The following is a 115343-nucleotide window of genomic DNA, read 5'->3' as shown; positions in this document are numbered from 1 at the left end:
AAAGAAATCCGGGCACTCCCACATGAAGCCCATATTCTTGTCTCCTTGCAGAAGCACACCGTGATAGGTCCACTTTCTAAGATCAGGAGAAGTATACAAAATAACACGCGGCTCTTCATCTTTTGTGCTATTCCCTAAGATCATGTACCATGTATTCTCATGCTTCCAAACCTTTGGATCACGGAAATGTTGAGAACTGTCTGCCGGAGGCTCAGCGATTACAGGATTCTGTTCTATTTTTGTAAAATGAATACCATCCGTGCTTACGGCCACATTTTGATTCTGGAAAAAGATATTATTTGGTTCATCAATATAGTGATGTCCGGTGTAGATGAGTGTCAGTTCGCCGTTATTATCTACAGCGCTTCCAGAGAAGCAGCCATCAAGATCACATGTATCTCCAGGCGCTAATGCAATCGGACAATGCTCCCAATGTACAAGGTCTTTACTCTTAACGTGGCCCCAGTGCATGGGTCCCCAGTTCTCATCATACGGATGGTGCTGATAAAAGGCGTGATATTCACCTTTATATTGAACCAATCCATTCGGATCGTTAATCCAGTTTGCTGGCGCCATAATATGATACCCTAAACGGTAACGCTTGTTCATTTTCGCTTCTGCCTCTTTCAAGGCGTTCTCCGCTTGCTTCGTATTGTTGTGATATGTGTTCATTTGTTTTCCTCCTATGCTATTTCCATATTCGAACCAGTTTGAGTTTGAGGTTCCAGATGATTAGGCTTTTTTGGATCTCTCTTTAAGGTGAAGATTGAGATTGTTGTAAAGGCAAGTACGATTATACCCATAAACAAGTATGTGTTCGCAAACCCTCTGATGTCATAAAGCACACCGGCAATTGGTGAGAGAATCGAAGCTCCTACCTGACTCGTAAACTGATATCCTACCAGATACAAGATCGATGACAAACGCGTGTCAAAATTAGCAGCCAAATACTTGAATACAGAGATCAGCATGATTGGCAGTTCCAATGCGTGAATCAATTTCATAGCTGAAATACCGTAAGGTCCAATAACTAATCCGGAGCCCATGATACGGAATGACATTAAAAACCCTGCCAATATTAGGCCTCTTTTAGCGCCAATTTTATTAACAACAAACGGAGCTAAGAACATCATTCCTGCTTCCAAGAACACTTGGAAGGAATTTAAGTACCCATACACCTGATTGCCTAATGCAATGCTAGCGAATGCCGATGAAAAGAAAATCGGAAACTGCTGATCATAGACATTGTAGATACACGTAACACCAAGGACATATACAATAAAGAACCAAAAATGCTTATCTGTAAACAAATTCCCGACTTGCCTAAAGTTTATAGACTCAGCCTGTTCCATCTCGGATTCTGTTATCTCAACTTTAATTGACATCATGATGAAGAATAGAATGACAGCAGATACCGATGCAATCCAGAAGTTAATGTTTGGGTTGATATTAAAGAACTGTCCAGCAAAGAAGGTTGCTGCTGCCCAACCTAGCGAGCCCCACATACGAGATTTGCCATATTCAAAGTCATATTTGCGACTGACTTTCTCAACATAAGATTCGATAGCCCCGATTCCTGCCAAGAAAGCAACACCTAAGTATAATCCGCCTACAATGGCGCCAAGAAATACATTGTACTGTAGTAATGGCCCATAAACAAAGATATAGAATGGACCAACGATTAAGAGCAAACCGCTAATTAAAAATAGAATATGTTTCTTAAGTCCAATTTTATCGGAGATAAAGCCATAAAGCGGTTGCATACATAATGCAAAGATAGCGTTTACAGTAAAGATAATACCTGTTTCAGCACCATTCAGATTGATTTCTTGCCCGAGCCAAATCGAAAACAATGAATAACTGGCTGACCATGTAAAGAAGAAAAAGAAGAAATAGGCGCTTAGTTTCCAGTACATGCTCTTTGAATGTCTCATATCGTACGCTCCTCTAAGTTGAACATTTAATGTGATGTAAACACGTTAACGCTTACAAAACGATTATATGTCAACCGCTTTCATATGTCAACCGATTGAGATACTGTTTAAAAAGAAAAAGGAGTACTCTCCTTTTATCTCAATTTCACTGATGACATGTCCTTCTTGTAACAGCCTGCTTACTGCTAGGTCTCAACTTCGTTCTATACTGTACTAGCTTCAATAAGTTTCACAGGTAGATAAGTTTCTCGTGGGACGTCATTGAATTGTCCTTCAATTTCTTTGATAAGCAGCTCGACTGCAGCTCTTCCAATCTCCTGAATAGGCTGCTGAATCGTTGTTAGTTCTGGGAGTAAGTTACGTGTCGTTTCTGTACCGTCATAACCAATTACCCGAATGTCTTCAGGGACGCGTTTGCCACGCTTCCTTGCTTGAGCAATAAATGATGCTGCCACCAAATCATTACTCGCAAACAGCCCATCTACTTCAGGGTGCTCACTCAGCAAGCGCTCAATGGGTTCATAATGGTTTTGTTGATTGAAAGGATCATGAACTTCATAGGTAATTGCCTCCCGGCCATGCTGCGCCATCACATCTTCATAAGCTTTTCTTCTTAAGCTTGCCGGCGTTTCCAATTCTACAGGTCCATTAATGTGCAAGATATGTTGGCATCCCTTATCAATTAGCAGCTCTGAAGCCATTTTCCCGCCCATGTAATTATCTGATCCAACAACAGGAATCGTATCCGATAAGAAGCGATCAATCGCAACAACCGCTATATTTTTCTGATCATAATTTACAATACCTCGGTTATGTGTTCCTACGATAATACCGTCAACTTGATTGCGCATTAGCATATCTACATAAGCTTCTTCTTTATCCAGCTGATTTAAGCTGTTACAAATCAGCAGTTTATAGCCGAGTGACGCACAGATATTCTCAATATGAAAAGTTAACTCTCCAAAGAAAGGATTGCTTGTTGTCGGTATGATTAAACCAATCAAATTCGTTCGTTTACTAAATAGTGACCTGGCAACGTCATTAGGAAAATAATTCAGTTGCTGCATCGCTTCCTGAACTCGGTCCTTCGTCTCCTGACTAATATAGCCCCGATTATTAAGCACCCGAGAAACCGTCGTCGGTGAAACTCCAGCTAATTTTGCAACATCATTAAGTTTAGGTTTCATAGATTGCTCCCTGCCTTTTCTCCATGCCTTATGTACCATTATCCTTCCTATTTTAACATGCTTAAACATGAAAGGACATTCATGCTCTGCGTGTGACTCCTACTAAACCAGATAAAGATAGCGTATGGATACCCATGTAACTTGGTTTTGATGAGTGTAAAACGAGTAGATGATGATCACGATTTAATTAGAATATATTCCTCAGAAGTGTTGGAATCCATGGCGAACAACTGTGTCTATTTTTGTTCTTCTAATATGGTTTGTATTAATTTCTCTACGGTGCCGTTGCACTTTCTAACTCCGTCTACATGATAAAAAGTACTCGTCGTTTCCAAGTCGTTAATTTCATCATTCTGTGAGTATAGATAGGCTTTAATCCCATTTCCAATTGCAATGCCGAGTTCGACGTGACTTCCTTTACCTGCGGGAAATAAAACTACAATAAAATCAGAACACATGACTGCGTCTATTTCCTTCTTCCCTATGTCTTTTAGTTCATCAATTGAAGTAATATTGCTATTAGTAGTCCAGTCGTATGTATGAGTAAAACCCTCATGTCTTAATTGTTCGCTTACCTTGCGTACGGTTTCTATATTTTTGAAGCTTGATGCAATATAAAAACTTTTCATCTTCACTCCCCCATTTCTAATAACTGAATGAAATGACCTATCTATCATATTTCTTTATCAGATTTTCTACCCGTATTATTGTACCTTCGTCTCCGATATCAACCTTATATTCATGAATCATTTTCACCAAAAAATCTCTAAGTGAGCTTGCTAACGAAATCATAAATTCTTGTGTTGGTAGCATCACGTCTATATACTTCTTTGAACGATCCATTTCATAATAAATAGAAAAATTCAATTCTTCCTTTCCTACAGACCTAATTTCCATAATCAATGGATCAACCCCATAGGAACGTTTTGACCTTCCGTAATTAGCAAAGTCTTCAGCTGCATTAAGAAAATCAGACCATAAATTATACCCACTTGGAACGTTATAACCTAAAATGTACTCTTGATTGTGTTTAATCAGAAAAAGCAATTGTAGATGCTTTCCAGAGAAATCATTATTGTTTATCAATTCAGACATATCCAAACGATCATCTATGTTAACATATCTACTTTCTGGTTCTGAATTTATATGCATTAACCAGTCGCTAACGCAAAATTTCTTCTCGATTTGTCTTCCTGTTCTTTCAATTAATGCTTGTATTTCTATCATCTTAATATCTCCCTAATGAAGGCTCCAACTCAAAATTAGCGACCTTTGTCATGCCATAATACTTGTACTTTATTGTTACGTTTTGAATTGTTTTATTATTTATGATCCGTATACCATAATGGATGGGAATTTGATTTTCGTCATCCTGTATTAAAGCTAGTGTTTGGTCTCTCAATAACTCTGGGTGAATAAGCTCTTCGTTAATCCCCACCAACTTTGTTCTTTTTTCATTCTCAAATCCTGCAGTTACCAATCGTCCGTTATAACTAATTCCCAATTCAACATGAGAAGGTTCTAGGTTGTCATTCACTTTAACTTCCATGAGTTTCAGGGCGGAACGGCCTTCATTTGTTATTTCAAAATATATGGTTGTATGTTCATCGTTATTTGACATACCATATGATTTTAAGGGAGTGCTATAACTAATCAAAAAGCAGCCCATTATAAAGAGAATTAATAAGAAGGATAAGAATCCAAGCGACAACAAAGTGAATTTTCTACTCAATGACATACCTCCACTAATCTGCAGTTCTATTCTTGCTTATCATTTGTATCACATTTGGCAATTCTAATTTCATTTTTTAATTCGCACTTATTTTATTTTGTAATATATTTAGCAATGTTGTCCAAGACGTTCATGTATCAAGTTACTGTTGAAAAGGTTTGGATCGGACCTTCCCAATCAACTTCTCTAATTTCTTGATAATTATCATTTGTATACCTTTCAATTGTCTTTCTCCAGAATATTTGAGCGGGTATGTTTGATTCAATCTGAGCTACCTTCCAAAACCCTCTGTATTTATTGAATAATTCAACTGCTGCATATTGCCCAACTCCTTGTTCTCTATATTTCTTCATTACAAAGAATTCAGCAACTGAATAAATTATCGTCCTGTCAATCTGCCCTACTTCTCTAATCAGAACAAATCCAGCAAGCAGTCCTTCAACCCGAATAAAATAAGGGTGTCTATCTTCTTCTGTCCAGTAGTGATCTAAATACATATAATCATAAAGCCCATTCTCATTGACATCATCAGGATCAAATTCACTAAAATCATATTTATATAATTCAATAAGGTTTCGTAACGTTGCTTTTTGATGATATTCAGCTCTATGTATTGATATCATATTGTTCCTTCTTTCGCATTTAGTTAAATTCAATAGAGAGATAAGACGGTAATAGTTCGTTGTTTATATAACTACGAATAGCGCCACCAAAAATGATGGTGCCATTGCTTTCCTCGTATTTTCAGAATATTCAAATACCAAGTGAACCCCTATGTTCTTAAATATCATATCGGTACTGTATAAGTTGTTCGTTCTTACCCAAATATTCTTCTAAACCAATTCTGCTTATTTCCTTAAAACCTAACTTTCCCAGCATTTTTTTGCTTCGTATATTTGTCTCGTGTGTTTCTGCGTAAAAACTTGTGACTCCTAATTCCTTTGTTCCATATCCCATCATACTTAGTGCAGCATTGAACCCTATTCCTTTTCCCCACAGTCTACTATCACCAATGGCTATACCTAATTCGGCAGTATTATCCTTAATATAAGCTAAGTCTACATAACCTAATAATTGCTTATTCATTTCTATTCCCATTCTTATAAAATCATCTGTCACTACATCTATACAATTGTTCCACCATCTAAATAGCTCTTCAGGATCTCTATTCTTTTCCCAGCCATTTGATGAACAAAATGCATCATCCTTACTCCAATTTAAAACAATATTATAATCATCTATAGTTAAGGGTCTTAGATTTATTGAAGTGGTTGGCATAATCCATCCTCCTTTTCACTTGAATCACTTACATATCTGACCGGCCAGGTTTCCAGCCTACATCCATTGACCATGCATGTGCTTTTTGCATTATCTCCCATACAATAGGTCCTTTACCTTCTACATACTTACTACGTTCTTTACTATGTAACTTCATTAAGCGATGTTTTTCTTCAGCATATTTCATGCAATCAAAAGGATGAGTACGCAAATAGTCTCTAAACATTAACGTCATTTGTTCAGAAACACTACCTGTTCGTCTAACATGAATATGAGTTCTTCTTCTACCAGGAATTTCACGGAAGTATTTCTTCGTCTTGTCTGGATTCTCTCTTCTCATTTTAAACCCTAAACTTTCAATCTGCTCACGGTATAATAACTCATTATCAAAATCCGTGACTGAGATCTGAATATCGACTATCGGTTTTGCATCCATTCCTTCAATCGAAGTTGAACCAACATGGTCAATACGATCAGCCGCTTTGCCAAGTACATTTCTTAATTTAGTTCCAAGCGTTAGGAACGATGATTTCCATTCCGAATCATATTCCGCAATTCTCCATTGATCTTCCATAATTACTTTCCTCCTTCAGAATTAGCTTTTCGAAATAACTCTGCAAGCCAAGTTTTCGTAAGGTTTCACAATATGAATATGTTTACAGAGAAGAAGACAGTAATCAGATTGCAATATCATTGCTGAAACACTATGAGAAGTAAGCTGCAATAATACTATTCACCTGACGCCGTTATTAGCGGTTAATCGAAACGAGCGATTTACAATATCAACGAATAAGTAAATACTATTGATTTTCCAAGTTTGCGTTGATTTCCGATAACGTTTCTGTATCTAGGATCTCTTAAGGCTTATGGAGAAACGGGACAGGTCTAGTCAAATCAAAAAAACGGTCTTTAAGGACCGTCTATTTCTTTTTTTACACATCATTTATTCATTCCATGATCGAAGACTCCCCCAGGCTTGAGGTCAAATGACTCAAAGTGCGAATATAAGCTCTTAGTAGGAGTTGCTTACATTAAGAGATAATTCAAACTATCTTTTTTGCGATTATGTGTGTAAATATGGCAATATCTCTATACGGTCCGTGGCACCCAAGTTCAAATTCCAGTGTTATCATTTTGTTATGCCATTCTTCACTTTGTTTTATATTATTATCTGTGATATATCCATAGAGGTTATGTATTCCAAAATGACCTACAATTTCATATCCTGATTCGGATAACCACGATGAAAGCTGATCAAAAGTATATATCGTTATATCCGTCTGTATAACATTACTGTAATCCTTTTCATTCCCAATAGTAGCTAATGCACTCTCAGGATCTTTATTGATAATTGCTTTTTTCATTACTTTAGCTGTTGGATTATGAGCTATTAATGATAACAATCCATTTTTATTCTGACAATTACTTATAAGGTAAAAAAAATGACTCGGCTGTTCAACGTACTCTAGTACATTGTGACAAAAGATCCAGTTGTATTTTCCGATTTTACCAACCATATTTTCGTATGAATTACATATATAATTGACTGACTGTGAGTTTTGCTTTGCGATTTCAATCATATGCATGGTAGGTTCAATTCCAGTTACATTATTGCCTCTAAGGGCATATTCATTAGAAGATATCCCAAAACCACAACCTACATCTAAAATGCTTTGTGGTTGTTCAATAAAGAATTTATCTATCTGGTGCCACGCTGTTTGATAAAATAGTCGTCCCCATGGCATCTTAGTATAGTTCATATATTGATTTACTGATTTCGAAAATGCATCTGTGGTTTTCATAAAGTTCTTTCCCTTTCTATTAATTTGAAATGTTTGCGAAGATATCTTTTAATTCTAACAAGTTCTTTATTGATCTATATTCACTTGATGGTCTTTCGTAAAAGTCATCTTCTTTCCATATACCTAACATACCAGCGTTAATACTCGCTTCTACATCGTTAATTGGATGATCTCCTAAAAATATTGAGTCTTTAGGTTCTAAACCTAAGCGGTCTAATGCTGTCTTGAAAATCTTAATATCCGGTTTTCTTAGTCCTTCCGTCTCTGAAATTAATATCTCATCAAAATAATGATCAATCTTAAGCCCTGTAATATTATTCATCTGGAAACGACCAAATCCATTTGAAATAATACCTAGCTTAAGGTTCTTTTCTTTTAAGTGATCGAGCATTTCAAATAGCCCTGAAAAACCAATGCAATGATCTTGAAATGATTCTACGTAATCCTCTAATAATTCTTGCCAGCTTAAATCTATTCCTATCTCTTCTATGAGCTGTTGATAAACTTTATCTTTCCAAACATATCCTTTTTGATCCAATTGAACAAATCTATCTATAAAAACGTGTTTCTCAACTTTATGAAAAGCATGAATACGATCGTACTGGTTTTCAAGAAAACTAACTAAAGACGTAGCGCGATCTAGCAGTGTTCCATCTAAATCAAATAAGATTCCTTTAATCATTTATTCCATCCTTTGGTGTATGTCGTAATATATCATTCATTACCCTCGTAACAAATTCTGTCTTTCCTTCAGTATAAGCTTTGCGATTAAGAGTAAAGTTATTGGAGAGTTCGATCTTTAAATTTGCATACTCAGATGCTAGTAGAGGATTATTTTTTAATATATCTCGAAACATTATATGCCTATTTAGTTCTACACTTTCTTCATCGCATACATATAAATGATGTTCATACTGTACATTACCTTCACTACTGTAGGGTACATAAATGTCTCTTCTTGCAAATGCTTCTCTATTCTTAATGCCTAGATCACCTTCATGTAGATATCCTAGTAGATCTAGCTTTTTGATCACTTTTGCCAAGTAATCCATAGATTCAATTACTACGTCAATATCAATAATTGGCTTGGCTGCAAGACCCGGTACTGAAGTGCTTCCAACATGTTCAATTCGTATTACTAGACCATCAAGCTCGTCAGATAAAGCTGATTCTATTAGTTTGAATGCTTTTGGCCATTCTTCATTGTATTCTTCAATAATTACTGGTTTTGGATTCAGCATCAAAATTCTCCTTTACATAATTCCTTACGAAGATTTCCTATTGCATTTCCGTATTCTCGGCGTCTCAATTGTTTAGGAATTCATTTACTCACCTGTTGGGGATCAAGGGCGAATTCTCGAAGTAGAAATGCTGTGTTATCTGATGCCAGTGATATTTACATCAATCTATAGATTTTCCCACTAGTTACTTTTATCTGGTTCATATTGGCCCACTGTTTTAATTCTTCTATGCTAACTTCTTCATTATCCTTGAATCTAAAATGTAAATTCATTGAAACAAATTTTCTGCCATACAACTTAATACCGACACTCTGTACAAAATAGCCTTGGATAATAATCTTTTCGATTTTCTGTTTTGGTACTTCAATATGATTGATCTGAATTCCATTTTCTTGTATTTGCAGCTCATTATTTTTTCTTGAAATCTTCATTAACAGCATTACTATATTTAATAAGGTATATAAAGGTACGAAAATAACAAAAAAGGCATTTAATAAACTATCTATTCCAAAAGTGAACACGACCATAATAGTTAAATAAATACAATAGGTCACTTGTATATACTCCGCTTTAAGTATTTTGATTTCATATTTTTTATTTATGTTCTGGTTTAATTCTTCAGTCATTTATCTATGTCTCCCGTCTAGATTTTCAATTTATATTGATCCCTTGAATTTCACCCTATCTTTCTGTATTTCAAATACTTTGGATGCTTAAGGAAAAGTTTTCGTTCTTATTAGGATTAACGGTTGGTTTTTCGATTTAGTTTGATTTTATTCATCCGGTAATGAGACCGACATGAACGCCAAACTTCGGCTTTCTGCTTATAATTGTAAATCGGGGAGGATTGCTAAGTGGAGCCGTTGAATACTCTTCATTGCCGGGGTTATAGTTATTGAGGGGGTTATAGAAATGTACGGAGTAGTTGCACATTTTGACCAGGATACAGAGCTCTATATAAACTAAGTTTGGAAAGAGTTGAGTGATCATGCCGTTTCCAAATATGCAGAAGAAGTACAAGATAGACGACCTCATATTACGATAGCAGGTTATGACTCAAACGTAGATATCGATCAATTCATAAGCGATTTTGACTTCTTTTATGAATCTAAAAAACAACTTTCAATTACTATGAACTCAATAGGGACCTTTTTGAATACAGGGATTTTATTCCTTCCCCCTGTTCCTTCCAAAGAATTTTAACGTTCCATGCTAATCATCACAGTTTCTTTGAAAAATATCGAATGAATGCTGAGTCTCCATATCTTCCTAATAACTGGGTACCTCACTGTACAATAGCAAACAGATTAAACGATGAGAAATTAAAAGAAGCGATGTCTTACTGCACTAAAAGAATCGAAAGCATAAGTGCTACGACCGGGCGAAAAACTAATTCGCAACAATTTATGCCCAAAATAGTTTATTTAACTAATTCAATTTTCTTAGCAGATGCTTTCGCAGGAAACGATGTATTTACTCCCCCATCTACTGTGATCTTAACTTGTTCACCGACGTTAAAATCATTGTATTTAATATCTCCGATAGAAACCCAAGTTGCATTTGGATTAGCAATTTTTAATATTTCATCAACTGTCTGCTGAGTGATATTAAATTCTGATTCATCTAATCCTTCAACAACAAGTAGCCGCTCTTTTTCCTTATCAATAATATATCCTGTTATAATGGTATCATTTGTAGGATTAGTACCCTCCTCATTGGTTGAGTCTGGCCTGCCTTCATTGTTGAATTCTTCATTTAATGAACATCCACTTAATATTAGTGGTACTAATAAAGAAGTAACAACTACTTTCTTCATACGTAAAATCACCACCTTATCTTCCTAACTTATCTTACACCTTAGTATGTAAACGTCTTCGTTCTGTTCAATTGTTTTCTCCATATCTTCGTGTGAGCCAAACGAATTTTTATCTTTATTTCTGATCATCATTCCTAAGTCAATAACTTGATTTAAATCCGCTGAAGTATTCTGGGTTATTGGTTCCGTTATCGTGCTACCAAAATCCATATTGGTATTCATTTGTTTTCCGCTACTGATGTTTCCATTTTGTCTTAATGCCATGGTCCATAATTCTTGTTTTGTATCCATGTTTATAGTTGAAAAATACAGCTTACTTTTCGTATCAGTCGTTATTTGAGAACCCATATCTAACATTGTTCCGGAAAACTCTCCATCTTTATAATGATCAATCCAATAATTGATATTCTCTACATTTACATTTCCATAATCTATTGAAAATATCATTACATGATCTGTACCTGCTGCTTTCATAATAGAGTACTCTTCACTGTCAAAATTAATATATGCGATCGATATTTTCTCTGATATTTGCTCCACTTTTTTTTCGGTAATTTTATCAGATTCTATGGTAGAAGACTCACATCCCATCAACATACACAATGATACAAATAATATAAATGTAGCCCATCTTTTCATTTATCTCACCTCACTAGTGGTTTCTCCTATGTCTGTCGCGGAAATAGGGGCATTAGACTGAATTCTGAATTCTGTCATTTCCAACTTTCTGCGTAATACGGACTGTAGGTCTGAATTGTTATACTTTGCTGATTGAATGGATCGCGTGAATAGATTTCTAGCAAATCCTTTTTAGGGCTCAAGAGTGAATTCGTAAATCTGTAGTGCCTTGTTATGAGAAGTTTAGACTTGTGCCACTTATACTAAAGCTTTCCTGGCTTCATATGTTATCATCTGTCCATCAATTGAAGGTGTATTCATAAACTTATAATTAGCTGACTTTATGATTTCTTCATAACCTAATCTATCAAGTAAACAGTCGAATTCATAGTTTCCGTACCAACTTAAAGGTAAGCGTTATAATTCTGTCTGAATTAGATTCCCTTCTTTCCATTTCTCGTATTTCAATAACGACACTATTCTCTGTTCCAGTATATTCACTTCGGTCCTTCTCTCTTCCAAAATAATTACTTCATGGTTAGCAGTATTCCACGTCCTAGTAGAGGTGAAATGTACATTTAAATCAGTGGGGATAAACAAATCCATTATCAACCTGCCCCCAGGCGTTAAATAGGAATGTAAATGTTTTAAAGTAGTAATCGCTTGTTCCCGGCCTTCTATTAATTGAAACGAACCCCCAGGAATGATAATAGCATCATATTTCTTCGTTAAAGAAAAATTTTGCATTTCATTGTTATACAGTGTAGCAGCCAGGTTTAATTCGTCACATCTTCTTCTACAGGAGTCCATCATCGCAGCGGAATTATCTAACCCCTCTATGTCAATTCCTGCCCGGAGTAGTGGGATTAAAACTCTGCCGGATCCGCAACCAACTTCAAGGACTTTTCCTTTAATGTTAGATAAGCGTTCTAAATAAAACTCTACATCTCCAACAGAGTAACCCAATGGTTTACTAAGATCATAAACTTCAGTACAAAGTTCTCCGTACGAACTATACATATTTTTAACCCCTCCTTATGTGAAAAGCAATGTTATAGGATATCAGTAACTATTTTCATATATTTATATGACTAATGAAATCTCCCGCGAGCTCTAACTGTTGAGTAGCAAATTCCAAATCACCATAACCTTCAAAAGCGTAATCTAAATTACCAATTGTAGACATCAATATGCGGGCGGTCAGGGCAAAAGTAAATGCTTTTGGATCCAAGATGACCTCTTTATTACTCAACATGTAACTTAAAGTTGGATCTTTAAATCCATTAAACAAGGCGAGATTACCAACAAATGATGCTAGATCCCAGTAAGCGGGCATCAATGATACATCCTCAAAGTCCGTCCAGATCCAACCTTCCGTACTTGGAACTAAATTTCCAGCGTGGGCATCTCCATGGGATGGTATGAAAACACTTGTTTCTAATCGCATCTTTTTATCTACTTCATGAAACATTTCAAGTAAGGCTTGTATACGTGGGTCCGAGTTCTTCATCAATCTTGCAGCCGATCGACAAGTCCGTTCCCAAACACCAAGTACGGGAAGTTCTTCAGAAAAGTCCTTCATTGCTATGGAAAGTTTACTTACGAGTTCAACGCTTTCACTCGGTGATGGACGTTGTAACTCTATAGGAGGTACATAGTTCCAAAGCGTCATCCATGTGTCATCAACATTGTGGGGTCCTGCATCAACAAGATCAGTAGGTAGTAACACGGGAACGTTCCTGATTTGAAGGTGTCGTGCTATTTGTAATTCCCTATTGAGTCTCTTATATGCGATATTTGCTTCTTCCTGTGTAATAACATTGGCTAATCGGGCAACAATGGGATAGGGAGCCAAATGAATAATCAGATTGCCTCCATTACTCAGAATAACAGGTATAATTTCATCTAATCCAAAAGTTTTAACAACCAATAATACTTGAGAAACTAGTTTATCTATATATGACAATACAACAACTCCTTAATTAAAAAAGTTATAAACTAAAACTATCCTTTCTAGAGTTATATAATGGGCATGCCTTCTTTGACTTACTTATCAATCTCTTATTTACTCAAAATATAATTTCCAAAATATTGTAATGGGCTTGAGGTATGATCAGATAAGTTACTTGTAAATATGGTAACTAATCGTTTTTTTTGATTAACAAATATATATTGCCCTCCCATACCCATAGCATAGAATGTTTTGTCTTCTTCACAATCTACATTCTTACTGTTCATTATCCACCAATGATATCCGTACAATGATTCTGCAATAGAATTATGCGTTGTTGATTTTTCTATCCATTCAGCAGGGATCAGTTGTTCCGAATTCCATTTTCCATTTTGCATATACAAGATCCCAAATTTCAACATATCTTCGATCTTCATCGTCAAACCAAATCCGCCTTTTGCAATCCCATGAGCATCTTCATACCAATTAAATTCGTGAATATCTAAAGGTAAAAACAAGTTTCTTTTTGCAAAATCTACAGTGCTCATTTGGGTTACCTTCTGTAATATAGCGCTAAGTAGATGAGAATTACCGCAGCTATATTTCATTTGCGTTCCAAGCTCTAATTTAACAGGTTGTTCAAGAATGAACTTCACCCAATTCTTTGTTGGAATCATAGCTTCATTTCCAGGCCACCTGAGCCCCGAGGACATCGTTAACAGATGTTTAATTGTAATTCTTTTTTTTGTATCATCAATGTTTGGGAAGTAATTCGATATTGGGACGTTTTCATTTTTGATATAACCCTGTTGAATTGCAATTCCAAACAAAGCAGACATAACACTCTTTGTAATTGAATTTACTTTGTGTTGTTTATCTTTCATTTTTCGATTTCTATAATATTCAAATAATATGGAGTTATCTTTGTAGACAATACAACTTTCAATTTTATTTTTCTTTATCGCTTTTTCAAATTCACCTAAGTTAATAATGATGATACCTTCCTTCTGTCTACTTTCCTATGCTTCTATATTGATTGTCTTTTAAAAGAATAGGAGTTTTCATCCTTCCTCACTTAATGTCTTCAGTATCTTTTCTTTGGTTAAGCTTAATCGTGTTTCAGCTCCATGCGGGTGTAATGGTTCGCCCCAGGTAAATCCATCGCCTTCATATCTTGGAATGAGATGCATATGGTAATGGGTAAGATCGTTAAATTCCCCTCCATCTTGAGAGATTCTTATACCGTCTGGTTTAAACAAGCTTTTCAACACAATTGAAAGTTTTTTCGAAGCATCCATGATAGCATAAGCTGTCTCTAGCTCCATATCTTCGATATCCAAGCAATGCTTTTTAGGGAGAATTAAAGTATGTCCTTCATTAAAGGGAGCAATATCAAGCACACAAGTAATAAGTTGGTTTTCATAAACAATATTCAAATTAGGTTCAATGTTATTAGCGATCCTACATCCCAAACATTCCATATACAGTATCACTCCCTCTTTCTCCAATGATATTTATGATTTCGTTATATGTATTCTCTTACTAGACTTACTTTCTTAACAGGATTCCCTTTATCTATTTGCATTTGCTTAAGAAATTCTATACTAATTTCAACACAATTCTTAAACTCTTTGGAATCATAAGTTCTGTAGAATGGATTCATAAAACCATGCTCAGCTTCAATAATCTTTATCAGCGTATTCTTCTTTTTCTTCAGATCCATTTCTAAATCCATTACATTAAATGACCTTTCTCTGTTGGCAAAGAACAATAAGGTAGGACATCTAGGCTCTATCTCTTTACGATTTCTAATTCTCGATCCGTAATATCCGATGACTCCGTTAATATCATATTCACTACACATCCAAGCGATTGTTGCACCAATACTAAATCCAATGATAAATATCTGATCATACTCCGCTTTATTTGTCTTTATTATTTCCTCTACTTCTCTTAATGATTTCTCGAATCCAATCTCGTTCATAAAATATTGATAAGCAATATCCTCATGATCATAAGAAAATGAATCCCTATGAATTAGGTTTGGAATGTGTACATCAAAACCTCCATTTATTAATATCTCACTAAAAAAATTGATATGATCGTTAACTCCATAAATCTCATGAAGCACAATGACTAAAGCTCTGCTTGACGAGGTTTCTTTGCTCATTGTTTTTTCACATCTTTCTCAAGGTTTTGAAAAGGGTTTCAATAAAGTATAGTTAAAACTGTTTATTCATTGTTATATGAATCAGTAAACATATGTTACTATGACAAAGATTCTATGAAAAGGTAATATATAAATATATTAGACTTTTATTTATCGTCCGCACAAAATTTCATATATTCTCCTTCCTAGATTGACTCAGATTGTTTCTAAATAATCTAGTTTATGCTTTGAAGGCAATTATAAAAGATTTCATTAAACGAATTCTGATCTTGAGTGTAGTTTTCTGTATATTTATTTAACATCCGAACTGCTACCGCATTAAACTCTGGCACAATTACACAGTGGCAACCTGCTGCACCTGATGCATAATAGCACTGATCTTGATAGTACCATCCAAAAATCCGGTTCTTGTCTCCAGTATCCATTCGCATCTGTTCAATGAGTGTAAATACGGTGGCAGGTACTAATTGACTGGAATTTATAAAGCCTTTATTAAGGTGCAAATTCCCCCAATGTGCCAGGTCTCTCGCACTAGAATACAGATTTCTTTCATGACCTTCATTTGACTCAATTCTAACGGATGCATAGCCATCTACAGCTTGAAAATCACAAACTAATTTTTCTTTAGGAATCGAAACCCATTCCGTATTAGTTAACTCGGCTGGTCTACATATTCGTTCTGTAATTAGTTCTGCAATATTAGATCCTGTTAGTTCTTTTATTAAGTCACACGCTACTTTCTCTCGTTCAATGCGATGCGATCCAAAATATTTGGCACCTGATTTTGTTGCTAAATCTCTTATTGTGATGTTCCCCAACTCGTATTCAGTCATGTTTATAAGAACGTCAGAAACTTTGCTGTCTATAGACAATTCACTTTCTACAACAGCTATTGCTGTAGCAAGTCCGACGTACGTCTTCCTTAGGGAATACAAGTTAAACATAGAATCCGTTGTTACCACGAGAGCTCCATTTTTAAAATGATGTTTTCCGGTATACCACTCAGTTATAATTTTGTTGTCCTGGATAATCACAACAGATGCTGCTGAAGACCCAAACCTTGCTTTTGCTTCTTCTGTATAAGAAATTAAAGGTGAAAACTTGTTATCCATTAGTGCTGCGATGGTATTCGACCTCCAATTATTGTTTTATTTCTATATGGGACAATCCAGGTGCATAACTCCGAATCGTGAAGATCAAGTTAGACGATGTCATACTCATATACTTTTCTAAATCAAAAACTCCGTCCTGAATTAGGTTTTGTCTTCTGCTCTAATCAATCATTCTCCAGCGTGTCCTCTTTCTAATGAGATCGAATAAGATAAGGACTCGAGTATCGTAAACTGGCACATCATGTCTCTAGGCACTTATAAATATTTTACTACAGTTTGACATTTTAACAATATTTGGTTTTACTCAAATCTTATTTTAAAACATAATTTCTTTACAGATAACATTGAAAACAAATAACCCGACTTCTAAATGAAATCGGGTTAGTATTTCTAATTATAAATATTTGTTTAATCTTCCCAAACATCGTCCATAAGCATCTTTATTTGCTTCTCTCGTTGCTTTGTTTCAGTAGGGTTAGGTTTCCATACTCCTTCTACCAAAGTAACTACATCCCCCACTTTTACAAAAGCATCAACAATTGACATAGAAACATCATGTGTCTGTCCATCTATCTCAATTACCGCGTAATCACCTTCAAACCGATCAACGATACCTTTCATGTAAAGACCTCCTATCTATCTCTCACAAGCTATACCATCTTTATCTCTATCAAGCTTTGTACTATATCCTGGGTCACCTTTGTATAACGGATCTTTACCAGCCGCTCTTACTGCGTCACAATTTTTATAGTAAACACTTGTATTCGATTCTGTTTTTGTTTCAGTCTTCGTGTCTGATGATGCTGCAGGTTCCTTTTTAGTTACTGTAGTACTTGTACTTTCACTAGAGGTTTCTTCTTTATTAGTTGTTGCTGTATATTTCCATGCACTTACTGATGGTTTAATGTTCGTCCCATCAGACGTAAAAATAATGGTTCCTTGCAGATCATTACGATATATTTTTATATTTTCACTATTAAGTCTCTTTAAGATATTATCTGTAGGATGACCATAACTATTATTACCCACTTGAATGACAGCATACGTAGGATTAACAGCGTTTAGGAACGTTTGACTAGTCGATGAGTTTGAACCGTGATGACCAACAAGCAAGACATCTGATTTTAGGTTTGCACCGCTATTTATCATATCGCTTTCGCTGCCTGACTCAGCATCTCCTGTGAATAAAAAGGAGTTATTTCTATAGGTAAGTTTAACAACTGCGCTCATTTCATTTTTATCATCATAAGTTTTAACAGGAGCAATCATTTTGATATCAAGCTGATTATCCAAATCAATGTTTATTCCTGCTTTAGCCGTTGTAACTTTTAGGTTCTTATTTTTGATCGAAGTCAGTAAAGATTCATATGTTTTCGTGTTAGAAGATACCCTTGGCATATAAATTTTTCCAATATCAAAGGAATCTACTACTGCATCTAATCCCCCAATATGATCGGCATCTGGATGTGTTCCTATAAGAACATCTACTTTTTTTACTCCCTGTTTATTTAAGTAGCTAACCATACGCTGTTCATCATCGTTATTGCCTCCATCGATAAGCATTGTTTTGCCGCTAGGTGTTTGAATAAGTTGTGATGCTCCTTGTCCAACATCTATATAGTGAACCGTTAGCTTACCATTAGGAGTGGTTGAAGTAGGTTTAACGGCTTGTGTAGGCGTAGTTGTCTCCGTTTTTGTTGTTTCCTTCTTCGCTGTAGTATCTTTCTCTGTTAATGTTGTTAAAGAAGAACTCTGTTCCTTATCGTTGACTGTCTCTTCTTTTTTCTTATCATCATCTTTAACTTGCTCACTATTCTCGTCAATGCTTGTTGGTGTATCAGTTGTCTGTGAAATAGATTCGCTATTATCTACTGGTGGTGTTGTTGATCCACAACCGCTGATAATAAATAGAAAGACAGCACACACAATTAACACATAAAAATTACTCTTCCTAAAAATTGATACAATGTTCCTCATAAAAATCCCCCATACTCTATTGACTTGTTACATTCTGATTATTATATATTTAATTAAAAAAAGTAAGTTAAATATTGACATACCTGTTTGTAATAAGTAGTTATTTTAAAACTTTACATCAAAGAGATATCGATAAATAAAATAGACCCTTCAAAATTTGAAGAGTCTTTTACTAAAGCTTATTATTTACAAGATATAAAATGTATGTATCTTCCACTTTTTTATTGGCTCTCCCAGACAGGCACAGCAGGAGTTGCATATTCATTTACAAAAACACTTTCAGTAATAGCGGTGTTAGTTTGTGTTATAAAAGTGACATTGCATAAAGAAAAAGTGCCTATATCTCGGGGAAAGAGACATAAGCACTAAGTCTGATATTTCATAAATATATGAGTTGTAAATAGTAGACGATCCACTAATAACGATAAAAACAAGAATCATTAATTGTGTATTTTTTTCCATGAACTGCTTGATTGTTCACTATATCAGGAAAATAGTGCTCCATCGTCATTGAAATGAAGGTATAATCCTTCTTTTATCGCAATTCCTAATATGGTGTCAGTCCATGCCGTTTTGAACTACTAGCACTCTATTAAATAGAGATCTCCAATTCATATTTGGTTTGTATTTTACTGTTTCCATCTATTGTTTCCGCCATTTCTTCGACTTCTTTAAATCCTCTTTTCTCATAAAATGCTCTTCCTATATGATTGTCTTTCGCTACCCAAGCAAACAGTTTTTTTATCGGCTTTAAAACCTGAACAAACTCTTGAATGAATCCATTTCCTATTCCTTGTTTATGATATACAGGCCGTACATAGATTCTTAGTAGTTCATATTCTTCTTCATTCACTTGTCTTGTTTGAGCATACCCAACGACTTCATTATTAAATTCAGCTATTAAAAAATTCCGTTTCGCACTTTGAAGATCTCTCTCTACCGATCGACTTAAATTCTCATAAGAATAAGCTTTACTTAGAAAATTATGAATGTAATCTATTGGGTAAATGTCTTGATAAGTAAAAATCCATGTTTCATGAGCAATTGATTGAATATGTGGAATATCGTCATTTGAGACAAATCTAATTGTAAGCATACAGTTATCCTTCTTTCGTTTTATAGTATTTGCACTGCAGCTTCTAGATGATGATCATCGAAGTAAATAGTTGTGTTAGAAACGCTCGTATCTCGGGGGCTGAAACGTTTGTGTCTCTTGGTACTGATAAGTATTTTACTACACTTTAGTCTTTTTACAATATTTGGTTTTTCTGAAATCGCATTTGATACATGTCAAGATATCGATAAATTTTGAATATGTGGAAAGTTACTAGGTATCGATAAATCTATTTTGAATTTTTCATATGTTGAATAAAAGTAAATAGTGTCGTCGTGGGTATTTCACTGTTAAAATTTTGTGCGCGCTAAAAGAAATTCAAACAAAAAGGTCGAATTCCTTAAGAGCTAAGGTATCCGACCTATTTGTTTGGCGATGGTTAATTCAGTGCCTTTTCTTTAAGACTTTGTAATCCCTTCCTTATCATTAATCTGCAGACCAACGATACTTAAGACTACTTTTCCTTTAGATTTTCCAGTTTCCACATAATTCATTGCTTTTGTTGCTTCTTCAAACGCAAATATCTTATCGATCGTTGGTTTAATCTTCCTTGATTCCAAGAGTTCCGTTAATACTTGTAACTGTTGACCGCTATGCTTCATGAATAGAAAAGTGTATTCCACATCGTGCTTTTTTTCTAGACTAGTTAACTTAGCACTAGCTAGTGAGAGTAACATTCTTTTAAACAGTCCCAGTCCCATTTCCTTTGCAAAACGGCTGTTTGGGATACCAGAGATAGAAACAATCTTACCGCCTTTTTTTACAGTTAAAAATGACTTCTCTAATGTTGCTCCCCCAATACTATCAATCACTGCATCATAATTCTTTATAATGTCTTCAAAGTTTTCTGTTTTATAATTAATGACTTCATCTGCACCAAGCGATTTTGCTAAATCGCTCCCCTCACTAGCTGTAGTTGCAACATAGGCCCCCATTGCTTTCGCAAGTTGTATAGTAAATGTCCCTACACCACCAGAGCCCGCATGAATTAAGATCTTTTGGCCGTTTTTAACCTTCAAGATGTCGTGAAGTGCCTGGTAAGAAGTTAAACCAACCAAAGGGATCGACGCAGCTTCTTCAAAGCTAAGATTTTTAGGTTTTAACGCAATGTCTTCTTCGTGAACTGATAGATACTCTGCAAATGTACCGATTTTGTTAGAGCGTGGACGACCATAAACTTCATCGCCTACACTGAATTTTGTTACATCTTTTCCCACTTCCATAATCGTTCCTGCAAAATCGTTTCCTAATGTCAATGGCATATCGTATTGCAGTAGTAACTTCAAATCGCCCTTACGTATTTTTGTATCCAGTGGGTTTACACTCGCTGCATGTATTTTGACTAAAACTTCATTATTTTCTACTTTGGGTACGGGACGATCAATAAAAGTAGGTTCTTTCTTGTATGCTTCTATTACAAATGCTTTCATCACAAAACTCCCTATGATCAAATAGTAGTTCCAGAATTAAATTAAAGTCAAAGATTACTACAGCATAAATTGTAGCCTCTTTAACGATTTTCAAAATTCGGACCCCCTTTTCCAGCGATCTTTTACACTAGTTAAGAATCTCATTTACTGACTGGAACAAGAAAATATTCTATTGGGTAGAATGAGTTTATCTCGATTCTTAATCTAATCCTACAACAGAATTAAAATATTATGAATCATATTCAGTCTCTACAATGCTATCTAAACGAAGGGAAATTACTAATGATATGTATATCTATGATTCCGTTACTAAATCCTCTATTTTTGATGCAAAATTGTTCCAGTTTCTATCATAACCTACATTATACATCCACCCACTAGAGCGTAGCCTCTCGCCTAAATAGATGTAATCTGCACGCTGATTATCGTTCAGGCTAACACCTGATATTTCATCACCATACTTAAACTCATTCAAGTATTCGTACAAACTCCAAAGGAGATCTTCCTTATTATCATCTCCTTCCATTGCATGATTTAAAATAACTGAATCAATGGCATCATCTAATTTCTGTGTAACAAGAGCTTCATTTTCCCAATTATTATCTACCTGGTACTGTATAGTTGTTTCAAGTTGTCCTAAATCTCGGTATATGGCTGAATTTAATAACTCATACTTCAATTCTTGTCTTCTGTTGTCACGCTCTTGATTCTTAAACAAGGCAACATTCCCGAGTAGCGATACGACTAAAATGATTTTGATCCAGTCTGTTTTCTTCATACTTCCTCCATTCTGTAATTCATTGCTCATTTTTCATTAGAATCTATTTCACTTCTCATTTTTTCGATTTCATTACTATCCAGGACTGGCGGCTCCTTTTCACTTTGTTTTATCTTCCTACTGATGATTCCGGTAATTAATGAAAATATAATAGCTCCTTGCCATGTTATCGTTATATCGCTGATTAAGGCATCAAGTAATAGAATTAAAATAAAAGGCAACCCTGTATCCAAAATTAGGGGTAACCATCCTTTGCTTGATTTAATAATACCCACAGATTTTAATGCTTTAGGCAGTGCATCTGTAATCAATGTGAGAGGTATTTCAAGCAGTAGATACAGAATAAAGAATAACACTAAAGCACTAACTGATTTGTACTGCAAACCTAGCAAATGCAACACTAAAAATTCTAATAGGGTTAATCCTACTAAGATAATCAGAACAATAACTAAAGGAATAATTATTCTTTTCATCTTGTTCATTTTTCCCACGTCCTTACCTATCCTTACTTATCCATTAAAATCCCAATGATCATTCCATAGCCGGAAAAAGACTACATATAATATATCAAGCATTGATACAAATGGGAAAAATCAAACAAAAAAGCCGCCTATTGACGACTTTCCACGCCTTATATAACAAGAACTTTATTAATGTAAAGTTTAACCTCCAGATATAAATTGATATGAGCCTACTACAATTAAAAACAGCACGAAAATAATAATACCAATTAGTCCAATTTTAAAAAATCCAGAAAATTTTGATTTATGTTTGAGTTGACTCTCAACATTTTTTAATCGCTCTTTAATCTCTTGAATTTCTTTTTCGTGTTCCATTAATTCATCTCCTTTCGTTCAGAAACATTACCATTTACATCATTTGGGATATTATAACATAATTCATATTAGCTTACTTTTCAATACTCTAAACTACCTATTGGATAAAAAGAAAAAGCAGCCGATCATATTGATCGGTTGCCTTCTTATTGACTTCAGTTAGGTTTTCGTGTCAGTATATCAAGCTTGTTTAAAGCTACCTCTTATTCACCTTTTGTGCCTTTACTGAAAACATCCCACATCTGAGCTATACCCAATTTCAGGATCGGCTTTCTTTATACATTTCACATTACTAAGGTCATGATTTCTTTTATGTATAGTTGGGTTATACTTTCAATTTTTCTAATTCTACGGTTACTTTTTCAATCAACTTTACGTAGGTTGCTAACTCTTGCGAACTTGCCACCTGATTTCTGGAGTACATTGAGTTATGTTCTGAGTCATTTCTTACCTTTGTGAGCGTGGAGTGAATATTGTTCAACCTCTGATCAATAGTTCCTAATGATTCTTTTGAACGGTGAGCTAACTTTCGGACTTCTTTCGCGACAACTTCAAAACCTCGCCCGTGCTCACCTGCTCTTGCCGCTTCAATTGCAGCATTTAATCCTAAGAGATTCGTCTGATCTGCTACTTCCCTCATCATCGTACCCACTTGATGAATGGATTCGACCTCACTGTTCAAAGAAAGTATATTCTGGTGCGTGTTCTCTTGATAATCCACATTCTTATTTGCTGAATTCTCTACCGATTCACTGCTATCTTTTAGTTGTACCATTAAAGAAACCAATTCTTGAACTGCTGAACTCACTCCGGTAAGCAAATGATTCTGCTTCTCCAACAAGATTTCTATTTTAGCTTTTTCATCTGTTTCGTATGCTTCTAGGACTAATTGTGAATCTAGATTAAACATCTTGGTTAGTGAATGAATGACACTTCTCCACTCAACCGGTAAAACTCGTTCAAAATGAGCTGTCGCGAGATCAAGATATAAAATGTAAGTTCCCAAATACCAATTCGTTGTTAAACCGATACGTGAATGAACCTTTCCAATAAACAAACGTTTCTCGATAAACTCCTCATCAATTACGCCGGATGTCATAGAAAGAAAATACCATCTTTGTGTTTCTTTTAAGCGTTCCAATGTACTGTTTTTCTCGATAATAGCGAGAAGCTCTGGCTCAGATGTCACTTGTTCATATACTTCATCAACAAGTGTATTGACGATCTGTTTAAACTCTTTTTCCTTGCTTTTTAATAAATTCAAATCAGCATCGGTAATACCGATATAACTGATTTGTTTTTCTCGCTCTGATCCAAGGCTAATCATAATTTAGTTAAATATCCTCTCATTGTTTAATAGTTTTTCGAGCAGATATCATTTTATAAAAAATTCCAGCAAAAAGATAGATCTAGTTTGAAAAATCACGAAACATAATTGTTATCAGCATGCTTTAACTTCAAATCGCAAAATCATATATACCAGCCCGGTTTAAACCTACAAACCGCAAGTGAAATAGATTATTTTTTCATGAATATCTTCGTGGTTACCTTACATACAAAATCAATCCTATGTTATCCGTTGGAGCCCCTTTCTCAAATTATCTAAGGAGATATTTATCATCCTGCAAAATCCCTTCTATAATTTCAGATAATTTCTCTATTTTACATTCGTGTGTATAGAGTTTATTAGTATCCAATAATTCAGAATCATTCTCAAACTCATCTAAAAGAATCAAACTACGCTCTCCCATTCGCTCTTCTTCAGGTCTTAACTGATCCCTAAGAATTATTGTTTCTTTATCTACTAAAAGTACAACATAAACAATTTTGACATCTCTATTATTCAATTCTTCTGCAAGCCATTTTACTTCTTTAGGAAATGATACGTAATCAATCACAACATCGTATTCATAATCTAATAAATTCATAGTTATGTTTAATATATTCTTCCATGTTAAATCTAGAGTTCTTTTGTCAAGCCATGGTTTCCCACGTCCATTAACTGGAAGATGACTTATAACATCTCCAGATATATATGAACTTCTAGCCAACGTTTCCACAAGTCTTCGAGATGTTGTAGATTTACCAACCCCGGCCGGTCCAGAGATTATATACACTGTATTTTTCATTATTTTCCCTCTTTATTATATTTTTGAGTTCTGTTGTATCATGTTTTGGTATATTCTCATTCGAAATTGTCCCTATCAGACTGAAAAGTGAATGAGCAGCCAATCGTCATTTGATCCGATTCAAAGTAGAACATTAATTCATTATCAATTGCTGGGTATTCTTTATATGTACCTTCAATTACCACTCTTCCTCTACTCTCTATTGTAATACTCATTTCAAAATCAACTTCACTACTAGCTAGTTTTGCTACTCCACAACAATTGTCATAGATTTCTTCGAGTTGATTCCTAAACATTAATATTTCTCCCGTGGAAATCCATAAGGAACCGGAGGCAGAGTAACTTCCGCTCTTTATTATTATTGAACCTTCTGCATTATAGCCACCTGAATAACAGATGCTATCCGGAAATTCATGCATTTTATTTAATTGTATACTCAGGTGCTGGTTATTCTCACCATAAATTCTGAATCCGTTCATTCAATGCTTCCTTTCACTTGAAGTAAAGTTTTAACTCGGTTTAATTATAACGTTCTTGAATCTTTGAACGCCCCACCTTAGATAACTCTTATCTAGAGTAGGGGCGTTTATTATTGTGTGGGATGCTTTCATTATTATAGTTCTAACAACCATAGGGCATAGACCTGCTGCATTAATACATTGTTATGAGATGTTATTATCCGCTTGTATATAAATCATAATTTCTTCGGCCTTGATAATTACTTGATCTCCGACAGTTGCCTCTCCTCTACCCAAAACAAACCCTTTTCTACTCTTTACAACTTCATAATACAATTCAATTCTATCCCCTGGATAAGCATCACCTAAGAACTCTATACCGTTCAAAGATGAAAGAAAGCCCAAATTTTTCTCTCTACTTGTTAAGGCAAATGCTCCTAATTGCGCTAATGCCTCCACAATCATCATGCTTGGCATACGATTACTTGGTTCAGTAATAAACCATTCGTTCCCAGTCACATTCTTATATCCTTTAACCCATTTTTTCTGCTCTATCTCTAAAATTCGATCTATCATTAAAAATGGATATCGATGTGGAATTACGCTTTGAATATCGATCATCTGTATGCTCCTTTACATGTTATTTGCTTCGTTCTTTGTACTATAGCTCTAAAACCATAGTAATTGATGTATCCACCATTCCAACTTCTTTAAACCCGAATCGTTGATATAACTTCATTGCTGCCATATTATCTGGGGCTACACTTAATGATACTTTCTTTATTCCCTTCTCCTTTAGCACGTCAATCAACATTTGTAACAGCGCTCTTCCAATTCCTATTCCTCTATATTCCTCTTTCAAAGCTATACCTAGCTCTGGTACATCATTACCTACAAATCCAAACCCTTTATTATCTTCGTTAAAAAATCGAGCAGTGATCGATCCTAAAGACAATCCTTCGTCATTTACTGCAATGTATCCTAGATCTCCTTCTCTACCCCAATCTTCCACATACTTAGATAGGAAAGGTTCCTTAATCACATTTCTACTAAAAGGTTCTTTTCCTTTCGGAACATATAAAGATTCATACAACATATCCCATAAAAAAGGAACATCTTGCTCAGTTATAGGTCTGATTGAATATCTCATTTATTTCTCCTTTGAATTGTATTCTTTATTGAATCCGTTTTCAAAATGCTATCTATCTACTTCTCCTTCTATGGCATTCTGTTATCTGATGTTGACGTCCTCTCGAATTACCTCTTAAATAACTTGTCCATTACTATCTATTTCATCAATTCCATCTCTAAGCTTATTTTTCATCAATTCATTGAATCTATATTCTTTATTCATTAAATACTCCTCAAAAAAAGCAGAAATATAGTCATTAACAATAGAATGCTTTAGCTTTATCCCATCTTCCTTATAATGTATCGGGACATCGCTAAATGTCATATGATGAGCACCGTGTAGCTTAATATATGAACTATTTGTATAACTAGAATTATATAAAGCGTTATACCCATTCAATAACATAAGTAATAGCTCTTGAGAAATTTCATTTTTCAATTCTTCAATCGAGCATTTCTCTTGTCGAACTACCAATAATGAAACTGGCGCTGTTTCATCTTTATTTTCAGTTATTAAATGGAAACTCGGATCTAATAGAACACCAGCTTTCACTTTTCTTTCACTTTTCAGTATGTCATAAGCAGCAGCCCCACCTAATGAATGACCGATGATGCCCATTTCATCCACATCAACTATGGCCATAAGGTCTTTAACAGAACTCAGGGCTTCTTCTACATTATTCAAAACATATTTAAGATCTTCAAATCTAAGTTTCAATAATTGTTTCCATAAATTTATATCTAAATCGTCAATATCGGATATTTCTTTTGATTGCTGAATAAAGCGACCTTCAGGAAAAATTGAAAATATAGATTCATGAGTGGCACCTACCGTAATAACAACAAAGCCGCACCTCACTAAATGTTCCACGCAAAATGAGTACATATCTCTAACTACACCGAAAGCAGGGGCAATAAAAATAATAGGACAATTCCTAACCGTTGTATTAATACTTGCATTATTATATATTCCTGTATTGAGATTATTAATATGTTCCTTATTAACTCCCATACTACAGAGCATGTCAGCGGCTAAAGGAATACAAGGTTCAAAAAGTGTAGTGTACGTCGGTCTATTTCCAAATGCTTCTGAAGGATAATATATACTAATGATGACCTCTCTAGTTTGTTTACTTATTGAGTCGATCCGTGATATATCATTAAAAACAAAGACCTTTCTTCCAACTGTCATCCCTTTCACCCTTATTACATATTTTCGTCACTTTCGGATAACGTTCTTATATCCACGATCCTAGTGGTTTATAAAGCGGAAAGATTTTATCTAGAGACATGCAGCACGGTATACACTACTCCATTTAAATCGGCAAATTTATCAACGTCTTCATTAAAATAAAACACACTATATTCCCATTTATCTGGGTTATATATTATTGTATACTCTGTTTGATCTAACATAGGAATCTCATTTAGAATTTTATCTGTTAAGTTATTCAAACTTTCTTGTGGCTGTATTGTTCTCGAAATTTCAAATACGTATTTACTCTCTTTAATTTTATCAGTAGTATTGTCGATCAAAGGGATTCCTACATTGACATGTTGCCATCCAAACGATTTTAGTATGTTGTCATAATAACCGTTAAACAGGAATTTATTTAATCCGCTGCTATTCTTCCAAAGATAGAGTGGGCAATAACTATTTTGTAAACATTTGTTGTTTCCTATTTCTGTTATAAGATATAGTTTTGACTTTAAATCCTCAAAACCATCTGTCTTATAACCATTATTTTGTACTCTATCTCTGATTATCCTCATATCATAATCGCTTGGTAATGTGATCTTATATTGCATTGCTATCATCCTACTTCATCCTCTCAGAATTGTTTTCAGGGCCTTCACTATGTTATACAACGTCACAGATTCCGTAGCGATCGATGAGCAGTTTTGACGACGCAAGAATGTAATGTTAGCTCAAGTCAACGACCTCTTAAAGTAACTAATGCAAGTTCTTTATAGTTTATTTTAACTTTAGTTTATATATAATCTCGCCATCTTGGTTCTCTATATTTTGATTAACAAATCCTAATTTCTCATAAAGTTTTCTGGCATGATTATTACTTATTTCGATTGTTAGAGAGATTTCTTCGCATTGTCTGTGCGTTTCCTGAATGAATTCTACTATTTTTTGAAGAGATGGTGTTCCTAATCCTCTTCCTTGATATTCCTTGTCTATTTGAAATCCACCGATCCAGTAATTATTCGTACTATTAGGTGTATAGGAAAGATAGAAAAATCCGATTGATTTATCATCCTTGCACAAAATATATGGATCAAACGCCTCATCCCAGGGTTTTATATATGCCCACGCTAAAGATTCAATAACAGAAGGTACAAGTTTCTCTTGTGATTTGAGTAAAGATATCGAATAAGCTTCTTCCCAGTTATTCTTACCAATTGGTTCTATGCGGATGAGATTCATTTTTTAATTCCTTTCGATTTTACATACTAATTGTATTTAATTTATCAACTATGCTTGCCTTTACTTGGTCCAATGGAGTTTGAGACTTATTTATTGGTTCTACCCATCCAAATCCATCATTCGTGTATCTTGGAAATACATGCATGTGATAATGATCTAAATCGTTAAATTCCCCGCAATTTTGAATGGTCGATATTCCATCTGGTTGATAAATTTCTTTTAAAGCTTTCGATATTATTACTGCTGCGTTCATGATTGAACTAATAGTTGCCTTATCGATTTCTTCGAGATCTTTATAATGTCTCTTTGGTAAGATCAACGTATGTCCTTCGTTCAATGGGTCAATGTCCAAAATACATGTAATTAAATCATCTTCATAGACAACATTTGCTTCCATTACATTATTTGCAAGTTTGCATCCAAGACAACACATCATTGATCTCCCTTCCACTTAAAACGCTTTCTTTGGAATACTTATGCGAATTCAATTTATTTACACTACTAGCTCAACAAGTGGCTTGGAGGTCTGCTTAATCGTGTGTCGGGTCTATAATATTTTGTTACCCAATGGTTTAATGATTTTTCTCTAAAACCAAGACTTTCATATAATTTTTTCGCAGGATTACCTTTAACCACCCAAAGCTTCACACTTTTCGCGCCGCGACGCTTGATTTCGTTTACAAGAAAAGATACAAAAGCCCTACCATATCCACGCCCTTGAAGATCAGGACGAACGGAGACATGACTCAGTTCATTGCCGTCAATTATCCCGACTGCTACAATTTCATCGTCCACCAACATAACGAATCTATTCGTTCTGTCTTCCGCAAAACGCTGACGCTCCCTTTCATTTGGAGGATAATAATAGGACGGAAGCATATTTATATGTTCATGCATTTTATAAAAAGCTAATTCGCTAATATTATGACATGTAATGTAGTCCTCTTCTTCATAGTGTCTGATAAAAGCTTGACTTTCGGTGAGGAGTTCTCCCTCTAGTTCCATGATATAAGATGAATAACTTATGTAATAACCATTTTTATAAATAAATTGCAGCGAAGAACGATCACCATCCATACATACTCCAATGGAACGCTCTACTTCCTCATTTTTTGAAAGCAATTGGTTCGCTCTCTTCATAAGTTCACTGCCAATACCCATTCTTCTATATTCATTCCTGATAAAGATCGTCGTCACAGTTTGTCTTCTAAAAGGACCGAATGAAAGAAAACCTACAGTTACACCTTTGTAACGCGCAACATGTATATTCCTCTGAAAATCCCCTTCATTAGCTCTAAAAATTTCGTCATACTGTTCATTTCCATACAACATAGCTTTTATCAAAGTTCTGTCCCTCTCAGGATTGTAGAGTTCAATTACCAAATCTTCCACCTAAGTTCTCCCCTTCAACATTTATGCTGATAACTGATATGCTGAATTCAGTTCTTAACAATATAATCAATTAAGATTTCGATGTCTTTGTTGCTAGCGTTTCTATGTAATGCATTAGAAAACAGTGTATACGCTATTTGGTCGTGTTCTTGTAACCATTGAATTGATTTCTTAGGGCCAAAATACCATCTGTTTTGTAACTTGAAATATATTTCAAGGCTGTCCTTCAGCAACCAATGTAATCTATAATTCCCCTCAGAATCTCCTCTAAGAGAGCGGTTTAGCATTTTATCTAACCAATTTTTTAAGAATTCGATTTCATCAGTTCTTATTGGCTCAGGTCCTTTCATGTAGAGTAGTTCAATTTCCCCTAATAATTTCCTACCTAGTCCTCTTTCATCTATTAAAAGAATTCCATTTCTAATATGCAAAAATTGCTCCGAGTGATTCACTTCCTCAGTATTGTAAATCCATGTATCTAATTGTTTATTAAGAATATAGGAATTATCATTCTTGTTTTCTACTCCATCATAAAAACAAACCAAATCAACATCACTTTCATCATTATAGTTTTCAGTAGCATACGACCCATACAAGATAACTGTATGGCATTGATATTTAGATATTAAGTACTCTTTAATTTCTAAAAGAAGCTTATCTTTCATAGTGGTCTCCTGCTCTCTTTGTAAAATCTGAGGTTCTTGGTTCAATTAAGAAACGTTAGTTCGTAGCGGAAATCATCTTTTTAGATTTTTTAGTTTTATCACTGGTTTCAGATTTGACTATTACTCCTTGCTACCCATGGGTAAAGCCCGAAGTGTAAATACGGGGTTATGTAATAGACTGACCATCTTTGAATCAATATAAAAAAAGATAAAATCAAACTACCTATATACTCCAGTTCTCTTATTAATAAAATCATTGAATACATCATTATGTTGTTGATTAAATAGTTCTGGCACTTCATCTTTATTAAGAAATCTAAGTTCTATGCTTTCTTCATTTTCATTAATTATTTCTCCGCCACAAATACTCCCTTTATAGAAAAATGCAATTGTTTGCGCACGATCTCCGTTGGGATATTCATCAAAGTACTTAGTATAGATGCCAATGAGTTCTTCGATATTAATTTTTAATCCTGTCTCTTCTTCTACTTCTCTTTTTGCCGTTTCATCTGCAGATTCACCAATCTCCATAGCCCCAGCAAAATTAAGAATTATCATCTCGCTACCAACCTTACTTCTAATCCACTTTATATAATCCATTGTTTTCCCCTTTTCTATGAAGCTCAAATATCTTAAAGATTCGAATATACTAATGATCTCTTATAATAAAAACTCAATAATTTCTTTGTTAATAATATCTGATTGCTCATGGTTTATTGCATGACCTGCATCCTTAATGATTTTATAATTTATCTTGTTATCCTGTAATCTCTTGATCGCTTTAGAATGATTGGACAATCTGTCAAATTGACCAATCAGAAATATTACCCTGTCATTTAATATTGTTAATTCGGAGTCCTTATGTATTTGAATTTTATGTTGCATCATTGATCTATTATTGAAATATTTCAATAAATAGTACCAATGCTTCATCAATATTTCATTCACTTCCAATCTTGAATAGTATGGGCCGCTCAATTTCTTCAATAACTTTCTACAATTTTTCTCTGTGGGAAACAATGCTTCAGGTAAAAAGGCTGCCATCATTCTTGACATTACCTCGAATTGACTTGAAGGGATTCCTCCTGCCAAACAAACAATTTTATGTACTCTTGACGGTCTCTCCAGAGCATAGTAATAAGATAAGTATGCTCCGTAAGAAACTCCACATATATTGATCTGCTGAATACCTAATCCAGCTAAAATCTCGTCGATCCAGGTTATCTGGTCAAAATATTTATAATAATGTGCATTGGGTTCACTTTTTCCTGAACCTCCAATGGCATCAACTGCGAGTACATAGAACCGCTCAGATAACTCCTTAATGTTGTAAACCCACATCATGGCTGAATTGTCAGCAGTACCATGAAAAAGTAATAATGGTGGATTTTGAGGGTCACCAGCTACAATGATATGAGTTTGCCCATATGAGGTCACTATATCTTTCTCTTCAAAATCGGTTTTCCAAGACTTTAACAATGTATTGTATGAATCATAGATTAATTGCCTCCCCGAAGTACTCTTATATCTCTTCATCGTTCGCATCCCCTTATATTTAATGATTTGCGACAATATCTTATAAGTTGCCTCGTATTTACGAACCTCCCAAGTAGGTTGTCTGCAGCACCAGCTTCTTTGATATTTCGTCAGCAGACCGTGGGTTGCCAGAAAAGATGTGTTAAAACGCTGTTATCAGATATTAATATTTTCTTCAAGTTTCTCTATTCATTTATTAACTGTGATGCTAGGTTGCAATCTATCATTTACAAACCATTAATAAATTTCCATCAGGATCTTTAAAGTTAAACCAATGGCCGTTTTCTATTTCTGTTACAAACTCAACTTTGCGTTCTCTCAAGAATTGGTAAGCTTTTTGTATGTCGTTAGTATTAAAATGGAAAGCAGGGTTTCTATAGATAGAATCTTCATTGTATATTTGGCTGTCAAGAACAAGGTTCAATCCATTATTATCGAAGGGTATACAACAAAGATGACCTGCGATTATTTCATAATTAGATTCAAGATTAAGTATGGAACAATACCATTCTCGTGCACTTATGATATTACTTACAGGAATAAATATTGCTCCGGCCTTACTTAAGATAATACTCATATCTTCACTCTCCTCAATAACTTATGCATTAGTTAAATAGAAGGTTTGTTTTATTTTCCGTCTTCGCACTGATATTTTATAACATTCCGTATTCACGACGGAGAGTGAACGAATTCGGGTATGCCGTTCTCTGCTCCCCCGTTAACTCTCTGACAAACCAATGTCATGAATGTATTGTTATTTGATGCCAACCTTCCCTAAGCCACTAACCAACTCACTCTAGGGCCACTTTTTCAATATTTTATAGTTTTCTTGCTTTGATAACGAAGGTTACAGGAAACATCTTCGCTCTTTTTACTAAATCATTATTTTCATCGTGCAATTGTATTATTTCATTGTCAGTTTCTTCAATCATTTGTTCAATAACAAAACCTGCTTTTGACAACGCATTTATATAGGTTGATAGTTTACGATCAGATAAGGTTAACGCGCCTTGACAAGAATCAGGAGATACCGAATACCAAGATTCATCGAAATAGCTTTTGTTAAAAACAAATCTATTATTTTCTTCCACAACACATTTGTGTATGGGATGAGACCAACTGAAAATAAATATGCCATCTTTTTTTAAATAAGAAGCGATCCGGAGAAAAGTACCCTCAAGATCGGTTGTCCAGCCGATCGCGTAAATCGAATAAACAAAGTCAAAATAATCCACGGGTATGTTACATTCTTCTTCCATGGGAGAACAGATTAATTTTGCTGAAAGACCGCACGTCGTCAAATGTTGCTTTGCCTTTTCAATTTGTTTTTCTGATATATCCATTCCCCATAGTTCAGATGGTTTGCGTTCCCCATGATATTGCAAAGAATGACCATTACCACAGCCTATCTCTAACATCTTTTTTCCTGATACATCGCCAAAAAGTTGACATTGTTCTTCTGAGACAAATGCTCCATAAAAAGGAAGTACAATTGCTCTTAAAAAATCATTTCCTTTTGTATCCCAATAGGAGCTGTTTGTTTCATAAACACTATACTTATTCATCCCGATAGACTCCTCTAATATATTTTGTTCGTTGCTCATTTGTTTACCCTATTAATCATTTAGGAGGTTAGTTGAATTTCCTGAAATAAAGTGAACAAACCCCCTTAGGTCCCTCTAATCTTAGGAAAATCGAGGTATCTGCTAATTTTCGCTTCACTGATATGCCTCGGACAAACTGGAACATGTTGTTACAGGATGTCATCGTCTTCATCTATTCCGCTAACTTCAATCAGTACTACGTATTATTTAAATATTCTAAAACAATGTTCACTCTCTCACTAATAGAGTTATTACCTTCTATCCTTAGAATAGGGCAAGTCAAATCAGACAACCACTGTTCATGTAATACCTTACTTCTTACCTCTAATCCGCCATCATCGTATAATGAGGCCCACTCCATAAAAGTCTTCGATTGTTCATACATACTTCCTCCAGGTAAGATATCTTCACCATATCTGAGAAATTCTCTTTCCATTAGTCTTTGAAGTCTAATCTCTTTAGGCACATAGAGAAAAACGACTAAATCAAAATTTGATGTTAATGCATTACCCCAACACATATCGCACCTGATAATATCCATTGATTATACTCAGATAGATCTTTAGTTAGTAAGTGTAGTCTTTCCAATGGTTTTCTTTGTTCAGTAAATTTCTTGATCCAGAAATAGTCATCACCATCAAAGTTGACATGTGGAAGCCGCTCTGATAATTCTTGTCCTAATGTTGATGCTCCAGAACCAGAAGCACCAAAAATATGTATACGATTCTTCATGTAGTACTCATCCCTCCAATCACTTAAACTCGCTGGATTATGCACTAGTTTCACTTCTCGTATTTCTTCTCTTGCGAACCAAAGGGACCCCAGCGTAGATAAGAACGCCCCATTGAAATACCTTCACAGTTAATGTTCCTATTCCTTTTAATCAGTTTATTCCTTCTTTGAATAGACTAACCAACATGGTTAGTAAACTCTTGAGCAGGTCCCTTATTATCTTTTCTTCTTGTTTCTATAAATTGTTTACTCGTATAACGACTCACAACTTTCTTCCAGAAAATCTGTGCTGGTATATTCCAATCAAATTCACTCACTCTCCAATGTCCTTTGAATGAATCAAATGTCATAAATGCTGCCTGCTGCCCGATCTTCATCGCCCGGTATTTTCGAAGTATAAAGAAATGATTTAAATAATATAATTTTTCTTCTTCTAACCTCTTAATGATTACGAATCCAGCCAATGCTCGATCTGATCGGATAAAATACATATGGTAATTCGGGTCACTATACCAATCCATAAAATTAAATGTAACTTGGAATAGTCCATCTTCCCCGATGTCAGTATTATTAAACTCAGTTAGATCATATGCAGCTAGTACAAACAAATTCTTTAATGAGATCAATTGACCTTCCGAAACTCTCTCAAGCGATATATCCATTTCATCATTTCCTTTTATACTTTTGATATGTATGTATTTCTGTATGTATTTCCACTTCAGGAAGATTATCAATTAAGCTTACTGAAGATTTTCGACGCAGTCCTCTTGGATAAACCTTATAGAATCTAATCATTCCACATTCTTATTACTTCTTCTAATTCTAAGTCCTCAAATTGCATTTTATAGATATCTGGTTTCTTTAATTGATTCAAAAACGCCAAGCCAAAAGTTGGATCAAAATGATTCATCATCAAAGTCATTACAAGACCATGCGTCCCGATTGCTATTTTCTTCCCTCTGTGTTCTTTTAATAAGGATTCTAGAACGGAGATTGCTCTTTTCTGACAATCAGCATTAGACTCTCCACCCGGCAAAGTATAATCAGGATCATTGAAACTCTCTCTGATACTAGACATTAACTCTGCATTTTCAATAATGTAAGATGCAAAATGACGTTCTCTAAGATCTTCGAATACTTTAATATCTAACTTTAAGTGCTCTGCCAATCCCTCAACACTAAGAATTGCTCGAGTAAAAGGACTTGATATAATCACGTCTATTCCTTCACCTATAAGTAACTTCGTTACTTTTTCAATATCAATCTTTCCTTTCGGAGTAAGCCCTCTTGTTCTTTCATTTCCTTCATTATATGGTGATTCTCCATGCCTAATCATATAGATAATTGTCTTCATACAGGCCTCCTTTAAAAGCTTTTATTAAATGTCAAACTTTGATTTCACATAACGTTTTCGTATCCTGGACTAGAAAGGCTTGAGTGTCATTGGATCTCCTTATACTTGTCATAATTTCAGATAACGTTGTTGTATCTACGAACCCTTACTGCCTTAAGGGAGCGACAGCGACCGCGGTTGGGTGAATGGATGTGTCCGCCGGAATTCGCTCCCTCGACTTACCTCCTAGCGACCCAGGGGCGTAAGCCACGAAGCGTAAAAACATTGTTATAGGATGTCAGCCACTTCTTTAAAATCCTTATTGGCAATCATGCAGTGTCAGTAATGATATCGAAATTTCATTGTTATACGAACATATAACTCTAGATACTTATAATGTTTTAGAAGCAATTACAGCATAGATTCCTGGAATTCTATCTTCTATTCCTTCTGGTAGATCCTTAAAAATCCATCGCTGCATCTCTCCAGATTCCTCATGTAAAGCCTTGATTGTCAATCCTGCATTTACAATCGTGGTTATTACTTCTCCAAGTATCCAGCGCCTTAGCTTCATCTCTTCTCCGACCACATCTTGTTCAAAATAATTACCACTAGCAATGTATTGCCCGTCTACTTCTTTTAGCAATTTCCAAAGTACCGGGTGATATTCTCTAAGTACAAACCTACCGCCCTTGCACAACAATCTATTTACTATCTTGAATAATTCTTCAATATTATAGATGTAATGGAGTACACCCATTTCTATAAAAATAAGATCAAACTCTCCAAGTTCTTCAACTTTTAGATCCATTACATCGGAAACTATATAGTTTATTTCAACGTTACAAGCACTTGCCAAGTCCATACCAAATCTTGCGTTTTCTGGTGCGATATCAACAACCTTAACTTCTTTAGCGCCCATCAATCCTATCGATATTGCTTTTGTCCCATTTGATCCGAGAAGATTTAGTACACGTTTTCCTCTGACATCACCAATATAGTCAGCTAAAATCTTTATTCTCTTCTTTGGATCATCCATAATTCTTTTGGCTTCTTGCTCAATGGAACCAAATCGATTTATCCAAGCTTGATATCGCTCATGATTCCATTGTTCTCGATTTATAGCACTCATTTCTTTTTGCATCCTGTTACCTCCCACTCACTTCAGTATTTTGTATAACGCTGTACTTTCTGACTTTCAAGCGAAGTGATCCAGGGTAAATGCCCGGAATGCGAACCAATTGTTACCTGAAGTATCTGAATTACTTTTAAATACTTGTTTCCTTTATGTTAGTTGAAGTCTAAGGTTTGTTCTTGTTCCCTTGTTATCATTTGGATTTGATTCATTCTTCTTTATGTATTTCTATCTTTTTCTCAAAATGCCTCTATGCTGCTTAATACCTTTATTAAGATCAGGACTTTGATTCTACCAATAGCCCCCTTTGGCTTACTAAGCAAATGAATCAGAAAACAAATAATATGCACTAATAACAAATACTATTATTGAGATAATTGACTTAATCCATGTTACTTTTTTGCTTATTCCCGCTTTTTGTTCTAAATAATTGATGTAAACAATTGTTAATATAAACCCTAAATATGAAATTACTTGTCCTTCAATATCTTCATTTAATAATTGATACCTAAAAGCCCCCAACCCGACAAGGATTATCCCAATCGTACCTAAAGCAACATTCAAATATATAACTCTCTTATCTTTACGCAAGGTCCCTTTAAGCCTCCTAAACAAATCTTCTTTACTCAATAGTTAATTTATTTTCTTTTAGCACCTATCATTATTTCAATATTGTACTATATGTATTATCGTAGATTACCATTCCCGTAGTCACGACGTCCCGCCGACTTATGACTCTGTCATGACCACCGCGATGCAGTTAATTTATCCAGCTGCGCCGCCTCAAATATCTTGAATCAGTGAATAATTCATTTGTTCATAATCGAATTCAGTTTTTTATCTAAAGAGATTACATTGGTTGTAAATAGAATATAGGTTTGAGAATTAGTCTTTATTATAATTCTATCGGTGGTACCGTATGGAGTACCAATTCTAATAGCATCCTTTTGTTCCCCTCCATAAGTATCATCATGCGATATGTTTACAATTTCAGATATGGGGATTTCTATTTTAGATAATTGCCACTTAATAACTAGATTATCATTGATTTTTTCTGTTTTTATTCCAAACATAGCTTTCACTCCAGACTCTATTATAATAGTTACACTCTCACTTAAATCATTCACCTCAGCAACAAAACGTTTCAGCGTTCTATCTTTTGAATTTTAATTCAGACCCAACTTTTACATAATGTTCTTTAAATTCTATTTCCAATCTTTATCCATAATTATAAAGTTATACGTATTGCCTCTGATTACATTTTGAAATTCACCTTTCTTTTTAAATCCTTCTTTTTCATATGTTCTTATTGCCCTTTTATTAAAATCTACTACACACAATTCCAAATGATTAAACTTTAATAATTCCCTTCCGTGTTCAATGACTGCTTTAAAAAATATCGAACCGTATCCCTGTCCTGTCATTGAAGGTTTCATCTGAACTCCAACTGCTAATATTTCTACCCCATCATCGCTTATATCAAAAAACTCACAATTTCCGATTAAATTTTCTTTATCATCAAATACGGAAAATGCTCTTTCTGAATTGATACTCTGCTTAAATCCTTCAATCTTTTCTTGTTGGATATTGTTATCATAAAAAGAATATATCCCATCATAAGTCCAAGTAATGAACTGATTGATGTCTTCTTCTGTTCTTTTCCTGATTGTAATTTTCATATGCCCTAACCCCCTTTTATAATTATTGATTTTCTGTTTAAAACATTTGATTCTAATGGGTGTATGATTTTATGCATTTGATATACATACACAATTCCTTATATTTCTTCAATTTGTTCAAAATACAAATCATCTTTCAATGCGTAATAGAGCTCTTCAATTTTGTAAAGTGAATTAGGCGAAGCTTGGACGATAAGTTCAATCAATTGTGAACCCATCTCGTAAAAGGTAGTACGACTGTAAGGTTCATTCCTCCCTCCATGATTCATGCTAATTCCCAGGAAAAACTTGATCTGATTTTCAATATATCTTGCAAATCCTTCTTTCCATTCTTGCCAAACCATATATTCGACTTGCTCAGTAGTCAAGCATTCTTTAAGTTTTCTTCTTGTCGAGCCAATTAACCTAGCATCTTTTTTATCAACACTTTCAAATAAAGATCTTGTAAGTTCAATGTATTGATTGTCCGAATAAGGGAACGGGTAGTTTAATTCCCATGAATCATTTGTTTTTACTGATCGTTTAGCTATATCAATATGTTCCCTCAATTGAATTTCACATGTTTGGTACTGGTAACAATGCACAAACTCATGAAAAATAATGACTTGCTCACTAACAGTGTCAAACACCTCTCCCGTTACAACGACAACTACTTGATTCTGCACACACTCCAGCGGAAACGCAGCTCTGACTCCTACTGGTAAATTCATAGTATCAGGTACAATATGTGATAAACTGTATCTTTCATTTTTATATTCAAAGATGTGTAGTTGTTTATCCTCAACAATCGCAATTGGAAAATGATCATTTAGCAATGGATGAATGCCTTTTACTTCGTTCTGCAGTTTTAGTAATGCTTTGAACTTATCCGAATACTTCAATGCAATATCCTTTTCCATTCTCCCACCCCTATAATTCAAGTTCACATACCAGTTATGTTTTAAATATTTCCGGATTTTTTTGTGCTAATTTCTTATCATGTTAGCGTATTCACGAACCCAAGAAGAATTTCTTTCGAGATCTTATCATTAAGTACTCAAATGTTCATGTGCTATTTTCCAAACATCATTACTTATTTTCACAAATACGTTCGTCCCGCGTCCCTTGCCTGATACAAATTTCCCGTCTATAAATCCTTCCCAGTGATATGTATAAATACATGTTGCTGAATTTTCATCTACAGCTATCCAATTAATATCAGTCAGTGAATATACCTCATCTTTCACCAAATCCCATGATGCTTCAAAATATTCCTGAATTTCATTTAGTGTTACGCATGTTTTATTAGTAAACCAATATACTGCATTATCATCTATCATATTCTTGACGTTACTAAATTCATGTGTATTTGTTGCTTCAATATATTGTTCTAATGCTTTCTCACAACTCATAATATTTCTTCCTTTCTACAAGTTTTAAAAATACGAGATTACTTTTATTCAAAACATCATTTAATTCTTAATTCAGTCAGACGTATAACGTTCTTATTTCTACCACTATTAAACCCCGAAAGCCATAAGGGAGCAACTTCGACCCGCTCAGCCGCTACTCGTATATTATGTTATCGGATGTTGATGTTTCTTGATTTCCTAACACCTTAATTTATTAAATTTTCCCATTCACTAACCAAAATCGAATAAAAATGCTGATCATGCCATTCATTATTCCATTTTAATTCTTGCTTGAATGTACCTTCTCTTGTCATCTTTAATTTCTCCATGAGGTTGATCGATTGCTGATTGAGACTATTACACATTCCTACTATTTTAGAAGCTTCTAGTTCCTTAAATACATAATCAACTAAGAGCTTAACCGCTTCATATCCATACCCATATCCTTGATACTCTGGAAGGATACCAAAACCAAGTTCCCAGCTATTTCTATGGGCTACATAACTCCAAATCTGAACCAATCCAATTCGCTTTATTTCGTTGTCTGTTTCTATTGTCATGATAAAATCAACGTGTGTGTTTGAATACATTTGTTCTAAATACTTAGACTTAACAACATTATGATCGTTCTCCACAAACTCTTCAAAGAGCCAAACGTCTTTATTGCATTCTAACTCACATAAGAAGCCTAAATCTTCCTTCGTAACACTTGAAAGAGTAATCCTGTTTCCTTTGAATTTCATATGTACATCTCCTATTTCCATATTTCAGTATCTATATCCAGACAATGATTCTAGTATCTACGAACCCAAACGCCTTAAAGGAGTGAGTGACCGGCGAACTGCGACTCGCATGGTTGTCTGTCTGAACCATCTTTCCCAAGCCCCCTCAAGTAGACCAATGAATTAATACGCTTGTGATGTAGTTATGTTGTTGTAAAGTCGCTATTATTGCTTACATTACCAACAGTACAATGTCACAAACACCCATTTATAGATACTGTCTATCAGATTTATTAGTTACATATATTGGATGCCGGTTGAATTACACTATAACATGGTATGGAGAATGGAGGAGTGATTAGATGAATAATGACAGGGCCGATATAAGAACACAATTTAACAAGGTATCACAAAGGTATGACGAACAAAGAAAGAAACTTATTCCTTGCTTTGAAGATCTTTATAGGATTGCTGCTGCACTAGCAGTTCTAGAGAATGATACTCCCTCAGTCTTAGATTTGGGTGCAGGGACTGGACTCATGTCTAGCTTTATTCTTGAAAAATACCCCAACTCAAAGCTAACACTAATTGATCTTTCCGATGGTATGCTTGAGATTGCTAGAGCAAGATTCAGCGACCATTCCAACATTACATACATCGCAAGTGACTACACTAAATTCGACTACAGTGAACTATACGATTTAGTAATATCTTCACTTTCTATACATCACATGATCGATTCTGAAAAGCAGGAGTTGTTTAAGAAACTGTATTCCATAATGACACCTGGCAGCATTTTTATTAACGTGGATCAAGTCCTTGGGAATACTGACTATTTAGAGAGCCTTTACAAATCAGATTGGAAAAAGCATATTGAAAATTCAGGACTAGACCTAGTTGAAATATCATCCGCGATGGAAAGAACAAAACTTGATAGAATGTCTACTCTTGATTATCAGTTACAATGGCTAACCGAAGCTGGATTTTCAGATGTAGATTGTATATACAAATACTACAATTTTGTTGTAATGTTCGCTAGAAAAATAGAAATCTAAAGAGGACCGAATCGACCGGAACGATAATATGTTGTTATCTGATACATTCGAAATTCTACAACTACTTAAAAACCTTTCATGACATAATAATAAATAGCTTCTTGATCTTAAAATTGGAAGTCATGCATCGATGTCAGGCCCTAATCATCTCAGTCTAATAATGTTGAAATGAGTTCTTCATTTTTCACTTCAATGACGCATTCTTTATATATTCGTTCTCTGCCACCATGGGTTTCATACCAATCGTTAATTTTCTTCAGATGTTCACTATTGCTCCTAATATTCCGTTCGATTTCTTCATATTTTTCATAGCTGTCATATTCCCAAATAGCGAATATTTCAGTTGTTGTCTCTGAATTTGGAGCCATCCATCTCCCTACTAAACGAGCTCCATTGCTCAATTGATTCGGTAAATTGGTTTCTATGAAATGTTTATTAAGGATATCCACGAAATCATTGTTAACTATATAAAATTTTCTTCTATAAAACATTAAACTCAACCTCCATTAATTTAAATTACATCTCGTTCATGATCTTTCTCGCTTCGAATGTTTTCTGGTAACGTCATTGTGTTTCTAACGTCGATTCCCTTAGATAGCTCTTGTCTTAAGGGAATCGATATGTCTGCCTGCAACTGTCCCTTGAGCTTCCTTAGGCTTGAATAGCATAATAATCAATTGATTCTCTTGTGCAAAAATATAATTCTCTCTATTTCACTAAATCCGTTTTTCTTATAAAACTCTTCAGCCGGGATTCCTCGATCGGTCAATAATGTTATATTCTCTATTCCTTCCGTTATCAGACTATTTTCTAAATATTTAATTAATTTAGTTCCTATTCCATTTCTTTGTTCACTAATTTCCACACACATTTCATTAACGTAAAATTCATCAGCTTCCCACCAGCGCTTGCGAAAACCAAATATGAAGCCTTTGATTTTGTTTTCTTCCTCAGCAACAACACCTTTAAATCCAGGAGTTTCAATATAATCCAGTAGATATTTTTCAGCACCTTGGAATGTCCAATTGTCATTCCAAGGTTCGTTATTAAACACATTAAGCAATAGGTTAATACATTCCCCTAAATCATCTTTTGCAACGAATGGTCTTATCATTATTTAAGTCACTTCTCTCATAAGTGTAATTTTTCAATTATGGTACACGTCTTTCATCTAACTTTCTGGTATTCTCGACGCCTTAACACCTTAATGGCAAGAGTACCCGCTGCAACGCGGTTACGTGCTGCAGGTGTATCTACCTGTTTATTCTTCCTCGCATGCCTCGTGCAGAAAAAGCTCGCAGTGGAATTCAGTTTGATGATTCGTATGGTTTCTTCCAAATACATTCAAACATTTTTAAGTCTTGCTTGCGGTGCCCTTCTCATATAAGTTTCAGAATTTCTCTCAAATCCGTATTGTTTATATAGTTCATGAGCGTCTTTAGTACCAAGTAATCCAGTAGTCCACTCAAGTTCTTTAGAATTAATAATTGATTCAACTAATTTCTTTCCAATACCCTTAGACTGATATTCTTCTAACACGAAAACATCACACAAATAGTAAATTGTTGCCCAATCGGTTACTATTCTAGCAAAAGCTATTTGCTTTCCTTCGTGGTATACTCCATAACATTTCGATAACTCTACTGATTTCTTTATCTTCTCTATTGATCTCTTATTTGCCCAGTAGCTTCTAGTTAAATACTCAACAACTACTTCAATATCAATTTTCGACTTGTCATCACTAATTAGATAATCTTTGAAAATCACTTCCATGCAGTAACCTCCAATTTGTTGAAACGTAATCCATGTTATTAATTTCTCGCAGGTTCATCACTACCATTTCCGTTGTGAAGTTCTTTCGATAATGTTACTGCTTTCTTAAGTGAAGTGGGATCTAATAGTATACCCAATCTAAATATTAAGTTGCTTTAGGACATGGATAATTTATACTAAGTATCAACAGACAGTCGATTGTACTTTGGTTTGTCTTCTTCTACTAGCTTTTATCGCCAGCCCAACACTTAGGTAGAGGAGAGAAGTAATGACTCCACAGATAGGAGAAATAACAATTTCTTTCCCGGAAGAGATACTAATGAATCCTGAGATTACTAAAGGATTAATCAATGAATCTTCTACTGTGTGTAATAGAACACACGGCCAAATTGAATTCGTTATCCTATAAAGTTCGATAAACATGATGGACCAACATATCATTGTCAAAATTGCAACAACTGTAAAAATAATTCGACTTACAGGTAACACAACCTGCATATCAGTCTCAGGTAGAAACATCATGTAGTATGGGACATGCCATATCCCCCACACAGAACCAACTAATAAATAGATCTTCCAATCAGTAAGATTTAACTTCACAAGTTGCGAGGTTAGAAAACCACGCCAAACCGTCTCTTCAAAGATATTTTTAATAAACCCTATTAATATTGTACTGAAGAACACTCCAGTAAAAGTCCTAAGATTAAGTTCTGACATGTCAATCCATTTAAATGCATTACCGATGACTAATATAGTTACTGTTACAGCAGGAAAAATCAAAACAGAAATCAAGTACCATCTTAGATTCCCTTTAAAATTCGGTTTAATCCCAATTTCTTTCCAACTGATCTTTGAATATAATATGAGCACAATTGCCGTCAACATCGGGAACACTAGCCATATCCCCATACCAAGCGTATTTCCTTCTGGCTGCTCTGTGAGAAATGAATCAACAAAAACACCTAACCATCCACAAAGAACAACAATTATAGTAAAAACAAAAATATTACGAGTAGTTTGATTCACCCTTTACTCTCCTCTGATTTAACTTTCTAAATAGTTTGCATTCATTTCACCTAACTTTCTTGCATTCACAAACCGAGAGGCTTAAGACGTATCGTGCCGAGTCGAAGACTCAGCCTCGTATTGTTATTCGCCTGTGTTACTTCCAACTTTATAACCTCGGAGAATCAAGGGGGCTTGCCCCCGCAACGTGAATACTGTGTTATGCGTAGTTATTGTCCTCTATTAGGTACTTAATCGTTGTTTTTTCGATTTCTCAATGTAAAATACATCAAATCATTCTTTAATCCCTCTTGTGTAAAATTCATTTTCTTCAATAGCTTCTGAGATTGAACATTTTGGATCTCAGTTGTTGCCTCTATATAGTCTAACTTCATCAATTCAAATCCAATATCAAGCATCTCACTCAAAGCTTCTTGCATGAATCCCCTTCCCCAATATCTTGGTGACAAATCAAATCCTATTTCAGCTCTGGTTTCCTCGTTTTCAGTTATCCAACAATGGAACCCGCATGTCCCAATCAAATCATTATCTTCTTTACTATACAAGCCATATCTACAACCTGAATCATCAATATGAAATGCAATAATCTCTTCTGCTTCTCTTAAATCTTTACATACGTCAATATCCATAAATCTTATAACCTCAGGTATTGAAAAATGTCTATATATTGCTTCTGCGTCTTTTAACGTTAGTTCTCTCATGATCAATCGATCTGTTTCAATATGTGGATAATTCAATTTCTTGATCCACCTTTAAATTTATTTGGTTTTCTACAATGTTCTAACGCTTTCAAGTATTCACGATAATTATGCATAACTTTCCGTATTCAACGAAGTCCGACGTAATCGGATTTGTCAGGAAACTTCAACTTCCCTGCCAATTTCATCAGTCCGGACCGAGCGGCGAATGGCTCGAAGCGTGAATCATATATTGTTAGGTGATGTTCCCGACTTATTCGCATATACTATCGACTCTCTTTATTTATTAGTCCATATTGACTTAATTTTCATCACGTATTTTCTGATTTATTTCATCCAAAGATCTTTGAATCGATTCCATTCTTCTTAATGCTGAATTTTGATTTCCAATAACACCAGCAAATCCTATTACTATAACGACTATAATAAATACCATATTTGTCCTCCTGGTTTGATTAATCTCACTCTCTCGAGGTATTTCACCTTTTGGCATTCCTGACGTTCAAGCGACTTAATATAGCATAGCCACCGGGTCGTCAGACTTAGCCGGTTGACTGTGTTGCCTGAATCTGCTTCTTAGATATCCCTCTTAGCGACCAAGGAACGACAGCGACAATGTAAGAATGCTTAGTTAGGTAATGATGCCAACCTCTTTGATAACCTATAAATTAGTCTTCACCTTTAATTTGTTTGAAGCAATGGTTGAACTACTTATACATACATTATTTGAATCATACTCTAATTTCACGATCCCAACTTCTATGACCTTACTTCGTAAAGGCACAAAATCTTTATAGCAATATTTCATTGCATCTAGTATCTGTTCCGGAGAAAGTCTTATAGCAAGAGTACAATGAGGAACCCAATTATTAGGAATATAATAGGGGTTAGAAAATTCAAACAAGTCACTAAATTCCGCATGATACTTCTTATGCATCTTAAGCAAGTCTTCCGTAACTGTTGGATCTATAAATAATGTCCCTGTTGTAGGAAATGAGGCCAGGACATCAAACTTCAATTCAAGTTCTATAACACTATCAAAATAAGTACTTAATCGTCTGCAAATTGATTCTATAGACGGAATATCACTATATACCGCCATAGTAATATGTGGTTTTAAATAACTGATGTCATACATGTTTGAACTTATGTTTTGGTCTTTCAATCCCTTCCAGATATTCTTAACGTATTTCTCGAATTCCTCTTCAAAAAACAATTCAACAGCATACATTCTATCATCTCACTTTATCAGGTTCTTCTTGAATCCACATTCCTAACAACCAATTGCAGTAATTTTACCAAACGTTCTTGTATTCACGAACCCGAGAATCTTAAGACACGAATGCGCCGGGTCCGACCGACTTAGCCTCGCAGGTTTGTGAGCTGAATTCACATCTCTGCCTACGGCATCTGTCGTGACAAGGAGGCTTTCCGCAGCGTAGATACATTGTTATAAGTTGTTACTTGCCCTCTTTGAATTCGCCAATAAAGTTCGTGCTTTATAGAACATCCAGGTACTAAACAATGACTCATTATCTTTGTGAACTGCTACTATATTTAAGAAATAAAAATCTGATAAGGATACACTTATCTTGCTTATTGGAGTTACATATTCATTGCAAATCCACTCATCAAATTGCACTTTCCCTTGTCCAGACATATGAAATTTATCTTTAGGTAGTATGTACAGCATGCCATCCGTCCAAGGATTGTTCTTTATTGTAGATTCATTTATTGAATAATAATGGTACTTTTTACTTCGTCCTATAATACATCCATTTCGAAAACTCCCGATTAATGCACTTCGATTAAATACTGCATAGAAAATAGACCATATTGGTTCTGTCGTTGCGAACACCGCTGTAGTAAGTTCATTGTTGTACAACGTCTGTTTGCGTGGTTCAAATCTTTCGATATTGTTGTTATTAGAACCGTGAAATACATAGTTTCCTTTCAATGATAAATACTCTAGAAAACGGTACTTTTGGTACTGTAAAGAATAATCAATTAATCCTCCTTCATTAAGAGATTTTGATAGTTCTTCGTATTTCTCGATTTCTTCTTTAGTAAAAACAACTCTGGGAGATTCATACATCAATATTGATATAATAAATGAAATCATCTACTTGGAAATTCCCCTTCCCATTAGCTCAGCAAGTAATTGCCCAAAACGGTTTAGGTATCTACGAACTCGAAAAGCTTAAGAGAGCTCCAGCTACCTTGTCCAACGAAGAACTCAGCCTCTCACGGTTGTGAGCTGTCCATCTCTCTGCTTACCTCTTCTTTCGAACCAAGGCAGAACCCGCAGCGTAGATACTATGTTATGTCAATGACATTCTGTGATACCCTATTCATCCTTAGTTCTTCCTACAAATTATTAATCCATGCGAGCTAATTCCAAGAATACTTCTTTCTCTACAAGTCTTAAAATGATAGTTTTTATAAATCTCAAACTTCTGTTCAGATAGTTCATCTACCTCATTACTAAGAGTGTGACTTAATCCATCTGTCCCTAAATGATCTACTATAGAAACATCAAATTGGTTCATAAATTCTTCAATTTCTACGGGGGTTGTATAATGTGAATCTGTCCAAAATGATTCTGGGTCCCTTCCCTTTAAACTTCCGATGTCCACTACTTTACTAATTGTGCCTTCATTAATGAATTCAGGTATCTTCCTAACAAGCATTGGAACCACTGAATACTTATTAATATAGGCTATTGCTAATATACCGCCGGAAGATAATACTCTTAATGATTCCTCAATTAATGTGCGTCTCGCATCATCGTCAATTATATGATAATAAGGTCCGAAACATAAAACTGTATTAAAAGCCCCTGACTCAAATTGGCTTAGATCCGTGGCATCTCCGACAATTCCCTCCAAACTAATATTTTTATAATCGGCTTTTTTCTCGTTTATTTTGTCTATATTACTTGGTGTAACATCCAGTGCTGTAACTACGTGTCCTTCATTAGCATAGTAAAAAGAATATGCTCCTGTTCCAGCTCCTAATTCAAGTATGCTCGATTGATTTTGAATAACTTCCTCTAATGCTCTTAAGGTAGTTAAATACTCAATTTTTCTAGAATTTCTTTGAAATCGTAATTCTTCATCAACAACATCGTAAAAGCGAATAATTTCTTCCATGAACAGCCCCCCATTAATAAATTAGCTTTTGTCTTTCGCATTATAATTCTTGTATCTACGAACCCGTGAGGCTTAAAGCGCGAATACTCCGGGCCCTGCGGACTTAGCTTCACAGGGTTGTGAGCTGAATCATCTTCTTTTGCCTACCTCTTCACGCGAACCAACGGCAAAGCCTGCTGCGTACATATGTTGTTAGAGGATGTATCACCATCCTTGAAAACCTACTAATCATACTTATTACTTTGAAAACACTGCACCGGACCGTCCCAACTTCCATTTAAATATTCTTCCTTATATCTTCCTTTTGTATATTCATTTATTACTTTATTCCAAAATTGATTCGCTGCGTGGTTTCTCTGTGTTTGTCTGATCTCCCAAGCGGCCGGAAACTTATCAAATATATCAAATGCTGCCTGCTTTCCTACACCCTGCCCTCTGTATTTCCGTAAGACAAAAAAATCACTGATCACATTAGTTTCTTGAACATCACTTAGCTTAACAAACTCCCTCGGTACTCCAAGCATAATAAGAGCAAAACCAGCTAACTCTTCATCTTTATATATAAGAAATGCACGTCTGTATTCTTCTGTCCACTGATGGTCCAAATATTTATGTTGGTATAGTCCATATTTATTAAGGACATGACCATCATACTCACTAGAATCATATCTATATAGTTGAATTAAGTTTTGTAAAACTGATTTGTCTTCATACGAAATATTTGAAATTTCAATCATCACTTTCCTCCTTTTTAAAAGAATTTGTCCGCGAAGATTTCCTCTAATGTTTCTGTATTCACGACGTCCCACTACCTTAAGTCCGTTTGACGGCCACGATGCGGTTAGGTGGTGTTTTTAATCGCTGTTGAAAACCATGGATTGACAAATCCTATTGTAATCAGAAAACCATCAATCTTAATAGTGGTATCATGATATGACTTATTGGTTCGAGCGCACAATCACTCGTAATCTGAAGCTTGTGCTCCAAGAGATTTTTTTGCCATATCGACATGTGACGGTCTTCAATGATTAACTTTTCACCTCTTCAACTCATCAGCGATCAAGGGAGAATGCCCGCAGTAGGAATGTGATGTTTGATGAGGTAACTGACTCTCTCAAGTAAACTTAAATATTCATTTTTCCGACATCCTCTTTGCAAAAATCACTGAGAATGAATTAAATACAATATGTAATATGAGGGCAAACAAAATAGATTGTGTCATCACAGTCATGGCTCCTAACAAAATCCCACCCGAGAAAGCAAAAATTATAAATCTGATACTTTGCGCTGATAATTTATAATACTGCAAGTGACAAATTGCGAAGAGAATCGCAGAAACAATAACTGGAGTTGTTACAGGCATACTAAAAATTTGTATAATTTCGGATGAGACAAAGACCCGCTCTAAGTTTGGCAATATCAATCCTCTAAAAATAATCTCCTCTATTATTGGATAAGTAATTATAAAATTTACTATATTATACTTTCCTGTCGGATTATATCCTGAGAAGCGGGATGATACGATATTTAACAAGATAAGAAATCCAAATATGGGTAGTGCCTTCTCATAATGAATTGGCATCTTAAAAAGATACTTATCATTAAAAAAAGGAACAGAGATCAATATGATCATAGCCCAAACAAATACAGTATATTTCCCGATTTTTCTTAAAGGGGTTATTCTTACACAGGTCTCCACTAGGTTATATGAAAATGTCAACAACAAGGAAATGCCTAACATTAGATACATATTTGCCCCCTAGAGAATCAAACTTTCCTTAGAAAGTATTACTCTTGTTTATTTTCAGGAATTTCACCTAACGTTTGCGTATTCGCGACGTATCTTCCCCTTTAGATAGCACTTATCTTAGGGGATGTATGTATGTGTCTGCCTAAATCTACTTCCTCGAAAATACACCTGGAAGATCTAGGGAGCACCGCACACTGGGTCCGGCTGAGCTGGCCTCGCAGGGTTGTAAGATAAATCAATTTCTCTGCCTTCCTATTCTTGCGAACCAAAGACGTAGCCCCTCAGCGTAAATATATTCTTATGCGATTCAGTAACCATCTCGTATGTAATTCTTCTTATAAAGAGCTTTTACAACTTCCATCTGGTGATTGTGTGACTTTCCACTACCATTACTAACTCTGTACCATAGCTTTTTAATATCTTCTAATAGTTCAGGTTGTTCCTTTATTATTTCAGTCGCCTTAATCGCATAATTCTTATTTTTTGAATTTCTTCTTGTGTTATATATACCTTTTGGAATTCCTTGAATATATCCCTCTTCACATAAGCCTAAAAAGGCATTCTTTGGACAGCCCTTTTTATGTCCCCATGATCCCTCACCGAACAGCTCTGAAGTTGCCATGTCCCATGCCTTAACTGGTGAATCAGTAACACCTTGATAAACTAACTCGACCGCTTTTATAGCAGCTAGATCATACTTACTCATATACATTCCTCCTTGAATTGGGATTAAAAAAATCAAACTGTTTCGTAGTAACACTGGTTGTATCTATGAACTTGAAAGGCTTAAAGAACGTGACGGAGCTGCTTCTCCACTTAGCCTTGCAGGGTTGTTTGATAATTTATATCCCTGTATCACTTTTAGTAGACCAAGGGACAAACGGACCCGGCGTAAATACGTTGTTATCTAAAATGCCATATCTTCTCCTGAATACTTGTAAGATTAGTTATCTTTGTTATTTATACTTTTTTGATAAATAGATTCCGACCAATACCATGTCGAGACTCCAAATAATATACCAGCTAATGGAAAAGCAATCAGCGATAATAATAGTAGATGAAAGAAATCTTGATTAGTACCCACGAATGTCATGAGCATCGTACCTATTAAAGCTGTTGAAACTCCCCAACCAATGATTCCATTAAAAATAATATATTTTATCTTCCCCTTAGTTCTTGTTCTCTCCCATTTACTTAAGTGACTATCTTTCATATTAGTTAATCCTCCTTTCTGTTTTTTCCTTACGAAATAAATTTCCTATGAAATTATCGTCTCCGAATACACTAAATTCGCACTTATACATTTGTTTTATCATCTTTAGTTCTCTTTGATTTATATGACTTTAGCAAAATTCATTTAACGTCAGGTATTCGCGATCCCTCACTGCCTACAGTTACCGAAGGGAACGCCACGACGTGGTTAGGCTATGAAGGTTTGTTCGGCTAATTATGCTCACTTAAGCAAATTATCTTCTACGAACGGCTTCCTCCATCTTGGACCCGAACAAGGAGTGATAGCGACATAGTGTGGATACGTATTTTTTGATTATTTGAAATTATTTATTATCAGTTTTTCATTCTCATTAATTCTGCAATCTTAACAACTCTCTTATCTTCTGCTTTTTCTCAAAATCAATATTATATAATTTCCTACAGTTAGGAAAAATGCAAATAGAGAAAGAGTTAATAATCCACTTATGTATGGGTGTGCCTTATCAGTTACGAATAAGTAAATTGTCAAACTGCTTGTAATTAGAAAAGCAATTCCAAACAAATTAACCAGAAGTATTCTAGTATTTTTACGTCTGAACACGTATCACATCATCCTTTTTGCCACAATATTAGCGAAAAGTCTATCTTGTACAATATTCATATTGTTTTAATGTTTTTATAGCTTTACGCCGATTGCATATAACGTATGTGTATTCACGACTCCCACCGACTTAAGGGTCACAGGCTCGGCCGCGATGCGGTTAGTCCTTGCAGATGTGTCCGCCGGATCGCCGTAAGATCAATTCAATTCTTTTGGAGCGAGGGGTAAATAACCCGAAGTGCGAATATAATATTATGTGAAGTTCGGATCATCTTTGAATCTTCTTACAAAATTATTTACTATTCATTTTATAGTTGGCCTAGGAAGTCTCTGTCTTAACCATCTGATTTGTCCCCGATGATTTATTTCATCCTCAAATACATGAAACCAAATGAAATAATTATTTGAAGGTAATCCAGACCATTTCCGCTCTTCATATAGCCAATTATCATCTTTTTGTCTAAATTCTTTTAGAGTTCTAAGGCGTACTTGTTCAAGCTTGTTTAAATAGTAATCAAGAGAATTACCTCTAATTTCATTCCGTCCTTTTTCGCCTAGTTCATAAGCTGCAAGCCATGCTTTTAATTCTTCCTCATTTGGTGTTCTATTATCAAAAATCTCAATTTGAAAACCGATCTCAACCGCAGCTATATGAAGCAGTAAAGCACCAATCGTATTACTATTTGGATCTTCTAAATAATCAAGTTCATCAATCGTTAGCCCTTGAACTGCATTAATTGTTGTAAATCTTGCATAGTTCATCATTGATACGAGTTGACTAATTTGATGATTCATTCCTGTAATATCTATAATCTTAAATTGATTGTTTCCATCCATGAAAATTCTCCTTAGATATATGTTTTATCCCCGAATTGCACATAACGTTCTTGTATTCACGAAACGACCCAGCTTTAGATAGCTCTTATATTAGGCTAGGTTGTTTGTTGTCTGAGTCTTCTTCCATGATTATACATCTGAAAATCAAGGGATGGTACCCACGCAGCGTGAATACATTGTTATGCGCTGTTACTATCATCGAGGCATCGCCTAAAAACTTTGATCAAGATTACAACTCTATTTTTCACTTCGGTATACAAACTCAACTTTACCATCTAGCAAATATCGATATTCAAATAATTGCATTGTTCTTTCCCTAATTCTCTCCCGTATAACCGTGCCTAGGCTTACCGATCCTCGGGATCCAAGGTAACCATTATTAATAAATGTCTTCTCTACGAATTTTGTTTCCCTTAAGTGATACTGTAACCATTCTTTCTGCGATTCAATTAGCGCTTCTCTTGGTTCTCTATCCAACTCAGAAAGTAGCTTTTTATATATTTGATTCAACTCTTTATCCCAAATCTCTGTATATTTGCTTTCCAACGCCCCCCATCTCAATGTTGTAATAATCTCTTTGGAATTTTGAAATTCATTAAATTCCACTTCATAATCATGATCTATAGGATTTCGAATCATTTCATCATAAAATTCTCCTTTCAAATCATAGTTCCCAATGCTCATGGATAACACTTCATTGTTAGAAGGTTCTGATTGACCTTCAGCTATTTCCAGTTCAGAATTCATTGTTGAATTAGTTTCGCTGTTCAACGTAGTCGATTGACTATTATTTTGACAAGATGAAAACATTATCGTAACAAAAAACAATAAGAATATTTTACCTTTCATGAATTATCTCCTTAAATATTATCTTAAAAAATCACCAGTAATCTCCTATAACGTTTGTGTGTTTCTGAACCCACCCGAGAGGCTTAACGGAGCAGAGCGACTGAATTTATTGAAGTCATTGAGCAACCCTTTATCTAGATTAGAGGCTTTCGATGAAGTCCCATTTTGTACTTATTCGCTATTTTTCTTCTCCAATCACGGGTGCATCCCATAGCGTGAATTTCTTGTTATCAGAGATGCAACTGATCTCCTGGAACTTAAAATTTATATTTTATTCCCACTTTTTTTCTCTCATCTTTCTCCGCCAACTTATTATCATTTGACTCAACAACCAAATAAAAAGTGAAAGACTCAAAAACAATAAATATGTATTTATATTAAAATATTGATTGTTAATGTGAATGGATAGTCCTGAAGTAATCGAATTAATATAATCCCAATCAGTTGTTCCAAACTGCCCTTCGTATACTTTTGCCAAAAAAATGCGGTAACTTCGAAAGCTCATTATTTGATAATATACTCCAATCACATGATGACAGATTACTAGCAGTGATAATATAATGACTGTTTTTTTGCTTATCATTTTATCCTTAAAGACTATGAACCATTGAAAGGTCAAGACTATGAAAAATATGGACAATGGAAGTAATAACAATATTGCAGGGTTTCCATTACCAGAACTTCGACCTGGGGTTGTGGTCATTGAATCTCCAAACATAAAGATAAGAAAAATAATGATTAGAGTAGCAAATAAAGTTTTATTTTTCATAGATCCTCCCTGATAACCCAAGCTGTCCTAGGCAAACCTTTGGGCACTGGGAGCTGGACACGGTCGTCTCCAGCCGAAGAAAAAGCAAGGCTTGTGTCGCTACATGTATCGAGCGAAAAACAAGACTGTACACCGCCATTAAAATGCCAGATCGCACTTCATTATCAATGGAAATCGCTGTAGGTGTAGCTGCTGCACAGTACCCTGCCCGAACCTTCCAAACGGCTACCGTTGACCGTGGTAAGGAGTTCGCATGCTTTCGTGAACTGGAAGAGTCACACGGTATAAAGGTGTATTTTGCAGATCCTTATTCCTCATGGCAACGAGGCTCCAATGAGAATGAAAATGGGCTCCTACGAGAGTTTTTCCCAAAAGGAAAGGACTTTGCAGAGGTGACCGAGGAAGAATTAGAATATGCCCTCCATCTCATTAACAACAGACCAAGGAAATGTTTAGATTGGAAAACAGCTCACGAATCATTTAATGAAGAAGTGTCGCACTTGGATTGACAATTCGTCGGTTAATAAGAGATCTATAAATAAATACACCTTCTTGATTCCCATGCTTGAAAATGAAACATCCTGCCTCGTCACAAACCTGCTCAGATTTTATTCAGGATAATATCCTTTAGTTCAATCAGTGTCTTAATTCGGTAACTGGCCTGCGAGAAGTCATGCGTTTTCGTGAAGTCATTATGGACAATAACACAATCGATACCAGCCGCTACGGCAGAGTTCAGCCCTCTGTTCGAATCCTCTACAACCAGAGTCTCTTCTTTAGTAGCTCCGAAACGCTTTAGGCCGGTCAAGTATGGTTCCGGGTGTGGCTTGGTGTGCTCATAATCTTCGCGAACAAGGACGAAGTCCATGAATTGTCTAATCTGGCGCTTTTCATGAATAAGTTGAAAATCAGCATGTTTTGCAGTAGTAACAATGGCCATGCGGACGTACTTTGACAGTTCGGCTAGAGTTTCAACTACACCCTCAATCTCTTTAGCTTCTGTTCTTAGATATTCCTGATAATAGACGTTACGGACATCACGCTGCTTGCTGATGGTCTGTTCATCAATACCTGCCGCCCTAGCCTGGGACCAAGTGCCCAATGACTGGGTCATGTCACGGAGGTATTGATCTTTGTCCAAGGTAAATCCAATGTCGGCCAAAGCGCGTTCTCCCGCTTTGTAATACCAAAATTCAGTATCAACCAAAACACCATCATGATCGAAGAGTATATACTTTTTCATTGTTTCGTTCTCCTTTGTCAGTTGCGGCAACCATGCAGCCATCACGTTTCATATAACGTTCTTGTGTTCACGACGTCCCACCGGCTTATGGACCGAAGGGTCCAGCTGCGCTTGCACAGTTAGCCGGTGCGAGTGTGTCCGCCTGAATCTGCTGCTCCGAAATGCCTCGGGTGGACCGAAGGCCGAATGGACCTGAAGCATGAACATATTGTTATAGGATGCCAGCTCCTTCTATTCTTGTAATATGTCATACATGCCAAGCAATAGAGTTTTTCGTATACGGAACTACCACAAGATACCTACGAAATGTCTCTTCATTAATTTCTTTAACGAATTCATCTTCAAGTGTAGAAATTACTGAGTGATTCATATCTGCGGAATACAATAAACTAAGTTGAATTAAAAACAAATCAATAGTTTCTATATGTTCTCTGGTTTCAAAATGATATTTGTTAGTTTTTTGTGATCTTCATTCCATAGTTTTCTTTGACGTTGTTCGATCTACGAACCCGAGAGTCTTAAGGCGCACATCCGCCGGATCCGACGGGCTAAGCCTCGCAGGGTAGTGAGCTTCTTCTTTTCTGACTACCACTTCTTGCTAACCAAGGGGCATATCTCGCAGCGTAGATACGATGTTATAGGATGTCTGTGCATTCTTCGATACCCACATTATCAGTTATATTCACTATCGTAACCCTATAGCTTAACGAGCGTAGACCATTTAACTAATAAAAAAACACGTTATCTTTGACAAGGCAAAATAAACGTGTTTTTTATTTAGTTTATGCAAAAAAAGGAATGATGCCTAAAACCGGATAAACTATCGCATAGTATTGTAGGGGGATAAAAAATAGTGTATGGCGATTTCCTATTTTGAACCGTTCTCCTGTTCTTTCATTCATGAAAATTTCATCTTTATCTCTATTCAAACGCTTACCGATAAACCATATAAGTATAGCGGATAAGGTTAAACCGATAAAGTAATACCACTGAAAATTTTCATCATTAAATCCTAATGAAGCAAGTAGACCAACTATTAGTACAGGAAAAATGATACCGATAATTCCCCATCCTCGCCAAAAAATCATTACGTTCATCCTTTCCTAATTAAATTTACTTTTATGTATCTATTTTCCATATAAAATTATACTTTCTACATAATAAATAAATCAAGGGGTTATTCCGACTGTTCAACATTGATGCGAATAGATCTTGATGCTTACTTATTGAATATTTATTACTTGCGCTGATTTCTTTATAACGTTGTTGTATCTACGAACCCGAGAGGCTTATGCGCTAAGCTCCGGGTCCGATGACTTAGCCACGCAGGGTTGTCTGCTGATATCGTTTGCCCGAATCACATCAGACCAAAGGCCGAACGGCCTGCAACATAGATACTATGTTATAAGATGCCCTCGCCTTCTCGAAACCACATAATGAATTTCTATCTACCTAATGTTATTATTTCTCCTTTTTCGTTTACTCCTCTAAATATAAATCCTCCAACATCCTTTGAATATAATTCTAAGTATGATGTTGCGAAACCATCTTCTAATTTTAATTCGAGAAATACCGTTGAGTTTTCTTTTATTTCTTCAAGATCATCTAATATTACGTTATCGATATTATCATTACTTACAATTACTCTCTTAATTTCAGGGTTTTCTGACTCGACCGCAATCATTGTTTCGTAAAGCTCATTTGAATTTAAACTCGCCGACCATGTGCGTTTAATGTCTCCCTCTTTTCCAATCAGAGGTGTCATGAAATATAACTCAGCAATATTAGATACGTGATAAAACATACCCAATTTAAATCCTATTAGTTTTACATAGTTAACATCGCTAGTCTTCAAGATAATTATTTTCTTGTTTTCGTATTCTTTTTCATATATTACATCACCGTTTTTATAAGGATATGAGTCCCTAATAGCCTTACTCTCTGTAATATAAAACCCAGAATTATTAAATAAATAATTAATCAGTAATAATAAAACTATTAGTAGGATCGATCTTCGTATGATTTTACGGTACATATATACTCCCTTCATTTATGGGTTTTCGGGGATTTCTTATAACTATTTCGTATTCACGAACCCGAGAGGCTTAAAGTGGTGGAGCCACCGCTCCGTCTCACCTTAAGGCTCGCAAGGTTGTCCGCCCGATGCCATTTCGCACTAGCCGGACCTAAGCGTGAATATGATGTTAGGCGATGCCGTACTGAATTACCCCTCAATAAATGCCTTTAATTTCTTGTGCTAAATTCTTGTATATATTTATTTCGTTCTTGTACATATTGTTCAGTGTAATTAGTCCCTTTAAAACCTTCTATTACATTTTTCCAAAATGTCCTTGCCGGAAGATTGTTCTCCATTTGCGAAACCTTCCAATTTGCTTTGTACATCTTAAATGCTTCTATTGCTGCTTTACGACCTATACCCGATCTTCTGTATTTCTGTAAAACCATAAAATCGTATATCACATGCGTCGGATCTGGATCGGTATCCATATTCTCAAAAAGTACTACTATAAAACCAACGATTATACCTGCTACTTCTATAAAAAATGGATTCCACCTTTCGTCGCCTTCCCAATAATAATCTATGTTCACTTCAAATTTTCCGTTTCTATCGACATCTCGACCTGTATATTTACTGAAGTCATACTCGTACAGTTCATATAAATTAATTAGTATACTTTTATTTTCAGGATTTACTGGTACAAGTTTTAATTTCATGTTCGCATCTAACTCCTTTTTGTTTTTTCAATGCACTTGCATACAGGTCATAAGAATATTCCCGTCCGGATCACTAAAACAAAAAGAAGCTAAGTCAGGAAACTCTTCAATTTCTGTTGTAATTTCGGCTTTTAACTCTTCTTTCACAAATTGGTATGCTTTATAAATATCTTTGGTATTCAAGTTAAACAAGGGCTGATTAGATGGTTGAAATTCATAAACCTCATCCCAACAATAGTTTTCCAGTGTCAACCCTGGAAGTGAATCACCCATACTAAATATGTATACAGGTCCTGAATGGTTTTCGGTATGTACTTCTATGTTTAACAGTTTACTATTCCATTCGATCGATCTTTTAAGATCAGTGACATGAACAAAGACTGTTCGAACTTACTATGAATTGGACTTTTCATAATTATTCCTCCAGACGATTTGATATTTACGGTTTTACAGGTTTTGCGATCAACGAACCCGAGAGGCTTAAGGCGCAACGCGTCGGGTCCGACGGACTTATGCCAGTGCAGGGTTGTCAGGCTACTTCCCTTCCCCTAAATCCCTTTGCCAAACCGAGGGCCGAATCAAAATGATCTATAATAAATCCGCCTTTTTGATCCCACTCTTGAAAAAAACAGTTCGGCTAGAGTTTCAACTACATCCCGCACCAGTAACCATAAAGAGACGGGTCTGTTTAGCTCTTATGGGTTTTCGGGTGGTTTCATATAACGTTCCTGTATATACGACGCGAGCCGGCCTTAGATAGCTCCTATCTTAGGCCGGCTCGTATGTCGTCCGATTATCTACCATGATTATACATCTGACGACCAAGGGGCGTAAGCCACAGCGTAAATATATTGTTATATGAAGGAACCGACTCCTTTTAGTTAACTATCTAGAGTCTTAATTTCTTTTAATATCTCATTAATAATCACACCTATCGGAACTTTATTTCTCAATGCTTCTTGTAATCTACCTTCTTTATACCACTTTATTCCTAGTTCGATAGCTTCAGGGTAGTTTATTCTGTACTTATCCAAAAATCTGATTGCTTGATCTCTCCCTAAAGTCCTTATTACATGATCAGTTCTTAATACGCGTTGTATCTCCCCTAAATATTTCCTGTCACACTTTATATCAAGATTTCTTGACTTTATAAATGAGTTTTCAGAATAAATCAAATTTGCCCCACCTGCGATTGGATCTGTTGCAGCAAATCTTACTTTCCTAACTCCCGACATAATTATTGCACCAAAGCAAAGTACACATGGTTCTGTAGTTGTATAAAGTGTATAGCCCTTAAAATCATTCGACTCTAAAATATCTAGTTGTAATAATGCATTGATCTCTGCATGGGCGAGCCTGTTTGAGCAGGTTTGATTGATAGGAGCACTTGCTTCGTTGATTCTATTTCTACCTCGACTAATTACTTCATTATTTGAATTAACTATAACTGCACCAATGGGAAATGAACCGTGAGCATATGCTTCCCACGCTTCTTCAAAACTAGCTTTCCAAGAATTTGATAGTGTTTCCCACACATTTAACACCCCATAATTACCGTATTCGGTTCTTTCATATAACGTTCTTGTATTCAAGAACCCTCACTGGCTTAAGCCGGGTACGACAACTTAGCCAGTTCAGAGTTGGACGGCTGTCCCACTTCTCCGAAATCCTCAAGCGGGACCGGGGACCGAATGGTCCGATGCGTGAACATGTTGTTATGAGATATAGCACCCACTTGAATTACTTACACACGCACTTATAAATGGAATTCGTTCTTAATAATTCCTGCGACTTCATCAGCACTTAAATTAGTATTATCAATTCTCAAATAGTTTTCTCTTGTGATTTCTCCTTTATGGGAGTTGAGTCTATGTTTTTTCATCGTGTTGATCAAGTCCATTTCAGATTGTTCAACATTTCTTTTTGTTGCTTTTTAATCGAGTCTAAAAGCCGTTGCATTTCGTGTTATTCTTTCTTCTATATTTGCCTCTAATTCAACGAGATAGATTTCGGCACCTTTCGATTCAAAAATATCACACGTTTGTTTAACAAATTCCCAATCTGCTTGAAGATCAAATCCCCATACGTAAGTAAAAATAAGCCCATATTGATTACTATTTGAGAACGATTCAAAGAACTCTCTTCTTACGATTTCAGATAGTCTCCATGTTTCGCTACTGAAACCAAAGAAGGGATGGAACAACTCGATCGACATGTGATTGTGAAATAACTTTAATTCGGTTATTTTCGTTAATTCATGACCAACAGTCATCTTACCGACGGCTTGGGGTCCAAATAACAATATGAACTTAATAATAATCACTCCTTCTCTTAAGATCTTGCCCCAATTACATATAACGTTGTTGTATTCACGTACCCGTGAGGATTAAGTCAGCAACGCTACTGGGTCGCAGACTTAACCTCGCAGGGTAATCGCCTGTGTTCATTTCCTGGCACTATCCCCTACGGGCGAATCAAGGAGAAGAAGCGACGCGGCGCGAATGAGGGTCTTATCGGATGTTCGAAAGTTCTTCGATTTAGCTAGATTTAGATTTGTTTTAATGTTTTTACTATTTCATTTGTTATAACCTCAGACCCACTAACATCCAGTAATTTAAAATAGACACTACGCAAAAGATTTTTTGTATTTCCTCTCTTTATATCATCTTGAGGATATATGTCTAATCTTTTAAAGCCACCAAGTTGTTGCACCCAATTAAGTAAAATATCCTTCTTTAGAATATTACGCTTTACAATTTGAATGACTACTTCTGCCATCCTTTCATCTTCACCGTTTATAAAATAATAGTTATTAACACAACCCTTTTCCCCTATCAACTCTAAAATACACAATAAATGTTCAGAAGAATAATAGGACGCAGCCGTAATCGAAACTAAAGCATCAGCTGCATGTGCAATCGAATGTGCCCATCCCTTATCTAATATATATCCTCTAAAATCCTTCTCACGTTCGAAATACAAGGTTACTCTCGAGTATATATATTCATAATCAGATTCAGTTAAATAATTGAAGATATCGTTATAATGTAAAGCTAGTGGTATAAACAGGGCTGAAAAGGAACGTGTAAATACTGTATCTTGATCGATATCACCTATTCCATGGAATAAATGATCATCATCCAAAGTCACATATAACAATTGTCTTACTAAATCTATACTTAGTTCTTGATCCATTATCCATCTATATAAAGTTCCATAAATGAGCTTATCTCTTAATTCATCATCAATCGACCCAATGTGTTGAATCATTTCTTGGACTAGTTGATTTATGTCTGTTCCCTTAGGTGTTTTGAAATTATTATTTTGTACATCTCTTAGAAGATCTTTTATTTTGTTCATATACTTCTCCTTCTTATAAATTCCACACGAATTTCAGCTAACGTTTTGTATTGTCGACGTACTGGCCCCTTAGAGTCGCTACTTATAGTAGTGAGGCTTGCCGAACACCTAATGCAGTGAAGTCCCGACGGGCTTAGGAGGCTGACTGTAGTCACTCGTTTCTCAGAGTAGTTTTGAGCATAAATTCGGTGTTATTCGAAAGATTTTCTGGAAGCAGCCATTGTATTTAAGGCGTTCTCAAAATAGCTATATACTTCATCTGCAATTCCCAGAAACTCTTCAACAAGTACATTACTATCCAAGTAACAAGCATACAGATAATCAACTAAAGCGGAGTCAATCTCGCAATAGTTTAATATTGCATTCTTCATCGTACTAATGTCGTCCTGCCATTCACCTGTATCTTCCAAAACCAAAGAGTATAATGCTCGAATTAATCTCTTAGAGTGACCTTTGATATATCTAGTTTTCAACATGTTATCACTAGCATTAGAAAGTGCACTATGTATACGATTTACTTCCTCCTTGGTCTCTCTATTTAAGTCTAAAATGAACTCTGGAGAAATAACGATCGGCGGTACGTTTTCACCAATGTCATGACCATACATGCAAACACAAATGATCTTAACCCAAAAACCCCACTCATTTGGTTTATTTAATACATCGTCAATCGAGCAAATTATCGTATCAATCTTAGTTACTACTGGATATTCTTCCAAAAGCCTGTCTTTAATATTTGATAATCTTTCGTAATCAATATCTTTGGGATTTACACATACAATAGTAAAGTCTGCATCTGACTTAAAAGGTACAGCAATTCCTTTTGGAATCGAGCCACACATATAAATGCTGTGAATCTTACCTTTAAATTCTTTAAGTATATTATCTATATACTTATCAACAAAATCCTTATATTCACTTTGTATTACAATTCTATCTATAACTTTTTCTAATATCATATAGACTCCTCCTAAACTAAGTTGGCACTGTTAGATTATATTGTTGTTATTTATAAAAATAATAAGCACCCAGAGATAAGGTACTTATTATCATACTGTTACACAGTTTTAGATTTTCTTTGAATAACATTTTTTGTGTATAGATAACCGATGAAGATTGTTGTGACAATTGGTATATACGTAAGCAGTACATTTTTATACGTTAAATCTCTAATCATCGAATATTCTCCCCATTCTAACCAAATACGCAATCCAAGTCCTATCATATTGGTAAAACCGATTCCTAAAAGTATAACTATTGATTTTCTTCTTGTTGTAGCACACAAAGCAAATCCAAGTATGAAGTAACAATAAATTATAACAACGTTTAATATTGATAATTCATAACTTAATGGAAATAAGGATATTGCTTCAAAAATCAAGAAAAATATCACAATTGAAAGTATTATACGTCTATTATTCTTTGACATCAATTCTATTGTTGCAAATATTTCTTTCATTAATATCTCTCTCCATTTTGTAATACATCCATTATATACCATATTTTTTGTAATTACGTGATCGGTTTTATTTCTGCGCTGATTTCCTATAACTTCTCGTATTCACGACGTCCGACGAAGTCGGATGTGTCCGGCTGATCCACTTCCCTGCTATTAACCTCTGCCGGACCGAGGGCCACACGGCCTGATGCATGAATATATTGTTATCAGATGTCAGGTAACATCCTTGAATATTCACTCAATAAAAATTCTTCTAGAGCATGTTCAAATTGTGTGTTTTTGGTTGTCCCTGTAATTTTAATGATTTCAATTGTTTCTTTTCCTCTTGTATTGTTCAGATCCTGTAATATTCTACTTCTATTTATTTTTTGAATATCTGTTGAGCCTCCTAAGATACTCAGATTATGTTTACGCTTCAGTATTGATAACAACGAATTAATCTTGTTAGTATTAAGACGTTCTCCTTTATATATTAACACTGGAGAATCATCTTTAATTTCTGTAGCATTCTGCTTCATTTGGCTTAGCGTTTGCAACAATTCATCATTCAGGGAAATCCATCTGTAGGCTAATCTATCTTCTCGTAGGTTATTAATTCGTCTTTTATTCAAATCAACGTCAGACCAGTTGAGTTTTATTAAATGATCTTGTTCAAATATCAAATGATAGGACATCATTAAAATCAGATGAAGGATGGTCTTGTCTTCTTCGGTGTCCTTTTTACCATAATGTATCTCGTCAATTAATAGAAAAAATAACTCTTCATCATAGAAAAACTTCATCTGTTTCTCAACTATTGTTAGTTTCAGAGTTCTGAGATAATCATTCAGCTCAATATACTTTAAAGTACTGAGGTGTCCATACTCCTTCAGAAAGTTCATGAAATTAACTACTGTAGCTCGCGCAGTAGAACTTCTTCTATTATTGAGAAATGTTTCTATATCTCTTGGTACGAAAAACTTATCTAATCCATCAATGATATTTGAATTGTTTACGTAGTTTTCTACATAATAATTAATATCACTCAAGTATCTTTGTTTAGTTCGTAAAGAAATTTTATTTTCCTTTCCATTTAGATACTTAAGAAAATCCAGATGTACGATATTTTCTATTGAAGGTATCATTTTGTAGTTCCTTTCATCTGATTTCTGATAACGTTGTTGTATTCACGAACCCGAGAGACTTAAAGGAGCGACTGGGTCGAAGACTTAGCCTCGCAGGAGTTGTCAGCTGGATACTTCCTCGAAATCTCTCTGGCAGACCAAGGGGCCTAGCCCCGCAGCGTGAATACCATGTTAACAGATTTAGGGGCTTCTTCGAGCTACTTTCAATGAATGAATTTACGACTTTCAATGTGCTTGGTTCATTAAGATTGAGATATATTCTTCATCTTTAAGCCTTGTCACCTTACAGTTCTCATTGGATTCAAATTCTACTATTCTCTCTTCAATTGTTTTATTAGTACTATCTTTATATACGTCCTCTCTATCATAGTGAGGAAAAATAAGCTTGTCGGTTACACCTAATGCCTTAAAATCCGTTAAATCCATTGTGTTCATCTGTGGAGTAAAGAAATCGACAATGTTAATATTCGGCCCCAGTAATAACGCTCCAGCACTTACTCCAACTATAATTACATTCTGTGCGGCCAGTGTTTTAATAATTTCATCAGCACCACTTTTCTTAGCGTAATACAATAACGCAAATGGATTTCCACCATTGATATATATAACATCTCTATGTATGAGAATTTGCGGGTCATCAAATTCTATATCTACAAACTTAATATGCTGAAACCCCATGTCCTGGAAATCTTGCATTGCCCTTTGTGCATATCTATTATTTTCTTTCAGAGGGGATCCTGTTGTAATAATAGAGACCTTTAATTGAGAAATATCTCTATCAATAAAATCCAGAAATTGATTTTTAATATCTTCAGTATAAAAACCACAAGAGGTTAGTAACAAGCTACTCATTGAAATCCCCGTCCTTAAATAATAGTTTATCTAATCTTTATAATTTAATTAAGCATTCCCCTGATTTCTGCTAACGTTCAGATATTCACGAACTTGCGTAGCAAGTTGTCACTGAATCTACTACTTCTGACAAAAAGCATCACAGTGACCCAGGCGAAGCCGCCGTGTGAATACTGTGTTATCTGAAGTACTCTACCTCATGAATTCCGTTCGATTTTTATTTTAAAGTTATTATTACTGTTTCTCCACTATCGATAATAGTTTAAAATGTTCTACAACAATTATTGTTTCATTTGTTAAACTTAGGCCTTCATTTCTCAAAGGCTCTTCCCAGCAAAAATTATGACCATCATAAAACTCTTCTACAGATAAACAGTTTTCGCCCTGAGCAATTCTATCATCAACTGAGCCATAAGGAATTTCATAGTTTTCTGTAATCTCTATAGTACATCTTTGATTTCCTCGTCTATCAAATACTGCTACTAAATCACCAATAACAGTTGGCTCCTCTACTGGATTATCATAGTACCAGACTTTTGGTGTACAAGTAACTGTTTTCACCCGTAAAATCACCTCATTTATAAGTCTATCGTCGTTCTCGTCCTTACCCCAAAATATTATTTTTTTCATTTTTTCACCTCATTATTTTTTCCAATAACAATTAATCACTTTTTCAATTACTGATTGTATTAATAAGTTCGAGTATCTCAGCTAACGATCTTGTATTCATGAACCCTCACTGGCTTATGGGCGCTAGCCCCTGGTCCGACAGATTTAGCCAGTGCAGGGTTGTCTGCTGAGTGTGCTTTTTCGAAACGCCTCTTGCAGACCAAGCCCCTTCAGGGGACGCAGCGTGAATACTCTGTTAGACGATGTTGTCAGCCCACTATGAGTTGCTCACAAAAAATGATGTACAAATAAATCTTTTATTATATCTTCAGATTCATAAGTTAAATTGTTATTCCGATTCAAACATAGAATTAATGGCTTAATAATGTTGTTATCAATCAATGCCCTTCTCATTATGTATACTATCTCTAAAGCCTTCTGACAGTCTTGTATAGAAATATCAGAAAAATTATTAGCAAATCCTGTTATCTGAAATTCTACTGTACTTCTCTGTGAAGTTGAGTAGTAGTCGTCAATAAGCTCACCTGACCAGTTACTTTCGCTAATATCAGTTATTTCAATATGTGTTGTTGTATACGTACTTTCAGGATGGACTAACATATTACGAAATCGAGCAAATTCTTTAAATAGAATAAAGGGAGATTCCCTTTCATTAAAGGTAAAATCATGCAACTCTTTCAAGATTGTATTGTACTTCTCTTCTATATTCATTTTCTTGAATTTTTGCCTGCGAGTAAGCAATTCTCCTCGTAAAACGGGTTTATATTGGTATTCAGTTTCTAAGTCTTTATTTACTCCATCAAAGTAAATTGACCAAATTGTTGACTCTAATACCATAAATGAAAAAATACAACAAGAAAGATTATTCCTAAAAGAATGATAATCATCAATAGACTCTAATTCTGAACTAACAAAGTAATTATTTAATGCAATTGAATAGTAATGTGCAGTTGGGTCTTTCTTTGTATTAAAGTTGATCTTATCTCCACTGTGCATACATCATCGACTCAATTCTTTTATAATTTTTTGCTGATAATTTCGCTTAACGTTTCAGGTATTCATGTACTTGCGCAGCAAGTTGTCATTGATTCTACTACTCTGCTAGAACCATCAAAGTGACCAAGGCGTAGCCGCTGCTTGAAAACTGTGTTAAATGATGTCCCCGACATCGGAGTTCATACTATCTGATTTTCATTTGAATTCTTACATTCAATTCAATTATTTTTTCACCATTGCAATATCAGATCAATCTCCTTATATTCATTTACATTGTCATTCATTTCTTTGAATCCAAAATCCCTATAGAGTTTTCCAGCAACTTCATTTCCTTTATAATATGACACCACAATCTCATGACAATTTGTCGTACTCTTGATCCATTCAATAACACTTTTTAATGCAGCTTTTCCATAGCCTTTTGATTGAAATCTCTCGTCTATCATAAATTGCCATAATAGAAAATTATTACACTCTCTATTATTTCGTAACATGACAAATCCTATAATCTTATCATCATCGTAAATTGCAAACGGAACTGCCGCTTCGCCATGTACGTATGCCAACGACAGTGCATATGAAACTGAACGAACCCAATCCTTTTGATTTTTTCGTACCTTCAGAGCAAGACATTCATCTATATTCTCTTTTCCTATTTGTTTTAATTGAATCATACCAGTCACCCACTTTCATAAAATGTTATAGTGGAGTTTTATAGTTTTTTATATTCAGTTTAATTTTGCTATTATTAATTATTTCCGGGGATTTCACTTAACGTTTGGCATTTCTGACGTTCAAGCAACTTAAGGACCCTAGGTCCGGGTCGTCAGACTTAGCTGATTGAATGTATCGCCTGAGTAATCTTCTTGAAAATCCTTCTTGGTGATCAAGGGCGAATGCCCGCAGTAGGAATGCTGTGTTATCGGATGTCGGCGGCCCCAGTGAATATGCTACATTAATGTTTGGAAAAATCTATTATTCACATCTTTTTTGTTAAGTTCTGCCCATTCATTTAATTTCTCTAATCCTTTCATTTCCTGGCTCTTATCAAAATAAAAACACAAATCCAAAGGAATCAGTCGCTTACCCTTAACTTTAAATCCAATCCTCTTGTAACTCATATAAATACATTCAATTCGAGATGATTCATACTTCTTACCGTTTGAGGATATTACAAAATCTGTCCCCAAAGTTATGCTTAGTTTCGTGAAAAACATCCGTTTAATTATCGCAATTATATAAACTAAGACAAAGACCATTAAAAACGATTTAAAATACTTTAATAGATTATCTTGGTTAATAGAAAGACTAGTTAACAGAGATCCTTCAAGTAAAATCATAGCAAAGATATTAAGTTTTGCTCTTGGATAAACGGTTCTAAATGTATATTTCATTCTTTTATTCCTTTCTCGCTGATTCCCGATAACGTTGTTGCATTCACGAACCCTCACTACCTTAAGGGGCTTTAGCCCCGGCCGCGACGCGGTTAGGTAGTGCAGGGTTGTCCGCTGAATCTGCTTCTCCGAAATTCCTCTTGCGGACCGAGAGACAGGCGTAGCCTGGCTCGATACGTGAATGCTTTGTTATTAGATGTTGGGGCCTTCCTCGAGATTGCTTTCGAAGTCTACGGGTTCTATCACTTCAAATAAAAATGGTCTATCATTTATATATTCTTTAATATAAGCTAGTGCATATTTTTGTTCATTGATTAAACTTGGAATTTCTCTAGTATCAGAGGAGTGATGACAATAATTTTCAATCATAAACATAATGAAAAAGCATTCCAGGTCACGAATGTAATCCTTATTTAGTTTGACTACGCTCTCATATCCTTGAATAAGTAACCATCGATGTCTAGGATATAGTTCTAACAACGATGCTGACATATCGTAAAGATAGTATCCGTAACCGCATCTTCCAAAATCAATAGGATTTGGAATTCCGTTGTTAAACACTACGTTTCCGGAATGCAAGTCCGCATGAATTAGTCCGTAGTTTCGGTTGTCTCGCTTCATACTATCAAATTGACGAATGATCTTATCTATAGCTTCTTGATATAGCTTCCATGACCCGTCCGATAGAAATCGTGGGTAATAATGTTCTAGTTTGGACACTTCTTTTCTAAAGCTATCACTCCCCCAATGAGGCCGAACAAAATCGGGTGGAATTTCAAAACTTGCGGACGCTTCATGAAGTTTACCCATCATTACACCCATGCTGTTTACATGATTATCAGTAAACTCGCCACTCCAATGCTCTCCCTCAACCCACTTCATTAATGAGACATATGGTTTCCGATATCCCTCATCAGTTTCACACTCAAAAATATAAGATCCACTACGACTTCTTATCCCTTCTGGCACTACCAAATCATTTATTTTCCCTAATTCATTCAGGAAAACAAGTTCAGACAAGATTTCTTCTTTGTTTACTCTTTCTGAATGAATACGAAGCAAATAACTTTCCTTCGTTACGGTTTCTATTTTGTATGTAATGGTATCTGACAATTGAATGAAACGAATACAATTCCAATCCAATTCATATTGTTGAATTGCCCATAGCGCAACGTTCCTTGCTCGCGCGAGTAAACTTTGTCTTGTTTCGTCTGTATCAAAGTGAAAAAAAGGCTTCAAAAAATTCACCTTCCCTATTTATAATTTTTGCCCCAATTTCTGATAACGTTCCTGTATTCACGACCCAGCGTACGCTGGGTGTCCGACGAATGTCGGACCAAGGGCATATGCCCGCAGCGTGAATATAATGTTATACGCAGTTGATGGCTACACTGAATTACTAAAAATCGTTTCTTAACAGATGTTTAACTGCTTCATTCGTAATCTCAATCTGAATTTCTTCGATCATTTGATATCTTCCTTCTACTTCATCGAATATTCTTCTACAACCAATAAGTTCTTTATTTATTAAGTTTCCTAGTATGTACTCCTTATTCTTTTGTATATCTTCAAATGAAATCATTCCGTTTGCATCAAAAAAAGCTTCTGACACTGTTCTGTATTTATTCTCCAACTCATTAATAATTTCAATCCTCATTCTAAATTTCCTATCATTATAATAAAAATAAATATCCAGCATGTTCCCTGACATTTCTTGTATTTCTACATTGGTTATTATCATGTTATTACTCCTTTCATCAATTGCGTATAACTTCTTTATCTATGAACTTCGTAAATATCCTGTAATAACAACTATTTGCGAACTTCGCACATATAGACTACTCACTGATATATATGCACCATTAAATTATAACTTATATTGAAATATTTGTTATATATTTTCTTATATTCCCCTTTTTTCATCATGCTTCATAAATGATTTGTTTTGTGCATTTACATAACGAAGAACCCCGTATCTAAAGCGCCGGAGCTCTTTCAAAAAACTATTGGTGAAAACATAAGTTGTTTTTTATACGAAAGTAAAGCTTATACTGATGATATTTTATAAAAAACTCGCTCTAGAATTTAGAGCGAGTTTTTTATAATCGGATGTTGGTCCTGTTATTTTTTTGTCGAATTTAACTTTGGACTAATCTCACGTAAATAAGCTCCCCTATTATTTCCACAATTGTTTGAGTAACGATCACAGTAGATACAATACCATTCAATGGATCAGGCAGTTCTAGTGCAAATACTAGAATCACAAGTGAGTTTCGATATAATGGTGTTATCATGAACAGATTTTAAAGGCATATCTAAATGATATGCCTTTAGTAACTCCAGTTGAGTAATTGACACAACATCCAAATTTACATTTATAGGTTATAACACTATATAATAGATTTATATGGTAATATAATAACATCACCACATATCCTTAATAAGGGGTTTACACATACTGTTAGTCCAAAACATGTTAGGACTATTAATCTTGAAACCGCATCTGGACATGTTTTTCATCTAGACTATACTACAGCTAGTGGTGCAGTAAATGGATCAACTGATGTACGTATATCTGATGTAGAGCTTTACAAATTCCTTTATCTAAGGTACATCATGTATTGGTTAAATTCGGTTCCTCTGTTTGTTTTTTTCGTTCGCTTTTTCCTAACTGAGACCAATATCGTTCTCCATTTTGTTTGTCAGCTGTCAAGGTGAAACAAGATAATAGGGTGAAGAATCCTGAAATGCTTCCTAAAATGACATAGGTAGTCGGGAAATCTAGCACCTCATATAAACGTCCGACGATAGGCGAGAAGACGGATACAACCAGAGAACCCATAAAAAGATATAGCAAATACATAGTTGAAGACAACCTTTGATCGAAGTTAATTGCGATGTATTTGAAGATGGCTACAAGAATAATGGGTTTCTCCAAAGAGTGTATCATTTTCATGGCTGCAATCCATATTGGCCCCAGCGGAATAGATGATCCTATAATGCGGAGGGACATGATGGCTCCGGCAATAACTAACGCCCATTTGGCAGTTGTCTTGTTGACAAACCAAGGCGTTACAAATAAAAAAACGAATTCAAAAAAAACTTGTACTGCTCCCAGGTCGCCGAAGAATTGATTGCCTTCAGCTTCTGTACTGAACTGAGCTACAAAATAGGTGGCGAACTGTTGGTCGTACACCTCATATATTTGAGCGACACCCACCATAAACAGCATGAGGAACCAGAATTTTGTGGTGCGAAACAACTGTGCAACATCAGAAAATCGTAGTGAATCTGTTCTCTTTAGCTCCTGATCTGATATTTCAACCTTCGTTAACATGATACAGACCAGCGCGATGAGAGCTGAAAAAGACGCGATCCAGAAAGTCAGATTAACATCGATGTTGATTACTCTCCCGGCTACAAATGTAGCAGCAGCCCAGCCAAGAGAACCCCACATCCGTACCCGACCATATTCAAAATTGTATTTGCGGGACACTTTATCCATATAAGAATCCACGACACCGTTGCCTGCGTTAAAAACCAGACCAATGAAAAGTGCACCTACAATGGCACCGATTACAAAATGACTTTGCAGTAACGGTCCATAAACGTAAATAAAGAAAGGGCCTACCAGCAGCAGAATCAGGAACAATACATACAGTAAGTGTTTTTTTAAGCCAAGCTTATCCGACAGGTACCCGAACAGCGGCTGCAAAACAAGGGCCACAATAGCGTTTGCTGAATATAGAAAACCAGTTTTAGTACCGGAGATGCCGAGGTTTTGACTCAACCATATTACGAAAAACGACATGGCTGCCGACCAGGTAAACAGGTATGCAAAATTGAAAATACTCAATGTCCAATAATTGTGTCTTGTAACCGACTTTTTCATATGTACTCTCCTATGTCAGAAAAATTATAATGTGATAACTTGCTCTTATCCTAAGTGATTTATATCTAGAGATACTTGTAACTTGTTGCTATACATTCTTTCTTTCATGTAGGAAATAGAAAAAAAACAGACAAGAGAATACTAGTATAGACATACAGTCATATAGGCTTCATTCATAGATAAAGTTAGTGTTTTTTTCTGAAAATAAGCTCGCTTACTTATTTAATTCTTTCTTTACGTTATGACTAATTTTCGCTAAAACACTTTTAAATATGTCTAGTTCTTCATCCTTGATTTCCTCTATAGCTATTCCTTGCGGTTTTTTATCAATAGGGACTCACTCTTCCGTAAGCTTCTTTCCTTCATTAGTTAAAAGAATCAAGGAAGACCTTTTATCTTTTGGATTAGGAGTTCTTTTTATATAGCCTCTCTGTTCCTATAAATCTAAGATTCTTGTTACATTTGCTTGATCTTTTCTTACTCTGTTAACCAGCTCCTTAACATAATCCCTTCCTTCTCTTCTAGACTCTTTAGAACAGTCCATAGTTCACTTGTGATACGGTAACGACTAAACTCCTTACCTAGAAATAAGATTACATCCCTGGCTGTATTGTTAATATTGAAGCCCAAAACATCATGAAGTAACATTAATAACCTCCGAATAATTAATTCGTTTTAAATGTTACTACTTATATGTTACAACTTTAATATGTTATCATAAACATATTCTCCCAACAAGTCGTTATTTTAGCTAAGAAAAAATCCTTGGTTTCTTTGAAAATCGAGAATTTTAGTTTCTTCACCAAGTAAGTTCTTGTCGTCTTTCCCTGTAGCATTCAGCAGCCATTTAATAGGTTACCATCCTTTACGCTTTGGTTTGTACCAGTTAATTCGAACACATTCGAACGAACTCTTATAAGTAATTCAGATCATTCTTTATCATTGTTTACTTGCGAATCTTGTTAATGGCATTCTTGCGCTCGAGCTACATGCTTGAATTATGCAATATCGACTCCGATAATTAAGGTAGTGTGTTTTGAAAAAGAACTTGATAACATAAATATTAGAAGCCGCTAAATTAGCGGCTTCTAATGTTACAATGTTTTTGTGGCCCGACAATAATAGCTATTTCATTTCCATTACTTCACCCAATGCGCTGGGATCTTTAGATAAGATGGAAGTTTAGTAGATGAATTGCCTTTAGCAGCATTCACTTGGACCTGTGTAAGAAAGATACAGCCTGTCAGATCCGCACCACGTAAGTCAGCATCTCTAAGATCTGCACCGATCAGATCGGTGACTCTCATATCAGCCCCTCTTAGATCAGCGGCAATGAGTAGTGCGCCTCTGAGGTCAGATCCTGCGAGATCCGTACCTTTAAGATTCGCACCGATAAAATCACTTCTTCGCGTCTTTTTCGGACTCTTCTTCTGTATCTGGGAACGAACACGGTCACTCGTTAGTATAAGCAGCTTATTCACGTCTGCTCTTAGCTCGGGTACATTTATTCGAAGTATGTTCTCCGGACTTTCCCGAGTCAGTCGTTCACATTCTTCGATTTGAACCCGAAGTTCATTATGAAAAGAAGCGGTCACTTCAAGAGCAAGAGCTTCGTGTAAATACCATAACATTTCTTGTATTTGCTGCACGATGGGGAACACAGCAAACATTTCTTCGGCAGTTGCCGGATGACTCTTCCAGTCCTTGCCGTTATATGTGACTTGAGAGACCTTCTGACCTGCACCAAAACAATCATATACGGTACAACCTTTTAATCCTTTCTCTCTTAGATCCTGATGAATGCCGCAACGATAGTCCGAGCGTAAGTTCGTGCATGGCGTGCCTCCCTCTTTATCAAAAGCAAAATCGGCAGATTTCGCAAAAGGTAAAGCCGTACAGCATAATCCAAAACATTGATTACAGTCGGCTCTCACAGGATCTAAAGAATCATAATCATTTATAGCTAACATATGTGACACACGACACACTCCTTATATTTTCAAACCATCTTTTATGGTGGAGACCCTAGCATTTAGCGCACTGACTCGTAATGCGGACCAAGGTATTTCAGCCCCATGCCGATGATGGATCTGGACTGCTTTTTGCTCCCCTGGCAGCAGGTCAAAGTAATTATCACTGTAAATCACATTCCCTAGCGGCAGTTCAAGTTTTACAAAACGAGCCAACGTGCCAACTGCGGTTACTGTCACCTCGGAGTTAGCTTCATCCACCTGTACTAGCAAGTTTGTATCTGGCAGTACTAACTCTTTTGGATCCCGCAGATAATAACGATTCACTGGAACCTCAATGGTAGACGAAGACAGCTCAATTATAACCTCTTCCGCCCGCCTACCCCGGAGTACTTCCGCCTCTTCTAACGTGATATAACAATTTGCAGACTGAGCCTCTGCCACTGCATCAATCGAAGCCGAATAGACTTCTTCCCCATCAAAAGTAAATACTTTCAGCTCAAGAGTTCCCTGACATAATTCCAGCGTATCATTAATCAGCCAGACCTTTAACGCTTCCCCTGGTTCGTAATCGAGTGACAACAGTATGGGAGCAAAGAAACGTTTCCCATAATAAAAGGAAGCTTTCGGCAGAAGTTCATAGTCGATCATCGACCAGCTTGTCCCAGGCCAGCTATCATTAAGCTGCCACACCAGCGCGCCACTGTTTCGTGCTTGTTTACGCCGAAAATGTTCGATTCCATATTTTAATCCTTCCGCTTGGGTCAGCATGGAAAAATTCATATATTCCTCTATATCCTTAGGAATCCCCGTATACCCTTCCATCAGCAGAATCCCTTTTTGATGATTCGTGTCTTTGTTACGGTACGCCATTTCTGGACTGCCCCAGTAAAACTGTCCTTCCGGGATATTCTTTTCTAACGTATACCGATTCGCCGAGGCATGCATTCCAAATTCGCTGCTGAACAGTGCATCATCTTGTTTATAATTTTTAAAACTCACGCCCTGAATACTGTAATCCAGTACAGGAACCTCCCCGGACATTCGCGGATATACAGATCCATGCCACACTTGCCAGTTATGCCGATCTCCGCTGCCTGGATCGTTTGCATCATAACCGTCTTTAGCTCCATACGGAGAGGACGGCCAATAGGGACGGTGTGGATCCAGTTCTTCAAGCACTTCCGGAATTAACTCGTGATAGATGCTCTCTCCGTAGAATGGGCTTGTAATATCACCGCTTGCGGTCTTCATATCATAGAGCCAGTCAATTTCATTATTGCCGCACCACAGCGCTAAGGAAGCATGATTTCTCAAACGAATTACATTATCGATCACTTCGCCGCGGACATTTTCCATAAAATCATGATTAAAGTCGGGGAAGAGCGCATTAGCAAAAGCAAAATCCTGCCACACAAGAATTCCCCTGCGATCACATTCCTCATAAAATACATCTTTCTCGTATATGCCGCCGGCCCACACTCGCAGCATATTCATCTGCCCGGAGGCAGCAAGATCAATCAGATCTTTATATTTCTGATCCGGTATGGAGCCAATCAGGTGGTCAGCTGGAATCCAGTTGGCGCCTTTGGCATACACTTTTACCCCATTCAATATAAAAGCAAAAGCATCACGGCCTTCGGCATCTTGCAGTGCAAGCTCCACAGTACGAATCCCGATGGCTTCTTCATAGGAATCAAGAATTTCTTCTTCGGCAAAAAGACGAACCTCAAGCTGATATAAATAAGGTGTTCCTAGATCATGAGTCCACCACAATTGTGGGGACGAAATTCGTAGCTCCAGATGAGCATTGCCACCCTCCACCGGGGTTGTAGCTTGATCCACTACCTTCCCATCTTGATCCTTTAGTGCAATGATTACGGAGCAATTTGCTTCTTTATGATATTTCTTTACATTTGCCGTAAGATGAACAATCGCGAGATCTTGATCCGCTTGAATCGTACTTGCTTGCACATTCTCAATCCGCGCCTTACGGTACTGGTTAACATGGACCTTTCCCCATATACCGGCAGTGACCATACGTGGTCCCCAATCCCAGCCATAGTTCATTGCTGCTTTGCGAATCCATGGCCGCTCCTTCGTGTACGAAGACCAATCAAACAATTCTTTATCTTGATAATGAATGGACAGCGGATCGAAGCGAATTGCGATTGAGTTCCAGCCTTTACGTATGACCCTTGTAATATCAAAACGGTAGGATCTCAGCATATTTTCGGTTTTTCCTATTTCATGTCCATTCACATACACGCTCGCAAACGTATCCAATCCTTCGAAATGAATCTCCGTTCGTTCGCCTTTACCGCTAATTTCACTTAGCGTAAAAGTCGTTCGGTACCACCACTCTTTTTGTTCTACCCAGCGACTCTTGATATCGTTATGACCATAATACGGGGGATCAATGATTCCCCGCTCGATTAACGCTGTATGCACATCTCCCGGAACACTTGCGCCTACCCAGAACCTATCATCAAAACCTGGCGCAGCAAGTTCCATCGGTTTCTTTTCTCCTACATCATAATGCATCAGCTTCCATATGCCTGATAATTCCATAGATAATCCCATCTGTTTATGCCACTCCCTAATGTGAGTCATTGGTAAACATGTAATAGTTTACAACCCATACTGTGAATATGGAAGCAATAACACGATATTTGTGAAAATAATTCGGCCAAACTATGATCTTGTATACCCTGGTAAGTTTGATAAAAAAAGAACTGTACCCACATTCTCGGGTACAGTTCTTCTATGAAAATCACGGTTTAAGACTAGTTGCCTGCCAAAAAGGCATCGAGCTGTTTTTGTTTCTCTGTAATAATCTTTTCGATCCCAGCAGCTTTCAATTTCTCAGCATATTTTGGTATCATTTCATCTGGATTTACTGCCCCGGAAGTAAGTGCTGGTTTAAACTGCTTGTTGACGTTATTCACCGCAGCAATCTCATTTTTGACAGACTGGCTGTTAAACGTAAATCCGAGTGCTGGTGATTTTACACCTCTTGCATTAAAATCTTTGAATTTCGCCCATTTTTCAGGATCTTCATTGTCCCATAGATAGTTCAGGAACTGATTGCCGAGCTGCCACTGTGCTCCTGGGTTGTAGGTCCGGTTGTTTGGATCTGTGCCTTCAGGCAGGCTGATGATATTTTCGCTGCCTTCTTTTTTCACATAGTGTTCGCCCTCAATACCAAAGTTGAGCAAATTATTCACATACGGATCAGAATGAAGCAGGTTAATGACTGCCATTGCCTTTTCTGGATTCTCCGAAGTACGAGACAGAGCAAGCATGGCTCCCGATGCATCTCCTGTGGTAATCGTAGGCTGTGTAAGTTCGATCTGAGTCAGCGGGAAGCCAACATAGCTCTCTTCTTCCTTGTCTTTTCCGGGTTTCATTCCGTCTGTCCACATGAAGACTTTGCCGGCTTTCGCCTGATCTTTCGGGAATACTGTAGAAGTTGCAGAGTCACTATTAATATATCCAGCTTCATACCACTTGCGAGCAAGTGCAGCTGCTTCTTTAAATTCAGGGGTCTCCACTTCGTTCATCACCGTCGTGTCAGAACCGATTTTGCGAATGACGCCAGGAACGGATGCATCACCAAGATAGTCCCAATCCAGGTTATCTAATAGTCCGTTGCCAGTAGAATTGGACATATAAAACGGAGTTACGCTAGGTTCGTTATCCTTAATCGTTTTAAGCAGCGGTTCAAGATCGGCCCAAGTCTTCACATTCGTGATATCGAGGTTATACTTTTCGAGCAAATCTTTTCTAACGAGTACACCGCGAGTTGCCGCTAGTTCCTTATTGGTAGGAACACCGTAATTCTTCCCATCAACCTTCGATCCCTCCAGGAATGCAGGGTCAAGGTTCTTAATGATGTCCGGACCGGCTTTATCCAGCAGATCGTTTAATGGTAAGAAGGCACCTTTAGCAACGTTCACGGTGTAATTCTGCCATGCTGCCGTAAAAATAATATCTGATTTCTCACCAGACGAGATCATGAGATTGAGCTTATTGTCCCATTGTCCCCAGTCAATCGCGTTAATTTTCAGTGTGGCTCCGATTTTAGGTTCTATATATTTATTAATCTCGGCCTGTACTTTCTCTACATCTTTCTGCGGTGTCCCTGGGTAGAACAAAGATACTTCATAGGACTTTTCCGTTTTCACTTCCGCTTTTCCACCCGTCTTAGGCTCATCCGTTGGTGCAGTACTTCCACCTCCCGAACATGCGCTGAGAACCAGTGCAAATGCAGTGAATGTTGCCAAAATAATGGATCTTTTCCGTTTGACTAATCGTCCGACTTGAAACCCGGTCATGACATGACCTCCCTTATATAATTTACGCATTTAGAAATGAATTCTTTTTTATACAACTTCCTTGTTCTAATTCTGACCAGACTTTCTTTTTATCATTTTCCGTACGGACTTCTGTTTCATTATCTAGCCTTTTACCGCACCGACGGTCAGCCCTTTGATAAAATAACGCTGGAAGAAAGGATATGCGAGGACAATCGGTCCGATCCCAACAACAGCCATAGCCATTTGCAAAGTCTTATTCGGCAGGTCCAGCATACCTCCCTGTGAAGAAATCTGCGAAGCCACATTGGAGTTCGAAGTAAGGTACTGGATATCAAGCAGTGTTCGGTACATGAGATACTGAAGACTGATCGTTTTATTGTCAGAAATAAAGATCATGCTGAGATACCAATCGTTCCAATAATTCAGTGTGCTGAATAAGGCAACCGTTGCAAGTACCGGCAGAGACAGAGGAAGAACAATCCTTACAAAGGTACGAAATTCCCCTGCGCCGTCCACACGGGCCGACTCCAGAATCGACATTGGAATCGAACTTGAAAAGAAGGTACGCATGACGAGCACAAAAAACGGTGACATGAGCATCGGCATGATCAATACCCATATGGTATTTTTAAGATCCAGCAAGTTCACATAGACCAGGTACCAGGGTACCAAACCGCCATTAAACAACATCGTGAAGAAAATAAAGAATGCGAAGAATCCACGATACGGCAGATCACTTCTGGAAAGCGGGTAAGCATAACAAGCCGTAAGGGCAACGCTGATCACAGTACCCACGACCGTAACGAAAATAGATACTCCATACGATCGAATGATCTGATCCATATCTTTGAACAAAAATTCATAAGCGCTTACACTAAATGTCTCTGGAATAAACCGGTATCCATTCGCAATGACCGTCGTTTCATCGGATAACGAGATAGAGAGCACAAGTATGAGTGGCAAGATACACAGAGCTGCATAGAAGATGAAAAAAGCATGAATGACAACTCCTGATCGTTTGGAGACATGAAGCGGATTATCGGTGGGACCCATATGCAAAGAACTCTCCTCCTTCTAAAATAGTGCGTTATCCTTATTGATACGACGAACAATGGAATTGGACAGCAGCACAAGTGCAAAACCGACAACCGCTTGGTACAGCCCCGCTGCTGAAGACATACCAATGTCACCACCGACGAGGAACGTACGATAGACATAGGTATCAAGTACATTCGTTACTGGGAACAGAGCGCCGGATTCGAGCGGAACCTGATAGAACAAACCAAAATCCGCATAAAAAATACGGCCGATCTGCAGTAAGGTCATGACGATCATCAGTGGATAAAGGAACGGGACTGTAATAAAGCGAACCTGATTCCACTTACTCGCACCATCAAGTACGGCTGCCTCATAATACTCTTCACTGATTCCGATGACAGCTGCCAGATAGATGACCACATAGTATCCAATGTTTTTCCAGGTATTCACAAAGGGTAAAATATACGGCCAGTATTCCGGTTCAGAATACCAGTCTATAGGTTCCTTGCCAAAGAACGGCAGAAAGCTTGTGTTCATGAACCCCGAGTCTTTTCCTAGAAAAGCGAGTACCAGATAACTAATCACGATCATGGATAGAAAGTATGGTAGCAGCATGACCGACTGATAGAACTTAGAAGTAAATCTTCCTTTTACTTCACTCAGCAAAATAGCAAGACCAGCGCCGAGCACCAGATTCAGCAGAATAAACACAACATTGTACGCCAGTGTGTTCCGTGTAATTTCCCACGCATCCGATGTGCCGAACAGATACTTAAAATTTTCCAGTCCAGCCCAAGGACTTCCGAGAATCCCGTCCGTGTAGTTCACATTTTTGAATGCGATAATGACTCCAAACATCGGCAAATAGTTATTAATCAGCAGAAACACAACCCCTGGCAAAAACATGAGATACAGCACTTTGTATTTGCCCAGATTGTACAGCATGGTTTTCTTTTTCTTTATCGGCTTTGGCATTGCTCTACACCTTTCCCTCTTTGTATAAGTTCACTGTTCACCCTCTCGCTTCAGTGGTTAACTTCATTATAAGATTCAAGCCGCCAACCAAATACTCGGTATCGTAACCTCTTATTGTGTCATTTGATGACATCTGGTATAAAAAAAAGCGAAACGCTCACAGCGTCCGCTCTTTATCTGTCTTATTCCCGTTCTGTCTACGGTATTGCTGGGGAGTAAGACCCGTATATTTCTTAAACATTTTAGTAAAATGAGTGTAATTTACATAACCTGCTTTGCTTGCTATTTCTGTAACTGTAGAGTTTGTGTTCAGCAGTAGCTCTTGTGCTTTTTTTATCCTTGCTTGAAGAATATAGTCACTAAGGGAGATCCCTGTTTCCTTCTTAAAAAGTCTTGATAGATAAGCTGGATGAAACCGGGCGAATTCCGCGATTTCTTCTCTCCCCAGATCATATTCCAGCCTCGCATCAATATATAGACATACCTGTTTTACTACTGAGTGCGTGTCCTCTCCGTTCGGATGAAGCAGTAGGCCCACTCGAGAGATGAGATCATGTGCCCACTCCCGAAGTGCGGCTAAGGATCTCGTTACATCTGCTTCCAGTGGTTCTTCTGCAGGATAAATACGATGAAGCGAAATGCCTTTCTTATGAAGTAAAGGGTAAATGGAATGGAGCATTGCATGATAATAAGATTGCAAAAGCTCTGCTGATACATACTTTTGATCCTCGATCCAATCAATGAGTTCGTCTGCTTTATATAATACTTCCTTTATCTTTCCTGTCTCCATAAGTAGTGATATGTCAGATGCCCACGGCAGAGGGATAAGCTCAGATGTAGAGGCTTGTTTCTCTAAACTCGGCAGCATGTAATGAACTCCGTCACTGCCTGCCACGTTATGCCTGTGGACCTGCTTCAACTTTCGGTAAGACTCCGGCATATTCGTTAGCAATGTCCATTCCCCAATGTAGCAGGACAAACGGCATGACAAATATGCAGTGCACCTAGCCATATAATCCTTACAAGTGAGTTCCAGTGTATCTGGAACTTGCGGGGGCGGATCAGAAGCATATAACAAGACGAGAACATAACCGCGCTGATCCGCTATGGCATCACCCATACTCCCATTCAGAACGAATTCTTCCGCCGCATTACACAGTCCAAACTCCATAATATCAAGGTCTTTATCAGGGAACTTTCTTAGCCATGCTTCCACGCGAAACAATATTGGCAGAATGAAGGTCCCTGGATCGATATCCACATGATAGATTAACTTTAATTCCTTAATTTTCGCTTCATTCATGGGATAACGAGAAGAACAGAGATCTTTCCAGAATCGGGTCATTCGCTTTGGTTTCCAGGATTGATCTTCTTTTGCATAAGCCTCATAAGTTTCAGTTAATTTAGTGAACTCAAGGTTCTGCATTCGTTTTTCTAATGCTCGTTTGACAGTTTCCATTAAGCTGGCTGAAGCAATAGGCTTCAAGAGATAATCGAAGCTGTGCAGCTGAATCGCTTTTTGTGCATACGAAAACTCGGCGTGACCCGTCAGAAAAATGGTCTCCACCTGTGCTGCATGCTGCTGAACCCAGATCTGAAGAGATAATCCGTCTTCTTCCGGCATTTCAATATCACAGATCATAATATCAATCTGGTTGTTGATGAGTACGCTTCGAGCTTCATCCGCTGACATCGCTGTATAGAGATGATCAATACCGATTCCTTTCCAATCCACAGCATGCAGCATAGCTTCAACTGCATAATATTCATCATCCACGATGAGCAAGCTGTACATTCGTTATCTCCTCCCCTGGTGGTAATTGACTATGACAGTTCATTTTTATCTGCACATCCGCTCCGCCGCCGATTTCATTATCAAAATAAAGCTCTGCATTCGCGTCTTTCATTTTCCGTAGACGATGCTGTACATTCCAGATGCCAATACTTTTCCCCGTTTTTTCCTCGGGCGTATATTCACCCTCCTGCAGCCTGGCAAGCACATCTTCTGGGAAACCCGAACCATTATCCTGAATCCGTATCAAGAGCTGTTCCTCTTCTGGTAAATAGATGACCCTTATCGTAATACAGAGTATATCTCTTCCCTTCTTGAAACCGTAGAGCACACTATTCTCAACAAAGGGCTGAAGGGTTAAAGGAGGAAGAAGGATTTCTTCACATCTTGGGTCTAGTTCCCACTCGTACTGTAGTCGATGCGGAAATCGCAGTTTTTGAATTTCAAGATAGTTCTCTACATGTTTTAGTTCGTCTTTGATAGGAATTAAGCTGCGGTCGGCTTGCATGCTGAAGCGAAAATAACCAGCTAGGTGTTCTGCCATTTTCTGAACTAGATCATTTTTATGCAAGGCTGCTAAACTGTGAATAATATGAAGTGAATTTAAATAAAAATGAGGATTGATTTGCATTTGTAGTTGTTTGAGTTCCGCCTCTTGAACACGGAGTTGCTCTTCATACATACCGATTTTTAAGTCCTGTACCTCTGCGGTCATCTGATTGAAGGTTTCCGTTACAAATGTGAATTCTGGAGAAGACGATGGACCGAGTTTCACATCCAGTTCCCCTCGGCTGACCTTTTTCATCCCTCGGATCAGTGTATTCATTGGTTTGAACAGAACTTGTCTTAGAAAGAAGAGCACCAGAAGAAGTAAAATGGATGCGGCAAAAGGGAGCAGGCGGATAATCTGCTGGAATGCAGGCAAGTTGCGCATAATACTCGACTCTGGCAACATGACCACATAGTTAATGACTGCCTCATGAGCAGGTACGCCGATCATTAGATAACGTTCATGTTCTTCACCTTGTTCCACGACCTGATATAACGAAGTGAGGGCTGATTTATTTTGTGAAGCCAGTCGTACGATTTCCCCTGGTATTTCCGTGCTGGATAATGGAGTTCCCCGATTTGATAAAATTACCGAGCCGCCGCCTTCTCCCCATTCTGTGCTGTGGACCCGCTGATTGAGACTGTCTATTGGTACCCATGCCCCGGCAATAAACTGCTCATTAATTCGCACCGTTTTCACGAGATGATAACGATCTTTGATCTGAACAATCTCCCACTTATACGTAGGAACATTAGCACTTCTACGAGAAGCCTCCGGCATCAGTTCTTCAATCGCTGTGATTTTTTCATCATATCCATTTTGCGTAGCAAGGACCGTGTCCTGATGGACGATATCATATAGAAATAAACCATCCAGCAGATCATAAAATCCGAGATCCGTTCTGAACTTGTTGACAATCCGCTGCTTGGCAATTGTGTAATCACCGCTTCCATACGGCAAGAAAAATAGCGAAATGATATCAGGGTCCTGTTCTCCCAGACTGTATAAATATCGATTCGTTTCCTTCAGGATCCGTTCATTTTCTTCCACATTCTTAATAACATAATTGCGATTCGTCAGAGAGACCTGATCCCGCACGACACCCATAGCATAGACGTTGTTGAAGTAAAGGAACAAGACAAGTGGCACCATAATCAACGAGAATCCGGTAATAAATTTGAATCGCAAAGAAAATCGGAAACGATTTTTCATAATTCATCCTCACCATATCCACTCAATTTGAAAACGTTATCAACAATCTGTAATTCGCTGGAGATGGAACGGTTCCTTCAAGCGGTAACAGATAACCTCATTTCCTTGTTCTTATTCTAATCCTCCATACCGCTACGATGATTAATAATAAAATGAGAGACAAAATGATATATAGAGTAACTGAGGATGGAATGTCTTCTTCATTATTACTATTTATGAGCTGTCCGGCTCCTAATTGCTTTAGATCTTCTCCTGCTTCCGAACTTAGAAGGTTGTTACTGCAAAGACTCGTTACCAGCGTATCATCTTTATCCTGACTCGCATACACAAGATAGGTTCGATCTTTACTGAACTGAAAACCACATGAATTTGAACCGCCATCTAGACTGAAGACGGTAATATTCTTATCCTTAACACCCTTCCATGCTCTCTCCACAGCAAATGTATATTCTCGCACCTGACTATACTGGGAAGAACTCTTCGTTTCCCCTATATCAATGACTGTCCCTTCAAATACTGCAGAAAAGAGTTCTAATTTCTCCTTTGCCTCAACAAAGGCACAACTACAAGCATAAGCTTTTGAAGAGTGAAATGATCCTAACTCAATTAGTACCAATGATATGATTAGTATGATTGATAATATACGCTTTATCATAGACTTCCTCCTTTTTATGAAGATGGAGATTCGGGATAGAGCCTACAGGTTCGGTTTTTTTCTACATGCAGTAAATTGCTCAAATGCAAATGCGATACGAATCAGAGTAGGTTCGCTGAATGCTGTACCTGCAAAGGTAATTCCAAATGGTCTTCCGCTGTCTTTATAACCCGCAGGAACTGCGATCGAAGGATAGCCTGCTCTAGCACTGATATCTGCACCTACATAAGATGGAAAAAGGATTGCATCTAGACCATACTTATTTACTGCGTAATCAATACCGTTATTTTGTGATTGGTATAAATCAGATATCACTTCTACTATGTATTTTGAATTCTTGAGTGGATTGTCTAATTGTTCTTTATGCTCTAAAAGATTTTGTCCATACTTGAGTGCCCTTTCAGCGTTCTGTTCGTTCCAATCAATCAGTTCACGAAGAGAATGGACCGGAATATGAGGCGGAAGACTCCGTAGGTAATTTTCAACACTATGTTTAAACTCGTAATTTATCTTGTTCCATCCCCACTCTCTATGAAACGATGGGATCTCTATATCTTCTACAATATTGGCGCCCGCTTGTTGTAACTTTATTACCGCATCTTCAAACAATTCCGCATCATATTCATCTGCATCACGATACCGATCTATATGTACATTTCTGAAGATACCTATGGTTGCATTCTTTAATCCATCACCATCTAAAAACGTCGTATAGTCTAGATTCGAATTTGGGTTTTTCCAGGTTGCGGAGTCATTCTCATCTTTCCCTGTGAGTGCACCCAGTAAGATGGCTGCATCCGTAACCGTTCTCGCCATAGGACCCGCGGTATCTTGTGAATAAGAAAAAGGGATGATCCCCGAACGGCTGATCAGTCCAACTGTCGGCTTTATACCCACGATCGAATTCTGAATAGCGGGACTTAATATGGATGCAGAAGTTTCGGTCCCTATTGAAACCGTAGTGAAATTTGCTGCTACCGCTGCAGCAGAACCTGTGCTTGAACCTCCCGCAAAAAAGTCACCATAGGGGTTTTGGACTTGTCCTCCTCTTGAACTGTATCCCGCCCACATCTCCGTAGACATCCCATTAGCCCATTCTGTCATGTTCGTCTTTCCTAGAATAACAGCACCCGCTTCTCTTAACTTCTGAACAAGAAAAGAATCTCTTGAACTGATATGATTCTCCAAAGCAATTGCCCCAGCACTTGTACGCATTTTATCGTTTGTTTCTATATTATCCTTAAGCAGAACTGGAATTCCGTGTAATGGTCCTCTAACCCCCACGGTTTTTCTTTCATAATCTAATGCCTCCGCGATGAAAAACGCGTCAGGGTTTATTTCCATAACTGAATTTATATTTGGACCATCTTGGTCATAGGCTGCAATTCGGTGCAAGTAATACATAACAAGGTCTCTGGAACTAAGTTCATTCTTCTCCATGGCAGCTTGTAAGTTGCCAATCGTAGATTCTTCAATAATAACATGATGCAGTTCATAACAATCCCTCATATCGTTCACCCTCTTCGATTCGTGATCAGGTTCATTTACCCTTGTATTTGCCGTTGTTTTTAGCGTTTATGTACCGTCCTTGCTCTGATTCAATTGCAATATTCTCTGCTGTATCTATTCCTCTTATTTTATACAGTTTCGTTCCTACGGGATATTCATTTGAAAATCCATTAGAGTTGTGCCCAATTCGGCCTAGTAGTATTTCAACAGTTCCTTGTCAATTTCATCTATGTATCCTATGTCCGTATGTAAATCCCAGTAGATCATCTTCTCCGCTTCTTCGTTATCTAAAAATGGTCTTTCGTTATCAATATCTGCACTAAAAAGACCGCCGTATTCTGTTTTTCCATTCTTTAATTTGAATTTCATTAACCCTCTGAAATCGATTCTCCTTGGTATTTGATTCGTTTCCTCCAGCATCTCTCGTAATGCACAAGCTCTAAGACTTTCTCCTGCTTCACGAACCCCACCCGGGAGTTCCCAGTTTTGTTTCCAGTGATTAAATAGTAGTAAAAAACCATCTCTATTTCTTGCTACTACTAATGCATGAGTTATCGGGTGATTTAATGTCAATTGATCAATTCTATCTTCGGGCAGATCAATAATCTCTTCAAAAATATCACCTTTTTGATTTATACAAATTGGCATCTTTTATAACTCCCTTTGTGTTTGATTTTTCTTGTTATTTTTAATTAGCCCTTCTCTTACATATGCAATTTATCAGTATGTACATTGAATATTTTATCTTCATACATTTTCACTTGTTCAATCATATGTCCTATATTTCCCTCACCTGCGAATAACGACATATCAAAAAAATCTTCATCTAAACCGGACCAATATAGATCATTCTCGTCACCAAAGATTTCTACATCGTACTTTAATTGACCCACATAAACCTCCACATAACAATCCTGTAAATAGTACTTATAATCCATCAAATGATGTAATACAATAGCTTCCTGAGGTATCCCTGTCTCTTCTAATAACTCTCTATATGCCGCTTCCATACCGCTTTCTCCAGATTCAATCTTACCGCCAACAAAATTACTAAGCCCTTTATAAGGCTCTCTTAAGCGTCTGCACATAAGAACTTTATGTAAATCATAACTATATACCATGAGAACATTGTAACCCTGCAATATATTAGCCTCCTAAGTCGGTTTGATCTTTCAGTCATCAATACGCTCTACTTACAAATAAAATTTTGATATCTTCTTCCGTTTTCTCTTTTTATCTTTACTTCTCCGTAAGATACTTCGTCTATGATCTGATCCCAGAACTTCTGCGCGGGAATATTACCTTCCAGCTGACATAACTCCCATGCTCGATCAGAGCCTTTTAATAAGCAAGCAGCTGCTTTTCTGCCTACTCCCATTCTTCGGAACTTTCGAAGTATAAAAAAATGAGACAGAACATGATCGCTCTGAGTCTCATCTTTTTCCTTCGTCATCATAAACCCTGCGATTTCACCATTCGCTTTAATAACATACGCTTGTTGACTACTTTCATCCGACCAGTACGATTCAAAATCCGGCATAATTTGATATACACCATTTTCACCAATCGAAGCATCCGTATATTCCGTAAAATCATAGACATATAACTGCAATAAATTCTCTATCAATGTTCTATCGCTTAGAGCAGCTTTCATAATGGCGACGTTCATCTGCTGACCTTCCCTTTGAACAGGATCTTTATGTTATTTTTCAAAATTTATAATTTCTTGAATATTCGCTTTGAGCGTTTCAGTTAAATGATAAAATTTGTTGTAATCTACCTTTATATTCTCAGACTGAACATTGAACAACTTTACATATTTCAATTCAGAATCGACCATCATTTGGATTTCATAAAGCTTCAAGTCTTCTTTTCTTTGTGCCGAGAAAGTTAAACCGGTGTTATATTCAGGTATTTCTGGTTTTGTAGTAATAACTTCTTCAAGATCAAATATCTCGTCGATTACATCAAATATTAAATTTCCCTCAAAACCATCTTTATCATTTCGAACTGAGAATTGTAACTCAGCATTGTTCCCTAAAGGATCCAGATTGCTTACCAGTACATCTACAACGGAGTTCTCATTATCTAATTGCTTAACTTCATCAATTAATGATTCTGTTTTCGATTTTGAACATCCGGCTAGTAAGAACACACTAATAATAATGATAAATATTCGTTTCATATAATACTCCTTTTATGTTTTAAAACGGTTATATATAGCTTTATGTTTGATGTTATTTTTTCTTTATGAATCTTTCGAGTTCTTCCCTAGTATCTGGATGTAATATGATGTTGTTAGAGTTCACCATTCTTTCTACCAAATTAGAGTCTTTAACCTTACGTCCCCATTTTCTTGAGAACGATCTCCAATCACAAACCATTTCGATCATATATTTCTTAGGCATCGGTAAAGCTTCTTTAGTGTCTTTATTTACGATCCAGTATTCCCAGTGGTGTTTATTATGGTTTTGATGATGCAGCCATGCATATCTCCACGCTAATTCTATATTCTCATTTTTTTGATTTGAATAGAATTTACGTGCATAAGGAGCAAACTCTTTAGGTGAAAATTTAGACATATCATGTACGATGCCCTCGATATATAATCCTTCTTTCCAGCATTCAATCAATACATTTAACTTATGATCGATGACATAGAGAAAATATCGCCAATAAACTAGAAATATAGCAACCCTCTCCCTTGTAATTGGTTATAGGACGTCTGCGATAGAATTACAATAATAAAGTGTCGATAATAAGATGAAATTTCATTCTGCTCTCATTCAACTCAGATATAATAGGGATCTGATATACCTGAATCCCCCAAATCAATAAATGCTTCAATGCGGCCATCATTGATCATCACATTCCCAGAGCCATAATCACCATGGGTAAAAACTAATTCATCTACAGGTGCTTTATTCTACTCTAAAAAGTCAATTAGTTGCTCCATTGTAAGATTGGGAAATATGTTGTAAATAGCAACTCTGACTTCGCTCTCTCTTTCATTCATATTCATTTTCACCATATCAATTAGTTTATCTGATAATAAATCAGTAAAATCGCAATGGTTAATGGGGACATTATGTATTGTTCTTAAGCCTTCTCCCAAAATATAACCTAGACTTTTTTGTCCTTCTTTTTGCTGATACTCTTCAGAAGTAGATCCTGCTATATAAGTCATAACTAAGTATTCCTTACCATTCTCCACCTGGTAACCGATTACCTTAGGAGTTGGAATGGTTTTATGTGCCCATTTTAGTCTTTCTGCTTCACGTAATAAACTACCATACTCATTAATGTTCTTTACTTTCAGTACGTACTTTGCAGAATTACTAAATTCTAATATATACAGCTATATACAGCGATTGATAATGTCTTCCTTTATCAATTTTTGTCGTTTTAATTAATTCTGATAAATTGACTAAGGTACTTGGTATCGATAATTGGCTATTCTTCATTTCGTCTCCTTCCTTACAAGTCCGCATTCAACTCCATTAATTATTATTTTCTCTCGGTTCTATATATTGTTCTAATTCTTTTTCAATTTCTTCATCATCCATGTTTAATTCACTTGCTTCATCTATCCCATGGAACTTTTCTATATTATTTATTCTCTCTTTTAATTTTTGATTTTCACCGTACAGAGATCCTATTAAACCAGCTAGTATGAATAAAAAAATGAGTCCTCCCATTTCTCCACTAGTTAACGTAAGAAGCAAAAAAACTACCGCACTCAGGATCATTCCTAGAACAAAATACATTTCCACTATTCCTCCCATACAAAAAAGGCTTCCATGACTCTTTTACTCCATTACCGTGTGACAGGGATCAGACTACTCGGTAATTCTCTGTCATGAATCCAAGCATCAACCATCTTGTTAAATAAATCAGGTAAAGCAAGGGATACCCCATGACCAACACTCGGTATGATTAACCCTTTACAATTCATATTTTTGTCTAATAAATCTGATACAGATTTTTTCATTATTTGTTTTTCGTGATTTCCAACCGTAATTAAAATCTTTGCTTTAGACCTACTGAAATCTTTCGGTATACGAAAAGACATGTTTTCTTCAAGAATTTTGATAAGAGTGTTCCGCTCCATATCCGTTGTTTCTTTATAATACGTCTCAAACATTTGATCTCCGATATATAACTGTTTAGCTTGAATCTTCGAAAAGGCACGATTTTTAGTTAACCTATACGTTAAACGGATCGTAGGATTAATAATTTTAGTAGCTAATGGAACAGGCCTAACAAGTGCACTGTTTATTATTGCATAATCTACTAGATCTGGATTCAGACTGAGTATTTTAATAGCGATTTGTGCACCTAAAGAAAATCCGACTAGAATCACTCTTTTACCTTGTGCTTTCGCTAGAATTAAACTCAATATTTCTTCCGCACTGCTAGTAATAGAAAATTCCATTTTTGAACTGAGGCCATGTCCAGGTAAGTCCGGAACTAAGCAATGATAATCATGAAAGCATTCCAATTGCTTCTCCCACATCCAACCGCTGACTCCTCCCCCATGTAAAAAAACAATGAGAGGATTTTCTAAATCACCTGACTCTTTATAAAATAACCGCAAAATAAACACCACCTTTAATGCTTGAAAGGTACTCCCCAGAGTTAGTCCACATTGAAATTACATTGTTATACGATGTCTAAGCCTTCAGAGTACAATTCAATAAATAAGATCATCCACTATTTCTATTCCTTTTTCATTGCAATAGTCCTTATACTTCTTTAATACGGTATAGATATCATCCTGACCAATAACTCTATTATTTGCGTCAAAATATTGAAGTGAACCACCTAAGATGAATAATGTAATGACCTCTTCATCTTCAGTAATCAGAGTGTGTATATCTCCTGGAGGCTCAAAAATAAAAGTCCCTGGTTTCGCGGTCCAGTTACGCCCTTCGTATCTCCATTGTCCCTGTATGTTGTAACCAATAACTGAACCACCCGTATGACGATGAGGGGTCAATACTTTATTGCTTTTTATTTTAAAAAGGTACGTCCAAGTCCCCGTAGAAAGATCAAATCTTAGAGGTTTAAAATAACAGTTAACTTCCTCTTCTTCTCCTTCATCAAAAGGAACCCAAGGTAAATCATCAATATGAAATACCCTTTCAGGTAATTGAATGTTTTCTGCTAGTTTTATGACAGCTTCATTAATTAATTGGTTCATATCGTCTTCTCCTAAGTTCTGACTTTTTACAGGTTTTTCCACCTTGAGTCTTTCTGTTATACGCATCTTCTAAAAGTTCTTTAAGCCCTTCGGCTTTTCTCTCCATAAAGGTACTCCAAAATATCTTTCCCTTAAGAGCTAACTCTTCCGGAGTATATAATTCTGGATCAAAATTACCCCAACACCCGTCTGAGGTTAACTTATCCCAGCCCATAAAATCAGCGTATTGTTTATTTTCACTAGGTATATTCGATCCCATCGATTCTAATTTGACCTTATCGGGGCACAGCCACATGGCAGTACATACCGACAATAAACCTCCGTGCATTTCATCTAATCCTTCTAATTCTGCTGCTTGAATGGCAACTGACCATGCATCATGATGATGATGAGGATGAATGACTATTATTTCAGGATATTTATAATTAATGTGCTTAATGAATGCCCCTTCCCAATAAGAACCGCCATGACCTGAGCAAATAACAAACTTCTTGAATCCTTGTCTCATTAACCCGGCCATAATTTCTTCTATCATGGTTGTTATTAAGTTCGGACTAATGGTTACCGTTCCTTTATAGTTCGCATGTTCCTCAGAAGTATTAAAAGGTAGAGTAGGGAGTACATAAGCACCTAACGCTCTGCCATATACTTCAGCATATCTTTCAGCGATTAAATTATCCAAATGCATAGGCAAATAAGGACCAAACTGTTCAGTAGCGCCGATCGAGATAATTGCTGTATCGATACCGCTTTCAAAGAGTTCTTTGGTGGTATTCGTATAATTCAACATGAAATCACAACCTTTCGGAGAATGTGTATGTATGTTCGGCCAAACAATCGACTCATTATAGTAGAACACGGTCACCCTGTTTCTTACTGTTATATCACTAAAACATAAGAGTATGTTAAATGTAAGCAAAATTACATATCATTATAATCTATTTTACATAAAATTCTAGTATATATGGTTCACTCTACCTTAGAATTGAACGGTAGAGTGAACCATATGTAGACTGAGTAGCAAGGTATTTTGATAACGTCTAGTATATTTCAGGAGTCGGCTCTGCATCATAAAAGACGCTTGCTTCCCTAATGGAAGCCCAGAAGTTTGATGGTGTTGCACCACTGATTGTAATTCGTACATACCTTGCATTTACGGTTTCAAAAAGATTTACGGTATCTCCGAGAGTAACAGATAGTGTATCTGATACCACAGGCGTAAAGGTTTCGTTATCAGTAGATACTTGAATTTTATAACCGTATTTTCGAGTTTCTTGTCATTTAAAATTAATGTTCGTTCGATTAATTTACTTCACCTGACCAAGATCCACTTGCCACCATTGCGACAAGGCACCACTGCTTGCGGCCCAACGTGTCGAGGGATTCCCGTCATTTGCATTGTCGCTAAGCAGGTTGAATTGGTAACGATATCTCTTAGGCATATGTTACTCCTCTCAAACTATAGCTTCATTCATTGATCAGAATAGACTTGCTGGCCCTCTCCCTTGACTCCTGCCAATTGGACTTGCCCATAACCGGTCACAGGCTCGCGAACTCCATCCATTGCAGGGTCAACGTAACGTACAAACCAACTTTCCAGGTGAGCCTTCATACGGATGCGTTTTTGTTCAGTGACCGGATCGTCAATCAAGTTGTTCCGTTCATTCGGGTCGTTAACCAAATCGTACAGCTCATGTGGTCCGTATGGATAACGGTGAACATATTTCCACTCACGTGTCCGGATCATGCGTACGGGACCATATTCATCAAAGATAACAATATGATCGTTGACGCTAGTGCTGTTATTCTCTCCCTCAAGCAGGGAGTTGAAGCTCTTTCCTGGTAGACTGTTTGCTTCCGTATTATTTAGGTGGACGTATTCCAGAAGTGTCGGCATAAAATCATAACCGCTCACCAAATGGTCACAGACAAGCCCCTGTGGTATACGTCCCGGATGACTGAAGATAGCGGGTACTTTAACCGAAGTATCGAACATGTTCTGTGGGAACGTACCGTTACCCTTGCCCCATATGCCGTGCTGCCCGCAATTAAAGCCGTTATCACCCAAGAAGCAAATCAACGTATTTTCGCGCAAGCCTCTTTCCTCCAGCTTATCTATAATTCGTCCGATATTCTCATCCATAGCAGTTATCGCTGCGTAATATCCCTTCAGATTCTCACGCCAATCTTCTCCCCATGGGGCTGTAGGAATCGACCAAGGATGTCTTGGCTCCTGTGGACATGATTCAAATTCGCAATCCTCGTAAGAATCGATTAGATGCTGCGGATGACTGTCGATCCATGGGCTGTGCGGGGCCGTGAAGTGAACGCTTAAATAAAACGGGCTATCATCGCCCTGTTGATCTAGAAAATGCAACGCGTCATCTGTAATTACATCTGTTAGATATCCGGATTCAGTAACCATTTCCCCATCTCGAATCATTGGCGCATCATAATACGGACCGCCACCTTGCTGATGAACGTACCAATGTGAAAAGCCTTTCTGAGGGCGAAGGCTATCACCAAGATGCCACTTTCCGCTAATTCCGCAAGTATACCCCGCAGCAGCAAGTAGTTCGGTATAGGCGGTTTGATCTCGTAAATACTCGATTGGGCGCTCGCCTACATTACCGGAGCGAATCCAATCATGTACTCCATGCTGCGATGGAATGCGTCCTGTCATTAGAGAAGCGCGTGCTGGTGAGCAAACGGGAGAGGTGCAGAAAAAGCTAGAAAATCGCATCCCCTCTGCCGCCAACCGGTCAAGTGAAGGTGTGCGAACTTCCGTATTTCCAGCGCATCCCATTGCCCAGGCACCTTGGTCATCACTCAGAATAAATACAATATTCGGTTTATTTTCTTTTGATGAAGTCATGTATCACACAGTTCCTCCCTATTTAACGTGAGAATCATCCTATTGCTGAGCCGTATACGCTTCTTGGACGGCTTCCAACACTTCATTCCCGCCTTGATCACGCCAATTCTTCGATAACTCCGCAAGCCCGGCATCTATTTCCATTTTGCCTGTTATTATATCGATATAGTACTGGTTAAACAGCTCATCTAGTACGCCACCATGATCAATCTCTGCTTGCGTTGTTTTGTCCACAAGATTAGATACTACGTTGTTAGAAGCAATTTCAACAGATTCTTTTGCACGATCAGCCTGGGGCTCAGTTAAAGGTAAATAATTATTCGTGAGCGGCCATACGACGCTTCCCCAAGCGAGTGGATGAGCCCAACCGTTTGCAGCAAAGCTGTCTATAGCACGCTCTTCCTCATTGTAGATGACCTTATCGCCCTCTTTTGTATAGTGTATACCTTCAATTCCTAGCTCTAACAGATCGCGTCCTTCTTTAGAGAGCATAAATTCAATGAATTGTGCTGCTTTTTCCGGGTTTTTCGCCGCACTTGTAACCGCAGTAAATAGACCACTCTTCTTCTCAGAGGACATACCCCGATCGCCTTTCGGTCCTGCAGGAGGTGAAGTATAACCAAGCTTCCCCTGCGGATTCACCTTCTGTAAATTGGTCTCCAGTCGATTTACATGTCTAAATAATGGAGTTCCCATAAAACCAACCTTACCCTGATAGAATTTTTGTTCTCTTTGTTGTGTATCATTCAGAAGAAATTCAGGGTCGATCAGCTTCTCCTGCCATAATTCACTCAGATATTGCAATCCTTGCTTAAAGCCAGAATGCTCGAAGATTGGTGCCACTTCACCCTGGTTGTTCAACACCCAGTCCCCGTGCTCGAGGCCATAAGCGTAGTGAACAAAATTAAAATCCGCAAAAACTCCCGAACTCTTTTGAGCTGTTATCCCATACGTATCGTCTTTACCGTTACGATCAGGATCTTCCATTGTTATCGCTTTTAGCACCTGACGGAATTCATCTAATGTTTGTGGCGGCTCAAGTCCAAGCGTCTCAAGCCAATCTGAGCGGTAAGCGAGGGTATAATTGGACCTCTGTGATTCAATAAAAGGATATCCGTAGAATTGACCGTCAATCGCCGTCCATAGGAGATCTCGCTCGAGCGTTTCCTTGACCGTCGGCATCGATGGAAGATAGTCGTTTAGTGGAATAACAAGACCTTCATTAATCCATTGGCTGAGAGAGGCTGAAGGGTAATTAATGGTCACAACATCCGGATAATCTCCCGTGGCCATGGCTACGTTAACTTTCTCGAAGCTAGCCTCAGGTACAACCCTAACCTCTAAGTCGATCCCAAGACGATTATTGATTTCTGCGATAATGCGATCATCCTTTTGAATCGCTTGCGCCGCGCTGTCTCCTGTCGTAAGAAACACAATTTTGTCAGCAGCATTTGAAGGATTACTATTGCTGTTAGTGTTCAAATTAGAAGTATTGCAGCCTGTGGTTACAATCATAATTGTAGCAATAGCGATGAAATACCAACTTTTCTTTCTCAACATTTCCATCATCCCTTCAATCGCTGTTATTCTTTGACCGCTCCGAGTATCGCGCCTTGTACAAAATACTTCTGAAAGAATGGATAGACAAGCATAACCGGGACGGTAGTAATCATGATTGCCGCCATCTTAGCCGGTTGTCCCAGTAGGAAAAGACTGTCTCCTCCTGATTGGAACGCAGCTTCGTTGTCGATGAGGATGGATCGGAGAAACAATTGCAGCGGCCAGAGATCCTTGTCAACAACGTACATAACAGCCGTGAAAAAATCGTTCCAACGGGCAACCGCATAGAATAGCGATACGGTCGCAATTACAGGCATAGATAAGGGCAGCACGATCCTTAGTAGTATTCCAAAATCATTGCAACCGTCTATACGTGCCGATTCCTCGAGACTTTTCGGAAATCCGTCGAAGAAGCTACGCATAATAATCAAATTATAGGTTGTCACAGCTGTCGGAATGATCATGGCCCAGATGGTATCCATCATTCCAAGCTGTCTCACTACAATGTAATTAGGAATAATACCTCCACTGAACATCATCGTAAATATAATCAAGAACATGAATGTACGTCCTCCGGGGAGCTCCCGTTTAGAGAGTGCGTACGCAGCTAGCGTTGTAATAATCATGCTGATAATAGTACCGACAACGGTTATAAATATACTGACGGAATAAGAAGACCATAATTGTTTCAAATTTAAAACAGCTAAGTAGGCTTCGAAGGTTATCTTTTCTGGGATAAAATGAAAATTAGAGGATAAGCTGCTCTCCATCGGACTAATCGATACAACAAAGGAGTCCCAGAAAGGATATAGTGTGAGCAAACCAAGCAAAAGCAGGAACAACATGTTGGCTATTTCAAAACATTTGCCGCCAAACCCCATACGGGACATCGAGTAATCCTCCTTTTAACCTTGCCTAATAGATGCCTCTTTCTCCGAATCTTCGTGCAAGCCGATTAGCGACTATAAGTAAAACAAAATTAATGACAGACTTAAACAAGCCTACCGCAGTCGATAAACTGTATTTCCCCTCGGTTAAACCGATCCGATACACATAGGTATCGATAATATCTGCTACGCGGTATACGCCCGGATGATAGAGCACGAATATCTGCTCGAATCCGGCTTCCATCATACTGCCTATTCGTAGAATGAACAGAATAATGATCGTACTCCGAATACTAGGGAGAGTAATATGCCATATACGCCTCAAACGGCTCGCTCCGTCCACTACCGCCGCTTCGTATAAGCTTGGATTCACTCCTGCAAGAGCAGCCATATAAATAATAGTGTTCCAGCCAAATTCCTTCCAAATCATCGATCCAACAAGCACGCTGCGAAAGTAGCTCTCATCCGTCAAGAATCCAACCGATTCTCCACCAAACTTCCTTATTACCTCATTAATGACCCCGCCATTAATGGATAGCAGATTAATTATTAATCCTCCCATGATCACCCATGAAATAAAGTGTGGCAGGTAAATAACAGTTTGAATGGATCTTTTAAAGAATAGGTTTCTAACTTCAAATAGAAGAATAGACACAAAGAGTGGCAAGGGAAATCCAAATATAAGCCGATACAAGCTGATGAGAACTGTATTCTCAAATACCTGCCAAAACTTATCTAATTGAAACAAATATTCAAAATGCGTAAGTCCAACCCATGGGCTGCCCATAATACCTTTCGAAAAGCTAAACTGCTTAAATGCGATCAGCGCTCCGTACATCGTGTAATAATGAAAGATTGCATAGTAGAGTATTGCTGGAAGTAACATGATATACAGATAGCGGTATCGAAAAAGTCGCCTCACGTTTTTTTAACCTCCTTTCTAACTTAACACAGTGGTTATGTCGGATTTATAAACATCATAAGTGAGGCGGTTGACTCACTCAAGACTCAAAAATACATTTTGGTGTTCATTTTCCGCCTTTATCAGGTATCATTTTTAATGTTAAGTATGAATTATCGCTAATTGTTTCCGATTTAGGGAGGAGTGAGCCATTCTACACTTGATCTACATTCATATTATTTAATCGATGCAGGACAGCATTATTGCGATACTCGCTAGGCGTTTGGCCCGTATATTTCCGGAATGCGCGCAGTAAATTCTGCTTTTGAACAAATCCTGTTGCATCTGCGACCATAATAATAGTTTGATCCGTCTCTCTTAATAAACGGCAAGCTTCTTCTACACGAATTCTCGACAAATACTCAATAAATGATGTGCCATTCACTTCTTTAAATACTTTTGAGAAGTATTGACTGTTCGTATAAGCCAAATCAGCCACGGTTTGCAGATTGATCGGTTCACGATAATGTTCTCTAATATAGTCCGTTAGCTTATTGATCACTTCAACGTTTTTATTCTCGTGTTTACGCTGAAGCTCCGCCACAATAGTTTCAAACACACCCTCAAACCACACCCCAATCTCCTCTAGCGACTGCAACCGATTAAATGCAAGATAGAGATTATCTTTCTCTTCCGGTTTCCCTTCTTTCCCTGACATCTCTAAGCAAATCATCATGATGTTATTAAGTAAATAATGCAATATCATGTCCTTGTAGGCATAATCTGACTGCTTGTTTGTTTTGAGCTGCTTGAACATCATATTCTTCGACTGTAAGGCTTTATCGAGATGCCCTCCTTTTAAATGAACGATCATCTGATCTGCTTGCTGACGATACGTAATGAATCGATTACGATTCGAAGGATTAAGCTGCAATTCATCAATCGATACAATACCGCCGATTCCTGCAATTCGTTCGTATAAGAGTGCTTCTGTTGCCCCCTGATAAGATAAAGTTATCTCTGATAGCTGTTCGTAACGGCCTCCTATTCCTATCGTGAGTTCGGTTCCTATCAGTTCTTCGGCGACCGCGCACTTCAATTCGTAAGCCAGCAACTTCGCTTGTTGATGCGATTGCTCATCAGAATCCCCCCATTGTTTAGCATTCATAATCATAATGTCCTGTTGGTAATCACTTAAATAAGCGCCCTTCCCGAATCTCTCGATCATCAACTCGCATATCGTCCGAAAACGGAAAAGATAGGTGTCACGTATGTGTTGTGCTTTTTCTGCATCATCAACTTGCGGCAGATGGACACGCAGCGCTAAGACAACAAAACAATGCTGCTCTAACGGGATTTGATAATAGTTCAATTGTTGAATTAAATCATCATTATCATCATCCTTTTTACCGGTAAGAAGACTAAGTAGGAGATGATCCCTCATAATGAGATGCTGATGTTGAAATTTGACTCTCATTTCATTGTTTTCATTATGTAGCTGACTGATTGTTGTTACCATCTTTTGAACGGGTTTGGAGTAATTTCTGGATATTACAATAGCAAGCAAAGACCCTACAGCAATACCTATGATCGAGGCCGTCAGTGTTAACATGATTACTTCATTAGAGTGCTTGAACACTTCTGCGATGGGGTTGAGTGCAATGTAAATCCAGCCATTAAATGGCGATGTCCAAACAGAAACCAAATTAGTTACCCCATCGATATCCAGAGTAAGTGAACCTTGCTTATGACTCTTTATTTGATCTGTGATACTATCCAAGCCCAGTCCGCTCGTAATTAGATTCTTATCTTTGTAGGATAAGACATCTCCACTTTGGTCTAATATAGCAACGTTGCCAAGCTTGCTTTGATTCGTGTTGATAACAGCATTGTAAAGGATGTCCTCCTTTAAATTAACAATCAACACACCTCTTTTATTTAAGTTTTGCAGGGGAACGTTCGTTAAAAAACTAATCATGTTTTCTTCCTTCCCCAAAGAATTTGGGAGACTCAAAGACAGCCATGTAGAAGTCATTTTCTTTTGTATAAAGGAATCGATCTCGTATTCAAATGGAGAGCTAGTGAAGTTTGTAATACCCGAATCCGATAAAAGCTTATTATTGGCAATACTATATATATAGATAGAATCAATATAATTGGAAGAATTCACACTATCCATCAGCAGATCACTCGTGTTTTTCAAATAGGAAAAATCCTCTTCTGGCTTCCACTGGAACCAAATTGATCTTTGAACGTCTGTATTCATCGCAATCGAAGTTGCCGTTTTCTGCGCCTCTTCAAGTGCTTGTTTCACAATCTTCTCCGTTTGTATAAGAAGTTCTCCATTAGTGGTAATGGTCTTCTCTTTTAGTAAGCTGTTCGTGTAGCGAAATACCAACGCCCCAATAACTATAGCTACAATAATGACTGCAATCGTTAATTGAGCCAACAAGCGTATAAACACAGTACGTTTCATTTCTCCCATTGCTTTCATTCCTTCCTCTTCTACATGAAACAAAAAAAGTGCCTGATGTGGCTTTTTGCCCTCGGCACCTTGGTCGCTTAAGAAAAATGTGATATCGCTCACATATTATCAAATTAATTCCAATAAAACAAGTGTGAATTATAGGTATTCAAGACGAGACTTGGCCGAAAAAGAAATCAGTAAGGCGTCATATTATATACTGACACTTGACGGCTAAGATAGCATCGAAGATAATTACAACCACACCAAAATTTGTAGCATTTAGATGATTGATTTTGAAAAGAGGCGATCGTGATTAGCGGGTTAAGTGATCTCTATAAATTACAGAAGCAGGGACCAAAAAAGGATATCGAAACCCCTTTAGTCAATGCCATCTTCCGGATGTATGATAAATTCCCAAGACTAGGCCTTAATGAGCGGATTGGTCAGCAAGATATGTCTCTGGATATCGCTGATGCTTATATACATAGCCGTAATGCGATGATTGAAGCTGGAGTCGGCATTGGTAAGTCCTTCGCTTATCTCATTCCTAGTCTGCTCATTAACCTTATCTCACAGCAGCCGATCATTATTGCAACCTCCTCCATACAGCTCTCAGAACAGATCCATAAAGATCTAAGATTCATCGGAAGCCGGCTCGGATTTTCATCCGTTCGCTCTGTAGTCGGAAAAGGCATGGGGCAGTATGCTTGCCGATATAGAGCAGCAGACCTGATTAAGACAGGTGATTCAAGCTCCTCTCTATCTACGCTGGCTCAGCGTATAGTGAATTATGATATTGATGAAAGAGCAGATATTAAGGGCGGGGTTAGTGACGTACTATGGTCCAATGTCTGTGTGAATGATTGTACATTTGAACGTTGCCAATATAAAAGCACATGTTCATTTTATGAGATGCGAGCTAAAATTAACGCCAGCACGAACGCCATGGATTTTATTATCGTAAATCAGGACCTGCTCATTCGTGATTTAATTAAGAAAAAAGAAGGTTCAAAGGGGTTAATCACTGAGCGGCCGGCTCTAATCGTTATTGATGAAGCTCATAATCTAGAAGCAAAGGTTAGAGATGCAAGGACCCTCGAGTTCACATTCCGGAGGACATGCCGTATTTTGGATGACGCTCTACAGCTTCTCTACAAGCAATCCGCAGATAAGAGTCTTTTCACGCAATTTAAGTGGTTAAAAAAGTGTGTTAGTCACATTTTTAAACAGGTAGAGGCAGATCTACTGCAGACAGCCAACCAGGACAATGACCGGATTAAAGTTTCAGAGATCACAGGCATTCCCTTAAAACGTGGAGTGCAGATTTTGAAAGAGTTTAATCTCAGCCTCTCTGTCTTAACTTCCCGGCATGAGCGGGAAATCGACAATATTTTTGAAGCCATGAACGGTCTTATCGATCTCTTTGAGGTGCTCGCTGGTGTGGAGGACAACTATCTCATCTGGGCAAGTAAAACTCAACGTGAGGCCACCGTAAGTATCTGTCCAAAAGGCATTAGTCAATTTTTAAAACACTCCTTATTTAACGGCAAGACTTCAGTTATTTTAACGTCAGCAACGCTTTGCCAGAGTGGTGAAACACTGGAGGAACAATACTCATATCTTACACAGTCCCTTGGATACAAGGGAGATTATATGGAGCGCCAAGCTTCACCGTTTGATTATGACTACCATACCATGATGTATATTGCCAAAGATGTCCCCTACTATAACCATAAGAACCGGGAACATTATCTTGAAGCGGCATACAAGGAACTGATAAGGCTTTGTAATTTAACGGTCGGACGAACACTGGTCCTTTTTTCAGCTAAGGAAGATATGAAGTACGTTCATAAGAAGTTAAATGCTGAGAAGCTTGCATGGACGTTACATGTTCAAAGAGAAGGCTCGTCTCAGGACGGGGTGATTGCTGAATTCCGAGGCAGTAAAGGCGTCCTTCTAAGTACCGGTGTGTTCTGGGAAGGTGTAAATATTGAAGGTTCCGATTTGTCGCAGTTAATTATCTTCCGTCTGCCTTTCCCTGTTCCTTCCGATCCTGTCTATGAATACAAGGCCTCTCTGGTAGAGAATCCCTTGAAAGAAGTGTTTGTACCGGACATGCTGCTCCGGTTAAGACAAGGAACCGGGCGTCTGATTCGTAGTGAGACTGACCTTGGTGTACTCAGTATACTCGATTCCCGTCTTTCCATTGCAGCCAAAAAGGATTACAGAGATAAGGTACTAGAAACTTTACCCTTTAAAAGGGTTACAGAAGATTATAAAATTCTAGAACAGTTTGTAGAAGAAAAAGGGATAAGCATTAGGCAATGAGAAATTACGGACATGAAATGATGTCTTATTTCAACATGTACAGTGAGCACCTCTTCTAATTCATACGTTCCCTCTTCATCGAGGTCGATGTAAGTGAGTAGATAAGAACTTCGCCGTGACGTCAAGCACTTGTGAATTCCAAAAGCCTGGTCCATGATCTGCGCCTACTACTTTATAGAAGAATGCTCTCTGTCCATGCGCTTTCAAAGCTTTATACATCTCTATGCTCTGGTTTATATGTACAACATGGTCACTGTCTCCATGCACGATAAGAATCGGTGGAAGCGCCTTATCCAAATCTTGATGAAGTGGACTTGCCTTCTTCGCCAATTCTATATGTTCCTGTACCTTTCCACCAATGAACAAGGCTTCAGGAGAATCAGCCGCATCATGGTCAAGAATATTATTGTACTTCCCTAAAGTCAGTAGGTCCGTAACCCCATAATAATCGATGACCGCACTAACTTCATCTGACTCCTCACTGTAAAGGCCGTTATCATACTCGCCCACCGTAAGCCCCGTCATTAAGGAGAGATGTCCGCCGGACGAATCGCCCCATACCGCTACGCGTTCCGGATCAATACCATACTCCTCTGCATTCTTGCGCATATACCGAATCGCGCATTTCACATCCTCAACAGCAGCTGGAAAACGCGCAACATCCGTGTCCCGTATTTCTACACTGGCAATCACATATCCCTTAGCTGCCATCTGAACGAGATTAGGAATGGAAGAATATATATCCTGTTTTCTCCATGCGGATCCTTGTATATATACGATTAGAGGAAACTTGTATCCGCTTCGGGAGGGCGTTATGATCTGCAGTCTTCGTTCCACATCGCCGTATTTGGCATAAACTACGTCAGGACGGTAGCTGCAAGAATAATAAGATTCTCCCCCCGCAAACTCCCCATATATAATCTGTGTTCCTTCAGGTGTTTCATTGGCTGCAATACTCGCTGCTTTCTGATCCACGTTTAACAACTCCTTTACCTAAATAGTAGATTCACTGTGGTGAAGATGAGTGTCCGAACTGGAGTCGTCATCACCATTCATTAAATATAGCAACTATAGCAATACACCAAACAATAAGTCCAAATAGAAGCCCACTCCAAAATACTTCAGCTGTATATGACTTGTTATTAACAATTTTTTTGATTGCTCTTAATAATGCGACTATGAACAAAAAACCTAATATTGGCATTATATAAACAGCGATAAACAAAAATACAATCAAGATTCGAGTTCCTCCTTCTGGAGAATCCTATTTGAAAACTTATTTCTCTGTATTATCAAACCGAAATATTAGTTTTTGTCCGTCAAAGGTATCATCATTTAACTCAACATAATCGCCTTTACTATAATTAGAAACGGTCTTCCGCCAAAATCTTTGTCCCGTTGGGTTTCTTTCAGAAGGATTAGTGAACAATTCCCATCTCCCCTTGAATTGATCAAACACTTTGGTAGCAGCCTGTTCAGCGATACCTTGACCTCTATATGGACGTAATAAAAAGAACTCATGTACAAAATAGTCAACATTCTCTGCACAATACGGGGAAGTAGCAATGAGGATAAACCCCGCCGGACAATCATCTGCTAAAATTAAAAAGGGATGCAAACTGTCTGGTTTTTCCCACCAAATATTTTGCACTTCGTATTGATCACTTAGTGTTTTAAAATCATCACTTTCTTCATAAATCCCATGAACATTTGGATACCTGACATAGTGTTCTGATAGATCATACAGATATAAAGGATATATGTTTTTTATTATGTGTGATTCCTCTTTACTGGTTAATTGCACTTTGATATTCATAAATTCGCTCCTTAGATATAATTTGTAGGCTCTGTACCTTAATTCTTATAAGATATCAAATTGTACATAATTTTAATTTCTTTCTTCTTCATTTACATATAAATTAGTAAATCAGTTCACAGTACTAATGTTCCCAAGAATCAAATAAATTGCTTTTCAAGGTTTTTCATTATTCCTGTTTTGCATTTCTCATCCGGATCATGGAGAAGTTGATTGTAGACTCTATTACATATTCTTTCATAGGCATCAATGAGGGAGTGATCCTAAGTTCTATCCCTTCATCCAAAATAGCTGTGACCAAGTCATCAATTCTTTCAACTTCGATTGGAGTCACTGGGCGTCTTGCTACATAATACCCTGCATTTTCTTCTTCCAACTCAAAATCTGCTGAATCAAAAACGTAGCGATAAATAGATCCTTTTCTGACTCGATCATACCAATCTGTTTCAATTGCAATCATTCGGTTCACATGAGACATTCCAAAAAAACGAGTAATATCTAGTTCTTTTGTATCTTCTTTAGGCCAAACGCAGACTCTTGGACATTCCCTTGGAAAATAGTAATGTGGCGCATGATACTTATCAATCGTCCAGACTTTTGCATCTGTTTGATCGTAAATTGTTCGGGGGTTAAAGATTTTAATATCCGAATTTTCACTAAAATGAAATAACTTCATTACACACCTCTCTATTAAAAAGATTAGTAGTTTCGCATACTGTTTTAAGATCGATTCAATTTCTTTTGGTCATCCTTGCAAATCGTGGGCCTGCTTGGAATCCTGTTTTCTTATATAGTAATTCCGCATTATTTCCCACAGTAACACATAATTTTAATACATCTGTATACGCACTAGCTGATTGTTTTATGTAATTGAGCATGAACTCTGCAATTCCTTTATGCCTATACTGAGGGACAACACATAACTCTCCGATTTCTGCAAAACCTAAGGGCATTTTTTCACTGATACCTGCGATACAAAGTCCAACAATTTCATTGTTTTGTTCATCCACGACATATACGGAAAGATTCGTATGTTTGTATACTTGCATAAGATACGATATATCCTCCATGATCTTCACGTCACTCGGAACACCAAAGATCTCGTAGTCAATTCCACCGCTGTATCCTTCTTTCATTACATTCTTAATTCTTGTTATATCAAAAGAATCATCTAATAAGTTCAAGGATAATCCACTGGGAGGTACCGGCTCCTTAAGCGTATCTGTCGGACAACACATGACCTGCTTTATTACATTTACTTCAAAACCATATGAGTGCAGTATATTTACATCCTCTTGCAGAACTCCGTTGATATGCCTTAGATCATTGCAACATGTTAATAATATGCTCCACAGTTGTTGCCGATCAGAAAAAGGTGGGATCATAAACGGATACATTACAGTATCATTCATCTTTATCACCCCTCCAATTCTATCCTCGCCGCACAGGATCCAAAAACATTGGTCTGTAAATTTTGTATCATTTAGGCGAGTATTCCAGTCATACCACATCTCAATATCGGAGTTAGAATAGATTACTTGATGAACTGCAAATATATTTTTATCTGCTTGTTCTATTCTATATTGTTTCATCTTGTGTTGTACCTCCATCCTCTCTTTAGCATTTTAAGAAAGCGTTCTCCATATCATCACCAGATCGCTTCCATTCTTCATAAAAAGATAAGTATTCTTCCTCCAACTTTAAATCAGGCTTTACTAACCTAATCATACGTTTCCACGTCCTTTGAATTACTTTCAAGCTTTTGCAAATGATACACAGCTTGTTCCGCGCCAAATCTTTTGCTACTCTCAAGTCTTTAATTCGTTTTCACATGCTTAATTACACTTATATTGTTGTTATCTCGTTGTGAGAGTAAGTCTAGCAGCCCATCTGGAATCAACTTTACATCGCATTCCGATTCAAAAAACTGCAATGGTTTCCATTGAGCTTTATAATGAATATCCCCTTCGATTCCGTCAATTTCATCAAGATCATAAAAGGTCTTTTCTTTCAAATTCACTTCATAAATAAAATCTATTTCATGTCCTATATCATCCAACACACCAAAAATGTTTTCTATAACAGAGATTAATTGTGGTTCTTCAATTTCTTGATTCAGTTCTTCCCTAATTTCTCTTATTAATGTTTGTTTACTATTTTCGCCAAACTCGATAGTTCCACCAATTGGCCGGTAGAAAGTTGTGCTGATCCCAGGATAATTAATAACTTCAACTAAAACATCCTCTTCTTTTCTAATGATCCCTAGGGAAACAGATCTAATCTTCATAAGCTTATCTCCTCCGTATAATTCACCATCTAATGTATGGATAGGCATGGACACTCGAACACCGTTATCAGCCAAATACTGAACAAAGTGGGCTTCTGCCTTATTACGATCTTCAATGTAATCGCATTCAACTTTATTTTAAACCTGCAAGTTCTTAAAGAAGTCTAGTTTCTCGGTAATAAAATCATCGTCAAAATCAATACTCCCATGAATATGAGAATCTCCTAGACATAATCCCATTAACCATAGCTGCCTTATTCCCACAAAGATCGGCACGGCTTGCAAATCCTTTTCGCTGAGTTTTCTTACCGATTCATAACCCTCAATAAATGCATTCCACAGTTGCTCTAATTTGTCCGGATCATGACGAAGTCGTACTTCCCTGGCTAGTCGAAATTCCGCAATGTCGTATGCTCTCCAACCAAATCCACATAGATCGAAATCATAATGAGTGTATGACATATCTTCTTTGAAGCTAATATTTGTATTTCCATGAAGATCACCATGACAGATTCCCCAGTCCAACTCTTCTAATGGGAATTCGAGTAGTCTTTCTTCTAATTGTTTTGCAAACGTTCTAAGCCATTCAAAATCCACACTTCGATGAGTCATATAGGGTTCGATCGAGACGAGTGATTGGTGGATAAGATACTCCAAGTCTAATGGCTGTCTTGTAAATTCAGACTGAAAACCATCTGTTTTCATATGAATATCAGCCACAGCTTTACCAAAAAGATGACTTATTTCTTCATCATCTATAGACCTCTCTGTCCCTTCTGCAAATGAAAAGAGCACGCCGAATCTGTTGCCTTCTGGAGCGTTCAGCGTTTGAATGAAATTCCCGCTCTGATCAGCTATGGGTAGAGATACTGGGATCTCTTTCCCATCTAAATAGGTTAACAATTCAATCTCAAAAGCAACTTCAGAATACTCAGATCTTCGATCCGCCCTGTAAACTCTAAACACATAATTATCTTTTGATGTTTTAATAAGATAGGTATCATTCATCCCGCGAAGCAAATAACGAAACTCCGTAATATCATTCAGACCATAAGTCATTCCTATAAATTCTCGTAGTGCCTTATGAGATAGAGTTGAATAAGAAACTGGAAAATACATCTGCGATTTCTCACTCATCTTATTCATTCTCCATCTTCCTTTTGTTTTTCAATAAATTCATCTTTCGTTAACCCGAACAATATAAAATCTAAGTACCTACCATTTACATACACTACTTGACGACGAACCCCTTCTTGAATACAACCGAGTTTTCTCATCATCTGCGCCGAACCGACATTTCCTTCAAGAACACAATCATTAAATTTATTAAGTCTACGTTCTAGGAATGCATATTTTAAAAGAATTTTCATGGCACTTGTTCCATAACCCTTACCTCGGTACTCTTTATCAATGACAATCCCTATACTAAATGTTCCATTTCTCTCGTTGATGCTGTTTAGATTAATACCGCCAATACTATCGCCATCCAGGTTTTCAATAGTGAACATAATTCGTCCATTTGTGGAAGTAAAGTTTGCATTATCTTCTACGAATTTTTTCGCCCCTAAAATGGTAGGTGGTAACTCAACAGCACATTCTAGTAAAATACGAGCAGGCGTGTCGAAATCACTGATATAACAACTCTCCCAGTCTTCTTCCTGTATTGCACGGAGCCTCACCTTTTCATCCTGCCAAAAGTAATCAGTGTAATCTATTTCTCTCATGATAACCTCCAAGATTTTATGTATTTGAACAGATGCCTCTAACTAATCTACTTATTTCAACGCTTCGCAAAAGTATTTCATCGGATTAACGAACATACCGAATTATACTATATCCTTTATTTTTATGTAATATTTTACAAAATACTATTTAATTTAAACTCATTCTTTCCCACCAGTTATACGAAAAAAAGCCGCGATCTACGCGACTCCTCTTAGGCAGTATTTAGTTTGTAACATTTACTTTTACTTTTGCTATTCTAACGATTGTTTCTGCAACTTGGGAATCAGAACATAAGCAAACGTAATCATCGGACTTAACCATAAAAATGTTGCATATGGAATATATTCGATAACAGGAACCCCTAAGGTAGCTGCGAAAAAGGCCCCGCTTACCCCCCAAGGAATCAGTGGGTTAACAAGTGTCCCACAATCCTCAAGTGTTCGTGACAAGGTTCTGGCAGGAATCCCCCTGCGTGTATATTCATCCTTGAACATCTGACCTGGTAAGAGAATAGATAAATACTGCTCTCCTGTCATTCCGTTTACGGCGATGGATGAGGCACCCGTCATAAGAACGATATTGCTCTTACGCTTCAGCGGCTGAATCAACTTACGGAAAAAAGCTTCGATCACACCACAATACTGTAATAACCCTCCGAGCGATAAAGCGATTAAGATCAGGGATACGGATCCCATCATCGACTGAAGTCCACCCCTATTGACGATAGAAGCTACCGTCTCATTCGTAATCGAGCTGGTGTAACCACTCTGCATCACACTGAACCAAAAACTAACAGACGCCTGCTGTTGAATAAGTGCAGTGATGAGTAATCCGCTGACGATCCCAACAACAAGTGTTGGAAGAATCGGCACCCGCTTGACTGAGCATGTGATAACGGCAATCGGAGACAACAACGTTAGCCAATGAATATGGAATCCATCTTGTAATGCGAGTTTGATTTCTTGGATAGATGATAAATCAATCGTGCTCGGCATTGGCAGAAATAAGAAAAAGATAGTTGTAAGGATTAGTGCAGGCAGTGTAGTAAACATCATATTACGAATGTGAGTAAAAATAGAAATCCCCGCCACCGCTGGAGCAAAATTCGTCGTATCCGAGAGCGGTGACATTTTATCTCCAAAACACGCGCCGCAAATAACGGCTCCTGCAGCAATGGTTGGTGCAATACCAGTTGTTAAAGCAATTCCCATCAGAGCGACACCTACCGTGCTCACCGTAGTAAAAGAACTTCCGGTAAACATCGAGACAATGATTGTGATATATAATGCGCTCACTGCAAAATAATGAGGTTTAATATAATCCATACCATAGTATAAAATAGTTGGCACGGTGCCGCTCATCATCCACACGGCAATCAGAATACCAATGAGTGAGAGAATGAGAATGGGCATAATCGCCGTTTGGATCCCTTGGATTATTGCGGACTCTATTTTTTTCCAAGAAACACCGAATATACTCAGCAACATAGCTGTACCTACTGTAGTAAATAGAAGTGGGATATGCGGCTCCGCTTTTAATAGAAATATGGATACAAATAATAGTGCTAGAATAAAAATAATCAGCGTCATACTTTTTGAAAAACTAAGCTGTCTGTCCATGGTGAAAGCTCCTTATACATGTTTGGATATGATTTCATATCTTCTCGTTTTCATTATTTTTAACACATAAGTCAAACTTGCTTTTTCACTTTTAAGCTTTTTTGCTTTTAGGCTTTTGTGTATTGAAGTACAGTCGTACTATAAACGAAAATAACGTATCACGTCAACGTAATAAACATACATATAAGGTTTATATAGTAAATACAATTAATCTTCATGTAATAATCAACATTTCATTAAGCACCCTCCCCGTAAAATTGTCCAGGTCGAGTATGATTAACCATTAGGAGGAAATCACAATGTCAAAGCTAAACATCGGAATTATTTTAGGAAGCACTCGTCAAGGTCGTTTAAGTCCACAAGTTGGAGAATGGGTGAAAATTATCGCTGATCAGCGCGGGGATGCTAATTATGAAATTATCGATATAGCTGATTACAAACTCCCACTACTCGGAGAAGAGGATGCTACGGAACAAGCAACTGCTTGGAATACGAAACTTGCAAGTTTAGATGGATTTGTCTTTATCGTTCAAGAATACAACCACAGTATCTCCGCTTCATTAAAGAATGCGCTCGATTATGCACGCGAAGCTTGGAACAATAAAGCTGCTGGTATCGTAAGTTATGGTTCGGTTGGTGGCGCTCGTGCTGCTGAGCATTTACGTGGAATTTTGGGAGAGTTATCTGTGGCAGATGTTCGTGTACATCCAGCCCTTTCCCTCTTCACTGATTTTGAGAATGGAACGGTATTTAAACCGGCAGACCTGCATCTTGTCAATGTGAACGGTATGCTTGATCAGGTAATCGCATGGAGCGGAGCACTGAAACCTCTGCGTCAAAATTAATTTAAAAGGTTAGATTCACATCTAAGGAACGCCATCCATACAATTTATATAATAAAATGCAGCCTTCGTTCGTATTAACCGGACAAAGGCTGCATTTTATTCCAAACAAAAAACCGCGTTATCCGCGGCTCCTTATGTATTTGTTAAACCCAATATTTCGTTGTTATTAAGTTCATAAGTTGTGATTTATTAATGATCATCTTTTGCAAGTCTGAAGAACAAAGCTGACGCCCACCAACAACTTAACAGTATAACAACAGCCATCATCGTAATGAATTCCATGTGATTGCTCCTTTCATCTGCCAATTCATTTATTGTAAAGTAAAAAGAGCACTAAATGGCGCTATAATCTTGACAACTATATGTCATTTTATGAAATTCATACAATGTCGGTTTGCTAATCCATTAACAGCACCCACAAAATAATAAAAGCAATGATGGCAACCAGATAAAATAATACAATCTTACCTATATTTTCTTTGGCTTTGCTTTCATATTCGTGGTTTTGCTGTGCATTCTCTTTCGATAAACCTACAAGTACGGTACCCACTCCTCCAATTAATGCTACGACAATCACAATGATATACATAGCCATACAATCCCACCTTCCTCCATCATTTTTACATTTGCTTCTTAGTTTTGATTATATAGATGTTATCATAATTGTAAATGTTTTCAATTTTATTAACCTGACCCAGCTTTCATTCACTTGAAACCCACACCACTTACTGGATGGGATCGTTGCTTACTTAAGCAAGGTATTATTCCACAACAAAAAACATCCACGCTTCTTGTTACTTTAACAACAGAAGCGTAAATGTTATCGTTTTACCAGAAGAGCAGCAAGATTCCTATTATAACGGAAGCAGCAGCCAAAATCCTGGCAAGGACGTCCCTTTTCATGACTTTACAAATAACCGCAACTAAGGCCATTGTGCCAACAGCACCTACAGTGATTCTCTCAGCAGTTTCATTACTAGGAAGTGCGGTAACATTTATATAACCGATTACTATACCAAGAATTACTGCAATAGAAAAAGCAAAAATTTCTGTAAGCTTCCTTCTTTCTTCTAAAGCTACTTCTATCTCATTACCATTGGCAGGTAATACTAAAACAGTTTAACAGCTTATCTTATATTTCCTTGTATACAGCTACAAAGACAAAAAGTGTTGGCATGAATGCCAACACTTTTTGTTCATATGATAAGTTTTATGAGCAGCCTAATGATCTCGATGAATGATATAGTCCAGTATATGCTTTAGAAAAGCGCTGTTCCGTGGCATTTCTTTTAGAGCATCTACAGCTAAACAATAGTGTTCCCACATCGCTTGTGCTGCACCGTCAGGTCCAAGTACGGTTACGAATGTTGAGTTATTATTCTGAACATCCTTCCCCGTAGGTTTGCCAAGCAATTTCAAATCTCCTTGCAGATCAAGAAGATCGTCCTTAATCTGAAAAGCAATACCCGCATGATAAGCAAATTTCTTCAATGTTGCGATTTCCTTTTCTTCCACGTTAGCAAGAATGGCCGGCATGATTAGAGAAGCCTCAAATGCAATTCCCGTTTTGTAAAAACAAATGGTATTCAGTTCATCTAGCGTAAGTTCTTTTCCTTTAGATTCTAGATCCATTGCTTGACCCATGCACATTTCTCCTGCTTTTTGAGAAGAATATTGCATCAAAGCCAGAACAGATTTTGGGTCAAATGCATCTAGTGAAGATTGCTCCTGCGTTGCCTTTTGAATCAGAAAAAGTCCTGTTAATTCTGCAGTTGCACTATTATACACTTCATGTAAAGTAGCGTGTCCTCTGCGAGTTGCCGCATTATCCTGTGTGGGCAGATCATCGAAGATCAGTGAAGCCGTATGCATATATTCGAGGGAACGCAGCAGCGGTGCAATGGCGGAAGAATGCAAGCCATATTCCTTCACTGCCATAACCCAAGCCATCACGGGACGGATTCGTTTACCGCCGCCTGCAAGACTATAGTTGGCAGCATCCGTAAGCGGTTCTTTCAGCGATGAAGCCTGAGCCGGTTTCGATATTTTCAGCAAGCGGTTAATCTCTGTTTGCGCTGTGTTTATCGTGTTTATGAATTCTTCCTTTTCAAGACGCTCTTTTTTCATAACGGTCAGCAGCTGATCTCGAAGCAGTTTATCAAAGAAATCCACATCTTCTGCTTTTCCAACCATCTGCTGAATTAGCCGGTTAAATTCCGGTATGCCCGAAGTGAAAGTCCCCATAATCTCATTGTACTTGTTCGCACCTACACGTTTTTTGCAGCGTTTTAATCCATTGATCGCACGATCGAGGATCACTTCACGAGTCTTCGCATCCGAATGGTATACGTTACGAATTAGATTGGAAATAACGGCCCAGTATAGCTCAAAAGGATTGATTAAATCAGGCCGCTGGTCTCGGTATGTTAAATAATAAGTATACGGCGTGACTGCTCCATCCCGAAGATCATCAAACATATCTGCAAAATCATCTGCCAGCTGATTGTAGATCCCATAAGCAAACGTTCGGTTTTCAAATCCTTCATCCATAGGTTCACTAATAACGGATCTAACGATAAGACGCGACGATGATGATTTGATAATGATGGGTAGATAGATCTCTTCGTTCGTATAACTACCATTGGATAGATCCTTGATGAGATCTCGATCTTGAGATTGAAAAAACACGTACGATTGTTCTAAAAATGTATTCTGCGTTTCTTCTCGCTGATAATCCCTAATGAATTCAAAAGCTTCTCGAAGCTCAGAATGAACATACTGAATCATTTCCAAGTTTGTACCGGTCCATTCTTCCATATCAGGAACAGATCCGGTAAGAAGTGAGATTCGTATCATCTCCGAATATTGCTCTTTTTCCTCGTTACTCAGTACATCCGAATCTAAAAGGTCGTCTATAAAAGGATAGGTGAGTCCATAAGAATAACCCAAACGAATTGCTGCATCTAATCTCTCAGCTCGTTCTTCAGGCGATACTTCATCATCCATCTCTTCCATCACATGAAGAACAACCCCGATAATGATCTTCATAAGTTTACGCTGTGCTTGTTCAGCATCCATTTCTTTGGGGATATGAGCAGAGACACGCTTCAGTTTGTTCATCACCCAAATGGTTGCATTCTCTACCCTTTCCTTCTGGGCCCACCTATAAAATGAAGCGAAGTTAATGAAATTAGGTTGGTCACTTTCACTCGCTGTTCCAGGAGTAAGCAGATACTTTTTAATATCTGTAATCAGACGCTGAATACGAATCCGCGTATGCGGATCATCGAGCGCTTTACCAAGATCCCTCATATAGATGTAGGAGACGCTGCGATCTAAATAATCATCTAATTTCCCCGTATAATGCAGCCATTTCATGTACTGATAATAGTCATTCGAATCCGGGGTTTTCTTTCTTCGCTTTAGGAATTGAATAATGGAATGCTCACGAACATGGTCCTTTTTCCATAACAAAATGTCTTCTGTTAAAAAAGATACATACGTTTTATCTATAAACTGCTTATAAAGTGTTTCATAATACGTTGCTGCTTTTCGTTCAGCTTCCTGATACCAAAGATCCGCACGAACTGTCATTTCTTTATTCATCTAATGGATTACCTCAACTTCTTTATTGTTCATCATGTCTACGTATGCTTTGTAAGAGATTTCTCCATAAACATCAACTGATCTACGTCATACCCCGTCCTGTCATCAAGACATGTTCATAGCTTTAATACGAAATAAGTACGTTTAGGTTACGGAAATGTGATAGATCTTCCTTTGGAAAAATTGCCATAAGAAAACCGCCTGTAATAAGGCGGCCATCTATATTTATTATACTGTTGTTAGAGGAAGAATTATTCAATCCACTGTCTCGGTCCGATGGTATGGAATAATTGTTTGCGTTCTGTTCGGATTGCATCCTGGATACGTCTGTAGGTAAAATCACTGATGGGTTTCGGCAAGTCCGTAATATCGTAATATCCGCATTCTACGATCTCAGGCGAAGATGGCTCAGGTTTTCGATCAGAAGGATGACCTGCGATAAACACAAAATGATGCATGTCAAAGTTAGGATCATA

Annotated in this window: 126 protein-coding genes and 6 pseudogenes (2 of these 132 cut by a window edge); 4 read left to right on the top strand and 128 right to left on the bottom strand. The window is 37.1% G+C overall.

What is annotated here, in order from left to right; genetic code table 11:
* The 53 genes and pseudogenes from H9647_RS14640 to H9647_RS14380 all read right to left on the bottom strand — a co-directional run.
* Window positions 1-672, bottom strand: the start of a protein-coding gene (locus tag H9647_RS14640; RefSeq protein ID WP_191801166.1) for a glycoside hydrolase family 32 protein. Its footprint begins 810 nt before the window's first position; 672 of the gene's 1482 nt are visible here — the first part of the coding sequence; the start codon lies at window positions 670-672; its stop codon lies beyond the left edge, outside the window.
* Between the two features lie 11 nt (window positions 673-683).
* Window positions 684-1934 (bottom strand): MFS transporter, encoded by a 1251-nt coding sequence (locus H9647_RS14635; protein ID WP_191801164.1) that lies wholly within the window; start codon window positions 1932-1934, stop codon window positions 684-686.
* 203 nt (window positions 1935-2137) lie between these two features.
* Window positions 2138-3121, bottom strand: coding sequence for a LacI family DNA-binding transcriptional regulator (locus H9647_RS14630; protein ID WP_191801162.1), 984 nt, complete (start codon window positions 3119-3121; stop codon window positions 2138-2140).
* 236 nt (window positions 3122-3357) lie between these two features.
* The gene (locus tag H9647_RS14625) at window positions 3358-3750 is read right to left on the bottom strand and encodes a group-specific protein (protein ID WP_191801160.1); all 393 of its coding nucleotides are present in this window, start codon (window positions 3748-3750) and stop codon (window positions 3358-3360) included.
* A gap of 37 nt (window positions 3751-3787) precedes the next feature.
* Window positions 3788-4348 (bottom strand): hypothetical protein, encoded by a 561-nt coding sequence (locus tag H9647_RS14620; protein ID WP_191801158.1) that lies wholly within the window; start codon window positions 4346-4348, stop codon window positions 3788-3790.
* A 1-nt stretch (window position 4349) separates the two neighbouring features.
* Entirely contained in the window at window positions 4350-4853 is a 504-nt protein-coding gene (locus tag H9647_RS14615) for a hypothetical protein (RefSeq protein ID WP_191801156.1), read from the bottom strand.
* 137 nt (window positions 4854-4990) lie between these two features.
* Window positions 4991-5476 (bottom strand): GNAT family N-acetyltransferase, encoded by a 486-nt coding sequence (locus H9647_RS14610; protein ID WP_191801154.1) that lies wholly within the window; start codon window positions 5474-5476, stop codon window positions 4991-4993.
* Window positions 5477-5633: 157 nt separating this feature from the next.
* Complete coding sequence (locus H9647_RS14605) at window positions 5634-6131, bottom strand: GNAT family N-acetyltransferase (RefSeq protein WP_191801152.1); 498 nt, start codon at window positions 6129-6131, stop codon at window positions 5634-5636.
* A 28-nt stretch (window positions 6132-6159) separates the two neighbouring features.
* Window positions 6160-6705 (bottom strand): GrpB family protein, encoded by a 546-nt coding sequence (locus H9647_RS14600; RefSeq protein ID WP_191801150.1) that lies wholly within the window; start codon window positions 6703-6705, stop codon window positions 6160-6162.
* A 469-nt stretch (window positions 6706-7174) separates the two neighbouring features.
* Complete coding sequence (locus tag H9647_RS14595) at window positions 7175-7933, bottom strand: methyltransferase domain-containing protein (protein ID WP_191801148.1); 759 nt, start codon at window positions 7931-7933, stop codon at window positions 7175-7177.
* A gap of 19 nt (window positions 7934-7952) precedes the next feature.
* Window positions 7953-8615 (bottom strand): HAD family hydrolase, encoded by a 663-nt coding sequence (locus H9647_RS14590; RefSeq protein WP_191801146.1) that lies wholly within the window; start codon window positions 8613-8615, stop codon window positions 7953-7955.
* Window positions 8608-9174, bottom strand: a complete 567-nt coding sequence (locus H9647_RS14585; protein ID WP_225229304.1) for a GrpB family protein — start codon at window positions 9172-9174, stop codon at window positions 8608-8610. The genes H9647_RS14590 and H9647_RS14585 overlap by 8 nt, the downstream gene beginning before the upstream one ends.
* A 155-nt stretch (window positions 9175-9329) precedes the next feature.
* Entirely contained in the window at window positions 9330-9800 is a 471-nt protein-coding gene (locus H9647_RS14580) for a hypothetical protein (protein ID WP_191801144.1), read from the bottom strand.
* A 794-nt stretch (window positions 9801-10594) separates the two neighbouring features.
* Window positions 10595-10990, bottom strand: coding sequence for a YobA family protein (locus tag H9647_RS14575; RefSeq protein WP_191801142.1), 396 nt, complete (start codon window positions 10988-10990; stop codon window positions 10595-10597).
* A gap of 24 nt (window positions 10991-11014) precedes the next feature.
* Entirely contained in the window at window positions 11015-11629 is a 615-nt protein-coding gene (locus H9647_RS14570) for a hypothetical protein (RefSeq protein WP_191801140.1), read from the bottom strand.
* Window positions 11630-12025: 396 nt separating this feature from the next.
* Complete coding sequence (locus H9647_RS14565) at window positions 12026-12628, bottom strand: class I SAM-dependent methyltransferase (RefSeq protein WP_225229303.1); 603 nt, start codon at window positions 12626-12628, stop codon at window positions 12026-12028.
* 55 nt (window positions 12629-12683) lie between these two features.
* The gene (locus tag H9647_RS14560) at window positions 12684-13574 is read right to left on the bottom strand and encodes a phosphotransferase (protein ID WP_191801138.1); all 891 of its coding nucleotides are present in this window, start codon (window positions 13572-13574) and stop codon (window positions 12684-12686) included.
* A gap of 95 nt (window positions 13575-13669) precedes the next feature.
* Window positions 13670-14494 carry a serine hydrolase domain-containing protein gene (locus H9647_RS14555; protein ID WP_191801385.1) on the bottom strand — a complete coding sequence of 275 codons (825 nt, stop codon included), beginning with the start codon at window positions 14492-14494 and terminating at the stop codon, window positions 13670-13672.
* Window positions 14495-14620: 126 nt separating this feature from the next.
* The gene (locus H9647_RS14550) at window positions 14621-15040 is read right to left on the bottom strand and encodes an HIT family protein (protein ID WP_191801136.1); all 420 of its coding nucleotides are present in this window, start codon (window positions 15038-15040) and stop codon (window positions 14621-14623) included.
* Between the two features lie 44 nt (window positions 15041-15084).
* Window positions 15085-15729, bottom strand: coding sequence for a dienelactone hydrolase family protein (locus tag H9647_RS14545; protein WP_191801134.1), 645 nt, complete (start codon window positions 15727-15729; stop codon window positions 15085-15087).
* A gap of 215 nt (window positions 15730-15944) precedes the next feature.
* The gene (locus tag H9647_RS14540; RefSeq protein WP_225229301.1) at window positions 15945-16841 is read right to left on the bottom strand and encodes a serine hydrolase domain-containing protein; all 897 of its coding nucleotides are present in this window, start codon (window positions 16839-16841) and stop codon (window positions 15945-15947) included.
* Window positions 16842-17249: 408 nt separating this feature from the next.
* Window positions 17250-17462: a DUF3006 domain-containing protein gene (locus tag H9647_RS14535; protein ID WP_191801131.1), complete on the bottom strand. Its 213-nt coding sequence runs from the start codon at window positions 17460-17462 to the stop codon at window positions 17250-17252.
* Window positions 17463-17477: 15 nt separating this feature from the next.
* Window positions 17478-18818: an MBL fold metallo-hydrolase gene (locus H9647_RS14530; protein ID WP_191801129.1), complete on the bottom strand. Its 1341-nt coding sequence runs from the start codon at window positions 18816-18818 to the stop codon at window positions 17478-17480.
* 592 nt (window positions 18819-19410) lie between these two features.
* Entirely contained in the window at window positions 19411-19914 is a 504-nt protein-coding gene (locus H9647_RS14525) for a GNAT family N-acetyltransferase (RefSeq protein WP_191801127.1), read from the bottom strand.
* 416 nt (window positions 19915-20330) lie between these two features.
* Complete coding sequence (locus H9647_RS14520) at window positions 20331-21362, bottom strand: NADP-dependent oxidoreductase (protein WP_191801125.1); 1032 nt, start codon at window positions 21360-21362, stop codon at window positions 20331-20333.
* Between the two features lie 295 nt (window positions 21363-21657).
* Complete coding sequence (locus tag H9647_RS14515) at window positions 21658-22170, bottom strand: hypothetical protein (protein WP_191801122.1); 513 nt, start codon at window positions 22168-22170, stop codon at window positions 21658-21660.
* On the bottom strand, window positions 22167-22622 hold the full coding sequence (locus tag H9647_RS14510) for a YrvL family regulatory protein (protein ID WP_191801120.1): 456 nt from the start codon (window positions 22620-22622) through the stop codon (window positions 22167-22169). Before H9647_RS14510 ends, H9647_RS14515 begins: the two co-directional genes overlap by 4 nt.
* Before the next feature lie 180 nt (window positions 22623-22802).
* The gene (locus tag H9647_RS14505; protein ID WP_191801118.1) at window positions 22803-22976 is read right to left on the bottom strand and encodes a hypothetical protein; all 174 of its coding nucleotides are present in this window, start codon (window positions 22974-22976) and stop codon (window positions 22803-22805) included.
* Window positions 22977-23301: 325 nt separating this feature from the next.
* The gene (locus H9647_RS26180; RefSeq protein WP_191801116.1) at window positions 23302-24303 is read right to left on the bottom strand and encodes a protoglobin domain-containing protein; all 1002 of its coding nucleotides are present in this window, start codon (window positions 24301-24303) and stop codon (window positions 23302-23304) included.
* Between the two features lie 271 nt (window positions 24304-24574).
* Window positions 24575-25105 carry an AAA family ATPase gene (locus tag H9647_RS14495; protein ID WP_191801114.1) on the bottom strand — a complete coding sequence of 177 codons (531 nt, stop codon included), beginning with the start codon at window positions 25103-25105 and terminating at the stop codon, window positions 24575-24577.
* Between the two features lie 56 nt (window positions 25106-25161).
* Window positions 25162-25584 (bottom strand): WapI family immunity protein, encoded by a 423-nt coding sequence (locus H9647_RS14490; RefSeq protein WP_191801112.1) that lies wholly within the window; start codon window positions 25582-25584, stop codon window positions 25162-25164.
* 183 nt (window positions 25585-25767) lie between these two features.
* Window positions 25768-26181: a 3-hydroxyacyl-ACP dehydratase FabZ family protein gene (locus tag H9647_RS14485; RefSeq protein ID WP_191801380.1), complete on the bottom strand. Its 414-nt coding sequence runs from the start codon at window positions 26179-26181 to the stop codon at window positions 25768-25770.
* 43 nt (window positions 26182-26224) lie between these two features.
* Window positions 26225-26713, bottom strand: a complete 489-nt coding sequence (locus H9647_RS14480; RefSeq protein ID WP_191801110.1) for a GNAT family N-acetyltransferase — start codon at window positions 26711-26713, stop codon at window positions 26225-26227.
* Window positions 26714-26827: 114 nt separating this feature from the next.
* Complete coding sequence (locus tag H9647_RS14475; protein WP_191801108.1) at window positions 26828-27886, bottom strand: alpha/beta hydrolase; 1059 nt, start codon at window positions 27884-27886, stop codon at window positions 26828-26830.
* An 86-nt stretch (window positions 27887-27972) separates the two neighbouring features.
* A complete protein-coding gene (locus H9647_RS14470; RefSeq protein ID WP_191801106.1) occupies window positions 27973-28512 on the bottom strand; it encodes a DUF4865 family protein in 540 nt (179 codons plus the stop codon).
* A gap of 157 nt (window positions 28513-28669) precedes the next feature.
* Window positions 28670-29131 carry a GNAT family N-acetyltransferase gene (locus tag H9647_RS14465; protein ID WP_191801104.1) on the bottom strand — a complete coding sequence of 154 codons (462 nt, stop codon included), beginning with the start codon at window positions 29129-29131 and terminating at the stop codon, window positions 28670-28672.
* 19 nt (window positions 29132-29150) lie between these two features.
* Window positions 29151-29582, bottom strand: coding sequence for an HIT family protein (locus tag H9647_RS14460; RefSeq protein ID WP_318245313.1), 432 nt, complete (start codon window positions 29580-29582; stop codon window positions 29151-29153).
* Between the two features lie 50 nt (window positions 29583-29632).
* On the bottom strand, window positions 29633-30523 hold the full coding sequence (locus H9647_RS14455) for a GNAT family N-acetyltransferase (RefSeq protein ID WP_191801102.1): 891 nt from the start codon (window positions 30521-30523) through the stop codon (window positions 29633-29635).
* Between the two features lie 47 nt (window positions 30524-30570).
* Window positions 30571-31188: a nucleotidyltransferase domain-containing protein gene (locus tag H9647_RS14450; RefSeq protein ID WP_191801100.1), complete on the bottom strand. Its 618-nt coding sequence runs from the start codon at window positions 31186-31188 to the stop codon at window positions 30571-30573.
* 219 nt (window positions 31189-31407) lie between these two features.
* On the bottom strand, window positions 31408-31788 hold the full coding sequence (locus tag H9647_RS14445; RefSeq protein WP_191801098.1) for an NUDIX domain-containing protein: 381 nt from the start codon (window positions 31786-31788) through the stop codon (window positions 31408-31410).
* A gap of 60 nt (window positions 31789-31848) precedes the next feature.
* Window positions 31849-32724 (bottom strand): alpha/beta fold hydrolase, encoded by an 876-nt coding sequence (locus tag H9647_RS14440; RefSeq protein WP_191801096.1) that lies wholly within the window; start codon window positions 32722-32724, stop codon window positions 31849-31851.
* Between the two features lie 223 nt (window positions 32725-32947).
* Window positions 32948-33301, bottom strand: coding sequence for a VOC family protein (locus H9647_RS14435; RefSeq protein ID WP_191801094.1), 354 nt, complete (start codon window positions 33299-33301; stop codon window positions 32948-32950).
* 241 nt (window positions 33302-33542) lie between these two features.
* A complete protein-coding gene (locus H9647_RS14430; RefSeq protein ID WP_225229299.1) occupies window positions 33543-34328 on the bottom strand; it encodes a class I SAM-dependent methyltransferase in 786 nt (261 codons plus the stop codon).
* A 196-nt stretch (window positions 34329-34524) separates the two neighbouring features.
* Window positions 34525-35060 (bottom strand): annotated as a pseudogene (locus H9647_RS14425) (AAA family ATPase).
* Between the two features lie 176 nt (window positions 35061-35236).
* The gene (locus H9647_RS14420) at window positions 35237-35722 is read right to left on the bottom strand and encodes a GNAT family N-acetyltransferase (protein WP_191801090.1); all 486 of its coding nucleotides are present in this window, start codon (window positions 35720-35722) and stop codon (window positions 35237-35239) included.
* Between the two features lie 125 nt (window positions 35723-35847).
* Window positions 35848-36414, bottom strand: coding sequence for a histidine phosphatase family protein (locus H9647_RS14415; protein ID WP_191801088.1), 567 nt, complete (start codon window positions 36412-36414; stop codon window positions 35848-35850).
* A 370-nt stretch (window positions 36415-36784) separates the two neighbouring features.
* Window positions 36785-37537 (bottom strand): class I SAM-dependent methyltransferase, encoded by a 753-nt coding sequence (locus H9647_RS14410; protein ID WP_191801086.1) that lies wholly within the window; start codon window positions 37535-37537, stop codon window positions 36785-36787.
* Window positions 37538-37843: 306 nt separating this feature from the next.
* Window positions 37844-38119, bottom strand: coding sequence for a hypothetical protein (locus tag H9647_RS14405; RefSeq protein WP_191801084.1), 276 nt, complete (start codon window positions 38117-38119; stop codon window positions 37844-37846).
* A 218-nt stretch (window positions 38120-38337) separates the two neighbouring features.
* On the bottom strand, window positions 38338-38601 hold the full coding sequence (locus H9647_RS14400; RefSeq protein WP_191801376.1) for a SunI/YnzG family protein: 264 nt from the start codon (window positions 38599-38601) through the stop codon (window positions 38338-38340).
* Window positions 38602-38733: 132 nt separating this feature from the next.
* Complete coding sequence (locus H9647_RS14395; RefSeq protein ID WP_191801082.1) at window positions 38734-39207, bottom strand: GNAT family N-acetyltransferase; 474 nt, start codon at window positions 39205-39207, stop codon at window positions 38734-38736.
* 98 nt (window positions 39208-39305) lie between these two features.
* On the bottom strand, window positions 39306-40106 hold the full coding sequence (locus H9647_RS14390; RefSeq protein WP_191801080.1) for a hypothetical protein: 801 nt from the start codon (window positions 40104-40106) through the stop codon (window positions 39306-39308).
* A gap of 129 nt (window positions 40107-40235) precedes the next feature.
* On the bottom strand, window positions 40236-40598 hold the full coding sequence (locus tag H9647_RS14385; protein WP_191801078.1) for a YybH family protein: 363 nt from the start codon (window positions 40596-40598) through the stop codon (window positions 40236-40238).
* Between the two features lie 206 nt (window positions 40599-40804).
* Window positions 40805-41341, bottom strand: coding sequence for a GNAT family N-acetyltransferase (locus H9647_RS14380; protein WP_191801076.1), 537 nt, complete (start codon window positions 41339-41341; stop codon window positions 40805-40807).
* Between the two features lie 341 nt (window positions 41342-41682).
* Here H9647_RS14380 and H9647_RS14375 point away from each other — a divergent pair, with 341 nt between their 5' ends.
* On the top strand, window positions 41683-42375 hold the full coding sequence (locus H9647_RS14375) for a class I SAM-dependent methyltransferase (RefSeq protein ID WP_191801074.1): 693 nt from the start codon (window positions 41683-41685) through the stop codon (window positions 42373-42375).
* A gap of 149 nt (window positions 42376-42524) precedes the next feature.
* Here H9647_RS14375 and H9647_RS14370 read toward each other — a convergent pair whose 3' ends face one another.
* The 16 genes from H9647_RS14370 to H9647_RS14300 form a co-directional block, all read right to left on the bottom strand.
* The gene (locus tag H9647_RS14370; protein ID WP_191801072.1) at window positions 42525-42866 is read right to left on the bottom strand and encodes a cytoplasmic protein; all 342 of its coding nucleotides are present in this window, start codon (window positions 42864-42866) and stop codon (window positions 42525-42527) included.
* Between the two features lie 182 nt (window positions 42867-43048).
* Entirely contained in the window at window positions 43049-43489 is a 441-nt protein-coding gene (locus tag H9647_RS14365; protein WP_191801070.1) for a GNAT family N-acetyltransferase, read from the bottom strand.
* Between the two features lie 230 nt (window positions 43490-43719).
* Window positions 43720-44148, bottom strand: a complete 429-nt coding sequence (locus H9647_RS14360) for a GNAT family N-acetyltransferase (protein ID WP_191801068.1) — start codon at window positions 44146-44148, stop codon at window positions 43720-43722.
* Window positions 44149-44331: 183 nt separating this feature from the next.
* Window positions 44332-45174, bottom strand: a complete 843-nt coding sequence (locus tag H9647_RS26175) for a CPBP family intramembrane glutamic endopeptidase (protein ID WP_318245312.1) — start codon at window positions 45172-45174, stop codon at window positions 44332-44334.
* A gap of 230 nt (window positions 45175-45404) precedes the next feature.
* Window positions 45405-45875, bottom strand: coding sequence for a GNAT family N-acetyltransferase (locus H9647_RS14350; protein ID WP_191801066.1), 471 nt, complete (start codon window positions 45873-45875; stop codon window positions 45405-45407).
* A gap of 298 nt (window positions 45876-46173) precedes the next feature.
* Window positions 46174-46308, bottom strand: coding sequence for a hypothetical protein (locus H9647_RS26015; RefSeq protein WP_263621321.1), 135 nt, complete (start codon window positions 46306-46308; stop codon window positions 46174-46176).
* A gap of 225 nt (window positions 46309-46533) precedes the next feature.
* Window positions 46534-47103, bottom strand: a complete 570-nt coding sequence (locus H9647_RS14345) for a 2'-5' RNA ligase family protein (protein ID WP_191801064.1) — start codon at window positions 47101-47103, stop codon at window positions 46534-46536.
* 219 nt (window positions 47104-47322) lie between these two features.
* Window positions 47323-47994, bottom strand: a complete 672-nt coding sequence (locus H9647_RS14340) for a hypothetical protein (RefSeq protein ID WP_191801062.1) — start codon at window positions 47992-47994, stop codon at window positions 47323-47325.
* A gap of 235 nt (window positions 47995-48229) precedes the next feature.
* The gene (locus H9647_RS14335; RefSeq protein ID WP_191801060.1) at window positions 48230-49024 is read right to left on the bottom strand and encodes a class I SAM-dependent methyltransferase; all 795 of its coding nucleotides are present in this window, start codon (window positions 49022-49024) and stop codon (window positions 48230-48232) included.
* Between the two features lie 224 nt (window positions 49025-49248).
* Window positions 49249-49761 (bottom strand): GNAT family N-acetyltransferase, encoded by a 513-nt coding sequence (locus H9647_RS14330; protein WP_191801058.1) that lies wholly within the window; start codon window positions 49759-49761, stop codon window positions 49249-49251.
* 395 nt (window positions 49762-50156) lie between these two features.
* Entirely contained in the window at window positions 50157-50765 is a 609-nt protein-coding gene (locus tag H9647_RS14325) for a CPBP family intramembrane glutamic endopeptidase (protein ID WP_191801056.1), read from the bottom strand.
* Window positions 50766-51081: 316 nt separating this feature from the next.
* Window positions 51082-51480 (bottom strand): DUF6979 family protein, encoded by a 399-nt coding sequence (locus tag H9647_RS14320; protein WP_225229298.1) that lies wholly within the window; start codon window positions 51478-51480, stop codon window positions 51082-51084.
* 237 nt (window positions 51481-51717) lie between these two features.
* A complete protein-coding gene (locus H9647_RS14315; protein ID WP_191801053.1) occupies window positions 51718-51987 on the bottom strand; it encodes a hypothetical protein in 270 nt (89 codons plus the stop codon).
* Between the two features lie 903 nt (window positions 51988-52890).
* Entirely contained in the window at window positions 52891-53424 is a 534-nt protein-coding gene (locus H9647_RS14310) for a DinB family protein (RefSeq protein WP_191801051.1), read from the bottom strand.
* Between the two features lie 237 nt (window positions 53425-53661).
* Window positions 53662-54273, bottom strand: coding sequence for a lysozyme inhibitor LprI family protein (locus H9647_RS14305; RefSeq protein WP_191801049.1), 612 nt, complete (start codon window positions 54271-54273; stop codon window positions 53662-53664).
* 271 nt (window positions 54274-54544) lie between these two features.
* The gene (locus tag H9647_RS14300) at window positions 54545-55042 is read right to left on the bottom strand and encodes a hypothetical protein (RefSeq protein WP_191801047.1); all 498 of its coding nucleotides are present in this window, start codon (window positions 55040-55042) and stop codon (window positions 54545-54547) included.
* Window positions 55043-55071: 29 nt separating this feature from the next.
* Here H9647_RS14300 and H9647_RS14295 point away from each other — a divergent pair.
* Window positions 55072-55551 (top strand): annotated as a pseudogene (locus H9647_RS14295) (IS30 family transposase); the annotation flags it as partial.
* 92 nt (window positions 55552-55643) lie between these two features.
* On the opposite strand, the gene H9647_RS14290 reads toward H9647_RS14295, so the two are convergent.
* The 47 genes and pseudogenes from H9647_RS14290 to H9647_RS26170 all read right to left on the bottom strand — a co-directional run bounded on the left by H9647_RS14290 (window position 55644) and on the right by H9647_RS26170 (window position 100761).
* Entirely contained in the window at window positions 55644-56327 is a 684-nt protein-coding gene (locus tag H9647_RS14290; protein ID WP_225229297.1) for an HAD family hydrolase, read from the bottom strand.
* A 740-nt stretch (window positions 56328-57067) separates the two neighbouring features.
* Window positions 57068-57382 (bottom strand): hypothetical protein, encoded by a 315-nt coding sequence (locus H9647_RS14285; protein WP_191801045.1) that lies wholly within the window; start codon window positions 57380-57382, stop codon window positions 57068-57070.
* A 347-nt stretch (window positions 57383-57729) separates the two neighbouring features.
* Entirely contained in the window at window positions 57730-58320 is a 591-nt protein-coding gene (locus H9647_RS14280; protein WP_191801043.1) for a hypothetical protein, read from the bottom strand.
* 209 nt (window positions 58321-58529) lie between these two features.
* Window positions 58530-59021 (bottom strand): GNAT family N-acetyltransferase, encoded by a 492-nt coding sequence (locus H9647_RS14275; protein WP_191801041.1) that lies wholly within the window; start codon window positions 59019-59021, stop codon window positions 58530-58532.
* A gap of 27 nt (window positions 59022-59048) precedes the next feature.
* Window positions 59049-59294, bottom strand: a complete 246-nt coding sequence (locus H9647_RS14270; protein WP_191801038.1) for a VOC family protein — start codon at window positions 59292-59294, stop codon at window positions 59049-59051.
* Window positions 59295-59902: 608 nt separating this feature from the next.
* Entirely contained in the window at window positions 59903-60556 is a 654-nt protein-coding gene (locus H9647_RS14265) for a nucleoside deaminase (protein ID WP_191801036.1), read from the bottom strand.
* A 71-nt stretch (window positions 60557-60627) separates the two neighbouring features.
* Complete coding sequence (locus H9647_RS26010; RefSeq protein ID WP_263621320.1) at window positions 60628-60756, bottom strand: hypothetical protein; 129 nt, start codon at window positions 60754-60756, stop codon at window positions 60628-60630.
* Window positions 60757-60777: 21 nt separating this feature from the next.
* A pseudogene (locus H9647_RS14260) lies at window positions 60778-61335 on the bottom strand (shikimate kinase).
* A 233-nt stretch (window positions 61336-61568) separates the two neighbouring features.
* The gene (locus H9647_RS14255; RefSeq protein ID WP_191801034.1) at window positions 61569-62381 is read right to left on the bottom strand and encodes a DUF2785 domain-containing protein; all 813 of its coding nucleotides are present in this window, start codon (window positions 62379-62381) and stop codon (window positions 61569-61571) included.
* Between the two features lie 191 nt (window positions 62382-62572).
* A complete protein-coding gene (locus tag H9647_RS14250) occupies window positions 62573-63340 on the bottom strand; it encodes a nucleotidyltransferase (RefSeq protein ID WP_191801032.1) in 768 nt (255 codons plus the stop codon).
* Between the two features lie 98 nt (window positions 63341-63438).
* The gene (locus H9647_RS14245) at window positions 63439-63840 is read right to left on the bottom strand and encodes a hypothetical protein (protein ID WP_191801030.1); all 402 of its coding nucleotides are present in this window, start codon (window positions 63838-63840) and stop codon (window positions 63439-63441) included.
* Window positions 63841-64046: 206 nt separating this feature from the next.
* Entirely contained in the window at window positions 64047-64964 is a 918-nt protein-coding gene (locus H9647_RS14240; protein WP_191801028.1) for a hypothetical protein, read from the bottom strand.
* 225 nt (window positions 64965-65189) lie between these two features.
* Window positions 65190-65816, bottom strand: a complete 627-nt coding sequence (locus H9647_RS14235) for a Type 1 glutamine amidotransferase-like domain-containing protein (RefSeq protein ID WP_191801026.1) — start codon at window positions 65814-65816, stop codon at window positions 65190-65192.
* A 234-nt stretch (window positions 65817-66050) separates the two neighbouring features.
* Complete coding sequence (locus H9647_RS14230) at window positions 66051-66446, bottom strand: ASCH domain-containing protein (RefSeq protein WP_191801024.1); 396 nt, start codon at window positions 66444-66446, stop codon at window positions 66051-66053.
* Window positions 66447-66713: 267 nt separating this feature from the next.
* Entirely contained in the window at window positions 66714-67442 is a 729-nt protein-coding gene (locus tag H9647_RS14225) for a hypothetical protein (protein WP_191801022.1), read from the bottom strand.
* A gap of 230 nt (window positions 67443-67672) precedes the next feature.
* Window positions 67673-68116: a GNAT family N-acetyltransferase gene (locus H9647_RS14220; RefSeq protein ID WP_191801020.1), complete on the bottom strand. Its 444-nt coding sequence runs from the start codon at window positions 68114-68116 to the stop codon at window positions 67673-67675.
* A 276-nt stretch (window positions 68117-68392) separates the two neighbouring features.
* Window positions 68393-68836, bottom strand: coding sequence for a hypothetical protein (locus tag H9647_RS14215; RefSeq protein ID WP_191801018.1), 444 nt, complete (start codon window positions 68834-68836; stop codon window positions 68393-68395).
* Between the two features lie 192 nt (window positions 68837-69028).
* Window positions 69029-70075 (bottom strand): phosphotransferase enzyme family protein, encoded by a 1047-nt coding sequence (locus tag H9647_RS14210; RefSeq protein ID WP_191801016.1) that lies wholly within the window; start codon window positions 70073-70075, stop codon window positions 69029-69031.
* Between the two features lie 160 nt (window positions 70076-70235).
* Window positions 70236-70577, bottom strand: coding sequence for a hypothetical protein (locus tag H9647_RS14205; protein WP_191801014.1), 342 nt, complete (start codon window positions 70575-70577; stop codon window positions 70236-70238).
* Between the two features lie 397 nt (window positions 70578-70974).
* Window positions 70975-71112, bottom strand: a pseudogene (locus H9647_RS14200) (arsenic resistance protein); the annotation flags it as partial.
* A 338-nt stretch (window positions 71113-71450) separates the two neighbouring features.
* Window positions 71451-72728: an oligosaccharide MFS transporter gene (locus H9647_RS14195; RefSeq protein ID WP_191801012.1), complete on the bottom strand. Its 1278-nt coding sequence runs from the start codon at window positions 72726-72728 to the stop codon at window positions 71451-71453.
* Window positions 72729-73205: 477 nt separating this feature from the next.
* The gene (locus H9647_RS14190; RefSeq protein ID WP_191801010.1) at window positions 73206-73376 is read right to left on the bottom strand and encodes a hypothetical protein; all 171 of its coding nucleotides are present in this window, start codon (window positions 73374-73376) and stop codon (window positions 73206-73208) included.
* A 491-nt stretch (window positions 73377-73867) separates the two neighbouring features.
* Window positions 73868-74707, bottom strand: coding sequence for a pentapeptide repeat-containing protein (locus tag H9647_RS14185; RefSeq protein ID WP_404822629.1), 840 nt, complete (start codon window positions 74705-74707; stop codon window positions 73868-73870).
* Between the two features lie 12 nt (window positions 74708-74719).
* Window positions 74720-77269, bottom strand: coding sequence for a beta-mannosidase (locus H9647_RS14180; protein ID WP_191801368.1), 2550 nt, complete (start codon window positions 77267-77269; stop codon window positions 74720-74722).
* Between the two features lie 215 nt (window positions 77270-77484).
* Window positions 77485-79035 (bottom strand): ABC transporter substrate-binding protein, encoded by a 1551-nt coding sequence (locus tag H9647_RS14175; RefSeq protein WP_191801008.1) that lies wholly within the window; start codon window positions 79033-79035, stop codon window positions 77485-77487.
* Between the two features lie 123 nt (window positions 79036-79158).
* Window positions 79159-80070: a carbohydrate ABC transporter permease gene (locus H9647_RS14170; RefSeq protein WP_191801366.1), complete on the bottom strand. Its 912-nt coding sequence runs from the start codon at window positions 80068-80070 to the stop codon at window positions 79159-79161.
* Window positions 80071-80091: 21 nt separating this feature from the next.
* Window positions 80092-81030: an ABC transporter permease gene (locus tag H9647_RS14165; protein ID WP_191801006.1), complete on the bottom strand. Its 939-nt coding sequence runs from the start codon at window positions 81028-81030 to the stop codon at window positions 80092-80094.
* Between the two features lie 157 nt (window positions 81031-81187).
* Window positions 81188-82825 carry a response regulator transcription factor gene (locus tag H9647_RS14160; RefSeq protein ID WP_191801004.1) on the bottom strand — a complete coding sequence of 546 codons (1638 nt, stop codon included), beginning with the start codon at window positions 82823-82825 and terminating at the stop codon, window positions 81188-81190.
* Complete coding sequence (locus tag H9647_RS14155) at window positions 82800-84584, bottom strand: histidine kinase (RefSeq protein WP_191801002.1); 1785 nt, start codon at window positions 84582-84584, stop codon at window positions 82800-82802. Before H9647_RS14155 ends, H9647_RS14160 begins: the two co-directional genes overlap by 26 nt.
* Window positions 84585-84681: 97 nt before the next feature.
* A complete protein-coding gene (locus H9647_RS14150) occupies window positions 84682-85239 on the bottom strand; it encodes a hypothetical protein (RefSeq protein ID WP_191801000.1) in 558 nt (185 codons plus the stop codon).
* 42 nt (window positions 85240-85281) lie between these two features.
* Window positions 85282-86748 carry an amidase family protein gene (locus tag H9647_RS14145; protein WP_191800998.1) on the bottom strand — a complete coding sequence of 489 codons (1467 nt, stop codon included), beginning with the start codon at window positions 86746-86748 and terminating at the stop codon, window positions 85282-85284.
* A gap of 192 nt (window positions 86749-86940) precedes the next feature.
* Window positions 86941-87396 carry an NUDIX domain-containing protein gene (locus H9647_RS14140; RefSeq protein ID WP_191800996.1) on the bottom strand — a complete coding sequence of 152 codons (456 nt, stop codon included), beginning with the start codon at window positions 87394-87396 and terminating at the stop codon, window positions 86941-86943.
* 56 nt (window positions 87397-87452) lie between these two features.
* Entirely contained in the window at window positions 87453-87890 is a 438-nt protein-coding gene (locus H9647_RS14135) for an NUDIX hydrolase (RefSeq protein WP_191800994.1), read from the bottom strand.
* 47 nt (window positions 87891-87937) lie between these two features.
* Complete coding sequence (locus tag H9647_RS14130; RefSeq protein WP_191800992.1) at window positions 87938-88417, bottom strand: GNAT family N-acetyltransferase; 480 nt, start codon at window positions 88415-88417, stop codon at window positions 87938-87940.
* A 33-nt stretch (window positions 88418-88450) separates the two neighbouring features.
* Window positions 88451-88933 (bottom strand): putative periplasmic lipoprotein, encoded by a 483-nt coding sequence (locus H9647_RS14125; RefSeq protein ID WP_191800990.1) that lies wholly within the window; start codon window positions 88931-88933, stop codon window positions 88451-88453.
* Between the two features lie 52 nt (window positions 88934-88985).
* The gene (locus tag H9647_RS14120) at window positions 88986-89438 is read right to left on the bottom strand and encodes a DUF5662 family protein (protein ID WP_191801364.1); all 453 of its coding nucleotides are present in this window, start codon (window positions 89436-89438) and stop codon (window positions 88986-88988) included.
* A gap of 101 nt (window positions 89439-89539) precedes the next feature.
* Window positions 89540-90100, bottom strand: a pseudogene (locus H9647_RS14110) (phosphotransferase).
* A 148-nt stretch (window positions 90101-90248) separates the two neighbouring features.
* Window positions 90249-90515, bottom strand: a complete 267-nt coding sequence (locus tag H9647_RS14105; RefSeq protein ID WP_191800988.1) for a hypothetical protein — start codon at window positions 90513-90515, stop codon at window positions 90249-90251.
* A 50-nt stretch (window positions 90516-90565) separates the two neighbouring features.
* Window positions 90566-91345, bottom strand: coding sequence for an alpha/beta fold hydrolase (locus H9647_RS14100; protein WP_191800986.1), 780 nt, complete (start codon window positions 91343-91345; stop codon window positions 90566-90568).
* A 96-nt stretch (window positions 91346-91441) separates the two neighbouring features.
* Window positions 91442-91951, bottom strand: a complete 510-nt coding sequence (locus H9647_RS14095) for a 2,4'-dihydroxyacetophenone dioxygenase family protein (RefSeq protein WP_191800984.1) — start codon at window positions 91949-91951, stop codon at window positions 91442-91444.
* The gene (locus H9647_RS14090) at window positions 91935-92741 is read right to left on the bottom strand and encodes a creatininase family protein (protein WP_191800982.1); all 807 of its coding nucleotides are present in this window, start codon (window positions 92739-92741) and stop codon (window positions 91935-91937) included. Before H9647_RS14090 ends, H9647_RS14095 begins: the two co-directional genes overlap by 17 nt.
* 250 nt (window positions 92742-92991) lie before the next feature.
* A pseudogene (locus H9647_RS25785) lies at window positions 92992-93393 on the bottom strand (discoidin domain-containing protein).
* 29 nt (window positions 93394-93422) lie between these two features.
* Complete coding sequence (locus tag H9647_RS14075; RefSeq protein ID WP_191800980.1) at window positions 93423-94826, bottom strand: sulfatase-like hydrolase/transferase; 1404 nt, start codon at window positions 94824-94826, stop codon at window positions 93423-93425.
* Between the two features lie 39 nt (window positions 94827-94865).
* Window positions 94866-96386: an extracellular solute-binding protein gene (locus H9647_RS14070; RefSeq protein WP_191800978.1), complete on the bottom strand. Its 1521-nt coding sequence runs from the start codon at window positions 96384-96386 to the stop codon at window positions 94866-94868.
* A gap of 23 nt (window positions 96387-96409) precedes the next feature.
* Window positions 96410-97276 (bottom strand): carbohydrate ABC transporter permease, encoded by an 867-nt coding sequence (locus H9647_RS14065; protein WP_191800976.1) that lies wholly within the window; start codon window positions 97274-97276, stop codon window positions 96410-96412.
* A gap of 25 nt (window positions 97277-97301) precedes the next feature.
* Window positions 97302-98195, bottom strand: coding sequence for an ABC transporter permease (locus H9647_RS14060; RefSeq protein ID WP_318245311.1), 894 nt, complete (start codon window positions 98193-98195; stop codon window positions 97302-97304).
* A 193-nt stretch (window positions 98196-98388) separates the two neighbouring features.
* Window positions 98389-100761, bottom strand: a complete 2373-nt coding sequence (locus H9647_RS26170) for a helix-turn-helix domain-containing protein (protein ID WP_191800973.1) — start codon at window positions 100759-100761, stop codon at window positions 98389-98391.
* Window positions 100762-100950: 189 nt separating this feature from the next.
* On the opposite strand from H9647_RS26170, the gene H9647_RS14050 reads away from it, so the two are divergent.
* The gene (locus tag H9647_RS14050; protein ID WP_318245310.1) at window positions 100951-102969 is read left to right on the top strand and encodes an ATP-dependent DNA helicase; all 2019 of its coding nucleotides are present in this window, start codon (window positions 100951-100953) and stop codon (window positions 102967-102969) included.
* Window positions 102970-103044: 75 nt separating this feature from the next.
* Here the strand turns inward: H9647_RS14050 and H9647_RS14045 are convergent, their stop codons facing one another.
* From H9647_RS14045 to nhaC, 9 genes are all read right to left on the bottom strand, one after another.
* Window positions 103045-103944, bottom strand: a complete 900-nt coding sequence (locus H9647_RS14045; protein ID WP_191800971.1) for an alpha/beta hydrolase fold domain-containing protein — start codon at window positions 103942-103944, stop codon at window positions 103045-103047.
* A 70-nt stretch (window positions 103945-104014) separates the two neighbouring features.
* Entirely contained in the window at window positions 104015-104206 is a 192-nt protein-coding gene (locus tag H9647_RS14040) for a hypothetical protein (protein ID WP_191800969.1), read from the bottom strand.
* Window positions 104207-104245: 39 nt separating this feature from the next.
* Window positions 104246-104785, bottom strand: a complete 540-nt coding sequence (locus H9647_RS14035; RefSeq protein WP_191800967.1) for a GNAT family N-acetyltransferase — start codon at window positions 104783-104785, stop codon at window positions 104246-104248.
* 169 nt (window positions 104786-104954) lie between these two features.
* Window positions 104955-105461: a DUF6886 family protein gene (locus tag H9647_RS14030; protein ID WP_191800965.1), complete on the bottom strand. Its 507-nt coding sequence runs from the start codon at window positions 105459-105461 to the stop codon at window positions 104955-104957.
* 55 nt (window positions 105462-105516) lie between these two features.
* The gene (locus tag H9647_RS14025; protein ID WP_191800963.1) at window positions 105517-106377 is read right to left on the bottom strand and encodes a GNAT family N-acetyltransferase; all 861 of its coding nucleotides are present in this window, start codon (window positions 106375-106377) and stop codon (window positions 105517-105519) included.
* 224 nt (window positions 106378-106601) lie between these two features.
* Window positions 106602-107147 (bottom strand): NUDIX hydrolase, encoded by a 546-nt coding sequence (locus H9647_RS14020; protein ID WP_191800961.1) that lies wholly within the window; start codon window positions 107145-107147, stop codon window positions 106602-106604.
* Window positions 107148-107210: 63 nt separating this feature from the next.
* On the bottom strand, window positions 107211-108218 hold the full coding sequence (locus H9647_RS14015) for a phosphotransferase (RefSeq protein ID WP_225229293.1): 1008 nt from the start codon (window positions 108216-108218) through the stop codon (window positions 107211-107213).
* Window positions 108215-108796 (bottom strand): GNAT family N-acetyltransferase, encoded by a 582-nt coding sequence (locus H9647_RS14010; RefSeq protein ID WP_191800959.1) that lies wholly within the window; start codon window positions 108794-108796, stop codon window positions 108215-108217. Before H9647_RS14010 ends, H9647_RS14015 begins: the two co-directional genes overlap by 4 nt.
* A 252-nt stretch (window positions 108797-109048) precedes the next feature.
* Window positions 109049-110416, bottom strand: a complete 1368-nt coding sequence (nhaC, locus tag H9647_RS14005) for a Na+/H+ antiporter NhaC (protein ID WP_191800957.1) — start codon at window positions 110414-110416, stop codon at window positions 109049-109051.
* 299 nt (window positions 110417-110715) lie between these two features.
* Between nhaC and H9647_RS14000 the strand changes: the two genes are divergently transcribed.
* Complete coding sequence (locus tag H9647_RS14000) at window positions 110716-111261, top strand: NADPH-dependent FMN reductase (protein WP_191800955.1); 546 nt, start codon at window positions 110716-110718, stop codon at window positions 111259-111261.
* Window positions 111262-111658: 397 nt separating this feature from the next.
* On the opposite strand, the gene H9647_RS13995 is transcribed toward H9647_RS14000, so the two are convergent.
* From H9647_RS13995 to H9647_RS13985, 3 genes are all read right to left on the bottom strand, one after another.
* On the bottom strand, window positions 111659-111856 hold the full coding sequence (locus H9647_RS13995) for a hypothetical protein (RefSeq protein ID WP_191800953.1): 198 nt from the start codon (window positions 111854-111856) through the stop codon (window positions 111659-111661).
* Between the two features lie 626 nt (window positions 111857-112482).
* Complete coding sequence (locus tag H9647_RS13990) at window positions 112483-114867, bottom strand: polyprenyl synthetase family protein (RefSeq protein WP_191800952.1); 2385 nt, start codon at window positions 114865-114867, stop codon at window positions 112483-112485.
* A 251-nt stretch (window positions 114868-115118) separates the two neighbouring features.
* On the bottom strand, window positions 115119-115343 hold the 3' portion of the coding sequence (locus H9647_RS13985; RefSeq protein WP_191800950.1) for an NUDIX domain-containing protein. It continues 207 nt past the right edge of the window; 225 of the gene's 432 nt are visible here — the last part of the coding sequence; its start codon lies beyond the right edge, outside the window; its stop codon occupies window positions 115119-115121.

The sequence above is a fragment of the Paenibacillus gallinarum genome, from assembly GCF_014836635.1.
Taxonomy (GTDB): domain Bacteria; phylum Bacillota; class Bacilli; order Paenibacillales; family Paenibacillaceae; genus Paenibacillus; species Paenibacillus gallinarum.
This window is presented reverse-complemented; position numbering and strand designations above follow the sequence as displayed.

Excerpts from the sequence above, each read along its gene's own strand:
- H9647_RS14635 (WP_191801164.1), bottom strand. The coding sequence starts at position 1,934 with ATGAGACATTCAAAGAGCATGTACTGGAAACTAAGCGCCTATTTCTTC.
- H9647_RS14630 (WP_191801162.1), bottom strand. The coding sequence starts at position 3,121 with ATGAAACCTAAACTTAATGATGTTGCAAAATTAGCTGGAGTTTCACCG.
- H9647_RS14625 (WP_191801160.1), bottom strand. The coding sequence starts at position 3,750 with ATGAAAAGTTTTTATATTGCATCAAGCTTCAAAAATATAGAAACCGTA.
- H9647_RS14620 (WP_191801158.1), bottom strand. The coding sequence starts at position 4,348 with ATGATAGAAATACAAGCATTAATTGAAAGAACAGGAAGACAAATCGAG.
- H9647_RS14610 (WP_191801154.1), bottom strand. The coding sequence starts at position 5,476 with ATGATATCAATACATAGAGCTGAATATCATCAAAAAGCAACGTTACGA.
- H9647_RS14605 (WP_191801152.1), bottom strand. The coding sequence starts at position 6,131 with ATGCCAACCACTTCAATAAATCTAAGACCCTTAACTATAGATGATTAT.
- H9647_RS14600 (WP_191801150.1), bottom strand. The coding sequence starts at position 6,705 with ATGGAAGATCAATGGAGAATTGCGGAATATGATTCGGAATGGAAATCA.
- H9647_RS14595 (WP_191801148.1), bottom strand. The coding sequence starts at position 7,933 with ATGAAAACCACAGATGCATTTTCGAAATCAGTAAATCAATATATGAAC.
- H9647_RS14590 (WP_191801146.1), bottom strand. The coding sequence starts at position 8,615 with ATGATTAAAGGAATCTTATTTGATTTAGATGGAACACTGCTAGATCGC.
- H9647_RS14585 (WP_225229304.1), bottom strand. The coding sequence starts at position 9,174 with ATGCTGAATCCAAAACCAGTAATTATTGAAGAATACAATGAAGAATGG.
- H9647_RS14580 (WP_191801144.1), bottom strand. The coding sequence starts at position 9,800 with ATGACTGAAGAATTAAACCAGAACATAAATAAAAAATATGAAATCAAA.
- H9647_RS14575 (WP_191801142.1), bottom strand. The coding sequence starts at position 10,990 with ATGAAGAAAGTAGTTGTTACTTCTTTATTAGTACCACTAATATTAAGT.
- H9647_RS14570 (WP_191801140.1), bottom strand. The coding sequence starts at position 11,629 with ATGAAAAGATGGGCTACATTTATATTATTTGTATCATTGTGTATGTTG.
- H9647_RS14565 (WP_225229303.1), bottom strand. The coding sequence starts at position 12,628 with ATGTATAGTTCGTACGGAGAACTTTGTACTGAAGTTTATGATCTTAGT.
- H9647_RS14550 (WP_191801136.1), bottom strand. The coding sequence starts at position 15,040 with ATGGAATGTTTGGGATGTAGGATCGCTAATAACATTGAACCTAATTTG.
- H9647_RS14545 (WP_191801134.1), bottom strand. The coding sequence starts at position 15,729 with ATGAGCAAAGAAACCTCGTCAAGCAGAGCTTTAGTCATTGTGCTTCAT.
- H9647_RS14540 (WP_225229301.1), bottom strand. The coding sequence starts at position 16,841 with ATGGATAACAAGTTTTCACCTTTAATTTCTTATACAGAAGAAGCAAAA.
- H9647_RS14535 (WP_191801131.1), bottom strand. The coding sequence starts at position 17,462 with ATGAAAGGTATCGTTGATCGGTTTGAAGGTGATTACGCGGTAATTGAG.
- H9647_RS14530 (WP_191801129.1), bottom strand. The coding sequence starts at position 18,818 with ATGAGGAACATTGTATCAATTTTTAGGAAGAGTAATTTTTATGTGTTA.
- H9647_RS14525 (WP_191801127.1), bottom strand. The coding sequence starts at position 19,914 with ATGCTTACAATTAGATTTGTCTCAAATGACGATATTCCACATATTCAA.
- H9647_RS14520 (WP_191801125.1), bottom strand. The coding sequence starts at position 21,362 with ATGAAAGCATTTGTAATAGAAGCATACAAGAAAGAACCTACTTTTATT.
- H9647_RS14515 (WP_191801122.1), bottom strand. The coding sequence starts at position 22,170 with ATGAGCAATGAATTACAGAATGGAGGAAGTATGAAGAAAACAGACTGG.
- H9647_RS14510 (WP_191801120.1), bottom strand. The coding sequence starts at position 22,622 with ATGAACAAGATGAAAAGAATAATTATTCCTTTAGTTATTGTTCTGATT.
- H9647_RS14505 (WP_191801118.1), bottom strand. The coding sequence starts at position 22,976 with ATGGAACACGAAAAAGAAATTCAAGAGATTAAAGAGCGATTAAAAAAT.
- H9647_RS26180 (WP_191801116.1), bottom strand. The coding sequence starts at position 24,303 with ATGATTAGCCTTGGATCAGAGCGAGAAAAACAAATCAGTTATATCGGT.
- H9647_RS14495 (WP_191801114.1), bottom strand. The coding sequence starts at position 25,105 with ATGAAAAATACAGTGTATATAATCTCTGGACCGGCCGGGGTTGGTAAA.
- H9647_RS14490 (WP_191801112.1), bottom strand. The coding sequence starts at position 25,584 with ATGAACGGATTCAGAATTTATGGTGAGAATAACCAGCACCTGAGTATA.
- H9647_RS14480 (WP_191801110.1), bottom strand. The coding sequence starts at position 26,713 with ATGAGATATTCAATCAGACCTATAACTGAGCAAGATGTTCCTTTTTTA.
- H9647_RS14475 (WP_191801108.1), bottom strand. The coding sequence starts at position 27,886 with ATGACAGTTGGAAGAAAGGTCTTTGTTTTTAATGATATATCACGGATC.
- H9647_RS14470 (WP_191801106.1), bottom strand. The coding sequence starts at position 28,512 with ATGATAGCAATGCAATATAAGATCACATTACCAAGCGATTATGATATG.
- H9647_RS14465 (WP_191801104.1), bottom strand. The coding sequence starts at position 29,131 with ATGAATCTCATCCGCATAGAACCAATTGGTAAGAATAACTGGGAAGAA.
- H9647_RS14450 (WP_191801100.1), bottom strand. The coding sequence starts at position 31,188 with ATGAAAGATAAGCTTCTTTTAGAAATTAAAGAGTACTTAATATCTAAA.
- H9647_RS14445 (WP_191801098.1), bottom strand. The coding sequence starts at position 31,788 with ATGGATTATATAAAGTGGATTAGAAGTAAGGTTGGTAGCGAGATGATA.
- H9647_RS14440 (WP_191801096.1), bottom strand. The coding sequence starts at position 32,724 with ATGAAGAGATATAAGAGTACTTCGGGGAGGCAATTAATCTATGATTCA.
- H9647_RS14435 (WP_191801094.1), bottom strand. The coding sequence starts at position 33,301 with ATGAGTATTATCTTAAGTAAGGCCGGAGCAATATTTATTCCTGTAAGT.
- H9647_RS14430 (WP_225229299.1), bottom strand. The coding sequence starts at position 34,328 with ATGAGCAACGAACAAAATATATTAGAGGAGTCTATCGGGATGAATAAG.
- H9647_RS14420 (WP_191801090.1), bottom strand. The coding sequence starts at position 35,722 with ATGGATATATCGCTTGAGAGAGTTTCGGAAGGTCAATTGATCTCATTA.
- H9647_RS14415 (WP_191801088.1), bottom strand. The coding sequence starts at position 36,414 with ATGAAGACAATTATCTATATGATTAGGCATGGAGAATCACCATATAAT.
- H9647_RS14410 (WP_191801086.1), bottom strand. The coding sequence starts at position 37,537 with ATGCAAAAAGAAATGAGTGCTATAAATCGAGAACAATGGAATCATGAG.
- H9647_RS14400 (WP_191801376.1), bottom strand. The coding sequence starts at position 38,601 with ATGTTTGGAATAAAAACAGAAAAAATCAATGATAATCTAGTTATTAAG.
- H9647_RS14395 (WP_191801082.1), bottom strand. The coding sequence starts at position 39,207 with ATGAAAATTACAATCAGGAAAAGAACAGAAGAAGACATCAATCAGTTC.
- H9647_RS14390 (WP_191801080.1), bottom strand. The coding sequence starts at position 40,106 with ATGGAAAAGGATATTGCATTGAAGTATTCGGATAAGTTCAAAGCATTA.
- H9647_RS14385 (WP_191801078.1), bottom strand. The coding sequence starts at position 40,598 with ATGAGTTGTGAGAAAGCATTAGAACAATATATTGAAGCAACAAATACA.
- H9647_RS14380 (WP_191801076.1), bottom strand. The coding sequence starts at position 41,341 with ATGAAATTCAAAGGAAACAGGATTACTCTTTCAAGTGTTACGAAGGAA.
- H9647_RS14375 (WP_191801074.1), top strand. The coding sequence starts at position 41,683 with ATGAATAATGACAGGGCCGATATAAGAACACAATTTAACAAGGTATCA.
- H9647_RS14370 (WP_191801072.1), bottom strand. The coding sequence starts at position 42,866 with ATGTTTTATAGAAGAAAATTTTATATAGTTAACAATGATTTCGTGGAT.
- H9647_RS14365 (WP_191801070.1), bottom strand. The coding sequence starts at position 43,489 with ATGATAAGACCATTCGTTGCAAAAGATGATTTAGGGGAATGTATTAAC.
- H9647_RS14360 (WP_191801068.1), bottom strand. The coding sequence starts at position 44,148 with ATGGAAGTGATTTTCAAAGATTATCTAATTAGTGATGACAAGTCGAAA.
- H9647_RS14350 (WP_191801066.1), bottom strand. The coding sequence starts at position 45,875 with ATGAGAGAACTAACGTTAAAAGACGCAGAAGCAATATATAGACATTTT.
- H9647_RS26015 (WP_263621321.1), bottom strand. The coding sequence starts at position 46,308 with ATGGTATTTATTATAGTCGTTATAGTAATAGGATTTGCTGGTGTTATT.
- H9647_RS14345 (WP_191801064.1), bottom strand. The coding sequence starts at position 47,103 with ATGTATGCTGTTGAATTGTTTTTTGAAGAGGAATTCGAGAAATACGTT.
- H9647_RS14340 (WP_191801062.1), bottom strand. The coding sequence starts at position 47,994 with ATGATTTCATTTATTATATCAATATTGATGTATGAATCTCCCAGAGTT.
- H9647_RS14335 (WP_191801060.1), bottom strand. The coding sequence starts at position 49,024 with ATGGAAGAAATTATTCGCTTTTACGATGTTGTTGATGAAGAATTACGA.
- H9647_RS14330 (WP_191801058.1), bottom strand. The coding sequence starts at position 49,761 with ATGATTGAAATTTCAAATATTTCGTATGAAGACAAATCAGTTTTACAA.
- H9647_RS14325 (WP_191801056.1), bottom strand. The coding sequence starts at position 50,765 with ATGTTAGGCATTTCCTTGTTGTTGACATTTTCATATAACCTAGTGGAG.
- H9647_RS14320 (WP_225229298.1), bottom strand. The coding sequence starts at position 51,480 with ATGAGTAAGTATGATCTAGCTGCTATAAAAGCGGTCGAGTTAGTTTAT.
- H9647_RS14315 (WP_191801053.1), bottom strand. The coding sequence starts at position 51,987 with ATGAAAGATAGTCACTTAAGTAAATGGGAGAGAACAAGAACTAAGGGG.
- H9647_RS14310 (WP_191801051.1), bottom strand. The coding sequence starts at position 53,424 with ATGGATGGAAACAATCAATTTAAGATTATAGATATTACAGGAATGAAT.
- H9647_RS14305 (WP_191801049.1), bottom strand. The coding sequence starts at position 54,273 with ATGAAAGGTAAAATATTCTTATTGTTTTTTGTTACGATAATGTTTTCA.
- H9647_RS14300 (WP_191801047.1), bottom strand. The coding sequence starts at position 55,042 with ATGAAAAATAAAACTTTATTTGCTACTCTAATCATTATTTTTCTTATC.
- H9647_RS14290 (WP_225229297.1), bottom strand. The coding sequence starts at position 56,327 with ATGGCTGCATGGTTGCCGCAACTGACAAAGGAGAACGAAACAATGAAA.
- H9647_RS14285 (WP_191801045.1), bottom strand. The coding sequence starts at position 57,382 with ATGAACGTAATGATTTTTTGGCGAGGATGGGGAATTATCGGTATCATT.
- H9647_RS14280 (WP_191801043.1), bottom strand. The coding sequence starts at position 58,320 with ATGTACCGTAAAATCATACGAAGATCGATCCTACTAATAGTTTTATTA.
- H9647_RS14275 (WP_191801041.1), bottom strand. The coding sequence starts at position 59,021 with ATGAAATTAAAACTTGTACCAGTAAATCCTGAAAATAAAAGTATACTA.
- H9647_RS14270 (WP_191801038.1), bottom strand. The coding sequence starts at position 59,294 with ATGGGTGATTCACTTCCAGGGTTGACACTGGAAAACTATTGTTGGGAT.
- H9647_RS14255 (WP_191801034.1), bottom strand. The coding sequence starts at position 62,381 with ATGAACAAAATAAAAGATCTTCTAAGAGATGTACAAAATAATAATTTC.
- H9647_RS14250 (WP_191801032.1), bottom strand. The coding sequence starts at position 63,340 with ATGATATTAGAAAAAGTTATAGATAGAATTGTAATACAAAGTGAATAT.
- H9647_RS14245 (WP_191801030.1), bottom strand. The coding sequence starts at position 63,840 with ATGAAAGAAATATTTGCAACAATAGAATTGATGTCAAAGAATAATAGA.
- H9647_RS14240 (WP_191801028.1), bottom strand. The coding sequence starts at position 64,964 with ATGATACCTTCAATAGAAAATATCGTACATCTGGATTTTCTTAAGTAT.
- H9647_RS14235 (WP_191801026.1), bottom strand. The coding sequence starts at position 65,816 with ATGAGTAGCTTGTTACTAACCTCTTGTGGTTTTTATACTGAAGATATT.
- H9647_RS14230 (WP_191801024.1), bottom strand. The coding sequence starts at position 66,446 with ATGAAAAAAATAATATTTTGGGGTAAGGACGAGAACGACGATAGACTT.
- H9647_RS14225 (WP_191801022.1), bottom strand. The coding sequence starts at position 67,442 with ATGCACAGTGGAGATAAGATCAACTTTAATACAAAGAAAGACCCAACT.
- H9647_RS14220 (WP_191801020.1), bottom strand. The coding sequence starts at position 68,116 with ATGATTCAATTAAAACAAATAGGAAAAGAGAATATAGATGAATGTCTT.
- H9647_RS14215 (WP_191801018.1), bottom strand. The coding sequence starts at position 68,836 with ATGAAATATACATTTAGAACCGTTTATCCAAGAGCAAAACTTAATATC.
- H9647_RS14205 (WP_191801014.1), bottom strand. The coding sequence starts at position 70,577 with ATGATAATAACCAATGTAGAAATACAAGAAATGTCAGGGAACATGCTG.
- H9647_RS14195 (WP_191801012.1), bottom strand. The coding sequence starts at position 72,728 with ATGAAAAAGTCGGTTACAAGACACAATTATTGGACATTGAGTATTTTC.
- H9647_RS14190 (WP_191801010.1), bottom strand. The coding sequence starts at position 73,376 with ATGTTACTTCATGATGTTTTGGGCTTCAATATTAACAATACAGCCAGG.
- H9647_RS14180 (WP_191801368.1), bottom strand. The coding sequence starts at position 77,269 with ATGGAATTATCAGGCATATGGAAGCTGATGCATTATGATGTAGGAGAA.
- H9647_RS14175 (WP_191801008.1), bottom strand. The coding sequence starts at position 79,035 with ATGACCGGGTTTCAAGTCGGACGATTAGTCAAACGGAAAAGATCCATT.
- H9647_RS14170 (WP_191801366.1), bottom strand. The coding sequence starts at position 80,070 with ATGGGTCCCACCGATAATCCGCTTCATGTCTCCAAACGATCAGGAGTT.
- H9647_RS14165 (WP_191801006.1), bottom strand. The coding sequence starts at position 81,030 with ATGCCAAAGCCGATAAAGAAAAAGAAAACCATGCTGTACAATCTGGGC.
- H9647_RS14160 (WP_191801004.1), bottom strand. The coding sequence starts at position 82,825 with ATGTACAGCTTGCTCATCGTGGATGATGAATATTATGCAGTTGAAGCT.
- H9647_RS14155 (WP_191801002.1), bottom strand. The coding sequence starts at position 84,584 with ATGAAAAATCGTTTCCGATTTTCTTTGCGATTCAAATTTATTACCGGA.
- H9647_RS14150 (WP_191801000.1), bottom strand. The coding sequence starts at position 85,239 with ATGATAAAGCGTATATTATCAATCATACTAATCATATCATTGGTACTA.
- H9647_RS14145 (WP_191800998.1), bottom strand. The coding sequence starts at position 86,748 with ATGAGGGATTGTTATGAACTGCATCATGTTATTATTGAAGAATCTACG.
- H9647_RS14140 (WP_191800996.1), bottom strand. The coding sequence starts at position 87,396 with ATGCCAATTTGTATAAATCAAAAAGGTGATATTTTTGAAGAGATTATT.
- H9647_RS14130 (WP_191800992.1), bottom strand. The coding sequence starts at position 88,417 with ATGAACGTCGCCATTATGAAAGCTGCTCTAAGCGATAGAACATTGATA.
- H9647_RS14125 (WP_191800990.1), bottom strand. The coding sequence starts at position 88,933 with ATGAAACGAATATTTATCATTATTATTAGTGTGTTCTTACTAGCCGGA.
- H9647_RS14105 (WP_191800988.1), bottom strand. The coding sequence starts at position 90,515 with ATGTATTTTGTTCTAGGAATGATCCTGAGTGCGGTAGTTTTTTTGCTT.
- H9647_RS14095 (WP_191800984.1), bottom strand. The coding sequence starts at position 91,951 with ATGAACCAATTAATTAATGAAGCTGTCATAAAACTAGCAGAAAACATT.
- H9647_RS14090 (WP_191800982.1), bottom strand. The coding sequence starts at position 92,741 with ATGTTGAATTATACGAATACCACCAAAGAACTCTTTGAAAGCGGTATC.
- H9647_RS14075 (WP_191800980.1), bottom strand. The coding sequence starts at position 94,826 with ATGACTTCATCAAAAGAAAATAAACCGAATATTGTATTTATTCTGAGT.
- H9647_RS14070 (WP_191800978.1), bottom strand. The coding sequence starts at position 96,386 with ATGTTGAGAAAGAAAAGTTGGTATTTCATCGCTATTGCTACAATTATG.
- H9647_RS14065 (WP_191800976.1), bottom strand. The coding sequence starts at position 97,276 with ATGTCCCGTATGGGGTTTGGCGGCAAATGTTTTGAAATAGCCAACATG.
- H9647_RS14035 (WP_191800967.1), bottom strand. The coding sequence starts at position 104,785 with ATGAATATCAAAGTGCAATTAACCAGTAAAGAGGAATCACACATAATA.
- H9647_RS14030 (WP_191800965.1), bottom strand. The coding sequence starts at position 105,461 with ATGAAGTTATTTCATTTTAGTGAAAATTCGGATATTAAAATCTTTAAC.
- H9647_RS14025 (WP_191800963.1), bottom strand. The coding sequence starts at position 106,377 with ATGAAACAATATAGAATAGAACAAGCAGATAAAAATATATTTGCAGTT.
- H9647_RS14015 (WP_225229293.1), bottom strand. The coding sequence starts at position 108,218 with ATGAATAAGATGAGTGAGAAATCGCAGATGTATTTTCCAGTTTCTTAT.
- H9647_RS14010 (WP_191800959.1), bottom strand. The coding sequence starts at position 108,796 with ATGAGAGAAATAGATTACACTGATTACTTTTGGCAGGATGAAAAGGTG.
- nhaC (WP_191800957.1), bottom strand. The coding sequence starts at position 110,416 with ATGGACAGACAGCTTAGTTTTTCAAAAAGTATGACGCTGATTATTTTT.
- H9647_RS14000 (WP_191800955.1), top strand. The coding sequence starts at position 110,716 with ATGTCAAAGCTAAACATCGGAATTATTTTAGGAAGCACTCGTCAAGGT.
- H9647_RS13995 (WP_191800953.1), bottom strand. The coding sequence starts at position 111,856 with ATGGCTATGTATATCATTGTGATTGTCGTAGCATTAATTGGAGGAGTG.
- H9647_RS13990 (WP_191800952.1), bottom strand. The coding sequence starts at position 114,867 with ATGAATAAAGAAATGACAGTTCGTGCGGATCTTTGGTATCAGGAAGCT.